This window comes from Dyella sp. (assembly GCF_035685805.1).
In the GTDB taxonomy this organism is placed as follows: domain Bacteria; phylum Pseudomonadota; class Gammaproteobacteria; order Xanthomonadales; family Rhodanobacteraceae; genus Dyella_A.
Map to the genome: position 1 here is coordinate 56,442 of NZ_DASSAB010000030.1, position 115,343 is coordinate 171,784.

General features: G+C 68.3%; 91 protein-coding genes (1 of these 91 only partly in view). 36 read left to right on the top strand and 55 right to left on the bottom strand.

The window, feature by feature from the left end:
- Positions 1-145 precede the first annotated feature (145 nt).
- Together VFG40_RS06580 and VFG40_RS06585 are read left to right on the top strand one after the other, a co-directional pair.
- Positions 146-1,753, top strand: a complete 1,608-nt coding sequence (locus tag VFG40_RS06580) for a tetratricopeptide repeat-containing sulfotransferase family protein (RefSeq protein ID WP_324896155.1) — start codon at positions 146-148, stop codon at positions 1,751-1,753.
- Entirely contained in the window at positions 1,746-3,293 is a 1,548-nt protein-coding gene (locus tag VFG40_RS06585; RefSeq protein WP_324896157.1) for a tetratricopeptide repeat-containing sulfotransferase family protein, read from the top strand. The genes VFG40_RS06580 and VFG40_RS06585 overlap by 8 nt, the downstream gene beginning before the upstream one ends.
- 3 nt (positions 3,294-3,296) lie before the next feature.
- Here VFG40_RS06585 and VFG40_RS06590 read toward each other — a convergent pair whose 3' ends face one another.
- The 3 genes from VFG40_RS06590 to VFG40_RS06600 all read right to left on the bottom strand — a co-directional run bounded on the left by VFG40_RS06590 (position 3,297) and on the right by VFG40_RS06600 (position 9,089).
- On the bottom strand, positions 3,297-5,126 hold the full coding sequence (locus tag VFG40_RS06590; RefSeq protein WP_324896159.1) for a sulfotransferase: 1,830 nt from the start codon (positions 5,124-5,126) through the stop codon (positions 3,297-3,299).
- 82 nt (positions 5,127-5,208) lie between these two features.
- Complete coding sequence (locus VFG40_RS06595) at positions 5,209-8,139, bottom strand: TonB-dependent receptor plug domain-containing protein (protein WP_324896161.1); 2,931 nt, start codon at positions 8,137-8,139, stop codon at positions 5,209-5,211.
- 164 nt (positions 8,140-8,303) lie between these two features.
- Complete coding sequence (locus VFG40_RS06600; RefSeq protein ID WP_324896164.1) at positions 8,304-9,089, bottom strand: AMP nucleosidase; 786 nt, start codon at positions 9,087-9,089, stop codon at positions 8,304-8,306.
- 327 nt (positions 9,090-9,416) lie between these two features.
- On the opposite strand from VFG40_RS06600, the gene VFG40_RS06605 reads away from it, so the two are divergent.
- Both VFG40_RS06605 and VFG40_RS06610 read left to right on the top strand, forming a co-directional pair.
- A complete protein-coding gene (locus tag VFG40_RS06605) occupies positions 9,417-10,361 on the top strand; it encodes a DegV family protein (RefSeq protein WP_324896166.1) in 945 nt (314 codons plus the stop codon).
- A 30-nt stretch (positions 10,362-10,391) separates the two neighbouring features.
- Entirely contained in the window at positions 10,392-11,054 is a 663-nt protein-coding gene (locus VFG40_RS06610; protein ID WP_324896168.1) for a DUF4124 domain-containing protein, read from the top strand.
- A gap of 207 nt (positions 11,055-11,261) precedes the next feature.
- Here the strand turns inward: VFG40_RS06610 and VFG40_RS06615 are convergent, their stop codons facing one another.
- Complete coding sequence (locus tag VFG40_RS06615) at positions 11,262-12,044, bottom strand: SDR family oxidoreductase (RefSeq protein WP_324896169.1); 783 nt, start codon at positions 12,042-12,044, stop codon at positions 11,262-11,264.
- Between the two features lie 96 nt (positions 12,045-12,140).
- Here VFG40_RS06615 and VFG40_RS06620 point away from each other — a divergent pair, with 96 nt between their 5' ends.
- Positions 12,141-12,365: a hypothetical protein gene (locus VFG40_RS06620; protein WP_324896171.1), complete on the top strand. Its 225-nt coding sequence runs from the start codon at positions 12,141-12,143 to the stop codon at positions 12,363-12,365.
- 39 nt (positions 12,366-12,404) lie between these two features.
- Here the strand turns inward: VFG40_RS06620 and sppA are convergent, their stop codons facing one another.
- Both sppA and VFG40_RS06630 read right to left on the bottom strand, forming a co-directional pair.
- Positions 12,405-14,273: a signal peptide peptidase SppA gene (gene sppA, locus VFG40_RS06625; protein WP_324896173.1), complete on the bottom strand. Its 1,869-nt coding sequence runs from the start codon at positions 14,271-14,273 to the stop codon at positions 12,405-12,407.
- A 25-nt stretch (positions 14,274-14,298) separates the two neighbouring features.
- On the bottom strand, positions 14,299-15,741 hold the full coding sequence (locus VFG40_RS06630) for an MATE family efflux transporter (protein WP_324896175.1): 1,443 nt from the start codon (positions 15,739-15,741) through the stop codon (positions 14,299-14,301).
- A 109-nt stretch (positions 15,742-15,850) separates the two neighbouring features.
- Between VFG40_RS06630 and VFG40_RS06635 the strand changes: the two genes are divergently transcribed.
- From VFG40_RS06635 to tal, 3 genes are all read left to right on the top strand, one after another.
- Positions 15,851-17,029: a DUF3667 domain-containing protein gene (locus tag VFG40_RS06635; RefSeq protein WP_324896177.1), complete on the top strand. Its 1,179-nt coding sequence runs from the start codon at positions 15,851-15,853 to the stop codon at positions 17,027-17,029.
- Positions 17,030-17,456: 427 nt separating this feature from the next.
- The gene (locus VFG40_RS06640) at positions 17,457-19,628 is read left to right on the top strand and encodes a primosomal protein N' (protein WP_324896179.1); all 2,172 of its coding nucleotides are present in this window, start codon (positions 17,457-17,459) and stop codon (positions 19,626-19,628) included.
- A gap of 80 nt (positions 19,629-19,708) precedes the next feature.
- A complete protein-coding gene (gene tal, locus VFG40_RS06645; protein ID WP_324896181.1) occupies positions 19,709-20,662 on the top strand; it encodes a transaldolase in 954 nt (317 codons plus the stop codon).
- A 94-nt stretch (positions 20,663-20,756) separates the two neighbouring features.
- Here tal and rpoH read toward each other — a convergent pair whose 3' ends face one another.
- The 6 genes from rpoH to VFG40_RS06675 all read right to left on the bottom strand — a co-directional run bounded on the left by rpoH (position 20,757) and on the right by VFG40_RS06675 (position 27,018).
- On the bottom strand, positions 20,757-21,617 hold the full coding sequence (rpoH, locus tag VFG40_RS06650) for an RNA polymerase sigma factor RpoH (RefSeq protein WP_324896183.1): 861 nt from the start codon (positions 21,615-21,617) through the stop codon (positions 20,757-20,759).
- A gap of 199 nt (positions 21,618-21,816) precedes the next feature.
- Complete coding sequence (gene ung / locus VFG40_RS06655) at positions 21,817-22,524, bottom strand: uracil-DNA glycosylase (protein WP_324896185.1); 708 nt, start codon at positions 22,522-22,524, stop codon at positions 21,817-21,819.
- Positions 22,521-23,363, bottom strand: coding sequence for a response regulator (locus tag VFG40_RS06660; RefSeq protein ID WP_324896187.1), 843 nt, complete (start codon positions 23,361-23,363; stop codon positions 22,521-22,523). The genes ung and VFG40_RS06660 overlap by 4 nt, the downstream gene beginning before the upstream one ends.
- Positions 23,364-23,501: 138 nt before the next feature.
- The gene (gene ftsX, locus VFG40_RS06665; RefSeq protein ID WP_324896189.1) at positions 23,502-24,476 is read right to left on the bottom strand and encodes a permease-like cell division protein FtsX; all 975 of its coding nucleotides are present in this window, start codon (positions 24,474-24,476) and stop codon (positions 23,502-23,504) included.
- Positions 24,473-25,150 carry a cell division ATP-binding protein FtsE gene (ftsE, locus tag VFG40_RS06670; RefSeq protein ID WP_324896191.1) on the bottom strand — a complete coding sequence of 226 codons (678 nt, stop codon included), beginning with the start codon at positions 25,148-25,150 and terminating at the stop codon, positions 24,473-24,475. The genes ftsX and ftsE overlap by 4 nt, the downstream gene beginning before the upstream one ends.
- A gap of 113 nt (positions 25,151-25,263) precedes the next feature.
- Positions 25,264-27,018 (bottom strand): ATP-dependent RNA helicase RhlB, encoded by a 1,755-nt coding sequence (locus tag VFG40_RS06675; RefSeq protein ID WP_324896193.1) that lies wholly within the window; start codon positions 27,016-27,018, stop codon positions 25,264-25,266.
- 441 nt (positions 27,019-27,459) lie between these two features.
- On the opposite strand from VFG40_RS06675, the gene trxA reads away from it, so the two are divergent.
- The 3 genes from trxA (at position 27,460) to VFG40_RS06690 (ending at position 31,379) form a co-directional block, all read left to right on the top strand.
- On the top strand, positions 27,460-27,786 hold the full coding sequence (trxA, locus tag VFG40_RS06680) for a thioredoxin TrxA (protein WP_324896195.1): 327 nt from the start codon (positions 27,460-27,462) through the stop codon (positions 27,784-27,786).
- Between the two features lie 151 nt (positions 27,787-27,937).
- Entirely contained in the window at positions 27,938-29,791 is a 1,854-nt protein-coding gene (gene rho, locus VFG40_RS06685) for a transcription termination factor Rho (RefSeq protein WP_324896197.1), read from the top strand.
- Positions 29,792-30,011: 220 nt separating this feature from the next.
- A complete protein-coding gene (locus VFG40_RS06690) occupies positions 30,012-31,379 on the top strand; it encodes a glutamate--cysteine ligase (protein WP_324896199.1) in 1,368 nt (455 codons plus the stop codon).
- An 85-nt stretch (positions 31,380-31,464) separates the two neighbouring features.
- On the opposite strand, the gene dcp is transcribed toward VFG40_RS06690, so the two are convergent.
- The 3 genes from dcp to bioD form a co-directional block, all read right to left on the bottom strand.
- A complete protein-coding gene (gene dcp / locus VFG40_RS06695) occupies positions 31,465-33,672 on the bottom strand; it encodes a peptidyl-dipeptidase Dcp (protein ID WP_324896202.1) in 2,208 nt (735 codons plus the stop codon).
- 105 nt (positions 33,673-33,777) lie between these two features.
- Positions 33,778-34,128, bottom strand: coding sequence for a hypothetical protein (locus tag VFG40_RS06700; RefSeq protein WP_324896204.1), 351 nt, complete (start codon positions 34,126-34,128; stop codon positions 33,778-33,780).
- A gap of 84 nt (positions 34,129-34,212) precedes the next feature.
- Positions 34,213-34,893, bottom strand: a complete 681-nt coding sequence (gene bioD / locus VFG40_RS06705; protein WP_324896206.1) for a dethiobiotin synthase — start codon at positions 34,891-34,893, stop codon at positions 34,213-34,215.
- A 95-nt stretch (positions 34,894-34,988) separates the two neighbouring features.
- Here bioD and msrC point away from each other — a divergent pair, with 95 nt between their 5' ends.
- On the top strand, positions 34,989-35,483 hold the full coding sequence (gene msrC / locus VFG40_RS06710; protein ID WP_324896208.1) for a free L-methionine (R)-S-oxide reductase MsrC: 495 nt from the start codon (positions 34,989-34,991) through the stop codon (positions 35,481-35,483).
- Between the two features lie 27 nt (positions 35,484-35,510).
- On the opposite strand, the gene yihA is transcribed toward msrC, so the two are convergent.
- The gene (gene yihA, locus VFG40_RS06715; RefSeq protein ID WP_324896210.1) at positions 35,511-36,152 is read right to left on the bottom strand and encodes a ribosome biogenesis GTP-binding protein YihA/YsxC; all 642 of its coding nucleotides are present in this window, start codon (positions 36,150-36,152) and stop codon (positions 35,511-35,513) included.
- Between the two features lie 113 nt (positions 36,153-36,265).
- Between yihA and VFG40_RS06720 the strand changes: the two genes are divergently transcribed.
- The 5 genes from VFG40_RS06720 (at position 36,266) to VFG40_RS06740 (ending at position 40,040) form a co-directional block, all read left to right on the top strand.
- The gene (locus VFG40_RS06720) at positions 36,266-37,042 is read left to right on the top strand and encodes a c-type cytochrome (RefSeq protein WP_324896212.1); all 777 of its coding nucleotides are present in this window, start codon (positions 36,266-36,268) and stop codon (positions 37,040-37,042) included.
- Positions 37,043-37,128: 86 nt separating this feature from the next.
- Complete coding sequence (locus tag VFG40_RS06725; protein ID WP_324896214.1) at positions 37,129-38,016, top strand: thiol:disulfide interchange protein DsbA/DsbL; 888 nt, start codon at positions 37,129-37,131, stop codon at positions 38,014-38,016.
- A gap of 68 nt (positions 38,017-38,084) precedes the next feature.
- Positions 38,085-38,741, top strand: coding sequence for a thiol:disulfide interchange protein DsbA/DsbL (locus tag VFG40_RS06730; RefSeq protein ID WP_324896216.1), 657 nt, complete (start codon positions 38,085-38,087; stop codon positions 38,739-38,741).
- Positions 38,742-38,832: 91 nt separating this feature from the next.
- Complete coding sequence (locus VFG40_RS06735) at positions 38,833-39,642, top strand: endonuclease/exonuclease/phosphatase family protein (RefSeq protein WP_324896218.1); 810 nt, start codon at positions 38,833-38,835, stop codon at positions 39,640-39,642.
- Positions 39,639-40,040 carry a hypothetical protein gene (locus tag VFG40_RS06740; protein WP_324896220.1) on the top strand — a complete coding sequence of 134 codons (402 nt, stop codon included), beginning with the start codon at positions 39,639-39,641 and terminating at the stop codon, positions 40,038-40,040. The genes VFG40_RS06735 and VFG40_RS06740 overlap by 4 nt, the downstream gene beginning before the upstream one ends.
- Here VFG40_RS06740 and VFG40_RS06745 read toward each other — a convergent pair.
- Entirely contained in the window at positions 39,960-41,540 is a 1,581-nt protein-coding gene (locus VFG40_RS06745; RefSeq protein WP_324896222.1) for a glycoside hydrolase family 17 protein, read from the bottom strand. The two genes, VFG40_RS06740 and VFG40_RS06745, sit on opposite strands and share 81 nt — an antisense overlap.
- Positions 41,541-41,697: 157 nt before the next feature.
- Between VFG40_RS06745 and VFG40_RS06750 the strand changes: the two genes are divergently transcribed.
- Both VFG40_RS06750 and VFG40_RS06755 read left to right on the top strand, forming a co-directional pair.
- Positions 41,698-43,755 (top strand): transglycosylase SLT domain-containing protein, encoded by a 2,058-nt coding sequence (locus VFG40_RS06750; RefSeq protein ID WP_324896224.1) that lies wholly within the window; start codon positions 41,698-41,700, stop codon positions 43,753-43,755.
- A gap of 21 nt (positions 43,756-43,776) precedes the next feature.
- Positions 43,777-44,715, top strand: a complete 939-nt coding sequence (locus VFG40_RS06755; RefSeq protein ID WP_324896226.1) for a complex I NDUFA9 subunit family protein — start codon at positions 43,777-43,779, stop codon at positions 44,713-44,715.
- A 67-nt stretch (positions 44,716-44,782) separates the two neighbouring features.
- Here VFG40_RS06755 and VFG40_RS06760 read toward each other — a convergent pair whose 3' ends face one another.
- A complete protein-coding gene (locus VFG40_RS06760; protein WP_324896228.1) occupies positions 44,783-46,468 on the bottom strand; it encodes a trehalase family glycosidase in 1,686 nt (561 codons plus the stop codon).
- Between the two features lie 102 nt (positions 46,469-46,570).
- On the opposite strand from VFG40_RS06760, the gene VFG40_RS06765 reads away from it, so the two are divergent.
- A complete protein-coding gene (locus VFG40_RS06765) occupies positions 46,571-47,803 on the top strand; it encodes a multifunctional CCA addition/repair protein (RefSeq protein WP_324896230.1) in 1,233 nt (410 codons plus the stop codon).
- Between the two features lie 52 nt (positions 47,804-47,855).
- Positions 47,856-50,054, top strand: coding sequence for an LTA synthase family protein (locus VFG40_RS06770; RefSeq protein ID WP_324896232.1), 2,199 nt, complete (start codon positions 47,856-47,858; stop codon positions 50,052-50,054).
- On the opposite strand, the gene VFG40_RS06775 is transcribed toward VFG40_RS06770, so the two are convergent.
- The 3 genes from VFG40_RS06775 to VFG40_RS06785 all read right to left on the bottom strand — a co-directional run bounded on the left by VFG40_RS06775 (position 50,031) and on the right by VFG40_RS06785 (position 53,945).
- Positions 50,031-50,438 (bottom strand): VanZ family protein, encoded by a 408-nt coding sequence (locus VFG40_RS06775; protein ID WP_414649260.1) that lies wholly within the window; start codon positions 50,436-50,438, stop codon positions 50,031-50,033. The two genes, VFG40_RS06770 and VFG40_RS06775, sit on opposite strands and share 24 nt — an antisense overlap.
- Positions 50,435-51,628: a class I SAM-dependent methyltransferase gene (locus tag VFG40_RS06780; RefSeq protein ID WP_324896234.1), complete on the bottom strand. Its 1,194-nt coding sequence runs from the start codon at positions 51,626-51,628 to the stop codon at positions 50,435-50,437. Before VFG40_RS06780 ends, VFG40_RS06775 begins: the two co-directional genes overlap by 4 nt.
- A gap of 172 nt (positions 51,629-51,800) precedes the next feature.
- The gene (locus VFG40_RS06785; RefSeq protein WP_324896236.1) at positions 51,801-53,945 is read right to left on the bottom strand and encodes a TonB-dependent receptor; all 2,145 of its coding nucleotides are present in this window, start codon (positions 53,943-53,945) and stop codon (positions 51,801-51,803) included.
- Between the two features lie 166 nt (positions 53,946-54,111).
- Here VFG40_RS06785 and VFG40_RS06790 point away from each other — a divergent pair, with 166 nt between their 5' ends.
- The 3 genes from VFG40_RS06790 (at position 54,112) to VFG40_RS06800 (ending at position 56,681) form a co-directional block, all read left to right on the top strand.
- The gene (locus tag VFG40_RS06790; RefSeq protein ID WP_324896238.1) at positions 54,112-54,834 is read left to right on the top strand and encodes a hypothetical protein; all 723 of its coding nucleotides are present in this window, start codon (positions 54,112-54,114) and stop codon (positions 54,832-54,834) included.
- A gap of 82 nt (positions 54,835-54,916) precedes the next feature.
- Positions 54,917-55,663 carry a pteridine reductase gene (locus tag VFG40_RS06795; RefSeq protein WP_324896240.1) on the top strand — a complete coding sequence of 249 codons (747 nt, stop codon included), beginning with the start codon at positions 54,917-54,919 and terminating at the stop codon, positions 55,661-55,663.
- Between the two features lie 142 nt (positions 55,664-55,805).
- Positions 55,806-56,681: a lysozyme inhibitor LprI family protein gene (locus VFG40_RS06800; protein ID WP_324896242.1), complete on the top strand. Its 876-nt coding sequence runs from the start codon at positions 55,806-55,808 to the stop codon at positions 56,679-56,681.
- Positions 56,682-56,794: 113 nt separating this feature from the next.
- On the opposite strand, the gene VFG40_RS06805 is transcribed toward VFG40_RS06800, so the two are convergent.
- The 5 genes from VFG40_RS06805 to tsaD form a co-directional block, all read right to left on the bottom strand.
- The gene (locus tag VFG40_RS06805; protein WP_324896245.1) at positions 56,795-57,652 is read right to left on the bottom strand and encodes a DUF6159 family protein; all 858 of its coding nucleotides are present in this window, start codon (positions 57,650-57,652) and stop codon (positions 56,795-56,797) included.
- A gap of 90 nt (positions 57,653-57,742) precedes the next feature.
- A complete protein-coding gene (gene folK, locus VFG40_RS06810) occupies positions 57,743-58,252 on the bottom strand; it encodes a 2-amino-4-hydroxy-6-hydroxymethyldihydropteridine diphosphokinase (protein WP_324896247.1) in 510 nt (169 codons plus the stop codon).
- 4 nt (positions 58,253-58,256) lie between these two features.
- Complete coding sequence (locus VFG40_RS06815; protein ID WP_324896249.1) at positions 58,257-59,534, bottom strand: mechanosensitive ion channel family protein; 1,278 nt, start codon at positions 59,532-59,534, stop codon at positions 58,257-58,259.
- Positions 59,535-59,654: 120 nt separating this feature from the next.
- Positions 59,655-60,014: a dihydroneopterin aldolase gene (folB, locus tag VFG40_RS06820; RefSeq protein ID WP_324896251.1), complete on the bottom strand. Its 360-nt coding sequence runs from the start codon at positions 60,012-60,014 to the stop codon at positions 59,655-59,657.
- A 134-nt stretch (positions 60,015-60,148) separates the two neighbouring features.
- Positions 60,149-61,186 (bottom strand): tRNA (adenosine(37)-N6)-threonylcarbamoyltransferase complex transferase subunit TsaD, encoded by a 1,038-nt coding sequence (tsaD, locus tag VFG40_RS06825; RefSeq protein WP_324896253.1) that lies wholly within the window; start codon positions 61,184-61,186, stop codon positions 60,149-60,151.
- Positions 61,187-61,282: 96 nt separating this feature from the next.
- Between tsaD and rpsU the strand changes: the two genes are divergently transcribed.
- From rpsU to VFG40_RS06840, 3 genes are all read left to right on the top strand, one after another.
- Complete coding sequence (gene rpsU / locus VFG40_RS06830) at positions 61,283-61,498, top strand: 30S ribosomal protein S21 (protein WP_017463750.1); 216 nt, start codon at positions 61,283-61,285, stop codon at positions 61,496-61,498.
- A 182-nt stretch (positions 61,499-61,680) separates the two neighbouring features.
- Positions 61,681-62,127, top strand: coding sequence for a GatB/YqeY domain-containing protein (locus VFG40_RS06835; RefSeq protein ID WP_324896256.1), 447 nt, complete (start codon positions 61,681-61,683; stop codon positions 62,125-62,127).
- Between the two features lie 112 nt (positions 62,128-62,239).
- On the top strand, positions 62,240-62,410 hold the full coding sequence (locus tag VFG40_RS06840) for a DUF1328 domain-containing protein (RefSeq protein ID WP_324896258.1): 171 nt from the start codon (positions 62,240-62,242) through the stop codon (positions 62,408-62,410).
- 70 nt (positions 62,411-62,480) lie between these two features.
- On the opposite strand, the gene VFG40_RS06845 is transcribed toward VFG40_RS06840, so the two are convergent.
- Positions 62,481-64,229 carry a S41 family peptidase gene (locus tag VFG40_RS06845; protein ID WP_324896259.1) on the bottom strand — a complete coding sequence of 583 codons (1,749 nt, stop codon included), beginning with the start codon at positions 64,227-64,229 and terminating at the stop codon, positions 62,481-62,483.
- A 61-nt stretch (positions 64,230-64,290) separates the two neighbouring features.
- On the opposite strand from VFG40_RS06845, the gene dnaG reads away from it, so the two are divergent.
- Both dnaG and VFG40_RS06855 read left to right on the top strand, forming a co-directional pair.
- Positions 64,291-66,024 (top strand): DNA primase, encoded by a 1,734-nt coding sequence (gene dnaG / locus VFG40_RS06850; protein WP_324896260.1) that lies wholly within the window; start codon positions 64,291-64,293, stop codon positions 66,022-66,024.
- Positions 66,025-66,114: 90 nt separating this feature from the next.
- The gene (locus VFG40_RS06855) at positions 66,115-66,741 is read left to right on the top strand and encodes a DedA family protein (RefSeq protein WP_324896262.1); all 627 of its coding nucleotides are present in this window, start codon (positions 66,115-66,117) and stop codon (positions 66,739-66,741) included.
- A gap of 41 nt (positions 66,742-66,782) precedes the next feature.
- Here VFG40_RS06855 and VFG40_RS06860 read toward each other — a convergent pair whose 3' ends face one another.
- Entirely contained in the window at positions 66,783-69,266 is a 2,484-nt protein-coding gene (locus VFG40_RS06860; RefSeq protein WP_324896264.1) for an Ig-like domain-containing protein, read from the bottom strand.
- A 184-nt stretch (positions 69,267-69,450) separates the two neighbouring features.
- Between VFG40_RS06860 and VFG40_RS06865 the strand changes: the two genes are divergently transcribed.
- Entirely contained in the window at positions 69,451-70,440 is a 990-nt protein-coding gene (locus VFG40_RS06865) for a bile acid:sodium symporter family protein (RefSeq protein ID WP_324896266.1), read from the top strand.
- 133 nt (positions 70,441-70,573) lie between these two features.
- On the opposite strand, the gene mgtA is transcribed toward VFG40_RS06865, so the two are convergent.
- The 14 genes from mgtA to VFG40_RS06935 form a co-directional block, all read right to left on the bottom strand.
- Positions 70,574-73,225 (bottom strand): magnesium-translocating P-type ATPase, encoded by a 2,652-nt coding sequence (gene mgtA, locus VFG40_RS06870; RefSeq protein ID WP_324896268.1) that lies wholly within the window; start codon positions 73,223-73,225, stop codon positions 70,574-70,576.
- Positions 73,226-74,431: 1,206 nt separating this feature from the next.
- The gene (locus VFG40_RS06875) at positions 74,432-75,097 is read right to left on the bottom strand and encodes an alpha/beta hydrolase (protein ID WP_324896271.1); all 666 of its coding nucleotides are present in this window, start codon (positions 75,095-75,097) and stop codon (positions 74,432-74,434) included.
- The gene (locus tag VFG40_RS06880; protein WP_324896273.1) at positions 75,094-76,215 is read right to left on the bottom strand and encodes an acyltransferase family protein; all 1,122 of its coding nucleotides are present in this window, start codon (positions 76,213-76,215) and stop codon (positions 75,094-75,096) included. The genes VFG40_RS06875 and VFG40_RS06880 overlap by 4 nt, the downstream gene beginning before the upstream one ends.
- On the bottom strand, positions 76,215-77,996 hold the full coding sequence (locus VFG40_RS06885; RefSeq protein WP_324896275.1) for a hypothetical protein: 1,782 nt from the start codon (positions 77,994-77,996) through the stop codon (positions 76,215-76,217). Before VFG40_RS06885 ends, VFG40_RS06880 begins: the two co-directional genes overlap by 1 nt.
- Positions 77,993-80,386, bottom strand: a complete 2,394-nt coding sequence (locus VFG40_RS06890; RefSeq protein ID WP_324896277.1) for a glycosyl hydrolase 2 galactose-binding domain-containing protein — start codon at positions 80,384-80,386, stop codon at positions 77,993-77,995. The genes VFG40_RS06885 and VFG40_RS06890 overlap by 4 nt, the downstream gene beginning before the upstream one ends.
- An 83-nt stretch (positions 80,387-80,469) precedes the next feature.
- The gene (locus tag VFG40_RS06895) at positions 80,470-80,721 is read right to left on the bottom strand and encodes an acyl carrier protein (protein ID WP_324896279.1); all 252 of its coding nucleotides are present in this window, start codon (positions 80,719-80,721) and stop codon (positions 80,470-80,472) included.
- Positions 80,718-81,101, bottom strand: coding sequence for a holo-ACP synthase (locus VFG40_RS06900; RefSeq protein WP_324896281.1), 384 nt, complete (start codon positions 81,099-81,101; stop codon positions 80,718-80,720). Before VFG40_RS06900 ends, VFG40_RS06895 begins: the two co-directional genes overlap by 4 nt.
- A 1-nt stretch (position 81,102) precedes the next feature.
- A complete protein-coding gene (locus VFG40_RS06905) occupies positions 81,103-82,092 on the bottom strand; it encodes a DUF1839 family protein (RefSeq protein WP_324896283.1) in 990 nt (329 codons plus the stop codon).
- Position 82,093: 1 nt separating this feature from the next.
- Positions 82,094-83,008, bottom strand: a complete 915-nt coding sequence (locus VFG40_RS06910) for an amino acid--[acyl-carrier-protein] ligase (protein ID WP_324896285.1) — start codon at positions 83,006-83,008, stop codon at positions 82,094-82,096.
- A gap of 1 nt (position 83,009) precedes the next feature.
- Positions 83,010-84,197, bottom strand: coding sequence for an acyl-CoA dehydrogenase family protein (locus VFG40_RS06915; RefSeq protein WP_324896287.1), 1,188 nt, complete (start codon positions 84,195-84,197; stop codon positions 83,010-83,012).
- Between the two features lie 310 nt (positions 84,198-84,507).
- Positions 84,508-85,419 (bottom strand): heme o synthase, encoded by a 912-nt coding sequence (locus VFG40_RS06920; protein WP_324896289.1) that lies wholly within the window; start codon positions 85,417-85,419, stop codon positions 84,508-84,510.
- Positions 85,416-86,582, bottom strand: coding sequence for a COX15/CtaA family protein (locus tag VFG40_RS06925; RefSeq protein ID WP_324896291.1), 1,167 nt, complete (start codon positions 86,580-86,582; stop codon positions 85,416-85,418). The genes VFG40_RS06920 and VFG40_RS06925 overlap by 4 nt, the downstream gene beginning before the upstream one ends.
- Complete coding sequence (locus VFG40_RS06930) at positions 86,582-87,178, bottom strand: hypothetical protein (RefSeq protein WP_324896293.1); 597 nt, start codon at positions 87,176-87,178, stop codon at positions 86,582-86,584. Before VFG40_RS06930 ends, VFG40_RS06925 begins: the two co-directional genes overlap by 1 nt.
- Positions 87,175-87,927, bottom strand: a complete 753-nt coding sequence (locus tag VFG40_RS06935) for an SURF1 family protein (RefSeq protein WP_324896295.1) — start codon at positions 87,925-87,927, stop codon at positions 87,175-87,177. The genes VFG40_RS06930 and VFG40_RS06935 overlap by 4 nt, the downstream gene beginning before the upstream one ends.
- A 59-nt stretch (positions 87,928-87,986) precedes the next feature.
- On the opposite strand from VFG40_RS06935, the gene VFG40_RS06940 reads away from it, so the two are divergent.
- A complete protein-coding gene (locus VFG40_RS06940; protein WP_324896297.1) occupies positions 87,987-88,202 on the top strand; it encodes a twin transmembrane helix small protein in 216 nt (71 codons plus the stop codon).
- A gap of 148 nt (positions 88,203-88,350) precedes the next feature.
- Here the strand turns inward: VFG40_RS06940 and VFG40_RS06945 are convergent, their stop codons facing one another.
- The 5 genes from VFG40_RS06945 to VFG40_RS06965 form a co-directional block, all read right to left on the bottom strand.
- On the bottom strand, positions 88,351-89,238 hold the full coding sequence (locus VFG40_RS06945; protein ID WP_324896299.1) for a cytochrome c oxidase subunit 3: 888 nt from the start codon (positions 89,236-89,238) through the stop codon (positions 88,351-88,353).
- Positions 89,239-89,329: 91 nt separating this feature from the next.
- The gene (locus VFG40_RS06950) at positions 89,330-89,455 is read right to left on the bottom strand and encodes a hypothetical protein (protein ID WP_324896301.1); all 126 of its coding nucleotides are present in this window, start codon (positions 89,453-89,455) and stop codon (positions 89,330-89,332) included.
- A 48-nt stretch (positions 89,456-89,503) separates the two neighbouring features.
- Positions 89,504-91,120, bottom strand: coding sequence for a cytochrome c oxidase subunit I (gene ctaD / locus VFG40_RS06955; RefSeq protein WP_414649262.1), 1,617 nt, complete (start codon positions 91,118-91,120; stop codon positions 89,504-89,506).
- 61 nt (positions 91,121-91,181) lie between these two features.
- Positions 91,182-92,144 carry a cytochrome c oxidase subunit II gene (coxB, locus tag VFG40_RS06960; RefSeq protein WP_324896302.1) on the bottom strand — a complete coding sequence of 321 codons (963 nt, stop codon included), beginning with the start codon at positions 92,142-92,144 and terminating at the stop codon, positions 91,182-91,184.
- Between the two features lie 20 nt (positions 92,145-92,164).
- Positions 92,165-92,605, bottom strand: a complete 441-nt coding sequence (locus VFG40_RS06965; RefSeq protein WP_324896399.1) for a DUF2244 domain-containing protein — start codon at positions 92,603-92,605, stop codon at positions 92,165-92,167.
- A 419-nt stretch (positions 92,606-93,024) separates the two neighbouring features.
- Here VFG40_RS06965 and putA point away from each other — a divergent pair, with 419 nt between their 5' ends.
- Both putA and VFG40_RS06975 read left to right on the top strand, forming a co-directional pair.
- Positions 93,025-96,180, top strand: a complete 3,156-nt coding sequence (putA, locus tag VFG40_RS06970) for a bifunctional proline dehydrogenase/L-glutamate gamma-semialdehyde dehydrogenase PutA (RefSeq protein ID WP_324896304.1) — start codon at positions 93,025-93,027, stop codon at positions 96,178-96,180.
- Between the two features lie 91 nt (positions 96,181-96,271).
- Positions 96,272-97,681: a coniferyl aldehyde dehydrogenase gene (locus tag VFG40_RS06975; RefSeq protein ID WP_324896306.1), complete on the top strand. Its 1,410-nt coding sequence runs from the start codon at positions 96,272-96,274 to the stop codon at positions 97,679-97,681.
- Between the two features lie 96 nt (positions 97,682-97,777).
- On the opposite strand, the gene VFG40_RS06980 is transcribed toward VFG40_RS06975, so the two are convergent.
- On the bottom strand, positions 97,778-99,274 hold the full coding sequence (locus tag VFG40_RS06980) for an OmpP1/FadL family transporter (RefSeq protein WP_324896308.1): 1,497 nt from the start codon (positions 99,272-99,274) through the stop codon (positions 97,778-97,780).
- Positions 99,275-99,544: 270 nt separating this feature from the next.
- On the opposite strand from VFG40_RS06980, the gene VFG40_RS06985 reads away from it, so the two are divergent.
- Both VFG40_RS06985 and VFG40_RS06990 read left to right on the top strand, forming a co-directional pair.
- Positions 99,545-99,838, top strand: a complete 294-nt coding sequence (locus VFG40_RS06985) for a YcgL domain-containing protein (protein WP_324896310.1) — start codon at positions 99,545-99,547, stop codon at positions 99,836-99,838.
- 75 nt (positions 99,839-99,913) lie between these two features.
- The gene (locus VFG40_RS06990) at positions 99,914-103,333 is read left to right on the top strand and encodes an ankyrin repeat domain-containing protein (RefSeq protein ID WP_324896312.1); all 3,420 of its coding nucleotides are present in this window, start codon (positions 99,914-99,916) and stop codon (positions 103,331-103,333) included.
- An 85-nt stretch (positions 103,334-103,418) separates the two neighbouring features.
- On the opposite strand, the gene VFG40_RS06995 is transcribed toward VFG40_RS06990, so the two are convergent.
- Positions 103,419-105,254, bottom strand: a complete 1,836-nt coding sequence (locus VFG40_RS06995) for a monovalent cation:proton antiporter-2 (CPA2) family protein (protein WP_324896315.1) — start codon at positions 105,252-105,254, stop codon at positions 103,419-103,421.
- Between the two features lie 104 nt (positions 105,255-105,358).
- Between VFG40_RS06995 and VFG40_RS07000 the strand changes: the two genes are divergently transcribed.
- Positions 105,359-106,144 carry a glutaminyl-peptide cyclotransferase gene (locus tag VFG40_RS07000; protein ID WP_324896317.1) on the top strand — a complete coding sequence of 262 codons (786 nt, stop codon included), beginning with the start codon at positions 105,359-105,361 and terminating at the stop codon, positions 106,142-106,144.
- An 87-nt stretch (positions 106,145-106,231) separates the two neighbouring features.
- Here the strand turns inward: VFG40_RS07000 and VFG40_RS07005 are convergent, their stop codons facing one another.
- The 6 genes from VFG40_RS07005 to hemB all read right to left on the bottom strand — a co-directional run.
- Positions 106,232-107,764, bottom strand: coding sequence for a tryptophan halogenase family protein (locus tag VFG40_RS07005; protein ID WP_324896319.1), 1,533 nt, complete (start codon positions 107,762-107,764; stop codon positions 106,232-106,234).
- Positions 107,765-107,791: 27 nt separating this feature from the next.
- On the bottom strand, positions 107,792-108,808 hold the full coding sequence (locus VFG40_RS07010; protein WP_324896321.1) for a cupin-like domain-containing protein: 1,017 nt from the start codon (positions 108,806-108,808) through the stop codon (positions 107,792-107,794).
- Positions 108,801-109,505, bottom strand: a complete 705-nt coding sequence (locus VFG40_RS07015) for a SapC family protein (RefSeq protein WP_324896323.1) — start codon at positions 109,503-109,505, stop codon at positions 108,801-108,803. The genes VFG40_RS07010 and VFG40_RS07015 overlap by 8 nt, the downstream gene beginning before the upstream one ends.
- Positions 109,506-109,514: 9 nt before the next feature.
- The gene (locus tag VFG40_RS07020; protein ID WP_324896325.1) at positions 109,515-111,062 is read right to left on the bottom strand and encodes a tryptophan halogenase family protein; all 1,548 of its coding nucleotides are present in this window, start codon (positions 111,060-111,062) and stop codon (positions 109,515-109,517) included.
- 115 nt (positions 111,063-111,177) lie between these two features.
- Positions 111,178-114,234: a TonB-dependent receptor gene (locus tag VFG40_RS07025; RefSeq protein WP_324896327.1), complete on the bottom strand. Its 3,057-nt coding sequence runs from the start codon at positions 114,232-114,234 to the stop codon at positions 111,178-111,180.
- A 156-nt stretch (positions 114,235-114,390) separates the two neighbouring features.
- Positions 114,391-115,343, bottom strand: the 3' portion of a protein-coding gene (gene hemB / locus VFG40_RS07030) for a porphobilinogen synthase (protein ID WP_324896329.1). It continues 46 nt past the right edge of the window; only the last 953 of its 999 coding nucleotides appear in the window; the start codon falls outside the window, past its right edge; the stop codon is at positions 114,391-114,393.

The following is a 115,343-nucleotide window of genomic DNA, read 5'->3' on the forward strand; positions in this document are numbered from 1 at the left end:
GGATCGCGGGAGAGAGAGGAATTCATCAAAGCTGCTCCGAGGGCCGTGCCATGGCCCGCGCGTGCGGCGCAGCGGATCATGGATGAGCGGGCATAATAGCCACCCCGCTGGAAATGCACCCTCGTCAACACGCCACGGAGCCCGGATGCCGGCACGATTGGACGGCCTCACCCCCGACCTCGTCAGCACCGCGTCTGCAGTGGGCTCGGCACTGGACGCCGGCCGGCTCGACGCAGCGCTCGCAGGCATTGCGACACTGCTTGAGCGATGCCCTGATCATCCGGAGGTGCAGCGCCTGCACGCCGGCATCCTTGGCATGCAGGGGCGCCACGCAGAGGCGGTTGCCGCCATGCGGCTCGCGCTTGCACAGCGCCCGCAGGATCCCGCCTACCTCAACACGCTGGCGACCCTGCTCGGCCAGGCCGGCGACTACGACGGCGCCATCGAGGCGCTGCAAACCGCGTGCAGCCTGCAGCCGGAGATGGCACTGGCCTGGTACAACCTCGGCGTCATGCTGACCCGTAGCGTGCGAAACGATGAAGCGGAAGCGGCACTTCGCAAGGCCGTGCAGCACGATCGGGACGCCAGCGACGCGCGAGCCCTGCTGGCCGACCTGCTGCGCATGCGCGGCGAGTCGGCGCAGGCCGCTGCCGAATATCGCCGCGTACTCGTCGACCGTCCGTGGAGCGGCATGGCCTGGTGGGGTTTGGCCGATCTCAAGACCACTCGCATGGCCGCATCCGACGTGGACGCGATGCAGACAGCACAGCGCGAACCGCGTGCCTCGGACGATGACCGCATCGCCATCGGCTTCGCACTGGCCCGCGCGCTGGACGACCTGGGCCGACCGGCCGAGTCGTTGCAGGCCCTCGCGACGGCCAACGCGATCGCCCGCCGCCGCCAGCCGTGGCATGGCGCGGCCTACTCCGCGGCAATCACCGCGCTTGCCGCCGCATTCGATCCGCCGCCGGCCGGCGCTGACGATCGCACTCTCGGGCAGGAGCTGATCTTCATCGTCGGCATGCCCCGCTCGGGCTCGACGCTGGTCGAGCAGATCCTGGCATCGCATCCACTGGTGGAAGGTACGGGCGAACTGCCCGACCTGCCGCAGGTGCTGGCCGAAGAGTCACGCCGGCGCGGACAACCATTCCCACGCTGGGTACCGCAGATGCAGCCGGCTGACTGGGCTCGACTGGGCCGGCGTTATCTCGAACGCACGGCCCGCTGGCGCCGGCACCGACCGCGCTCGACCGACAAGCTGCCGAGCAACTGGATCTACGCCGACGCGATCCGCGCGATGCTGCCGGGCGCGCACGTGGTCGGCTGCCGGCGGGATGCGCTGGAAACATGCTTCTCGTGCTACCGACAGCGACTGGACAACAACGAGTACACCCGCGACTTCGACGATCTTGCCCGGTTCTGGCACGACTGCGACCGCAGTCTTGAGCGGCTGGTGCAGCGCTACCCCCAGGCCGTGACCGTACACGAGTACGAGGCGCTGCTGGCGTCACCGCAGGCGCGCATCCGCGCCCTGCTGGCATTCTGCGACCTGCCCTTCGATGAGGCCTGCCTGCGCTTCCACGAGACCCGGCGTGCCGTGCGCTCGCCCAGCGCCGACCAGGTCCGCCAGCCGCTGCGCCAGGACACAGTCCACAGCCAGCGCTATGGCGCCTTGCTCGATCCCCTTCGCCGTGCGCTGGACCTGCCACCGTGGTCGGCATGCGGCGCGGCAGAGTGCACGAGGCATGACTGAACCCGGCGCGATCGCCGATGCACAGCGCGCCCTGCAGCGGGCGCAGACACAGCTGCTGCAGGGCAATCTGGCACATGCCGCGGCGACGCTGGACGACGCGATGGCGGCACATCCGCAGTCCGACGAACTTGCACTGGCGCGGGCCGGAGTCGCCGCCCGCCTCGGCGACAGCGCCGAGGCGGCGTTCCGGCTTCGGCGCGTGCTCGACCACAGCCCGGGCCACGTGCCGGCCGCACTGATGCTGGCGCGCAGCTTGCGCGAGGCCGGACAGATGCGGTCGGCTGGGGAGATCCTGCTCGGCGCCTGCCGTACTGGCCGCCCCACCATGGGACAGCGCATCGACGCGGTCGAGTTGCTCGACGACTGCGGCCGCCAGGCCGATGCACTGGAACTGTGCCTTGATGTCTTCGCCGCGGGCGGAGATGACCCCCGGCTGCGAGCGCATGCCGGTGCACTGGCTGCCCAACTCGGCCGGTTCGAGGAGGCCCGCCAGCATCAGCAGGCGGCGCTGGCCGGCACGTCGCTTGCGCTGGAGTGGCACGTGCCGCTGGGGCTGGCCGGCCTGCAGCGCTACTGCGACCCCGAGCACCCGGACATCGCACTGTTCGAGCGCCTGCTGACGCAGGGCGGGCTCAGCGCACATGCCCGCAGCGGGTTGCTGTTCGCACTGGGAAAGGCCCGAGACGACCTCGGAGAGCATGCGCGAGCGGCCGCCGCATGGGCCGACGCCAACCGCCTGGTGCACGAGCGCCATCCATGGAATCGCAAACAGTGGCGGCGCAGCGTGGAGATGCGCCTGACCCGGCCGGAGCCGCCGGCGCTGCACTCGGATCCCCGTCCATGGACACCGGTGTTCATTGTCGGCATGCCGCGCTCCGGCAGCACTCTGCTGGCCGAGCAACTGGCGCGGCATGCCCTGGTGCGGCACCGGGGCGAGTTGCCGTGGCTGCCGACCCTGGCTGCCCGGCTGGCAAGCGTGACGTCGGTACACGAGCGCTCAGCGCAGATGGAGGCGATCGCACGCTCCTATGAAGCGCAGCTGGTGCAGGACGACGCTGCGGCACGCTGGTATATCGACAAACAGCCGCACAACTACCTGCACGTGGACCTGATCCTCGCCCTGTTCCCGCAGGCGCGGATCATCCACTGCCGCCGCGACCCGCGCGATACCGCCCTCTCGCTGTGGATGCAGTCGTTCCACCCGGGGACACAGGACTTCGCCTTCGACTTCGCCGACATCGCCTGCGCCATCCAGGGCTCGCGCCGACTGATGGCGCACTGGCAACGGCGTTATCCGCTTGCGGTTCGCGAGGTGCGCTACGAGGAACTGGTGGACGATACCGCCGGCTGTATCGAGTCGATAGCCCAGTGGTTGCGACTGCCCACCGACGGCGCGGGCGGGGCCGTGGACGAGGCGCCGCGCGCCATCAGCACCGCGAGTCTCTGGCAGGTTCGTCAGCCGGTGCATCGACGTTCGGTTCAGCGCTGGCGCAACTACGCGCAGCTGGTACCCGAACTGGCGCGGCTGCCGACCGACTGAGGATCAGTCCGCGGCAGGATCGCCCGCTTCGCTCGCCGAGTAACCCCAGTGACGAAGCATCGGCTCCAGAACCGGCAGTGCCGGAGCCAGCAGGTCCCGGTAGCGCCTCCAGCGATCGAGCCCCCTGCGATTCACCGGCTGGGTCACCTGGGCGTAACTCGGCGTGGCAATGAAGCCCTTGTCGCGCGCGTGCCGGTCGAACTGCAACAGTGGCGCGGCGTCTTCCAGCCCGAGAAAGTCGGCGATGCGCCGTGTCTGCGTCGCCGGGTCCGCCACCAGGTCTTCATAGCGCGAGACGAACACGTTGGGCTGGAACAGCGCCACGTCGTGAAGCCAGCATTCCATCGCGGTGACGTAGGCGGTCGCCAGCTTCTCGGGCGAAGCGCACGCCACGGCCAGCACCGCGGCGCGGAAGTTCTGCATGTAGTTGCTGATCAACACGTCGCAAGGGTGCCGCAGCGCGAGGATGAACTTCGCTTCCGGGAACATCCGGTAAATCAACGGCAGCCACAGCATGTTGAGCGGATTCTTGTCCACCAGCTGCGCACTCCAGCGCCGCTGGATCTTCGAGCACACTAGGCTCACGTAGCCTTTGCGCAACTCGTCGCACGCGTGCTGGTCGAGCTTGTGCAGGTCTTGTGGAACGACGATGCCGTAGTCGGCCAGCTGATCGGAGAGGATCGTGAAGAACGGCCGCTCGTCCATCGATTGCAATGCCGGATGGGCGTCGAGCATCAGTTCGAGCAGGGTCGTGCCAGAGCGGGGAAAGCCGACGATGAAGACGGGAGAGTGCGCGCTGTCTGGCGACTGGAGCTTTGGCCAGCGTGCGAACGCCGCGGCATCGATCCGCTCCACTGCCGCTGGCAACACGGGTGCACCCGGATCGAACCGACGCGGCGCGTTGAGCTTCAGCTCGTCGATCTGGCGCGCGTGGGCTTCACGCAGCGCATCGATCGCACCAGCGTAGTCGCGCAGCTTGTCGCAGGCCTCGGCCAGCGTGAAGAAGTGCGCATAGTCATCGGGCGTGCGTGGACCGGCCTGCTGCAGAAGAGTACGCGCAAGATCGCTCTCTCCCCGCCGCAACGCCAGCTTGGCTCGCTGATGCGTGATCTCCAGCCGCGCCTCCGCATCAAGAGCGGCATGATCTCGCTCCACCTGGTCGAGCAGGCGCGCACTGCCGTCGAGATCGTTGACGCGCTCGTACACGGCCGCCAGCAACAGCCGGGCCGGCAGGTGCTCCGGCGATCGCACCAGCAATTCTTCCAGCAGCACGCGAGCGATGTTCGCTTCGCCCAGCACCAGCTGCAGGTCCGCCAGCTCCAGCTGCAGCGCATCGTCGAGGGTGGTCCACTCGCGCCATGGCCTCAGCAGCTCCTCGGCGCGCGAGTCGCGGCACGCCGAGCAGGCCCGGGCTGCATGGATGCGCATCGCCGGTGAGGCCGGATCGCGCACATGGGCCCGCAGGAAGGTGTCCCGCGCGGCCTGGAATTGCTTGCGCTCAAGCTGCAGGAGGCCGAGATTGGCCAGCTGCTCGATGTTGTCAGGCGCCAGTTCGATCGCACGCACGTAAGCGGCTTCCGCCGCCTGCGGCTGCCCGGCTTCACGCAGCGCCGTGGCGTAGTTGCCCCAGTGCAACGATTCCGAAGGGTGATCTGCAGCGAGCGCGGCATAAAGATCCAGCGCTTCTTCCGCGCGCCCCTGCCGTTGCACTGAAAGGGCAAGGAAGAGGCGCAGATCCGGGTGGCCGGGGCTCTCGGTCAAAGCCAGCCTGGCCAGTCGCTCTGCCTCGGCAGGATGACCCGCTTGCAGCGCGCTGAGAATATCGTTGATCACGTCGGATAAGGTCCAAAGAAAAGGCCGCGCGGGTTGCCCCGCGCGGCCGGTCAGCTTCAGCTACTCAGTGCAGCGCAGTCAATCAGAACGACACGGTCACGCGAGCCCAGTAGTAGCGGCCCTGCAGATCGAAGTCGCTCGGATCGGTGTTGGCATTGAGCGTGTTGTTGGCGTAGAGGAACGGCGGCTGCTTGTCGAACAGGTTGTTCACGCCCAGATCAACGCGGGTGTTGAGCGGCTCGTAGTTGTAGCCGACCGACACGTCGTTGTAGATCGTGGCGCCGTACTTGAACTGCACGCCCGGCAGACCCTGCACCGGATTCGTGTCCTGCGACGGGCTGAGCGAGCCGTTGCGGAACGCGCCGATGTAGCGCATGCGCCAGGAGGCACTCCAGTCGCCCATGTTCCAGTTCACGAAGCTGTTGCCGCGCCAGCGCGGGAACAGGCACACGCCGCCACCGCTGGGGCAAGTCGACGCCTGACTGGAACCGAACGGCTGGAAATGGCCGGCATCGTGGAACGTGGTGTTGGCATCGGTGCCGGGTGCCGTCTGCTGGTCGTAACGCGACAGGTAGGTGGCGTCCAGACCGACCACGAAGTTGCCGAAGGAGAACTCCGGCAGCTTGTAGCGGGCCGAGAAGTCCACGCCTGACACGTCGGTGCGGCCCAGGTTGCCGGTCGGCTCGACGATCTGCGCGATCTCGCCCGGGTTGGCGCTGCCGGTCGGGAAGCGACTGATCAGCGGGCAGTACTGGGTGGCGCCGTTGTAGCAGAGGTCCAGCACGGTCTGCGCACCGATAGCGGAGATCGTGTCATTCAGGTACAGGTGCCAGAAGTCGGCGCTGAGCGAGAGGCCCTGCACGTAGTTCGGCGAGTAGACGAAGCCCACGTCGAACGACTTGCCCTGCTCCGGCCCCAGCGGGAAGCCAGCGTACTGCGAACCGGACGTCACGCCCTTGATCTGCTGCCCCAGCGCAACGTTCTTGTCCTGGAAGCTGCCGTCGGTGGGTACGCCCACGCAGGCGGGATTACCGGCAGTGGTGATGCCATCGCACGGATCGCTGCTGAGCTTCGGCGCATCGCTGATCGGGGCGCCGTAGACGTCACCGATGGTCGGCGCGCGGAACACTTCGGACACCGTGCCGCGCAGCAGCAGGTCGGTGATCGGGCGATACTCCACCGCGAACTTGGTGTTGTTGGTGCTGCCGAAGGTGCTGTACTTCGAGTAGCGATCACCGATGGTGATGTTCAGCGCCTGGGCAAACGGCATGTCCGACAGCACCGGAACGAACACCTCGGCGTAGGCTTCCTTCACGTTGTAGCCGCCACGCAGCGGCGACGAGCACTGGCTGCCCAGGGTGCAGTTGCCCGTGGCCGGATCGATCAGCAGGAGCGGGTCGATTTCCGAGCGGGTGTACTCCTTGCGGTACGACAGGCCACCAGCGATCTGGACCGTGCCGGCCGGCAGATCGAACAAGCCGCCGTTGACGTCAGCGGAGTAGGTCCGCTCGATGTTGAACTGGTTGCTGATCGCAGGCACGGCCACCGCCTGCAGAGCGGCCACCGAGTTGGGATCGAACAAGTTGAACGGATTGAACGGCGTGCAACCGCTGATCACGTCGCCCGGGGTGCCGCACTTCACGGTGCCATCGGTATCGAGGAACGACGGCCCGAGCGCGGCGTTGATCTTGTCCTGGTTCGGCAGGCCGCGCGTGATCGTCTGCTGCGAGAAATGGCCATAACCCATGCCCACGTCCCAGTTCCAGTCGTGGTCGAGAAGGGTGAAATCACCCTTGAAGCCGGTGTGGATCTGGTCCGTCGTGGTGCCGAAGTTGGCTGCACGGTTGCCGGCCGACACGAGGCGTGCACGGTAGTCCAGTCCAGCCGAGGAATATTCCTCGCCGAACGGGTTGTAGTAGCTGTCCGCCGAGATCACCGCACCATACAGGCTGCCCAGCAGCGCCGGCGCAAGCTGGAAGCCCGAGCTGGTCTTATTGTGGTAGGCGTCCATGTAGGCCTGAACGTGCTCGCCCAGGTCATAGGTGCCCTTCAACCACAGGCTGGTTCGCTCCTGCGGGGTCTGGATCAGGTTGACCGTGGCGTAGTTGTACTTGTCGGCGTTGGTGAAGCAGTGGTAATCGGTGGCGATGTTCTGGCCGCTCGCGCCGGGGTTGAGCGCCACGTTGGTGCAGCCGTACTGCGCCTGGTACTGCGTCGGCAGCTGGATGTTGCCGTAGGCGGGGAAGCTGGAGCCGCCGATGTAGCTGTAGATCGGGGTCTGGCTGCTGCCGTAGATGGAGACCGAGTTCTTGGAGAAGTCGCGGTTCTTGGCGAGCACGGCCTCGGTCTTGTTGTAGTCGACGCCGCCCATGATGCTGCCCTTGTCGGACGTCTGGCCGAACGTGAAGGTGTAGCCCTTCGAGCGTCCGTCGGCGTGACTGGACTGGCCGTAGTTCACGGTGAACTGCGCGCCCTGGTAGTCCTTCTTAAGAATGAAGTTGACTACGCCACCAATTGCATCGGAGCCATACACCGAGGATGCGCCGTCGGTCAGCACTTCGATGCGCTCGATCATGTCGGCCGGAATCGAGTTCGGGTCGGTATTGATGATGCGCTTGCCGTCGATCAGGACCAGCGTGCGCTGGCTGCCCAGACCACGCAGGCCGATGCTGCTGCCACCGGTGCCGCCGGCGTTGTTGACCTGCGGGTTGACGTTGCCGCCAGTCACCGCAGGCAGTTGCTGAACGATGTCGCCCAGCGTCAGCTTGCCGGTCGCCTTGATCTGCGCGGCATCAATGGTCACGACCGGGTTGGAGGTCTCCAGGTCGACACGACGGATGTGCGAGCCCGTGACCGTGATGGTCTGCAGGGTGGTCGCATCTTTCTGGTCCGCCGACTGCGGCTGTGCCGCGTCCTGGGCGAAAGCCGGCATGGCAAAGCCGGCGGCGAGCACGGCGCCAACGGTCAGCGACGTCCGCACAGCGGCGGTCATCTTGTTGATAGGGGTATTCATTGGACCCTCCCGGGGAATCGAGAAAACAGCAGGTACTGTGGGGTGTTGCGTAAGAACGTATGTTTTTTGCTACCTGTTACCGCGGCTCTTTATCACGCTTTTCTTACATCCGGTCAATCGCGAGGGAACTTTTTCGGCGAGGAGGACTCGCCCCGGGACGATGGCTATTCGAGCTCCTCCTCGAAACGCAGGTGCTTCACACTGCGGCCGTGTCGACGGACCAGCTTGAGCGCCTCGATGCCGATGCGGATATGCCGCTCGACGAACTGGCCCGTGACCTGGCGGTCGCTGGCCTCGGTCTTCACGCCCTCGGGGATCATCGGCTGGTCCGATACCAGCAGCAGCGCGCCGCAGGGGATCTTGTTGGCGAAGCCGGCCGCGAAGATCGTCGCCGTCTCCATGTCCACCGCCATGCAGCGGGTCCGGCGCAGGTAATCCTTGAATGCTTCGTCGTGCTCCCACACGCGACGATTGGTGGTGTACACGGTGCCGGTCCAGTAGTCGTAGCCCAGATCGCGGATCATCGTCGACACGCTGCGCTGAAGCTGGAACGCCGGCAGCGCCGGCACCTCCGGCAGCAGGTAATCATTGGATGTGCCCTCGCCGCGAATCGCCGCGATCGGCAGCACCAGGTCACCGATCGCGTTCTTTTTCTTGAGGCCGCCACACTTGCCCAGGAACAGCGCCGCCTTCGGTCCGATCGCGCTGAGCAGGTCCATCACGGTGGCGGCGTTGGGGCTACCCATGCCGAAGTTGATCAGGGTGATGCCGTCGGCCGTGGCATTGGGCATGGGGCGATCACGGCCCCGCACGTCGACTCCGTGCCACTGCGCGAACAGCTCCACGTAGTGACCGAAGTTGGTCAGCAGGATGTGCTCGCCGAATTCCTCCAGCGGAGTGCCGGTATATCGCGGCAGCCAGTTGGAAACGATCTCTTGCTTGTCTTTCATGGGACCCCTTGAGGTCGGCGCAGCCGAGCGGCTGCGCGTTACCGACGACGCCACGTCGGCACGATGCCAGTTGAGTGAGCGCATTCTAGAAGCGGCCCGCGCGACGCCGCCAGCGACCCCACGGCCGTCACCCGCATCCGGCCCAGGCCCCGGATCGTAAGTGCAGGTGTGCGGCTATTCGGCGACCACTCGGCTGGCCCCGTAGCGACAACGGTTCAAGCCCGCCAGGGCGGATGCCGATAAGCCCTTGACGGCCCGGATTGCGGGCCACTTCACAGCACGAAGGCGCGTGGTATGTTTTGCGCGCCTTCCGGAGGGGTGACAGTTATGCGCATGGGCCTGGCCATCGATGCTTCCTGCGATCTTCCGCAGGCATTTCTCGAGGAACACGATATCGCGGTGATGCCGATCGCGGTTCGCATCGACAAGGACACATTCAAGGACAACCGCGACCCTGCCGAGATCAAGCGCTTCTTCGACCTCAAGATGGGTAGCCGCAGCCATTCCGCTTCCACCGAACCATGCTCGGTGGAGGACGTGCAGAAACTGTTCCTGGGCAAGCTGGTGCTGGAGAAGGATTGCGTCTTCTGTCTCACCATCACCGCCACGCGCAGCCCGATCAACGATCATGTGATCAAGGCCAGCTTCGCGGTGCTCAAGCACTACCGCGAGGTGCGCGACCAGACCACCATGCCCGGCCCCTTCCTGATGCGGGTGATCGATACCCGCACCTTGTTCGCCGGCGCCGCGCCAGCGATCATCGAGGCGACCCGGCTGTTCAAGAGTGGCGAGACGCCCGCCGCGATACGCGAGCGACTCACCTACATCGCCAACAATTCCTACGGCTACATGCTGCCGCGCGACCTGTTCTACCTGCGCGCGCGGGCCAAGACCAAGGGCGACCGCAGTGTCGGCCTGTTCAGCGCGGTGATGGGCTCGGCGCTGGACATCAAGCCCCTGCTGCGCGGTTACCGCGGCGAAACCAGCCCGGTGGGTAAGGTGCGCGGATTCGAGCACGGGGTCGAGATGCTGTTCGACTACGTGGTCAAGCGCGTCCATGCCGGGTTGCTGGTTCCGGCCGTCTGCCTGAGCTACGGCGGCGATCTGGACGATGTGCCCAAGCTGCCGGGCTACGAGACGCTGCGCGCCGCCTGCGAGGAGTGCAAGGTGGAGTTGATGGTGGCACCGATGAGCATTACGGGCATGGTCAATGTAGGCGAGGGCGCACTGGTGGTGGGCTTTGCCGCCGAAGAACACGTGGCGGAGTTCTGATCAGCCCCGAAAGGCCGTAGCATCAGTCGCATGCGCATCCGCCACGCCCCGGTCTTCGCCTGCCTGCTCGGCATCGGCATGCTCGTGCTGCTGCGGCCCGCCGTCGCCACCACGGTCTACAAGTGCACCGATACGGGCGGCGCCGTCACCTACCAGGATGCGCCGTGTCCGCGGCAGCAGAAGCAGCAGCCGATCCAGCTGCCGGACGAGCCGTTGACGGTCCCCGCTGCGGCGACCTCGATAGCGCCGCCGCCGCAGGAGGCCCCGCCACCCTCGCCGCCCGCCCCGCCAAGCGCGCCGCTGCCGGTGATGTTCGGCTGCCAGCGGGCAACGGACGGCAAGTCGTACCTGAGCGACAACGGCAACCCCGCTCCCTATCAGGCACCTTTCGGGATGCTCGGAGCCGTGCCGCAGCCGCTGGGGTCGGCCTACGGCACCGGAGGCACCGGAGGCGCCGGTGCCTCGGCCCCGGAGCTCAACCGTGGCAAGGTCACCAGCGGCCTGGTCGCGAACAACTATGTATGGGTGCAGGACCAGTGCCGCGAACTCAGTCCGGAGGAAACCTGCGCGGCATTGCAGGATGCCTACGACAAGAACGAGCAGCAGCTGCGCCAGGCCTTCAAGAGTGAGCGCGCGCCGTTCGAGAAGCGCGAGCAAACCCTGCAGGCGCAACTGGTCGGTTGCCCGGGCTGACCAGGACGGGACTCGACACATGCCCGGCGTCGCGACTGCCTACCCACAGGGTTGTCCACAGGGCGCGCCGTACGCTGCTCGCGAGTTTGCTTGTGCCTGCTGACATTCGCATCACACTGGTGAAAGACATTGCCCGGCAAGGGCTTGCGGCACCCTTCCACAGGGTTGTCCCCGCTCTGTCCACAGTCGCTGTGGACAACCGGCGCGTCAGAATCCGTAGCTGATGAAGCCGCCATCCACCGCCAGCACTTGCCCGGTGATGTAGCTGGCGGCGGGCAGACACAGGAACGCAATCGCCGCAGCGACCTCTTCCGGCTCGCCGATGCGTCGCAGCGGAGTGTGGTCGAGCACTTCGTCCAAGTAGTCCGGATCGGCCAGCGCACCATCGGTGCGCTGCGTGCGGATGTACCAGGGTGCCACTGCATTCACGCGGATGCCGTCGACTGCCCATTCGGCGGCCAGGTTGCGGGTGAGCTGGTGCAGCGCCGCCTTGCTCATGCCGTAAGGCGCACCGGTCCGCACGTGCGTGATGCCTGACACCGAGCCGACGTTGACGATCGCCGCATGCGCGTGTTGCACCAGTTGCGGATGCGCGAGCCGACACATCTCGAACGCCGAGAACAGGTTTTGCTCGAAGATCGCCCGATAGCTCTCCGCGCGGTAGTCCAGTGTGGCAAGCGACTGGTTGCCGCCGGCGTTGTTTACCAGCAGCGAGAGCGGTGCGCCCAGATCGGCGATCCAGTCGAAGACGGCCAGCCGCTCCTCCGGCTCGGCGAGGTCGGCGCCGAAGGCCAGCACCCGAATGCCGGGAAAATCATCTTCCAGCTCGGTGCGCACCTGCTCCAGATGATCCTCGTCGCGGGCTGCCAGCAGCAGGTCGGCACCCAGCCCGGCAAGTTCGCGCGCGGTGGCGTAACCGATGCCCTTGCTGGCGCCGGTGATCAGCGCGGTGTGGCCCTGCAGCTGCCATGCGTCGATGCGGGTATTCATGTCACGAGCTTAGAACGGCGCAGCAAGCCCGACCAGTCGCTTGCTGCGGGCGCGTGGCGGCGGGACACTGCGGCATCTTTCCCGGGGAATCCTTCCATGGCACTGCGCCGCTCGCTGCTCGCCTGGTCACTGCTTACGCTGTTGTGCGCCTGTTCCGGCAAGCCGCCCGCGCCGCAGGCACCAGAGACGGCGAAGCCGGCCCCGGTAGCGACACCCTGGGACGACATGAAGAAAACCGAGCAGCGCGCAGCAGACGTCCAGAAAGCCGTGGACCATCAGGCGGCGGAGCAGCGCGCCCAGCTGGAGCAGCAGGAACACTAGGCCGGCCGCTGGCGCCCGCTGTGCCGAGTGTGATTGGCCTCAGCGCGGGGCGCAGAAGCAGTAGGCGTAAACGTTCGGCCGGCCCGCCTGGGCCTGGCGCAGCAGCTTCAGCTCCGGCAAGGCCCGGGGCAGCGCCGCCATCCATGCCGGCAGGTGCAGGCCGTAGCTCTGCGCCAATTGCACCGCCGCGCCCTGGTTGAGTCCGACCATGAAGCGCTCGAACCCACCCAGCGGCTGCTCGACGTAGCGCACCGGCGGATGCTTGCCCAGGCCGGCCTTCTCGGCGGCGAAGGCCAGTGCGGCGTCCAGCCCGCCCAGCTGATCGACCAGCCCGCGATCCAGCGCCTGTGCGCCGGTCCATACCCGCCCCTGCGCGATCGCGTCGACGGCGTCGTAATCCTTGCCGCGGGCCTTCGCCACGCCACCGACGAAGTCGCGATAGCCTTTCTCGATGATCGCCTGGATCACCGCGCCGACCTTGGGATCGAGTGGACGGGTGATGTCGAACGCGCCGGCCATCGGACCGGTGCCTACGCCGTCGCTCTGCACGCCGATCTTGGCCAGCGTCTCGGGGATGGAGTAGTACATGCCGAAGATGCCGATCGAGCCGGTGATGGTGTTGGGTTCGGCAAAGATGCGGTCCGCATTCATCGAGATCCAGTAGCCGCCGCTGGCCGCCACGTCGCCCATCGAGACCACGACCGGGATGCCGGCCTTGCGGGTGAGCTCCACCTCACGGCGGATCTGCTCGGCGGCGTACACCTCGCCGCCGGGCGAGTTCACCCGCAGCACCAGTGCCTTGGTCTTCTTGTCCTCGCGTGCGGCGCGGATGAGTGCGGCGGTGGACTCGCCGCCGATCGACCCCTGCGGCTGCTTGCCGCCGCTGATCTCGCCTTCGGCGACCACCACCGCGATGCCCGGCTTGAACAGTGCATCGGTGTCGTCCGGCAGCTGAGCCACGTAGCGCGAGAAGCCGACCGAGCGGAAGCCGCGCCCCTGGCGGCCGGCCGGCACGCCTTCGCGCCGCATCATCGTCTCGACGTCGGCCTCGGTGGCGAGACCGTCAACCAGATGCTCCTGGCGCGAAAGCTCGGCCAGGTTGCCGTGGGTGGTGCCGATGTTCTCGGGCAGGTTGTCGATATCGCTGCGCAACGCGGCGGGCTCGATCTTGCGCAGCTGCGCCACGGTGTCGATGTAGCGGTCCCACAGCCCGCCCATCCAGAAGCGGTCGGCTTCCTTCGCCTCGGGCGAGGCATGATCGAGGATGTAAGGCTCGGCGGCGCTCTTGAACTGACCCACGCGGAACAGGTGCACCTGCACCCCTAGCTTGTCCAGCAGGTCCTTGTAGAACAGCCGGTAATTGGCCAGCCCGGTGATCATCACGCCGCCCTGCGGGTCGACCAGCAGGCGATCGGCATGCGCCGCCAGGTAGTACTGGCTCTGGTCGTAGTTGACGCCCCAGGCGACCACCGGCTTGCCTGCCGCACGGAAACGGTCCAGCGCCGCACCCACCTCCCGCAGCGCGGCAAAGCCGCCAGCCTGCAGCTGGTCGGGTAGCAGCAGAATGCGCGTGATGTGCTTGTCGGTGGCCGCGGCGTCGATCGCGCGCACCAGATCGCGCACCTGCACTTCCTTGGGCTCCTCGCCGGACAGGCCGGCCATCACCCGCTGCAGCGGCGCGATGCTGAACTGCTCCACCAGCCGGCCCTCAGGCTTGAGCACCAGCACCGAGTCCTGCTCCAGGCCAAGGCCGGCGCGACGCCCGGCGGTGACGCCAATCACCGCCAGCAACACGATCAGCAGCAGGCCGAAAAACACCACGTTGATGATCACCAGCCGCACCACGTTGATGCCGCGGCCGAAGACGCGGAGGAATGCCCAGAAGCCATTGGGGCGTGACGCGGTCATGCGGGCATCCTGTACGAAAGGGGGTTCACGGATCGATCGGCAGCGTACCGGCTTGCACCGGTGCGGTCATGTGTGGATGGTCAGGGCGGGCGTGGTCGAGCGCCGCACCGGTCGCCCAGCGCTGGCGCCACGCGCTGCGCCAGAAGCGCACGAACAACATCACCGCCGACACGCTCAAGCCGGCGATCAGCCCCATCCACATGCCGCGGGCGCCCAGCCCGCGATGAAACGCCAGCCACCAGCCCACCGGCATGCCCACGCCCCAGTAGGCGAACAGGGTGATCGCCATCGGTACGCGGGTGTCCTTAAGTCCCCGCAGGGCGCCATTCGAGGCTACCTGGATACCGTCGGAGAACTGGAACACGCCCGCCAGCAGCAGCAGCTGCGCCGCCAGATCCACCACGTTGGCCTGCTCCGTGTAGAGCGACGCGATCTGGTGCGGCAGTCCGAACATGACCACTGCGGAGAGCAACTGGGTGACAAGGCTCAGCCCGATGCCGCAGAAGCCGGCGTAGCGTACGCCGCGTGCGTCGCCACGACCCACCGCGTTGCCCACCCGCACCGTGATTGCCATCGCCAGGCCCAGCGGCACCATGAAGAACAGCGACGCGACGTTGATCGCCACCTGATGGCTGGCCACCACGTCGTCGCCGAGGCGGCTGATGCCCAGCGCCACGGCGACGAACAGCCCCGCCTCCGCCAGCAGGCTCACCGCCATCGGCACGCCCACGTGCAAGAGGTCGCCGATGCGCCGCCACGCCGGCCATTCGAACCGGTCCAGCAGGCCCAAACCGCGGTAGTTGCGGTGACGCAGCACATATGTGGCGAACGCTGCCAGTTCGAGCCACAGCACCAGTGCCGTGGCCAGGCCGCAGCCGCGCGCGCCCTGCGGCGGCAGGCCGAGCTTGCCGTACATGAACACATAGCCCAGCGGCACCAGCAGCATCAGGCCGCCGAGGCTGAAGAACATCGACGGGCGGGTCAGCGAGAGGCCTTCGGACAGGCCACGCAGGGCGAAGTAGCAGGTCAGCGCCGGCGCGCCCCAGCTGATCGCGTGCAGGAACGCGTCGACGTCCTGGCGCAGGTCCGGCGTCACTCCGATCCAGGCGAACAGCGGGCTGGCGTGGCGTGCCGCGAACCACAGCACGACGCCGGTGATCAGCGCCAGCCACAACGCCTGGCGGAACACCGCGCCGATCGCATGGCGTTGCCCCGCGCCGTCGAGCTGGGCCACCGACGGCGGCAGCGCCATCATCAGGCCGATGCCGGTAACGATCGCCAGCGACCACACATTGGTACCCACCGCCACCGCGCCCAGCACGTGCGTGCTGAAGTGCCCCGACAGGAGCGCATCGATGACGTTGGAGCCGATCGCGGCGAGCTGGGCAAGCACCAGCGGCAGGGCGAGCCGCACGGTGGCGGCCAGCTCGTGCGCCATCCGCGCGCGATCGGGACGGAATGCTTTCATGACATCAAAAACCGGCAGGGCCGCGCATTCTACCCGAGGCGCGCAGGCGGACTGATTCCCGCCCCCGGCTTGTGACACCATCTGACGCCTCAGGGGAAGGGATCGATCAATGAACGAGCTGGATCACCTCAGCCAGGTGAGCTGCGCCAACTGCGGCACCGCCATGCAGGGCGAGTTCTGCCATCACTGCGGCCAGTCGATCCACAGCGTGCTCAAGCCGGTGCACCACATGGTGGAGGACACCATGGACATGGTGCTGCACGTGGACGGGCGCATCGTGCACACGCTGCCGCCGCTGCTGGTAAAGCCGGGCTTTCTTACCCTGGAGTACTTCTCCGGCCGGCGCATGCGCTACATCGCGCCATTCCGGCTGATGTTCGTGCTGGCGCTGCTGGCGTTCTTCGTCTGCCACCTCGCGCTCGATGGCGATGACGTGCCCCGCGATGCGGTGGTGCTGTCCACCCCGTTCGACCAGGCCGGTTCGGCGCAGGAGGTGCAGCAGCTGCTCGACCGCCGGGTCGCGGCCATCGGCGCCCAGCGACAGAAGGCCGGCAGCAACGCCGTCGCGCTCGCCGCACTGGGCGCGCAGGAAGCGCGCGTCCGCACCGAGGCGGCCGACCGCCTGGCGGAACTGGCACATGAAGGCAAGCAGGCCACCGCATCGACAGGCACCACCCATTCACACGTGAATCTTGTCCGCGCCGACGGCGCAACGAGCTTCTTCAGCGGCGAATGGGACGCGAAGGCACATCCGGTCCAGATTGGCTGGTTGCCCGGCTTCGTGAACCGACGCCTGACGGCGGCGCTGGAGCACATGCACGCGAACGTGGCCGCGCTTGCCGACGACGGCGAGGCCTCCCTGGCCACCCGGGAACGGCTGGTCGGGCAGCTGTTCTCGTCATTGCCACAGGTCTTGTTCCTGATGCTGCCGCTGTTCGCGCTGCTGCTGAAGGTGCTGTATGTGTTCCGGCGCCGGCTCTACATGGAGCACCTGATCGTGGCGCTGCACAGTCACGCCTTCCTCTTCCTGGCGCTGCTGCTGGCCGTGCTGCTGGCGCTGCTCGAAGGCTGGCTGGCCACCATTGCGACCTGCGCTGCCGGGCCGGTGCACCTGCTGGAGTGGGCGCTCGCCATCTGGGTGCCGATCTATCTGCTGCTGATGCAGAAGCGCATCTATCGCCAGGGCTGGCCGATGACCATCGTGAAGTATCTGGTCGTCGGCTGGTGCTACCTGTGGCTGCTGACTTTCGCGCTGGTGCTGAGTGCGGCGCTGACGCTTTCCCACTGAGGCCTGCGTCACACTTTTGCCGGGCTTGACCGGCGTATCCACGGCGCTTGCCGGCGGTTTTGCACAGCGTCACGGGACTGTCAAGCCATCGCGGCTGAGGGTTTCAAGCATGTGAAGGCGCGCCGACCGGAATTTTCAAGTTATTGATAAGAAAGCTTTTTTCTTACTGGCTAAAACTTGTCCATGGCGTCGTGAAGGCCGCCGCCATGGGGGTTGAAGCCACCCCCTCCCCGCCACGTCCACAGAGTTATCCACAGCAACTGTGGATAAGCGAAAAAAGTGCCCGGGAGACGCGACTTACCCCTTCTTTCTCGATCCCGAGCAAGCAACACGGGGCAAGATCCGGTGCGGCAACGCCAGTGGTGACAACCCCGCCCGATTCGGTCGGGAGCAGCCGCCGGCTACACTGGTGCGCCACGAGGTTGCCATGCCCACCGTCGTTCGCGTCGCCCTCCCTGTTCCGTTGCCAACGCTATTCGACTACCTGCCGCCTGCGCACGGCGAGGCGTGTGCCGGCAGCCGCGTGCTGGTGCCGTTCGGGCGTGGCCGCAAGGTCGGGGTGGTGGTCGATCCCGCGATCGAGGCCGCAGTCGACCCGACCCGGCTGAAAGCGGTCGAACGGCTGCTCGATGATGCGCCGCTGCTCGATCGCGAGCTGATGCAGACACTGGCCTGGGCGGCGGATTACTGGCTCGGCGCCCCGGGCGAGGCTTACGCCAACGCGCTGCCGCTGGCCTTGCGCGAACCGCGCCCGTGGCCGGATACCCGCGAGGAGTACTGGCGATTGACGGTTGCGGGCGCGCAGGCCGGTGCCGCCGGCACGCGTCGCGGGGCAAGCCAGGCCCTGCTCGGCCTGCTGAATGGCGGGCCGCAACGCGCCGATACGCTTGCCGAGCGCATGCCGGGCTGGCGGGCGGCAGCGCGGCGGCTGGCCGGTGCCGGCCTGATCGAGCGGCACGATGCGCCCAGCCCCGAAGCCATCCCCGCCGATACGCCGCTGTCGCTCAGTCCCGAACAGGTGCAGGCCGTGGAGGCCGTGTCGGCGCAGCGAGACCGTTTCCAGCCGTTTCTTCTCGACGGGGTGACCGGCAGCGGCAAGACCGAGGTGTATCTGGCGCTGATCGAGCAGGCGCTTGCTGAAGGCCGGCAGAGCCTGCTGCTGGTGCCGGAGATCGGCCTCGCGCCACAGACCCTGCGGCGGTTGCGGGAGGGGCTGGGCGTTGCAGTGGAAGTGCTGCATTCGAACCTGTCCGAAGGCGATCGCGCGCGCGCCTGGCTGCGCGCGCGCAGCGGCGAGGCACGGGTGGTGCTGGGCACGCGGTCGGCAGTCTTCACCCCATTGCCCCAGGCGGGCCTGATCGTCGTGGACGAGGAGCACGACGCGGCCTACAAGCAGCAGGACGGGTTCCGCTACCACGCGCGCGACCTGGCGCTGGTCCGCGCGCGCGCGCTGGGTGTGCCGATCGTGCTGGGCAGCGCCACGCCGTCGCTGGAGTCGCTTGCCAACGTGGAGAGCGGACGCTACCTGCGGCTGAAGCTGCGCGCGCGACCGGCGGCGCTGCATCCGCCACAGGTACAGATCGTCGACGTCCGCTCGCAGCATCTGGACCACGGCCTGTCCCCGGCGCTGCAGGCCGCGGTGCGCGACACGGTGGCGCGCGGCGAGCAGGTCCTGGTGTTCCGCAACCGCCGCGGCTATGCGCCGGTGCTGCTGTGCCACGCCTGCGGATGGCATGCCGACTGCCCCCGCTGCGAGCGGCCGCTGACCCTGCACGCGGGCCAGCGCCAGCTTCGCTGCCATCACTGCGATCACCGCGCGCGGGTGCCAGCGGCCTGCCCCGCCTGCGGCGCGGGCGCGCTGTGGCCACAAGGCCACGGCACCGAGCGGCTGGAGGATGCGCTCACCGACCTGTTCCCGGACGTGCCGGTGTTGCGCATCGATCGGGAGACCACCCGGCGGCGCGATGCTTTCGAACAACTGCTCGAGGGCCTGCGGCATGACGCGCCGGCGATCCTGGTGGGCACGCAGATGCTGGCCAAGGGCCACGACCTTCCCAACCTCACGCTGGTGGCGATCGTGGGCGTGGACGAGGGCCTGCACAGCATCGACTTCCGCGCGGCGGAACGCCTGGCGCAGCTGGTGGTGCAGGTGGCCGGACGCGCCGGACGGGCAGCCAAACCGGGCCGCGTGCTGCTGCAGACCCACCACCCCGACAACCCCCTGCTGCGCGGCCTGCTGGCCCACGGCTATGGCGCCGCCGCCGCCACGTTGCTGGCCGAGCGCAAGCAGATCGGCCTGCCGCCGTACACGCACCAGATCCTGCTGCGCGCCGAAGCGCATGAACGCGTCGCTGTGGATACGTTCCTCGCGGCGGCCGCCGCCGCGCTGCCACTCGGGCATCCGCTGTCGCTGGCCGGCCCCATGCCCGCGCCGATGCCGCTGCGGGCTGGACGGCACCGTGGCCAGCTGCTGCTGGAGTCGCACACGCGCAGCGTGCTGCACGCACTGGCGCGACCATGGCACCGCGAGCTGGGTCGGCTGCCGGCGGCACGAAGGGTGAGGTGGTCGCTGGACGTCGACCCCATCGACCTGTACTGACTCGAGCTTCCGACGATTGCGCGCATCACGGGGCCGCCACCGGCACCGCCTATAATCGGGGACTGACGTCAGGAGGTCCCATGCCATCGCAGCTCGAACAACTCCGCCAGTACACCACCGTGGTCGCCGACACCGGCGACATCGAGGCGATTGCCCGCTACAAGCCGGTCGATGCCACCACCAATCCCTCGCTGCTGCTCAAGGCTGCCGGTATTTCCGCCTATGCGCCCCTGCTCGATGAGGCGGTGCACTGGGCCAAGGGCCGCGGCAACGATCGCGACCGGCAGATCACCGACGCCGGCGACCACCTGGCAGTGGCGGTGGGCCGCAAGATTCTCGAGCTGGTGCCGGGCCGCGTCTCGACCGAGGTGGACGCTCGCCTGTCCTTCGACACCGACGCCACCATCGCCAAGGCCGAGCGGCTGATCGGCTTGTACGAAGATGCGGGGGTGAAGCGCGAGCGGATCCTGATCAAGATCGCGTCCACCTGGGCCGGCATCCGCGCGGCCGAACAGCTGGAGAAGCGCGGCATCCAGTGCAACCTGACGCTGCTGTTCTCGTTCGAGCAGGCAGTCGCTTGCGCCGAGGCAGGGGTCTACCTCATCTCGCCGTTCGTGGGTCGCATCATGGACTGGTACGTGGCCAATACCGACGCCGAGTCGTTCGAGCCGGAGCAGGATCCGGGCGTGCAGTCGGTGCGCCGCATCTACGACTGGTACAAGCGCCACGGCTTCGAGACCGTGGTGATGGGGGCTAGTTTCCGCAACGCCGGTCAGATTCGCGCACTCGCCGGCTGCGACCGCCTCACCATCAGCCCCGACCTGCTCGAGAAGCTCGATGCCAGCCACGACCCGCTGCCGCGTGCGCTCGACGATCACGGCGAGCGGGCCCCGCGGCCCGGACCGATCAGCGAGCCGGCGTTCCGCTGGGGTCACAATGAAGATCCGATGGCCACCGACAAGCTGGCCGACGGCATCCGCAAGTTCGCTGCCGACCAGTTGAAACTGGAGAAGCTGCTGTCGGCGAAGCTGTAGCTTCAAGCAATGGGACGGCGTCGGTAGCCGCGCGCCGGCAAAAAAAACGGCCCCTGCAGGGGCCGTTTTTTAGTCCAGCAACAACGTCAGGCGATCAGGCCGCGGCGGCAAACAACCCGCGCATCTTCTTCATCGCATTGGCCTCGACCTGCCGGATGCGCTCGGCGGAAACGCCGTACTCGTCGGCGAGGTCCTGCAGCGTGGCCTTGTCGTCGTTGAGCCAGCGACGCTGGATGATGTCGCGCGAGCGGTCGTCCAGCTTCTCCAGCGCGGCCGAGAGGGTCTCCATCTGGTTGTCGGACTGATCGGCGTCGGACACGTTGTCGTACGGGTCGGCACCATCGTCCACCAGGAACGCCGCCGGCGCCGGCTTGGCATCCTCGTCGTCGTTCAGCGGCTCGAATCCGATATCGCGACCGGACAAACGCGACTCCATCTCGCGAACCGTCGCCTCGGGCACGCCCAGATCCTTCGCCACCGTGCGCACCTCTTCGGCGTTCATCCAGCCCAGGCGCTTCTTGCTCTTGCGCAGGTTGAAGAACAGCTTGCGCTGCGCCTTGGTGGTCGCAACCTTGACGATGCGCCAGTTCTTGAGGATGAACTCGTGCATCTCGGCGCGGATCCAGTGCACCGCAAAGCTGACCAGGCGCACACCCTGGTCCGGGTCGAAGCGCTTGACCGCCTTCATCAGGCCGATGTTGCCTTCCTGGATGAGGTCGGCGAGCTGCAGGCCGTAGCCGCTGTAGCCACGGGCCACGTGCACGACGAAGCGCAGGTGCGACATCACCAGCTTCTTGGCCGACGACAGATCGCTCTCTTCGAGATAGCTGCGCGAAAGTGCCTGCTCCTCATCCTGGCTCAGCACCGGAATGCGGTGCACGGCCGAAATGTAGGCATCGAGACTACCGACGACGCTGGGTACCGGAATGTTGGCGGTGACCAAGGCCTGTGACATGAGCGGAACCTCCTAGATGGGATGCAGCTTAGCACTCGGGTACTTTGAGTGCTAAGACCGGCACAAGTTCCGGCGCGGCATCAAGTTGCCGCGTCGACTTAATGAACCCTATGGTACAGAAATGGGCCGCGAAAGTCCAGATCCCGCGCCGCGAACGATCCATTTTCCGCGTCGCGCATTCAGCTCTCGTGAACGGTGCTCAAAGGGCCGGCAATGACGCGCGCGGCGGCAGCGACCAGTCGATTGGCGGCAGTCCCCGACCGACCAGCAAGTCGTTCGTCGCCGAGAAGTGACCGCAGCCGATGAAGCCGCGATGGGCAGACAGCGGCGAGGGATGCACTGCCGTGAGTACGTGGTGGCGGGAGCCATCGATCAGGCGCCCCTTGCGCTGCGCATAACTGCCCCAGAGCAGGAACACGATGCCCTCCTGCTCACGGTTGAGCGCCTCGATCGCAGCATCGGTAAAGCCTTCCCACCCTTTGCCTTGGTGGGACCCTGCCAGGCCCTGCTCCACCGTCAGCACGGCGTTGAGCAGCAGCACGCCACGGTCGGCCCACGGCGCAAGACAGCCATGGTCTGGCCGCGGAAGGCCCAGATCCCGGCTGATTTCCTTGAAGATGTTGTCCAGCGACGGCGGCACCCGCACGCCCGGCCGCACCGAAAAGCAGAGACCGTGGGCCTGGCCGGCGCCGTGATAGGGGTCTTGGCCCAGGACCACCACGCGCACAGCCTCGAAAGGTGTGCGGTTGAACGCGGTGAAGATCTCCGGCCCCGGCGGGAAGATCAGCTTGCCGCGCTGCTTCTCCTCACGCAGGAAACCGGCGAGAGCCTGCATCTCCGGCCGTTCCAGATAGCCGCCGATGCGCGCTTTCCAGCCAGGCTCCAGCCGAACGGGCCGCTCGCTCATGCCGACGCGTTGAGCGAGTGCAGGTGCTGGGACACACGCAGCTGGAACAGCAGCTTGGTGATCAGCAGGTTTTCCTCGACCGGCTTTTCCACCAAGTCGTTGGCACCCGCCTTGAGCAGCGCCGCCTGATTGGCCGGGTTCTCGTCGCCGGTCATCACCAGCACCGGCAGGCGACCCTTGCCGTAGCCGAACTCGGTGCGGATGCGTTCGAGCAGGTCACCGCCGGTGAGTTCACCTTTGAGGCTGACGTCGGTCAGCACCACGTCGGCGCCGATCCAGCCGAGGGCACGATCGGCCTCCAGCAAGGCCAGCGCATCCTCCACGCTCACCACGTGCCGCACGGTGAGCCCGATCTTCTCCATCATCCGCCGTGTGGCCAGCGCCACCACCCGGCTGTCTTCAACGTAAAGCACGGTGCCGGAGACCGAAGCCTGGGGACTCACGTAGCCGCGGATGAAGGCGCCGAGTGCGGAGAAACCCAGCGACTTGTCGAAGTAGTCGGTGACATGCTCGCCCAGCGCGCGGCGGTGCAGCCGGTCGTCGACATCGCCGGACACCACCACGATCGGCACATAGGCCTGCGGTGCCGACTCGCGCACGTAGCGCGCCAGTTCCAGCCCGTCCATGTCGGGCAGGCGCAGGGCGATGGTGATGAAGTCGAAGGCGCCCCCCTGCAGCTCCCGCTGTGCGTCCTCACCGGTTGCGCAGTCAACGATTTCCGCCGCCGGCAGCTCGCTCTTGAGCACGCGCGCGATCAGCTGACGCACCACCTTGGAGCCGTCGACCACCAGCACGCGCGGTGCATCGCCCACAGTGCGGCGGCTGATGTTGTCACTCATGGCCTGCCGTCCACGCGTTGGATAACCTTATTCGCACGTCGAACACTCCGCGCCTCCACGCCCGCAAGATTCCCGATCGTGCAATGCGACGGGGCCACCTGCCTGCGATCACCATCACTTTCCCGGCCATCGGGTTCATCATGCGGCCCGCCGCAGCTGCCAGGCGCTGACCAGCCGCGCCCCGAGCCAACCGAGCAGCGCCGCCGCCAGTGGCGTGGCGAGCAGCAGCCACAGCGGCAGCGCGCCGAGTTCCAGCTGCCCCGCATACGCCGCATTCAGTCGCTCCACCGGCGCCACCAGCGCCAGCTCGATGGCCACCGCCAGCAGCGATGCCAGCACCCCGCCAAAGAGTCCGTACCAGACGCCGGCGTAGAGGTACGGCCGGCGCACGAACGGCCGACTGGCGCCGATCAGTGTCAGCACGCCGATCTCCTCGATGCGGCTGGCGATATCCACCCGCACCGTGTTGCCTACCACCAGCAGCGCCGCCAGCGAAAGCAGGCCCGCCAGCACCAGCACGATCCGGTTGCCCAAGCCCAGCAACGCGTCCAGGCGCTGCCGCCAGCTGCCGCTGTCCTGCACCAGGTCCACGCCCTGCAGGTCGCGCAACTGGGTCACCAGGTCCTGGACCGCGGGCGCATCGAGCGCCTGCTTCGGCTGCACGTCGAGCACATAAGGCAACGGGTTGTCGTCCAGCGCATGGATGGCTCCGCTGAAACCCTGCATCCCGGCCAATTCGTCCAGGCCCTGCTGCGGTGTCTTCACGACGACCGCCGCGACGTCCTGGCGCTCGCGCACCTGGGTAGCGAGCAGCTGCGCCGCGGGGCCGCTCGTGCCCGGCGCCAGGAACACGCTGATCGCCTGGTGCTGCCCAAGCGTGTCGCCCATGGTCCGGATGTTTCCCAGCAACAGGTAGAACGCGAGCGGCAGCGCCAGCGCGACCCCGATGACCGCGACCGTGAGCAGGGTGCCGAAGGGCTTGCCGAGCAGGCGACCCAGGCTGGCGCCGGCGCTCCAGCGATGATGCTCGGCCCAGCCGGCGACACGCCGGGATTCGCTGCGGCCACTGCGCGCCGCGGTGGTTTCCGCCGAAGCCGTCGTGCGCGCGCTCACAGCACCTCCTGCGCACCGACGTCGGCGACCAGCCGGCCGTGATCGAGCACCACCACGCGCTTCTTCATCCGCTTGATAAGGGGCAGGTCGTGGCTGGCCACCAGCACGGTGGTGCCGACCTGCTGGAACTCCGCGAACAGCGCCATGATCTCCATCGCCAGCTGCGGATCGAGGTTGCCGGTTGGTTCGTCGGCAATCAGCAGGCTCGGCCGCGCCACGATCGCACGAGCGATGCCCACCCGCTGTTGTTCGCCCGTGGACAGCGTATCGGGCAGCTGGCGCTCATAGGCCAGCAGGCCAACTTTCTCCAGCGCTGCGCGCACGCGCTTGCCGCGCTCGGCCGGAGCCAGTCCGCCGATCACCAGCGGCAGCTCGACATTGGCGAACACCGAACGATCCATCAGCAGTCGATGATCCTGAAAAACCATGCCGATGCGCTGGCGCAACCGGGGTATGCCGCGCCGGCCGATTTTCGACAGGTTCTGGTGGTCGAGGTGGATCTGCCCGTGCGACGGCCGTTCGATCAGCGCCAGCAGCTTGAGCAGGGTGCTCTTGCCGGCACCGGAATGGCCGGTGACGAAAGCCATCTCGCCATCACCCACCTCGAAAGATAGCTGCGAGATGGCCTCGTGGCCCCCGTCATAGCGTTTGCTCACCTGATCAAAGCGGATCACCGCATGTCCCCGACGCTGCCGGTTTTAGCAGCGGCAAGGATACGGGATGCGCGCAATCAGGTGAGCCCCCGGCGGCGAGGCGATGCCTTGCCGCCGAAGGACCCACGGCACGCTCAGCGCCCAGTGAACAGACGCGTGAGGCGACGGAAGAAGCCGGGCTTCTTCGGCGCATGCGACTCGCCGTGCGGCGCGGACTGTGTCGCCACCTGGCGTGACGGTCGTGCGCCCTGCTGCTCGGCCGGGCGACGCTCGCGCGGCGGCCGTCGTTCGCCGCGAGGCGTCGCCGGCGTCTCGCCGACGTTCGCCGCCGAGCTGGCTGACGCATCGGCGGTGGCCGGCTCGCCTTCCCGACGGCGACCGCGGCCGCCACGGCGCCGGCGCCGCTTCGGCTCGCCGCCGGCAAGATCGGCCGGCGCGGCATCGGGCGTCACGGCCGCGGTCGGGGCGACCGCGGCGTCGGAAGAGCCCGCCGCCGGGGCATCCACGCGGTCGGCGCTCGGCTTGCGCGGCGGTCGCGCCTCACCCGGTCGCGATCCGCGCGATGGCCTGCCGTCACGCGTACCGTCGCGGCTGCCGCTGCCGCTGCGGCCGCGCGTGCCCTTGTCGCCATCGCGCGGTTCCACGCGATCGCCAAAGGCCGCGCTGTCGGCGGCCGCGTCGGCCACGAACTGCGCGTCGATCTCCTTCGGCTTGGGCATGATCAGGAGATCCGGCTCGACCGAGGCCACCGGGATCTTCTGCTCGATGTAGGCCTCGATATCCGGCAGACTCATCGCGTAGAGGTCGCAGGCGAAGCTGATCGCGTCACCCTCTGCACCCAGGCGGGCCGTGCGGCCGATGCGATGCACGTAGTCTTCGGCATCCTGCGGCAGGTCGTAATTGAAGACATGGCTGACCGCCGGGATGTGCAGGCCGCGCGCGGCGACGTCGGTGCACACCAGCATGTCGAGCTGGCCGTCCTGGAAGCGCTGCAGCAGCTTCTGCCGCTTCAGCTGCGGCACGTCGCCGGACAGCGCGCCTACCCGGTAGCCCTGGCGCTTCACCCGATCGGTCACCCGCTCGGCGGCCGCCTTGGTGTTGACGAAGATGATGCTGCGCTCGGCCTGGGTGCGCTCGAGCAGGTTCAGCAGCAGCGGCATCTTCTCTTCCTTGGCCGGGAAGTAGACGACCTGACGCACCTTGTCCGCGGTGATGTTGTCGGTCTCCACCACCAGCTTCTCGGCCTCGTGCATGTGCTCGTAGGCCAGTTCCAGCACGCGGTGGCTCAGTGTGGCCGAGAACAGCAGCACCTGACGCTGCTCGCGCGCCGGCAGGCGGCGGAAAATGAAGCGCACGTCCTTGATGAAGCCGAGGTCGAACATGCGGTCGGCCTCGTCGATCACCATCACCTCGACGCTGCTCAGGCCGAACACGTCCTGCTTGTAGTAGTCGAGCAGGCGGCCGGGCGTGGCGATGATGATGTCGCAGCCGTCCTTGAGCTGCTGGCGCTGCTTGTCGTAGTCGACGCCGCCGTAGATCAGCGCCGTGCGCAGGCCGGTGTGCTTGCCGATGGCCTGGGCGTCCTTGTCGATCTGGATCGCCAGCTCGCGGGTCGGCGCGATCACCAGCGCACGCGGGTCGGAGTCCTTGCGGTCGGCGGCGGCCGGCTGGGTCAGCAGGCGATTCATCATCGCCACCAGAAACGCGCAGGTCTTGCCGGTGCCGGTCTGTGCCTGGCCGGCCACGTCGCGGCCGGCCAGCGCGACCGGCAGGGTCAGCTCCTGGATCGGCGTGCAGCGCGTGAATCCGGCCTCGTCCAGGCCCTGCTTGAGCAACGGATGCAGGTCGAAGTTGGTGAAGAAGCTGTCGGTCAGTACGGTTTGGGACATGGGAGACCAGAGTCGGATGCAGGCGGCGCGATGGCGGCTCGCCCGGTCCCGTCGCCGCGGGGCGTTGGGACGGGTGGATGGATGCGGCGCGATCGAGGGCGGGCGGCACCGGGCAGGCAACGGGCCTGCGCGGCTGCCGGCACGGACGGTGACGGGCGCCGGAACGGAACGGCCGAACCGGCAGTTCCGCTGGCATAGGGAAAGTCGTCCCGGAGCGGTCCGCACCGCCAGCCGACCTTGCCTATGTCAACGAAACCGCCTGCCCGCCGGACCCTTGAATCGCTTGAATCGCGCCCCGAGTTAGGCTGCAATGCAGGCTTGCCGCAACGGCGATCCTGATTCCCCTATCGGAACGACCCGCGCTTCAATGGGCGCTGCGAAGTGTAGCCGAAGCCGGCTGCGCGGTCGCTCCCACCCCACCGCCAGCCACGGAGAACCCCGGTGAGCGACCTGATTACCCATGTAAGCGACGACGTCTTCGAGCAGGAAGTGCTGAAGTCCGACACTCCCGTACTGCTCGATTTCTGGGCCGAGTGGTGCGGCCCGTGCAAGGCCATCGCGCCGGTGCTCGACGAGCTGGCCAAGCAGTACGAAGGCAAGCTGCGCGTGGTCAAGATCAACATCGACCAGAACCAGCAGACGCCTCGCACCTATGGCGTGCGCGGGATTCCGACGCTGATGATGTTCAAGAACGGCAAGGTCGAGGCCACCCAGATCGGTGCCGTCGGCAAGGGCCAGCTGACCCAGATGATCGACAAGGCGCTCTGACGCGCCGCCCGCATCCGCCGCCGCGCTTTACGGCGCCGCGCGGCGGGTGCTAGATTCCTCGTCCTGTTCGGAACAGTCCTGTTCCGCTGCGCGTTCTGCGCGATGTTCACCCTCCCTTCCTGTACCAACGGCGCCCCCACGAGGTTTGCCCGTGTCCGATATCGAAAGCAAAGAACCGAACGACGCCAAGGGCGCCGATGCCAAGCCTGCGGGCGAACCGAAGCCGCGCGCTCCACGCAAGGCAGCGGCACCGAAGGCAGACAAGGCGCCCGCCCCCGGCCCGTCGTCCGAAGCGCCGCGCCCGGCTCCCGCTCCAGCTCCCGTGCAGGCCAGCTTGCCGGTGGATCGTGGCAACGAGCGCGGCGCCGCGGAGCGCCCGGCCAGCAGCGACGGCAACGCGCGGCCGGCCAGCGAGGCGCGCGACAGCGGCCAGGCTGGCGGGCAGAACGGTGGCAACGGCGGGAATGGCGGGAACGGTGGTGGCCAGAGTCAGCAGGGCGGCCAGAACCAGCAAGGCCAGAACAACCAGACTGGTGGTCAGGGCGGTCAGGGCGGCGGTGGTCAGGGGGGTGGTGGCCAGAACGGCGGCCGCAATGATCGCAACGACCGCAACGACCGCGGCCGCCGGCGGCGCCACGAGCGTGGCCAGCGGCCCCAGGGTGGTGGCGGTGGTGGTGGCTCGCGCAATCCCAACGGCCTGCCGGATGATGACGAGACCGGCGACGTCGGCAGCAATGATCGCCTGATCAACCTGACCGAACTCAAGCGCATGCGCGCACCGCAGTTGCTGGAGTTTGCCGAGTCGCTTGGCGTGCACGAAGGTGTCGCCCGTGCGCGCAAGCAGGACGTGATCTTCAACATCCTCAAGGCGCACGCCCGCTCCGGTGGCGGCATCTGGGCCGAGGGTGTGCTGGAGATCCTGCAGGACGGCTTCGGCTTCCTGCGCTCGGCCGACGAGAGCTACCTGGCCGGCCCCGACGACATCTACGTCTCGCCCAGCCAGATCCGTCGCTTCAACCTGCGCACCGGCGACTACATCACCGGGCGCGTGCGCCATCCGAAGGAAGGCGAGCGCTACTTCGCCATGCTTCGCGTCGACGACATCAACGGCGACCCGCCGGAAGCGTCGAAGAACAAGATGCTGTTCGAGAACCTCACGCCGCTGTTCCCGCGCAAGGCGTTCAAGCTCGAGCGCGGCAACGGGTCGAGCGAGGACATCACCGGCCGCATCCTCGATTTGATCGCGCCGATCGGCAAGGGCCAGCGCGGCCTGATCGTCTCCCAGCCGAAGTCGGGCAAGACGATGATGCTGCAGAACATCGCCCAGGCGATCCAGTACAACCACCCCGAATCGCACCTGATCATGCTGCTGATCGACGAGCGTCCGGAGGAGGTCACCGAGATCGCACGCACCGTGCGGGCCGAGGTCATCTCCTCGACCTTCGACGAGCCCGCCGTGCGCCACGTGCAGGTCGCCGAGATGGTGATCGAGCGGGCCAAGCGCCTGGTCGAGCACAAGAAGGACGTGATCATTCTGCTCGACTCGATCACCCGCCTGGCGCGCGCCTACAACACCGTGATCCCGAGCTCCGGCAAGGTGCTCACCGGTGGCGTGGACGCCAATGCCCTGCAGCGCCCCAAGCGTTTCTTCGGCGCGGCGCGCAACGTGGAGGAAGGCGGCAGCCTGACCATCATCGCCACCGCGCTGACCGAAACCGGCTCCAAGATGGACGAGGTGATCTACGAGGAGTTCAAGGGCACCGGCAACATGGAAGTGCACCTTAGCCGCCGTATCTCGGAGAAGCGCGTCTATCCGGCGATCGATATCAACCGCTCCGGCACCCGCCGCGAAGACCTGCTGATCGAGCCGGACCTGCTGGCCAAGATCTGGATCCTGCGCAAGCTCCTGCACCCGATGGACGAGCTGGCCGCGATGGAGTTCATGCTCGACAAGATGAAGAGCACCAAGTCCAACGACGAGTTCTTCAACTCGATGAAGCGCTGACGATCTTCGCGATCGATGGACACGAAAAAGCCGGCCCCTGGCCGGCTTTTTCGTGTCGCGCCCGGGCCGTGGGTACCGGCCGCGACAACCGGTGCCGGTAAACGCCGGATGCGTCCACGCCAGCCTCGTGAACTCTCACGTACAATTATTGGGCATGCGCCCGTTGAGGCGCGGCCTGCCGTCCCCATAACCGTCGCTCCCACCGAACAAGGCTCGCACCGTGTCCATCCCCAGTGCCGTCAAGAGCACCCCGATCACGGGTCGCCAGCAGCTCGTCGACTACCTCGCCGCGGGGGAGAAGCCGCCCGAGGCGTGGCGGATCGGCACCGAGCATGAGAAGTTCGGCTTTCGCACCGATGATCTGCGCCCGCCGACATTCGAGGGCGAGCGCGGCATCAAGCGGCTGCTGGAAACCCTGGCCACCCGCTACGGCTGGGAAGTGGCACGTGAGGGCGACAATCCGGTGGCACTGTCGCGCGGCAAGGGATCCATCACGCTGGAGCCGGCCGGCCAGCTGGAGCTGTCCGGCGCGCCGCTGGAAACCATTCACGAGACCTGTCGCGAGGTGAATGCCCACCTGGCCGACGTGCGGTCGGTGGCGGACGAGATGGGACTCGGCTTCCTCGGCATGGGATTCCAGCCGAAGTGGCGCCGCGACGAGATGCCGTGGATGCCCAAGGGCCGCTACAAGATCATGCGCGAGTACATGCCCAAGGTCGGCTCGCTGGGCCTGGACATGATGACCCGCACCTGCACCGTGCAGGTCAACCTGGATTTCTCCAGCGAGGCCGACATGGTGAAGAAGTTCCGCACCAGCCTCGCGCTGCAGCCCATTGCCACGGCGCTGTTTGCCGATTCGCCCTTCACCGAAGGGCAGCCCAACGGCTACCAGTCGTATCGCTCGCACATCTGGACCGACACCGACCCGCATCGCACCGGCATGCTGGATTTCGTGTTCGCCGACGGCTTCGGTTACGAGCGCTACGTCGACTACATTCTCGATGTGCCGATGTACTTCAGCCTGCAGGACGGGCGCTATCTCGACCTCGCCGGCCAGGATTTCAAGCGGTTCATCGCCGGCGAACTGGGCGCCCTGCCCGGCACCCGCGCCACCATGAAGGACTGGGCCGACCACCTCACCACGGCGTTCCCGGAGGTTCGCCTTAAGCAGTATCTGGAGATGCGCGGTGCCGACGGCGGCCCCTGGAACCGCCTGTGCGCGCTGCCGGCGCTGTGGGTCGGTCTGCTGTATGACCAGCAGGCTCTGGATGCGGCCTGGGACCTGGTCAAGGATTTCACCACGGTCGAGCGTCACGCCCTGCGCGACGGCGTGCCGCGGCACGCGCTGAAGCTGCCGTTCCGCAGCGGCACCGTGCGCGACCTGGCGCGCGAGACGCTGAAGATCGCCGTACACGGCCTGAAGCGCCGCGCCCGACTCAATGCCAGCGGCGCCGACGAGAGCGCGTTCCTGGACCCGCTGATCGATATCGTCGAGTCCAACCAGACCCCGGCCGATCGCAAGCTCGAGCTGTTCCACGGAGCGTGGGGTGGCAGCGTGGACCCGGTATTCCGCGAGTTCGCCTACTGACCGACGGCGACCCGGTCGTGGCGGGTCGCGACACACGCAAAAGGCCGGCTCGCGCCGGCCTTTTGCGTTGCGTCGCCCGAGGCGGTTACTTCGCCTTGGGCGCGTCCTTCAGGCCCCGATCGATCAGCATCGGCTCGATGCTGGGCGCCTTGCCGCGCCAGCTCTCGTAGAGCTTCTGCAGGTCGACGGTGTTGCCGCGCGAGAGGATCATGGCGCGGAAGCGGTCGCCGTTTTCGCGGGTCAGCCCGCCGTGCTCCTTGAACCACTCGAAGCCATCGTCCGCCAGCATCTCGGTCCACAGGTAGGCGTAGTAGCCCGCGGCGTAGCCGTTGCCCCAGATGTGCTGGAAGTAGCTGGAGCGATAGCGCGGCGGCACGTAGCTGAGGTCGATCTTGTCGTCCTTGAGCGTCCTGGCCTCGAACGCGTCGGCGTCCTGCTTGGGCGCATCCGCGCCTAGGGTGTGCCAGCCCATGTCCAGCAGGGCCGCGGCGACCAGCTCGGTCATGTCGTAGCCCTTGTTGAAGTTGCCGGCCTTCTTGATCTTGTCCACCAGCGCCTGCGGCATCGCTTCGCCGGTCTTGTAGTGCCTGGCGTAATGCGCGAACACCTTCGGATCGGTCGCCCAGTGCTCGTTGAACTGGGACGGGAACTCGACGAAGTCACGCGCGGTGCTGGTGCCCGACAGGGTCGGGTACTGCTCGTCGGCGAACAGGCCGTGCAGCGCGTGGCCGAACTCGTGGAACATGGTGATCACGTCGTCGAACGACAGCAGGGCGGGCTGTCCGTCGGCCGGCTTGGTGAAGTTGGCGACGTTGTAGATCACCGGCTTGGTGCCCATCAGCTTCGACTGCTCGACGAAGTTGCTCATCCAGGCGCCACCGCCCTTGTTGTCGCGCTTGAAGTAGTCGCAATAGAACAGCGCCATCGAGGTGCCGTCCTTGTCGAACACCTCGAACACGCGCACGTCCGGCTGGTACACCGGGAGATCCTTGCGCTCCTTGAAGGTGATGCCGTACAGCTGATTGGCGGCGTAGAACACGCCGTTCTGCAGCACGTTGTCCAGCTCGAAATACGGCTTGATCTGGTTCTCGTCCAGGTCGTACTTGGCCTTGCGCACCTGCTCGGCGTAGTGCTGCCAGTCCCACGCCTGCACCTTGAAGCCGCCCTTCTGCGCGTCGATCACGTCCTGGATGTCCTTCGCCTCGCGCTCGGCGCGGCCGGTCACCGCAGGCACCAGATCCTGCATGAACTTGATCGCCGTCTCCGGCGTCTTGGCCATCTGGTCTTCCAGCTTCCAGGCGGCGTAGTTCGGAAATCCCAGCAGCTTGGCCTGCTCGGCGCGGATCTGGGCGATGCGCTCGATGGTGGCGCGGGTGTCGTTCGCGCCGCCGTGCTCGGCACGGTCCCAGGACGCCTTGAACAGCGCCTCGCGGGTGGCACGATCCTCCAGCCCCTGCAGCGCGGGCTGCTGGGTGGTGTTCTGCAGGCTGATGACGTATTTGCCGTCGAGCTTGCGGTCCTTGGCGGCAGCTGCGGCAGCCGCGATGTCGCCATCGGAGAGGCCGGCCAGCCTGGCCTTGTCGTCCACCACCAGCGCGCCGTCCTTGGTGGCGGCGAGCAGGGTGTTGGTGAACTTGGTGCTGAGAGTGGACTCTTCCTTGTTGAGGTCCTTCAGCTTGGCCTTGTCGGCGTCGGAGAGGTTGGCGCCGGCGTGCACGAAGTCGCGGTAGACCACGTCGACCAGGCGCGCCGATTCGGGGTCGAGCTTGAGCGAGTCGAGCCGGTCGTGGATCGACTGCACACGCGCGAACAGCTTGCTGTTGAGGTAGATCGCGTCGCGATGCGCGGCCAGCTTGGGCGCCTCCTCTTCCTGCACCTTCTGCAACGTATCGTTGGTGTTGGCGCCGGTGACCGCGTCGAACACCGCCATCACCCGCCGCAGCATGGCGCCGGACTTTTCCATCGCCACGAACGTGTTCTCGAAGGTGGCCGGCTCGGGGTTGTCGGCAATCGCCTCGATCTCGGCCAGGTGCTGGCGCATGCCCTCCTCGATCGCCGGCTGGTAGTCGGCGTCGGTGATCTTGTCGAACGGCGGCGCCTGGTAGTCGAGCGCGCTGGCCTGGGCGAACGGGTTGGACGCACTGAACGGGGCACTGGCGATGCTGCCGGCGGCGGCTGGCGCAGCCGTGGTCGGCGTGGCGGGGGTAGCGGCCTTCTTGGCAGCATCATCGCCCTGGGAGCAGGCGGCAAGAGCGATCGAGGTGGCAATCACGAGGGTGCGGAGACGAAGCATGCTTGGATTCCCGGATGGCGCGCCCGGCTGACGGGCGCATGAGGTCGGTAATCCACGACTCTAACCATTCCAGGGGGGCGGTTCCAAGCGGCGCTGCGCAACCGCTCAGGCGGCGCGCATGTCGTGAAGTTTCCAGTGGTTGCCGATCAGCAGGTTCAGCCGGTGCCGCACGATGCTCATCGGCAGGCTGGTGATCAGGTCGACGTCGATGTGCAGGTCGCTGACCCGCGCACTGACCGCGGCCGTGGCGTCGGTGACGCCCATTGCCGGATCGACGCCGTCGGGATCTTCCTGCATCGCCTTCCAGCGATCGAACAGGATCGGGCTGCGCAGAGCCTCCTGCAGCGCCGCGGCGAAGTCGTTGGGACCGGCGCCGTCGTAGCTGAGGTCCGGCACCGGGCCACGCGCTGCGGCCAGGTCGTCGATGGTCAGGTAGTAATGATTGCGGCTGGGCATGCGGGCTCCTCGGTGTTCCATGAGCTTCCGCGCAATGGCGGGCGCGGCATCAAAGCATTGCCGGGGTGTACGTGAATGTGAAGATCAGCCCATCGCGCCCAGCGCCCCGGCCAGCTGTGCCGCCGCACGGTCGGGCGCCACGCCGTGCGCCAGCACGCCCAGGCACGGCGCCGGCAGCAGCGCGCGGAGCGTGGCCAGGTTGTCGTCCACGGCGTCCATTGCCGGGTCGATGCGGTTGCCGATCCAGCCCAGCAGCTCGCAGCCGTCGGCAAGAATGGCCCGCGCGCTCAGCAACGCGTGGTTGATGCAGCCCAGCCGCAGCCCCACCACCATGATCACCGGCAGACGCCACGCCTGCACCAGCTCCGAGGCCAGCAGCCCGGGCGCCAGCGGCACCATCCAGCCGCCCACGCCTTCCACCACCACCGTGGTATGCGCGGCGCCCAGCGCCTCGAACGCGCGGGTGAGCGGCGGCAGCGTGATCGTGACGCCATCACGCGCTGCCGCCAGGTGCGGCGACAGCGGCTCGCGCAGGCTGACCGGATTGATCGCCGCATAGGCGAGGCCCGCCGGCCCTGCCGCCTGCAACGCCAGCGCATCGTCGTTGCGCAGACCGTCCGGCGTTTCGATGCAGCCGCTGGCGACCGGTTTCATGCCGGCCGCGTCACGCCCGGCCTGCCGCAGCGCGTGCAGCAGCGCGCAGGCCGCGTGGGTCTTGCCGATGCCGGTGTCGGTGCCGGCGATGAACACCGCCGGGCGCGTCAAGACGCCCACCGGGTCGAGTCGATGGCCAAGTGCATGGGTGCCTCGCGAAAGGGGTCGCGGCGCATAATACGGACTTTGCCGACGGATCCCATCGCATGTTCGAACTCCGCACCAGCGCCGCCGCCAGCAAGCGCGAGCAGTACGAAGAGCTGGCCCAGCAGGCGCGCGGGCTGATGGACGGCGAGCGTGACCTGATCGCCAACGCAGCCAATTTCAGCGCCCTGCTGTTCCACAGCCTGGCCGACCTGAACTGGGCCGGCTTCTACCTCTACGACGGCACCGAGCTGGTGGTCGGCCCGTTCCAGGGCAAGCCAGCGTGCATCCGCATCGCGCTCGGGCGCGGCGTCTGCGGCACGGCGGCACAAAGCCGACAGACGCAGCTGGTGCACGACGTGCACGCGTTCGATGGGCACATTGCCTGCGATGCGGCATCGGCGTCGGAGATCGTGGTGCCGCTGGTGAAGGCCGACGGCTCGCTGCTGGGCGTGTGGGACGTGGACAGCCCGCGGGTGGCGCGCTTCGACGAAGACGATCGCGCCGGCATGGAAATGTTGTGCGCGGTGTTCATGCAGGCAGTCGCCGCCGCCTGAGCGGCGGCACGATGTCGCAGCGCGGGGTCAGCCTTCGCGGGGGCGGCGCAGCAGCTCGATCACCTTCGCGCGCGCCTCGTCCACGCCGGTCGGCGCGCTGGAGGAGAACACCTGCACCGTGGCCTGGCGCTCGGCGGCATCGAACTCGCGACGCATCGCCGCCATCGCCTGGATCGCCTGATTGCGCGAGAGCTTGTCGGCCTTGGTCAGCAGCAGGTGGCACGGCAGCGCGGTGGCGAAGCAGAAGTCCAGCATCATCCGGTCGAACTCTTTCAGCGGATGGCGGATGTCGGCGATCAGCACCACGCCGCGCAGACTGCGTCGCTGGTGCAGATAAGCGTCGATCTCCTTCTTCCAGTGTTCGCGCAGATCCACCGGCACCTTGGCGTAGCCGTAGCCGGGCAGGTCGATCAGCCGCACATCCAGCGGCGGCAGATCGTCGCCCTGCGCCAACGGGGGCAGCGAAAACGCGACCATCTGCTGGGTGCGTCCGGGCGTCTTGGAGGTGCGCGCCAGTCCGCGATGTCCGGTGAGCGCGTTGAGCGCGCTGGACTTGCCCGCGTTGGATCGACCGGCAAAAGCCACCTCGGCGCCCTGGTCGGCGGGAAGCTGGCTGATGCGGTGGGCGGCGAGCACGAACTGCGCGCCCTGAAGCGGATTGGACGACATGGGAATGGTTTGACCGGGTAGGGTGGCACGGCGATAATTCTGAGGTTTCTGCCCAACGCACGCCGCGTGGCCGGGTTGGCGGCAGTATCTGCAGTCTTTCAGGAGACAAGTGTATGAGTTTTCGGCCCGCCGATTTTCGGCACGCTGTGCTTGGGGCAGCGATCGCCCTCACCTTCGCGCTGTCCGCCAGCGCCGTGACGGCACAGGAAGCCAAGCCGGCTGCAGCGACCAGCGCGGCGCCCGCCGCCGCCGCGACCGCGGCAGCGGCACCGGTAGCGGCACCGATCGAGGGCGCCAGCATGGCGGTCAAGCCCGGCGACGCCAGCGTCGGCCAGGGCAAGGCAGCCGTATGCGGCGCCTGCCACGGCCTGGATGGCAACTCCAGCGACCCGCAGTATCCCAAGCTCGCCGGCCAGCACGAGTCGTACATCGCCCGCCAGCTGACCAACTTCAAGAGCGCCAAGCGCCAGAACGCGATCATGATGGGCATGGCCGCCCCGCTGTCCGAGCAGGACATGCACGACATCGGCGCGTACTTTTCCACCAAGGTGTCGCGTCCCGGCGTGGCGGACGAGGCGCTGGTCGAACTCGGCCAGCAGCTCTACCGCGAGGGTGACGCCGCGCGCGGCATTCCGGCGTGCATGGCCTGCCACCTCACCGACGGCCGCGGCAATCCCGGCGCGGTGTATCCGCAGCTTGCCGGGCAGCATGCCCAGTACGTGGAGGCGACGCTGAAGGCCTGGCACGACGGCACGGTGTGGGGCGACGACGCCCACGCGCAGATCATGCCGGCGATCGCCAAGAAGCTCGATACCAAGGACATCACCGCTCTGGCGAGCTACATCGAAGGCCTGCATTCGGCCGACAGCGGCGACACCGCCGCGCCCTGATCGACACGCACACGCCGACCGCAGGGTCGGCGTTGTCGTTGTGCGCCCCGTCGATCCTCCCCGCCCGTGATCTCGAGGAACTCCCCATGCTGAAGCGTCTGCCGATCCTGTGTTTCGCCGTGTTCGCCCTGGCCGCTTGCAGTCAGGGCCACGACAGCAGTGCGGCGCCCAGCGCGACGCCGGCGCCGGCCACCACGGCGACAACCACGCCGGCCCCGGCTCCGGCTGCGCCGACCACGGTGGCCGGCACCGCGGCAGCGGCTTCCGCCAGCACCACGGCCGCCGTGCCTGCGGCCACCGGCACGGACGCCGGCGCTGGGACCGGGTCGACCGATGCCGCGGCGTTCGTTGAGGATCCGAAGTGGGTGGAAGGCAAGAACTACTTCCGCATCGATCCGGCCCAGCCGAAGGTCACCAACACCGACAAGATCGAAGTGACCGAAGTGTTCTCCTACGCCTGCCCGTCGTGCAACAACTTCCATCCGCTGGTGAACAAGCTGGCCACGAGTCTGCCGTCGAACGCGGTGATGGCCTACCTGCCGGTATCGTTCATGCCGCAGGAGAACTTTCCGATGTTCCAGCGCGCCTATCTCACCGCGCAGGCCCTGGGCGTGGCCGAAAAGGCCAACGACGCCATCTATGACGCGGTCTGGAAGAGCCGCGAGCTGAGCTCGATGCGTGCCGACCAGCAGGGCCTGAAGCCGATGTCGGACCTGCCCACCATCGAGGACGCCGCCAAGGTCTACGCGAAGTTCGGCGTCGATCCGAAGGAGTTCGTGGCGGTGGCCAACTCCTTCAGCATCAACACCCAGGTCAAGCGCTCGAACGAACTGGTGAAGGCGTATGGCGTGGAAGGCACGCCGACCATCGTGATCGACGGCAAGTACCGCTTCGACGGCCCCAGCGCCGGCGGCTATGCGCAGATGGTCGAGCTGGCCCAGTATCTGGTCGCCAAGGAAGCCGCCGGCAAGTGAGCGGTTCCCGCGGCACCTTCCCCTCGCCGCGCGGTCTTTTCTTCCTGCATTTCCTGCGGAGTCGCCCCATGCTCAAGCATTTGTCCCGCCTGCGTCTGTTCGCCCTCGTCGGCGGTCTGATCCTCGCCAGCGCCTGTTCCGCCGGCGCCGGTGCCGACCCGTCGGCGCCGTACACCGAGGGCAGCGAGTACGTCACCCTGCCGGCGCCCGCGCAGCGCTACAGCGCCGCCGGAAAGGTGGAAGTGGTCGAGGTGTTCTCCTATGGCTGCGTGCACTGCGCCCACTTCGCGCCCACCGCGGAGAAGCTGCGGGCCGCGCTGCCCAAGGGCGTGGAATTCAAGCTGGTGCCTGCACCGTTCAGCGCCGAATGGTTGCCGTACGCGCGGGCGTTCTATGCCGCCAAGAAGCTCGGCGTGGTCGAGCGCACGCACCTGGAGCTGTTCCGCGAGAAGTTCGAGCAGAACTACCCGTTGAACACGCTCGACGAGCTGGCCGACTTCTACGCCCGTCAGGGCGTCAACCGCGACGAGTTCATGCGCATCGCCACCTCCGACGAGGTCACCGCGCAGATGAAGAGCGACCTGGCGCTGATCCAGAAGTGGGGCGTCACGGGCACCCCCACCATCGTGGTCAACGGCAAGTACCGCAGCGGCGAAGTGCACAACTTCGAGCAGCTCTCGGCGATGACCCAGTGGCTGGCCAAGCGCGAGCTCGGCGCCAAGTAAGCGCCCTGGCAGGCGGGGCGGGCGAAGCTGCAGCGATGTTCACACGATCGCGCGCATGCTCGGCGCCTCCGCCTCCGCGCATCGTCCTGACATGAGTTCCTCCAGCGCCGCCCCCGCCCCCGCCGCCGAACGCCGCCTGCGGCTGCTGAGTTGCAACATCCTCGCCGGCGGCAGCGTCCAGCGTTACCACGAGTACGTGACGCGCAGCCTGCACGGCGTGCTGCCCGGGCGCAGCAAGATGGACAACCTCGACCGCCTCGCCGAGCTGCTGCCGCAGTTCGACGTGGTGGGCCTGCAGGAGGCCGATGCGGGCAGCCTGCGCTCGGGCTTCCTCAACCAGACGCGCTACCTGGCCGAAACCTCGGGCATGCCGTTCTGGAGCCACCAGCCGAATCGTCCGATGGCCCGCCTGGCCCACTCGGCGAACGGGCTGATCAGCCGACTCGAGCCGCACAGCGTGTTCGACTATCCGCTGCCCAGCCGCATCCCCGGGCGCGGTGCGCTGCTGGCCCGGTTCGGCGAGGGCGAGGATGCACTGGCGGTGATGATCGCCCACCTCTCGCTCAGCGCGCCCGCACGCGCCAGGCAACTGGCCTTCATCGGCGAGCTGCTGTCGGATTATCCGCACGCGGTGCTGATGGGCGATCTCAACACCGAAGCGCACAGCGCGGAGATGGAGCACCTGTTCGCCAAGTGCCGGCTGCAGCCGCCGGAGCAGCCCACGCCGACCTTTCCCAGCTGGAAGCCCAAGCGCGCGCTGGACCACATCCTTACCTCGGCCGACATCCGGCTCGACCGCACTTGGACGTTGCCGCAGGCGTTTTCCGATCACCTGCCGCTGGCGGCGGAGATCCGCATGCCGGCGCATATCGCTCCCCGCCTGCACAAGGTGCGCCGGTGAGCGATCGGGGCCGCGGGTCGATGGCGCTGGCGTGGACGGGTGTGCTGCTGGCGGGCGCCGCAGCGGCGCTGGTGCGTTACCAGCTGGTCGAGCCGCCCGCGTTTGCTGATCGCTGCGCCATGGCGGTCACCGCTTCCGGCTGGTGCAGCGCGCGCACGCTGGTGGTGGCAGGGTTCCTGAGCAATGCCTTCGGCTACGCCGCGCTGGCCGCTACCGCGCTTGCACTGGCGCACCGCCGACGCTGGAGCGCCGCCCTTGCTGCGGCACTGGGTGCCGTGGCGCTGGAGCTCTACTGCTACCAGTCCGGCGCTCTCGCGCTACTGCTCGGCGCGGTGCTGCTGGTGGGCAGCCGGCCACAGCACAGCGAAACCCGCGAGCATGTTCAGGCCCAGCCATAGCCACGCCACCGGGCTGATCGCCAGCTCCTGTGCGAGCACGATGGCCGCAAGCAGCGGCACCACCACGGCGAGAAAGGTCTCCTCGCGGCGGCGTTCGCCGGGCCATGCCCGGCCGAGCATCGCGACCAGCGCATAGCCCACTGCCGGCAGCGCGAACAGGCCCAGCGGAAAGTCGCGGTAACGGCCATCGAACACCAGCAGCAGCCCCTCGTAGGCCAGCACCAGCAGCCAGCCGAAGCGGAGGCGACGCGATGGCGGAGCGACCGTCCGGCCCTGCAGCGCCGCAGCCAGCACGCGCGACAGCGACAAGGCAGTAAGCAGCGCGGCCAGGCAGGCGGCCCCGCTCAGCACCCACTCCCACCAGGGTCCGCAGGCGTACAGCATCTGCCGCACCTGCCAGGCCAGCGCGGTGCCGCTGGCGATGCCGGCCAGGCCCAGTGCCGCGCGCGCGCGACGCCCATGCACGCGTGCCGCCAGCACGAACACCAGCGCGCCCAGTGCCGCCGCCAGCCAGCCCAGCCACCAGCGCGGAATTTCCGTCACCGGGCCCTCCATCGGGAATTTCGGCTGCGCATCGGCGTCGAAGATGCCCCAGTAGCCACCTACCGTGCCCTCCTGCGCGCGCTTCCAGCCCTGGTCGAACGCCTCGATCACGTTGTACGGAATGCGCGCTGTAGCGGCGTAGCGCAGGAACTCGCGCAGGTAGCGGGCCTCGTTCACCAGACTCGCGGTGGCACCCTGGCGCGGCCGGCCGGCGCTGGGCCAGCCGGTCTCGCCGATCATCACCGGCTTGCCGGGAAACGCCGCGCGCACCCGCGCATAGACATCTGCCACGTGCTGCACGGCGCGCGCCGGCGGCACCGGATCGTCTTCCCAGTACGGCAGCACGTGCACGGTGATGTAGTCGACCGACCCAGCCAGCTCGGGATGGCGCAGCCAGAACTCCCACACGTCGGCGTAGGTGATCGGCACCGCCGGCGGCAGCGCCGCACGCGCCTGGCGCAGGTAGCCGGCCAGCGCCGCGGGCGACTGCTCACCGCGCAGCAATACCTCGTTGCCCACGATCACGCCGCGCAGCACCTGCGGATGCGCCCGTGCGGTGGCCGTGGCGAGGGCGATCTCGCGCGCGTTCGCGGCCGCGTCGCGGCCGATCCACACGCCCATCAACACTTTCATGCCGTAGCGCCCGGCGATCGCCGGCACGGCATCCAGACCCTGGCCCTGCGAATAGGTGCGCACGCAGTCGAAGCGGCGCGACAGCGCGCGCAGGTCGGCGTCGATCTGCCCGGGCGGTATGAAAGTGGCCGGATCGTAAGGCGTCTGGCCCGCGAGGCGGTACGGCGCATAGGACACGCAGGCGATGCGGCTCGAGGGCGCATCCGGCAGCGCCACCGGACGCCCCGCCAGCCACCACCACCCCAGCCCGCCGAAGGCGGCGAGGATCAACCCGAGCCAGATCGGCCAGTGCGGTCGCGAGGAAGGCAGGGCAGCAGGCGTCATGAGGATCCCGTGAGTGGCAGCGCGGCAGTTTATCAGCGGCCGGCGACGCGGCGACCGCGACGCCCCGGCCGCCGCTGCGTCGCGCTGCCGCCGGCTCTCGGCAGGGCGTGCACAGACCCTTCCGTTACACTGCGCGCTGGTCCACGCAGGAGGCACGATGCCCGCTTTTGCCCCACTCCCCCACCGCACCGACCGCTCGTTTCTGCGCCTTGCCTGCGCGTTTGCGCTGCTGCTGGTGGCGCCCGGAATAGTGCGCGCCGCGGCGGGCACCGAGGCGCAGCGCGCCGCCTTCACCACCGCCTACGCCAGCGCACAGCGGGGCGACGCCGCCTGGAAGGCGCAGGCGAAGGGGCTGGAATCGTACGTGCTCTATCCCTACCTGCCGGCGGCCGCGCTGGAGCACGACCTGGCCACACTCGACACCGCCGCGGTGAGCGACTATCTGGCGCGCTATCCCGGGCAGATTCCCGCCAACGACCTGCGCCGCGCGTTCCTCGGCGAGCTGGCCCGTCGGCAGGACTGGAACGATTTCCTCGCGCTCTACCAGGACGGACTCGGCGATGCGCTTGCCTGCGATGCACTGCAGGCGCGGATGGCACGGGGCGAGACGCTGGATTTCCAGCGCGACCTGGACGCGCTCTGGCACCGCCCGTCATTGCCCGGCGCGTGCGATCCGGTGCTGGCGCAGGCACGCGCTCAGGGACTGCTGACCACAGACCGGCTGTGGGCACGGATCGATCGCGCGCTCTATGCCGGGGCCGGCGGCACCGTGGCCGCACTGGCCGGCTGGCTGCCGGACGAACAGGCCGCGGCGGGCGCACGGCTGGCGCAGGCGCTGCGCGACCCGGCCGCCGCGGTGGCCGATGCCGACCACTGGCCGGACACGCCGCGGCATCGGCAGGCCGCTGCACTGGCCCTGCAACGACTGGCGCGGCGCCAGTCCGGCGCGGCGGACGCCGCGTGGCTGACGCTGCGCCACCGCTTCAGCTTCAGCGACGCGCAGCGCAACGACGTGCTCAACGCGCTGGCGCTGTTCCACGCCACCGACTTCGACGACAACGCACTGCAGCGGCTGAGCCAGCTGCCGCCGGATGCACAGAGCGACGCCACCCGCGAATGGCGCGTGCGCGTGGCACTGGCGGCGCAGAACTGGCCGGCGGTGCTGAAGGCGATCGACGCCCTGAGCCCGGCCCAGCAGGCGGATGGGGAGTGGCAGTATTTCCGTGCCCGCGCGCTGGCCGAGCTGGGCAAGCCAGCACAGGCCCAGCCCCTGTTCGCGGCGCTGGCGCAGCAGCCGACCTACTTCGGTTTTCTGGCTGCCGACCGCGCCGACGCTCCGTACACGCTGTGCCCGCTCAGCCTGGACGATGACGCGGCCCGCGCGCAGTCGCTGCTGGCCAACATCGGCCTGCAGCGCGCGTTCGAGCTGTACGCCGTGGGGATGCCGCGCGAGGCGAGGCGCGAATGGGCCCAGGCGCTGCGGGGCACCGATCCGGCGACCCAGCGCGAGGCGGCGCTGCTGGCCTACCAGCGCGGCTGGTACGACCGCGCCGTGTTCACTTTCTCCAGCGGAGACATGCTGCGCCTGTACGAACAGCGCTTTCCCCTGGCCAGCCAGGACGGCGTGGTACCGCAGGCCGAGCAGGCCGGCATCGATCCGGCCTGGGCGTATGCCATCGCCCGCGCCGAGAGCGCCTGGATGAGTGACGCCCACTCCGGCGCGGATGCGCGCGGGCTGATGCAGCTGCTGCCGGCCACTGCCGCCCAGGTGGCCAGGAGCTACCAGCTGCCGTGGAACGGCGGCGACTCGCTGTACGACCCGGCCGTGAACGTGGCGCTGGGCACGCGCTACCTGGCGCAGATGGCCGCGCGCTTCAATGGGGCACCGTGGCTGGCGAGTGCCGCGTACAACGCCGGGCCGATCAAGGTCGACCAGTGGCTGGCCGAACGCGGCACGCTGCCACCGGATGTCTTTACGGCCACCATTCCGTACAAGGAAACGCGCGAGTACGTGGCCCGTGTGATGGCCTTCAGCGTGATCTACGACTGGCGCATGTCCGGCCGCGCGGTGCCGCTGGACGCGCGCATGCCGCCGATCGGTGCGACGTATGCCCCACCGGCACCCGGCGCCGCGCGCAAGGCGATCAGCTGTCCTGCGACAGCAGCGGCATCGGCCGAGCGCGTACCGGCTTCCAGCGTCTCCACCTCCTCCTGACCGCGTGAGATCACTGCACCCATGAACGCTCTGCGTCTCGTCATCCTCGGTGGCACCGGCTTCGTCGGCGGCCACCTGCTCAGCCGGCTCGCGCGCGACGGCCACCAGCTCACCGTGCTCACCCGCAACTGCGAGAAGCACCGGCACATTGGCGTGATCCCCGGCGTGCGCCTGCGCAACTGCGATGTGCACGACTCGTCCCAGCTGCGCGAGGCGGTGGCCGGTGCGGATGCGGTGATCAACCTGATCGGCATACTCAATCCTTCCGGCCGCCAGACATTTCAGCGCGTGCATGTGGAGCTGACCCGGCAGCTGATCGCGGCGTGCCGCGATACCGGCGTCACCCGACTGCACCAGATGAGTTCGCTCAAGGCCGGCCAGGGCCTGAGCCAGTACCTGAAGACCCGCGGCGAAGCGGAGGAGCTGGTGCGCGGCTCGGGGCTGGGCTGGACGCTGTACCAGCCCAGCGTGATCTTCGGCGAAGGCGATGGCCTGGTGACGCGCTTCGTGCGGATTCTTCGGCTCACGCCGGTGTTGCCGCTGGCACGGGTGCCGTCGCGGCTGGCGCCGACCTTTGTCGGCGACGTGGCCGAGGCGATCGCTCGCTGCGTGGCGGATGATGCCCTGTCGCTCAACCGCAGCTTCGAGCTGTACGGCCCGCAGGTGCTGACGCTGGGCGAGATCGTCACCGCCATCCGCGATGCCGCCGGCCTGCGTACGCGGATCGTGCCGCTGCCGGACGGGCTGGGCCGGTTGCAGGCGCAGTTCGCGGAGCTGCTGCCCGGCAAGCCGTTTTCGCTCGACAATTTCCGCTCGCTGCGCACCGATTCGGTCGGCAAGGTCGACGGCTACGCGGCGCTGGGGATCGTGCCGCAGCCGTTCACGCCGTGGCTCGGTCGGCTGATCGACGGCCTGCCGCGCCAGCGCCGGCTCGATCGCGCGCGCACCCTGCGCCGCTGAGCGTTCGCCGCGGCGCCGACGCCCGCACTCGCGGCGGCGTCGGCAGCGCCGGTAGGCGCGCCGTGCCTCAGTGCGGCGCGGTCTCGGTGCGCCCACCGGCATCGGTCGCGGCGGGCGCCGGTGCCGACAGCAGTTCGCCGAGCTTGAGATAGACGCCGTTGGTCCAGCCGAAGCCGATCACGTTGTCGGTATAACCGGCGGTGATGGTGACGTCGGCATTGCCGCTGGCCATGTTGTACTTCTCGCGGATGGTGCCGTCGGCGGCAAGGCTGCGGTCGACGGTACCCCTGAACTTTGTCGCGAGCCGGCGCGCGTCCGCGTGGAAGCCGTAGTCGTCCAGCCCCTTCACCGCGAGCCAGTTGGTCGGTGCCCAGCCGAACGGCTCGTCCCACTGCGCGCCGCTGGCGTCGGTGCTCATCGCCAGCCCACCCTTGCGCTCGAACAACGCCAGATGGTCACGCACCGCCCGGGCCTGGTCGGGCGTGGCCAGGCCCGCCCACAGCGGATAGAACGTGGTGAGATAAGGATCGTCGGCGGGCGTGCCGGTGGTGGTGTCGTAGTCCATGAACAGGCCGCGGTCAGCACGCCACAGGTACTTGTTGATGGCGGCCTTGCGGGCGTCGGCCTGCTTTGCCCACTGCGCTGCCTCGTCCGGCTTGCCCAGCAGCAGCGCGAAGTCATGCAGATCGCGTTCGTAGCGGTACAGCAGGCTGTTCAGGCCGACCGCGGCGTAATGGTGGGTGGCGGCGCCGTAGGGGCCGAAGTGGAAGTTGGTGTCAAAGCCCGACTCGCGCATGGCGCGATCGCCGGCGTAGTAATCGGCGCTGAGCCGGTAGCCATCGGCCCAGGCGTCGGCGCACACGCGCGAGGCGGCGAGGTCGCAGCTGGAGATCTTGAGCCTTGCCGCCTCGGCGGCATCGGGATGCTCGCCGGCCTTCACCAGATAGCCGCGGTTCTTCGCCGGATGGTGCTCGAGATAGCGGATCACGCCCTTCAGGTAATCGGCGTTGCGATGCTCCAGCACCGGGCCGGTGCCCAGATCCATGTAGCGGGCCAGTCCGGTATCGCCGGCGCGATGGGCGGCGCTGGTCCAGATCGCGTGATCCTTCACCGCCAGCGGATAGGCCGCGCGCAGCCACCGCGCCGCGGCGTCGGCATCGGCGAAGCTGGCCGGATCGTCCAGCACCGCACGCATCATCGCCGTCAGGAACGGCGGCTGCGAGCGGCTGAAGTAATAGCTGCGGTTCGCGTTGAGCACGCCGCCGTAGTGGTCGATCTCGTAGAGAAAGTTTTCCACCATGCCGCGCGCGAGGTCTTCGCGATGGTCGGCGACCAGGCCCAGCACGATGAAGTAGCTGTCCCAGCCGTACATCTCGTTGAACATGCCGCCCGGCACCACGTAGGGATGCGGCAGATAGAGCAGGCCTTGCGCCGGCAGCGTGCGCGCATCGATCTGGCCCAGCGCGGTGACCACCGCCGGCAGGCGACGCACGTCGACCGCGCAGCGCTGCTGCGTGGCGGTGAGTGCGGCCGGCATCGGCACGTCTGCCGGCAGGTACAGCACCGGCGTGGTGGCAACCTTCGGATCGACCAGCGAGGCGCAGTCGTCGGTGGCGCGGGTGAGCGTGCTCCAGGCGTGGTCGATGTAGGCGCGCGTGCGCCCCGGATCGGCGGCGGTGGTGGTGGCGGCGGAGGCGGCGGCAGCGACACCGAAGAGCGTCGTGGCGAGCAGGGAACGGAGCGGGCGGATCATCGCGGGATACCCCTTGGTGGTGACCGACCCGTTCGAGCATAGCGCCGCACCGGAGCCCCTGCCGTGGCGGGGACGTGAAAGTGCACGTGGCAGAATGTACGCATGCACACCTCCTACCTCGTCGGCGGCGCCGTCCGCGATCACCTGCTCGGCCGCTCCGTGGTGGACCGCGACCACGTGGTGGTCGGCGCGCGTCCGGACGAGCTGCTGGCGCTGGGCTATCGCCCGGTGGGCAAGGATTTCCCGGTGTTCCTGCACCCGCAGACCGGCGAGGAGTACGCGCTGGCCCGCACCGAGCGCAAGACCGGGCGCGGCTACCACGGCTTCGCCTTCCACGCCGAACCGGAGGTGACGCTGGAAGAGGACCTCGCGCGGCGCGATCTCACCATCAACGCCATCGCGCAGGACGAAGCCGGCGCGCTGGTCGACCCCTACGGCGGCGTGCGCGATCTCGAAGCCCGCGTGCTGCGGCACGTGTCGCCGGCGTTCGTGGAGGATCCGGTGCGCCTGCTGCGCGTGGCGCGCTTCGCCGCGCGCTTCGCACCGCTGGGCTTCACCGTGGCGCCGGAGACGATGGCGCTGATGCGGCAGATGGTGGCCGACGGCGAGGTGGATCACCTGGTGCCCGAGCGCGTGTGGGCCGAGACGCGCAAGGCGTTGGCCGAGGCGCAGCCCTCGGCGTTCCTGCGCGTGCTGCGCGAGAGCGGCGCGCTGGCCGTGCTGTTTCCCGAGATCGACGCGCTGTACGGCGTGCCGCAGCGCGCCGAGTTCCATCCCGAGATCGACACCGGCACGCACATGGAGCTGGTGCTGGACGCCGCCGCGGCGATCGCGCCAGGCGACGACCTGGTGGGCTACTGCGCGCTGTGCCACGACCTCGGCAAGGCACTGACGCCGACCGACGCGCTGCCGCGCCACATCGGCCACGAGCATGCCGGCGTGCCGCGCGTGCGCGTGCTGTCGGCGCGGCTCAAGGTGCCCACCGAGCATGCGGCGCTGGCCGAGCTGGTGTGCCGCGAGCACCTCAACGCGCACCGCGCGCTGGAGCTCAAGCCGGCTACCGTGATGAAACTGCTGAGCGCGCTGGACGCGCTGCGCCGGCCGGCGCGGCTGGACACGTTCCTGGTTGCCTGCTGGGCCGACAAGCGCGGCCGGCTCGGCCACGCCGAAGACGACTATCCGCCCGCCGACTACCTGCGCCGCGCCTGCGCGGCAGCCGCGGCGGTGCAGGCGGCGCCGTTCATTGCCGACGGACTCACGGGTCCGGCGGTCGGCGCCGCGATGGAGGCGGCCCGCGTCCAAGCCATTGCTAACGTGAAACTCGCTAGCATCTAGCCCTTTCCCGCGGCGCCTTCGGCAGCCGCACCCTGATCTGCCGGAGTCGCCCGTGTCCCTGAGCTTCCGTTCGCCCTCGCCGCTGCGCCAGCGGCTGCGCCCCCTCGGCTGGCTGGCCGGCGCCTATCTGCTGATCGGCGTGGTCACACGCATCGCCCTGCTGGTGATGACCGGCAGCGGTGTGTCGCCGAACCCGCTCAATTACCTGTACGCCTTCGGCGTTGGTGCTGTCTCGGACCTGCTCACCTTCGTCTACGTGGCCTGGCCGCTGGTGCTGTTCCTGTGGATCGTGCCCACCGACCGGCCGCTGGTGCGCACGCCCGGCCGCTGGCTGGCATGGATCGGCGCGCTGCTGGCCGGCTTCGCGCTGTGCTGGGGCGTGCTGCACCTGATCTGGAAGGCCAGCCTGCACGAGGTGTGGCCGCTGGCGATCGTGGTGATCTACCTGCTGCCGCTGCCCGCGCTGGCGTACAACCGCCGCAGCGGCCGCGGCTACCTGTACGGGCTGTGCCTGGCGCTGCTGTTCGGCCTGCTGTTCGTGGCCGCCTCCGAGCTGGTGTTCTGGCAGGAGTTCGGCGTGCGCTTCAACTTCATCGCGGTGGACTACCTCGTCTACACCACCGAGGTGATCGGCAACATCCGCGAGTCGTATCCGATCGGTACCTGGCTGGCGCTGCTGGCGGGGGTATCGGTGCTGCTGGTGTGGCTCACCCGCCGGCGCCTGCGCAGCAACGACGGCGGCAGCGGGTTCGGCGCACGCAGCGTGCTCGCCGCCGTGTGGCTGGCGCTGAGCGTGCTGGTCACGGCACTCGTCACTGCCGACATGAAGGACCGCACCGACAACAACTACGTCAACGAGCTGGCCGGCAACGGCATCTTCCAGTTCTTCGCCGCATTCCGCTCCAGCCACCTCGACTACGCCAAGTTCTACCGCACCCTGCCGGAAACCGAGGCATACACCCGCGTGCGCGAGCTGTTGAAGACGCCCGAAGCGACCTACCTCACCGACAACCCGCACGACCTCACCCGCGCCATTCGCAACGTCGGCCCGGAGCAGCATCTCAACGTGGTGCTTATCAGCGTGGAAAGCCTCTCGGCCGACTACCTGAGCGTGTTCGGCAACAAGGAAGGCCTCACCCCGCAGCTGGATGCACTGTCCGAGAACAGCCTGTTCTTCGAGAACGCCTACGCCAACGGCACGCGCACCGTGCGCGGGCTCGAGGCGCTGTCGCTGTCGGTGCCGCCGACGCCGGGCGACTCGGTGATCAAGATGAAGAACAACGAAAACCTGTTCTCGCTGGCGGACATCTTCAACGATCGCGGCTACGTGTCGGAGTTCGTCTACGGTGGCTACGGCTACTTCGACAACATGAACTACTTCTTCAGCCACAACGGCTACCAGGCGGTCGACCGCAAGGATTTCCCCAAGGACGCCACCATCCACCACGAGAACGTGTGGGGCGTGTCCGACGAAGACCTGTTCACCATGGCGCTGGCGCAAATGGACCAGGCGCATGCACAGGGCAAGCCGTTCTTCCTGCACATCATGACCACCTCCAACCATCGCCCGTACACCTTCCCCGAAGGCCGGGTGAAGTTCCCGCAGGGCTCGCGCGCGGGCGCGGTGGCGTACACCGACTGGTCGATCGGCGACTTCCTGAAACGTGCGAAGAACAAGCCGTACTTCAACGACACCGTGTTCGTGATCACCGCCGACCACGACGCGGCCAGTGCGGGCAAGTCCAGCATCCCGATCAACCGCTACCACATCCCGCTGTGGATCTACGCGCCGGCGCACATCGCGCCACGCAAGGTCGAGCGCCTCACCGCGCAGATCGACATCCCGCCGACCCTGCTCGGCCTGCTGCACTTCAGCTACCGCAGCCGCTTCTTCGGCTACGACGTGTTCCAGCTCGAACCCGGCCGCGAGCGCGCGTTCCCGGCTACCTACGAGAAGCTCGGCTACCTGCGCCACAACGTGCTCACCGCGCTGGAGCCGGGCCGCAAGATGGAGCAGCTGATTCCCGACTTCGACACGGGCGACGCCAAGCCCGCCTCGCCGGTGAACGACGCGCTGGTGAACGATGCGATCGCCTACTACCAGGTGGCCGCGAACCTGTTCAAGCACGGCGAACTGGCGCGCCGGCCGGAGGACGCCACGCCGGTGAATCCTGCCGAGCCGGCGCCGGCAGCGGCCACCAGCAGCGCGGCGCCCGCGCCGGCCAGCTCAGCCGCCGCGCCGACGCCGTAACCACGCCTCGCCGCTCGCCAGCACCCGGGCAAGCGGCGTGCGCAGCAGCAACCCGGCCAGCGCGATGCCCGCCGCGTCGGCAAGCACGTCGAACGGATCGGCATCGCGCGGTGGATCGAGCCACTGCGCGAACTCGATGAACACGCCGAAGGCCAGGCAGACCAGCGCGGCGCCGACGCGGCGGCGGCGATCGGCGTAGACGTTGCCCCACCAGCCCATCAGGCAGGTGAAGGCGAACGCGTGCAGCAGCTTGTCGCCGTCCGGCACGGTGAGCGTGATGCCCGGGTCCGGGCGCAACGCCATCCACAGCGTCCACGCCATCACCAGCACGCCCAGCGCGACCCAGGTGCGGTGGAACTGCAGGCGATCGGTGGTAGCGATCACAGGCGTGCGGCGTAGTCGCCGTCGATGAGGTCGGCGGGAAGTGGCAGCGGATCGAGGCCGCGGGCGAACAGCATCGCCTGGAAGCGCTCGCCCATCTGCTCGGGCAGGGTGAGCCGCTTCACCTGCTGGGCGAGGCGGTAGCGCGCCGCTTCATCCAGTGCGTTCGCATAGGCCGCCTCGAACGCCTGCGGCAGGCCGGCGCCGATCAGGAACGCCGACTGCGGCAGGTAGCTGGCGAGCGCAAAGCCCGCGCGGACGCCGGCCTCGGCCAGCGCGCTGAAATCCACCGAGGCGGTGAGGTCGTTGAGGCCCGGCAGGTACAGCGGATCGGCGTGGCTGCGGTGGCGGTAGTGCGCCATCAGCGTGCCGTCGCGGCGCTCGGGCAGGTAGAACTCGCGGCGGGTGTAGCCGTAGTCGACGAACAGCATCAGCCCGGCTTCCAGCGCGCCGGCGATCGCCTGCAGCCAGGCGGCCAGCTGCGGCAGCAGCTCGGAGCGGTAACCGTCGTCGAACGGGGCTCCCAGTTCGCGTTCGAGCTGGCGCACGGCGTTGACCAAGGCGGCATCGGCCGGACGATCCTCGCGCACCAGGCGGCCATCGTCGCCCACGCCCACGCACTCTTCCCACACGGCACTGTCGCGGATTGCGAAGCGCGTGGCTGGCAGCGCATCGATCACTTCGTTGGCGAACAGCACGCCGCGCCACGGCTCGGTCGGCGGCCGGTCGAGCCAGTGCACGCGGGCAGCCACCTCGGGCGGTAGCGCGGCCTCGAGGCGGGCTCGCTGACGCTCGCGCAGGTCCGCGCTGGGTTCGAGGATGGCGTAGCGGCGCGGCAGCGCGCCGGCTTCGTGCATGGCGCGCAAGGCGGCTTCGGCGAAGGCGCCACTGCCGGCGCCGAGCTCGAGGAACTCGGCCGCGTCATCCAACTGCGCGAGGGTTCCCTGCACCGCCTGCACCACGCAGCGCGCGAACAGTTCGCCAAGTTCGGGCGCGGTGATGAAATCGCCGGCCGCGCCGAACTTGGTTGCGCCAGCGCTGTAGTACCCCAGCCCGGGCGCATACAGGCAGCGCTCCATGTACTGCGCGAACGGCATCGGCCCGTGCGCGGCGATCTGCTCGCGCAGCTGGGTGAGCAGGCGCTCGGAATGCGCGCGCTCGTCGGCGGACGGTTCGGGAAGTCGGTTGTGCATGCGCTCGTCGCTCGGGGGAGAACGCGCGCAAGGATAGCGGCTGGAGCGGGCGGTACCGTGCGCCGCAGCTGACTGATGTGTGGCGTGCACTGCGGCGAGCGCAGGTGCTTGCCCACGTCACGACGACGCATGCGGGAGAGAGCCCATCGTCGTGACGCGGCAAGCGGGGGGATCAGAAATCCTTCTGCACGGTGAGGTACACGCCGCGGCGCGGGCCGAACTGTGGCGCGCCCACGCCGATGCCGCTGCCGTCGCGGATCTCGTACGAACGGTCCAGCGCGTTGATCAGCGCCAGCTGCGTGTGCAGCGTGCCGGTGGTCTCGAACTCGAAGTCGTGCGACGCGCTCAGGTTGAGCTGGAAGTAGGCCGGCAGCGACGCGCCGTTCGGCACGCTGCCGTCCTTGCGCAGGCCGCTGCCGAACAGGTAGTCGGCGCCCACGCGGGTACCCTCGTCCAGCGCATAGCTGATGCCGCCGGAGGAGGAGTACGCCTGGTCGTGGTCGAGGAAGATCCAGTGGTTGGCCACGTAGGCCAGGTCGTCCGCGGCGAAGTTGTACTGGCTGGTGATCACGCGGTTGCCGATCGCGCGGCTGGCCGACAGGTTGAAATACGCGCTAAGCGGGCCGTTGGCGTAGTTGGCGGTGAACTCCACGCCCTTGATGCGGCCGCGGGCGTAGTTGAAGGTGGAGTACACCAGCGCGGCGCCGAACTGGCCCTCGTCCTGCAGGCGCTGCACGGTGCGGTAATAGGCGTCCACGCCCAGCGTGAGGTTCGGCCCCACGTTCTGCGAGACGCCGACGTCGAAGTAGTCGCTGCGCTCGGCCAGCGGCGTGTTGTTGCCGGTGTCCGGCAGCGCGTTGGTGGTGCCGTCGAACCTGGCGATGTTGGCCGTGGTGATCGCCTCGGTCGCCGGCGGCGTGAAGTAGCGCGAGTAGCCGGCATGCAGCACGGTGGAGTCGGTGGCCTGGTAGACCGCGCCCAGGCGCGGGCTGAGCTGGCTCTCGGTGCGGAACGCCTTGTACTCGTCGCCGCGCAGGCCGTAGTTCACCGTGAGCTTGTCGCCGATGCTCCACTCGTCCTGCACGTAGGCCGACCAGGTTTTCGCGGTGAGCCGGTTACCGTCGAGGATGTTGATCGGCGTGGTGCTGGCCTGGCTGCCGTCGGTATTGGCCGGGAACACGTAGGCACTGTTGCTGCTGGGCGCGCGCTCGAAGCTGCCGTACACGCCATAGCGCAGCGTGTGGCGATCACCCAGCGGCGTGGCGAAGTCGGCCTGCAGCGTGCTGGCGCGGTTGCTGCGATTGATGGTCGAGGCGACGCCGTTGAACATCAGGTCGCCGATCGGGTCCGGCAGGAAGTTCAGGCTGGAATAGCGCTGGCCCAGCGACACCTGGTAGTCGGTCGATCCCGCCTTGCCCTGCAGCGACAGCACGCCGAAGCGGGTGGTCTCGCGCTGGCGCTCGTCGAGCAGGGCCGAATTGAAGTCCACGGTGTCCAGATAGCCGAAGCTGGGCTGCTGGCCGGGATGGTTGGGGATCTGGAAGCGGCTGTTGGCCGCGCCGAACAGGAAGCTCAGCCGCGTGTCGTTGTTGATCAGGTAGGAGATGTCGCCGAACGCCTTGACCTGGTTGGTGTGGTCGTGGATCGGCTTGCGGCTGGCAGTGGGGTTCTCCACCCCGACATCGTTCTCCAGGGTGTTGGCGGTGAGGAACCAGCTCCAGCGATCGGTGCTGCCCCAGATCGAGGCATTCGGATTGAGCGTGCCGAACGAGCCGCCGGTGATGCCCACGCTGCCGCCGTTGCCGAGCTCGTGCCCACTGCGGGTAGTGATGTCCACCACGGCCGCGGTGCGCAGGCCGTACTGCGCCGGCAGCGCGCCGTCGAGCAGCTTGATGGTGTGGATGGTGCGCGTGTCCAGCGTCTGGCCGAAGCCGGAGATCGACTCGGGAATGATCACCCCGTTGATGCGGTACTGCAGGTTGGCGTGGTCGCCGCGCACGTGCAGGCCGCCGTAGGAATCCTGCACCACACCCGGCGCCTGCAGCAGCACCTGGTTCACCGGCGTGGCGTCGCCCAGCGGCAGCTGTGCGATCGCCTTCTGGTCGATCACGTACTGGCTCGAACCGGTGTCGGGAGAAAGCGCATTGCGCGACTGATCAAGTGCTGCGGAAACCGAGACGGCACCCAGCTCCTTCACCGGCCGTTCGTGCTGCGCGCCCACGGTATCCGCCGCCGGGGCCGCGTCGGTCGCGGCCGCCAGGGCGGGCACGGCAGCAAAGGCCAGAACGAGACTGAGGGCAAGCGGGGTTGGCTTCATGGGGGGTCCGTGCGGGGAGGGTGTTTTCAGATATGTTATAACATTACTTGCAGCACCGGCCCCCGCCGTGGGCCAGAAGTCATGCCTGCGCGCGGCTTCCGTTCTTGAGCCATCTTTCACGGCCGAGCCCTAGACTCGGACGCTCCCCTCACCCAGGTATGCGTCCATGGCTTTCTCGCAGAAAACGTCTCCGACGGTGCCCGGCAGCACGCAGGTGCCGGCCGTGATCGCTCCGGTGGACCATGGCCGGGTGACTCAGGCGATCCTCGACTTCGTCAGCCAGATCCCCTCCAGCGCCGTCGCCAGCAGCGCCGATCCCCACGCCGAAGCCCGCCGGATCGGTCAGCGCGCGTCCAAGCGGGCCGCGTTGACGGCCGGTTCGCTGGCGCTGCCGCCCGGGCCGCTGGGCTGGCTCACCGTGCTGCCGGAGCTGATCGCGATCTGGCGCATCCAGGCGCAGATGGTCAGCGATATCGCCGCCGCCTACGGGCAGCAGGCCAGCCTGGGCCGTGAGCAGATGCTGTGGTGCCTGTTCCGCCATACCGCCGCGCAGGCGTTCCGGGACCTGGTGGTGCGCATGGGCGACCGCATGCTGTTCCGGCGGGTGTCCTACGCCGTGGTGGAACGCGTCGCCAAACAGGTGGGCCTGAAGATCGGCCAGCGCGCCGCCGGCAAGGGCCTGGCGCGGTGGCTGCCGGTCGTCGGTGCGCTGGGCGTGGGCGCGTATGCCTACTACGACACCGGACAGGTCGCGGCGACCACGATCGAGCTGTTCAGCCGCGAAGTGGTGCACGAAGCCGATTCCCCGGTGGTCGCGGCCGACCGGCCTCCGGCACAGGCTGCGCTCGGGGCGGCCGACGCGGCCACGGCGCCGCCATCGGCGGACTGAGCGCGCCCACGCTGCCGCACCCCGATGACCTGTCATTGATGTTGCGGCAAGCTGCGACGTTGTCCCCTCGCTGGAACCGCCCATGAGCCCGTCGCATCCACGCCCCGTCGCCCTGATCACCGGAGCCGGCCGGCGCGTGGGCGCGGTGATCGCCCGCACCCTGCACGGCGCCGGCTACGACCTGGCGCTTCACTACCGGCATTCGGCCGACGCTGCGCAGAGCCTGGCGGGCGAGCTCGAACAGCAGCGCGCGGACTCCACGACCCTGGTGCATGGCGAGCTGGCCGAACTCGACGCGTTGCCGGGGCTGGTGGGCAACGTGCTGACCCGGTTCGGCCGGCTCGACGCGCTCATAAACAACGCCTCCGCCTTCTATCCGACCCCCGTCGGCAGCGCCACGCCGGCGCAGTGGGACGAGCTGTTCGCCTCCAACGCGCAGGCGCCGTTCTTCCTCGCCCAGGCAGCGACACCGGCGCTGCGACGCGCCGGCGGCGCGATCGTCAATCTGGTGGACATCTACGCCGAGCGACCGCTGGCCGATCACCCGGTGTACTGCATGGCCAAGGCCGCGCTGATGGCGATGACCCGCTCGCTGGCGCTGGACCTGGGCCCGCAGGTGCGGGTCAACGCGGTGGCACCCGGTGCGGTGATGTGGCCGAGCGAAGGCAAGGCCTATGACGACAAGCAGGCGATGCTCGAGCGCACCCCGCTCAAGCGCGCAGGCGCCCCGGAGGACGTCGCCAGCGCCGTGCTGTGGCTGCTGCGCGACGCCCCATTCGTCACCGGCCAGGTGATCCGGGTGGACGGCGGCCGCACGCTGTCGGTGTAGTGCATGGGCGGGAGTAGGACGAGTCCGCGCGGCTGGCGCGCGCCCATCACCACGGATGCCGCGCTCGCCTCCTGCTGCCCGAGCGGATAGGTTTGCTGTCCCCGCACGGCTGACGTGCCGGGACAACCCAAGGAGCAACACCATGAAGGAACGCGTTTCGACGGCGATCTTTTGCCTGTGGATGACCGCCACACCCGCCGCGGCCATGCAATGTGCCGGGGCCAGCACCCCGCTCGAAAAGACGCTCTGCAGCGACGGACAGCTCGCCGCCGCCGACCGTGCCATGGCAAAGGCCTACTTCACGCTGCTGCACACGATCGACGATCCGTCCATCCGCACCAGCCTGATCGCCAGCCAACGGCGCTGGCTGGCGGCACGCGAGAGCGATCTGGGGGAGCTGGACCGGGCCGACGGCATGGACAAGCGGACCCAGCGGAGCATCCTGCTCGCGGTGACGCGCCAGCGCACCCGCGATCTGCAGGCGCGTACCGAAGGTCAACCGCAGTTTGTGGCCACCACACTGCGTCAGCGCGCGCTGACGAGCGCCTACTCCGGCGGCCCGTTTGCCGGATACCGGGTGGAGTGCAGTTTCATCCCCGACCAGCGCGATGATCACAAGATGTACTACAGCTGCTTCGGCGGCCACGCCTACCAGCAAGGCGACCGGGTCTGCTCGCAGAGCGAGGATTTCGCCAGCTATACCGTCGTGACAACGCGTGCCGTAGGCCGCGTGGAGAACGGCCATCTCGAACCGGTGGCCACCTGTGATTTCGGTGGCAGCGACAAGAGCTGCCCCGACGACGATGCCGATCGGCTCGAGGCCTGGAACACCCGCCCGACGACCGAGCAGTTCCAGACCGGCGACGGCGTCGGACCGCGACTGGAGGTGGATCCGGATCTCGGGACCGGCGATGAGGATCCGGACTGGCTCGCGCGCTGCCTCGGCGCGCCCGCCTACCCGCCTTCAGCCACCGACGCCCGGGCACCGGCGCAAGGCGTTCAGCCGCTCCACCAATGAGTGATGGCCGCGGCGGTAGGCACCCGTGGCCCGGGTGCGCTCCCCGCCCTGCCGGCGCACCTTACCGGACGCTCGCGCGCCCGCCAGATAGCGGCACGCTGTCGGTGTGACGCTCAGCCCTTGCTGCGGAACGCCTGCTCCAGCAGGGCCGGCGGGAAGCCCGCACCGGCCTCGCCTTCCTCGGCGTAGCGGTACAGCGCCGCGGCATAGATGCCCTGCAGCGAGGACTGCACCAGCGCCAGCGTGACGAAGCCCAGCACCACGACGCCGATCGCCGTCACCACGGCCGCGATGGAGTGCGTGGAGAACGCCCCGCCCACCAGCACGACCGACACCAGCACGAAAACGAAGCCGATCACGCCGAAAACCACGCTCAGCCCGGCGTTGCCGATCAGGTTCTCGCCCCAGGTGCGGCGCAGCAGTTCGACCGAGCGCTGCACCGCGTCCACCGGGCCCACGCCCTCGCTGGCCAGTACCGGCACCACCAGGAAGGTGGCCACGGTCCAAGCCAACCCGATCAGGCCCACCACGAACCGGCCGATCAGCCCCAGCCGCTCCTGCACCATGCGCAGCAGCAGGCCGACGGTGGCGGCGATCAGCGCGTACCCGAGGATCGCGCCGAAGCGCGAACGAGCCAGCGCGAGGCCGTCGCTCACACCGGCCTGCTCGCCGCGCAGGCGCTTGAGCGCCACACCGGCCAGCGCAGTGTTGAAGAAGAAGATCACGGCGTACTGCACGAGGTAGAAGAAGAACAGCAGCGTCCACGACGCCGTCGACAGCCCGTGCTGGTAATGCACGCCCAGCCGCTCGCCCTCGAGCGTCATCGCCGCCACCGGAATCAGGAAGCTGGCCATCACCACCAGACTGCATACGCCCGACAGCAGCGGAAACACCAGCAGCGACTTGTCCGAGCGCAACACCTCGGCGCTCGCCTTCATCAACGCCCAGCTGCGCGAAAACTTTCCTGCCATGCCACGTCCTCCCCTGTTGAGGCGCTCGTTTTAGCACTCGCCGGCGTGTCGGCGCATGGGCCGGGCGGGACGTGGCGATGCGCGACGCCGTCAGGCGTAGGCGGGTGAGCGCGGGTCCAGCCACGGCTCCACCGTCATCGGCTCGCGTTGTGCGGGAAACGCCGCCCACAGGGCGGCCATGCTGTGGCCCGACACTGGGTGGGTGAAGCCTGGAGCAATGTCGGCAATGGGCCTGAGCACGAACGCATGCATCAACTCGTCGCGCGGAATCTGCAGGTGCCCGGGGCCCTCGGTCACGAGGTCGTCGTAGAACACGATGTCGATATCCAGCGTGCGATCCGAATAGCGCGGCACGTCGCGGCGGCGACCCTGGCGATCTTCCAGCGCATGCAGCCAGTCGTTGAGTTCGTGCGGGGTCAGCTCGGTCTGCAGGCCGACGGCGAGATTGACGAAATCGGCGCCGTCGAAACCCACCGCCACGGTGCGGTAGGCCGGCGATACCTGCAACGGGCCGAAGCGGGCGCGCAACGCGTCCAGCGCGGCCAGAAGATGCTGCTGTGGCTCCACGTTGGAGCCGAGGCTCAGATAGACCCGTGCCATGCGGTTATTCACCCTTGCGCGCTGGCGCGGCGTCATCGCCAGCCGGTGCGACGGCCCGCTCCAGCCCGGCGAGCCCCGCGCGCACGTCGCGACCGGACGGCTGCTGGAACAGCGCCAGCCCGAACTCCGGCAGCAGCGCGATCAGGTGATCGAAGATGTCGCTCTGGATGGTTTCGTATTCGGCCCACACAGTGGTCGCCGTGAAGCAGTAGAGCTCCAGCGGGATGCCCTGCGCATCGCTGGGCAACTGCCGCACCATGCAGGTCATTTCGCGGTGGATGCGCGGATGCTCGTGCAGGTAGGCGCTGACATATGCGCGGAATGTGCCGAGGTTGGTCAGCCGCCGGCGATTGACCATCTGCTCGCCCGCCTCGCCCAGGCTGCGGTTCCAGTCCAGCAACTCGGTGTGCTTGGTGCCCAGGTACTCCCGGAGCAATCGGAACCGGCCCAGCCGTTCGATTTCATCGGCATCGAGGAAGTGCGCGGTGGAGGCGTCCAGCAGCAGCGCCCGCTTGATCCGGCGCCCACCGGATTCGGACATGCCGCGCCAGTTCTGGTAGCTCTCGGAGATCAGCTTCCAGGTGGGAATGGTGACGATGGTGCGATCGAAGTTGCGCACTTTCACCGTGTACAGCGTGATGTCGATGACGTCGCCGTCGGCGCCCGCCCCGGGCATGGTGATCCAGTCGCCCACCCGCAGCATGTCGTTGGAGGAGAGCTGGATGCCGGCGACGAAGCCCAGGATGGTGTCCTTGAACACCAGGATAAGCACCGCCGACATCGCGCCCAGGCCGGACAGCAGCAGGCCGATGCGCTTGTCGGTCACGGCGCCGATGATCACCAGCGCAGCCACGATGAACAGCACCAGCTTGACCAGCTGCATCAGGCCCTTGATCGGGCGCTGCGCGCCGGTGGGCGTGGCGCGGTACATCGCTTCCATCGCCGAGAGCGCCGCGCTGATCGCCATCACCAGGAAGAACACCATCAGCCCGAGCGCGATATTGCTGACCAGCTGCCGCGTGAGATCCGGCAGCCCGGGCACCAGCGCCACGCCGAACTGCACCACCACCGTCGGCACGATGCGCGCCAGCCAGCGGAACACGCCGAAGCGGAACAGCTCGTCGTCCCAGCGCCAGGTGGTGCGGCGGACCATGCCGCGTACCACCCGGAACACCACGAAGTGAGTGACCACGCCGGCCAGCCACGCCACCAGCAGCAACAGCAAGGTGCCGATCAGGGTGTGCATCCACGGCTCGTGCAACAGTTGCGGTAGCGAATCCATGATGCGGTGACATCCTCCATCGGCCGGCCGGGCGATGGCCGGTCGGCAGTTCGGTAGAAGCACGGGCGCGCGGTATGGCGGTGCGCCGCGATGATGACCGCTGATGGTAACGCGGCTGCGCTAGTCCGGCCGAACGCCGCGTTCGATCCGCACGCCGACCGACTTGGCCCCGCGCACCGCCCCGGGCTTGGAGAGCTTGAGCCGCACCCAGCTCACCGCGAACTCCTCGCGGATGATCGCGGCGCAGCGTTCGGCCAGCGTCTCCACCAGCCCGAAGCTGGACTCGCCGACGTAGGCCATCAGCCGCTTGGAGACATCCTTGTAGTTCAGCGTGTCGGCGATGTCGTCGCTGGCGGCTGGCCGCGTATTGTCGAAGGCCATCTCGATGTCGAACGACAGCGTCTGGCGCACGCGGCGCTCCCAGTCGTAGATGCCGATGACGGTGTCGATGCGCAGATCTTCGATAAAGACGATATCCATCGCGCAAGGGTCAGGCACTGTGCGCGGCGACGCAAGCGCCGAGCTGTCGCAGCGCAGGTGCCCGCTCGCGGACGATGCATTTGGCTTTGGCGTCTGTCGGATCAGAGCGAAGAGCATCGCCCGCAAGCGTGCTCCTACGATGCCGGCGGCAGGCTTTCCAGGTCCCAGCGCGGAAACACCTGCACGGTGGCGTCCTGATGCTGCCCATGGGCCAGCCGGATCGCCCCGGCCAGCGCGATCATCGCGCCGTTGTCGGTGCAGAAATCCAGCCGCGGGAAATAGGTGCGAAAGCCGTCCTGCTTGCCCGCGTCCGCCAGCCGGGCGCGCAGATGCCGGTTGGCGCCGACGCCGCCGGCAATCACCAGCCGGCTGGCGCCGCTGGCCTCCAGCGCGCGACGGCACTTGATTACCAGGGTGTCGACGATGGCCTCCTGGAATGCCCGGGCGATGTCGGCACGGGTCGTGTCGCTCTGGTCGCTGCCCTGCCAGGCCAGCAGCACCTGGGTCTTCAGGCCGGAAAAGCTGAAATCGAGGCCGGGACGGTCGGTCATCGGGCGGGAAAAACGGAACGCGCCGGGTGTCCCTGACTCGGCCAGCGCCGCCAGCGCCGGACCGCCGGGATACGGCAGCCCCATCAGCTTGGCGGTCTTGTCGAACGCTTCGCCGGCGGCGTCGTCCAGCGTGTCACCCAGGATCCGGTAGTCGCCAATCGCCGCGACCTCCACCAGCATCGAATGCCCGCCGGAGACCAGCAGCGCCACGAACGGCGGCTCGGGCGGGTCCGCCTCCAGCAGCGGCGCCAGCAGGTGACCTTCCATGTGGTGCACGCCGATCGCCGGCGCGCCCAGCGCCCACGCCATCGCGCGGGCGGCCGAGGCGCCGACCAGCAGGGCGCCGGCAAGGCCCGGACCGGCGGTATAAGCCACTCCGCCCAGTTCCCCGGGGGTCAGCCCGGCCTTGGCCAGCGTCTCGCGCACCAGCGGCAGCAGCTTGCGCACATGGTCGCGACTGGCCAGCTCCGGCACCACCCCGCCGTACTCCGCGTGCAGCGCGATCTGGCTGTACAGCGTGTGTGCCAGCAGGCCCTCGCCGGGTGCGCGCGGATCCCAGCGCAGCACCGCCACGCCGGTTTCGTCGCAGGAGGTCTCGATGCCGAGGACCGGCCCGGTCACGGCGGGCACCCGCGGGGCCTTTGAAAATTCTGTATTACCCACGTTATACTTCGCGGCTCGCCCGATTCGACGGGCAGATTACCACCCGGAGATTCCATGCCCAACGTAAAAGTTCGCGAGAACGAGCCGTTCGAGCTTGCTCTGCGCCGTTTCAAGCGTACCTGCGAGAAGGCCGGTGTGCTTGCCGAAACCCGCAAGCGCGAGTTCTATGAAAAGCCCACCCAGGAGCGCAAGCGCAAGCGCGCTGCCGCCGTGAAGCGTCACCTGCGTCGTCTGTCGCGCGACACCACGCGCCGCACCCGCCTGTACTGAGTCCGAGCATCCGCCTCGCGCGGATGCCCGGATCCCGACGCCACGGCGTCGGACTGGCCGCTGGCGCGTTCAACCGCCGCCACAGCCACGCGCCTCAAGCACTGGCCGACGCTGCCTCGCGCAGCGGCGGCCTTTGTGCTTTCTGCCTTTGGCAACCCCTTCCCGCCACGGAGTCATGAGCCATGTCCACCAAGCAGCAGCTGACCGACGACATGAAGGCCGCCATGCGCGCCGGCGACAAGCACCGGCTGGGCGTGATCCGGCTGATGCTGGCCGCGGTCAAGCAGCGCGAGGTGGACGAACGCATCGAGCTGGACGAAGCCCAGGTGCTGACGGCACTGGAAAAGATGCTCAAGCAGCGCAAGGACTCCATCAGCCAGTACGTGGCAGCCGGTCGCGAGGACCTGGCCGACGTCGAGCGCGCCGAGATGGTGGTGATCGAGGCCTACCTGCCAGCGAAGCTGGACGAGGCCGAGCTGGACGCGCTGATCGATGCCGCGATCGCCGAGACCGGCGCCAGCTCCGCCCGTGACATGGGCAAGGTGGTGGCCGCGGTGAAGGCCGCCGCCGCGGGCCGCGCCGACATGGGCGTGGCATCGGCCCGCATCAAGAGCCGCCTCAACGGCTGAGCCCGCGTGCTGCAACCGTGCTCATGCACGGTTTTCACACGCCACTGCGTAGGCTATTGCGGCTAGATTCCGCGTCGCCTGACAGGGCGGCGACCAACGCAGGGAGTGTCACATGCTCAAGTGGGCCATCATCTTCGCCATCATTTCGCTGGTCACCGGCCTGCTCGGTTTCCGCGGCGTGTCCGGTGCTGCAGCCACCATCGCCAAGGTGCTGTTCGCAATCTTCGTGATCCTGTTCCTGATCGCCGTGCTTGCGGTGGTTGGCGTGTTCCACCTGTTCTGACGACCGGCCCCGGCCTCGACAAAGAACAAGGCGCCTTCGGGCGCCTTTTCTTTTGCTTCTGGCGCTGCGTTCATCGCCCGACATGGGCCCGTAGGACTGCAGCGGCGCGCTCGACCACCGGATCACGGCCCGCACGAATATCACCAATGGTGGGCGCCACCCGCAGGTTTGGCACGATCCCCTGCCCGACGAACTCGGTCCCGTCGGGCCAAGTGTCGCGCTTTGCGCAGATCCGCGCGTGCCCGCCCCCCGGCAGCTCGAACTGAAGCGGCTGGCCGGTGCTGCCACCGGTGGTCTCGCCGATCAACAGACCGCGCTTCATCAGCTTGAACGAAACCACGAAGTCCTCGCCGGCGGAGAACGTTCGCGGCCCGGCCAGCACGGCCACCGGGCCCCGGAAATGGGCCTCATGCGGCTTCTCGAACGGCCTCGACGCCAGGGTCCGCCAGGCGACATAGGAGCCGTTCCAGGCGCGGAATACGGGGACGTACTCGAGCGAACGGCGCGCCTCCTCCTGGATTGGCTGGTCGGAGAGGTAGGAGAGAATATCCAGGCCGTAGGAGGCAGAGCCTCCGCCGTTGTGCCTTACATCAAGGATCAGGCCCTTCGAGGCGAGAATCCGAGGCAGGTGCTCGGCGAATGCCCGTGGCCCGGCGTCGTCTTCGAACTCGTTGACGGCAAGGTATGCGATGCCGCCGGGCAGCATGCGCCATTCCACCTTCGGCCGGATGCGGACAGCGGCGTCTGGCTCACGCGAGAGATCCACCGCATAGGTCGTTCCATCGCCGTGCCGCATCTCCAGCCGGACGGGCTCACGGTGGTCACCGTCGAGCAACTGGTAGTCGTACATCCGCACGTGGCGGTCCTGCGAAGTGGAGCTGCTGACGTAGGGCGCGACGTGTTGGCGGGCATACTGCCGCACCGGCTGGCCGTCCACTTCGAGCAGCTCGTCACCCACCCGGATGCCCTTGGCTTCCATCGCTGGACTGCCCACCCAGGTCACGGCTACCTGCCCACCATCGAGCAGGGTCGTGCGTATCGGCGGCTGGGCTAAGAACTCGTCGGCGATTGCGTCCGGCGGATCGATGTCGGTGTGGCCATCGTGCAGCAGCGGAGCAAAGCGCATCATCACGTCGTAATAGTCGTGCAGCGTCCTGGCAGCGATCACCCGGGGCAGGAAATCCAGATAAGCCTGGCTCCAATCCAGCTCCGGGACCTGGTCGAAATAGACGAAGTTGTAGCGAGCCTCCGACCAGAACAGCGACAGCCCGGCCACGCGCTGGGCCTCGGTCAGGCCGGAGGCGGGCAGCGGCATCAGCGCAGCAGCCTTCCAGCGTCGGTCGATCCGGCGCAGGTCAGCGATCAGCGTCTGGAAGCGCCGCTCGCCCTGTAGCAGCTTCAGGGCAGGGTCCTTGAGCAGGAAATCAGCGTAGTCCGCATACAAGCGCCGCCCGCGCAGTCGCTCCAGAGCATCCAGTGCTGCAGCATGGTCACCCAACAGAACCTCGGCGGCCGCCTGGCGACGCACCGCGTCGAAACGACGCTCCTCCGCACGATCGAGCAGCTCCGCGTCGTCCTGCAGACCAGCCTCCAGCGCGTCCAGCGCATCTTGCGACTGCAAGACCAACCGGAGCGCCTTGCGCGCATCGTCGCTGGACGGCGCGCGTTCCTGCTGCGGATGGAGAAGCCGGTAGGCCCCGTTGTTCAGATCCTGCACGTGTGCGTAGCGTTGGGCGGGTGTCTCGGCGGCTTCCTGTGCCCGCACGCCCCCGACCAACCCCATCAGCATGAATCCACCGATCAGCCAGCGTCCCTGCATCACTATCCCCTCGCTCCCTCCGGCGGCCATCCGCCCTTCCAGCGGCTAGACTAGCAAGCCCATGCGCGGCCGTATCCCCGACAGCTTCATCGATGAACTGCTCGCCCGCGTCGACATCGTCGACGTGATCGAGCGGCGCGTGCCGTTGAAAAAGGCCGGGCGCGAGTGGACCGCCTGCTGCCCGTTCCACGACGAGCGCTCGCCCTCGTTCTACGTCAGCCCGGCCAAGCAGTTCTATCACTGCTTCGGCTGCGGCGTGCACGGCAGCGCGGTGAAGTTCCTGATGGAATACGAGCGGCTGGAGTTTCCCGATGCGGTGGAGGAGCTGGCGCAGTCGGTCGGGCTCACCGTGCCGCGCGAAGGCGGCCGCGACGAGCGCCCGCGCGAGGACAAGACCGATCTCTACGCCCTGCTCGACGCCTCCGCCAGCTGGTACCAGCAGCAGCTGCCGAAGAGCCCCGACGCCCAGGCCTACTGCAAGAAGCGCGGGCTCGACGCCGAGACCATCGCGCGCTTCCGCCTGGGCTGGGCGCCGGCCGGTTTCGATGGCGTGATCAAGGCGCTGGGCACCAGCGACAAGCGCCTGCAGCTGCTCAACGAAGCGGGCATGGTCGCCAGCAACGAGCGCGGCAACAAGTACGACCGCTTCCGCGAGCGGCTGATGTTCCCGATCCTCGACCGCCGCGGCCGGGTGATCGCCTTCGGCGGCCGCGTGCTGCAGTCCGAGCAGGGCCCCAAATACCTCAACTCGCCCGAGACGCCGCTGTTCCACAAGGGCCGCGAGCTGTTCGCGCTGTGGCAGGTGAAGCAGGCCAACGCCAAGCTCGAGCGCATCGTGGTGGTCGAGGGCTACATGGACGTGATCGCGTTGCACCAGGCCGGCCTGCCGATCGCGGTGGCCACGCTGGGCACGGCGACCACGCCGGAGCACACCGAGGTGCTGTTCCGCGCCGCGCCGGACGTGGTGTTCTGCTTTGACGGCGACCGCGCCGGCCGCGCCGCCGCGTGGAAGGCGCTGGAGTCGGCGCTGCCGCGGCTGCGCGACGGCCGCCAGGCGTACTTCCTGTTCCTGCCCGACGGCGAGGATCCCGATTCGCTGGTGCGCAAGGAAGGCCGGGACGGCTTCGACAAGCGCATCAGGGACGCGATGCCGCTGTCGGACTATTTCTTCAACGAGCTCTCGCACGACGTCAACATGTCCAGCCTCGACGGGCGCGCGCGGCTGGCCGAGCGCGCCCGTCCGCTGATCGCGAAACTGCCCGATGGTGCCTTCCGCGACCTGATGGCGCAGGAGCTGGAGAAGCGCAGCGGCGCGCGCGCCACGTTCGAGCAGCCGCAGTCGCAGCGTGCGATGCAGCGGCCGGTGGCCGTGCAGCGTTCGCTGGTACGCAGCGCGATTGCACTGCTGCTGGCGCAGCCCGCGCTCGCCGAGGAGGTGGCGCGTCCGTACGGTTTCCTGCGGCTGGACAAGCCGGGCGTCGAGCTGCTCGCCGAACTCATCGACATGGCGCGGTCCCGGCCGGGCATCAATCCCGCCTCGCTGGTGGAGCACTATGCGGAGCGGCCCGAATACCCGGCGCTGCAGAAGCTGATGGCCGCCGCCGCGGTGGGTGAGCCGGAGGCGCAGCGGACCGAGTTCTTCGACGCGCTGGCGCGGATGGAACAACAGGCGATCAGCCAGCGTCGGGATGCGCTGGTAGCGAAGAGCCGCGAGGGCGCGCTCGACAACGCCGAGAAATCCGAGCTGCGCGAACTGCTCGCCGCCAAGCGCCAGCCCGCGGCGGCACCGGAATGAGCGCAGTGCTTGCTGGCGGCAGGTGCGCCTCGCGGCGTGCTTTCCTTCCCGGCCGCCACCCCGCGGCCGTGCCCCCTGGACGAGGCAACGATGCACCTGCTTGAGCAGCTGATCGACATCTTCGCCCGCCACGGCTACGCCTCGGTGTTCATCGCCCTGCTGTTGTGCGGCGCCGGCGTGCCGCTGCCGGAAGACATCACGCTGGTGGCCGGTGGCGTGATCGCCGGGCTCGGCTACGCCAACGTGCACGTGATGGTGGGCGTGACGATGGTCGGGGTGTTGCTGGGCGACGCCTCGATGTTCCTGCTCGGACACCACTTCGGCGCACGCATCCTGCGCCTGCGCTTCTTCGCCTGGCTGTTGCCGCCGGCGCGCTACGCCAGGGTGCAGCAGAAGTTCGAGCGCTACGGCAACCGCATGATGTTCGTCGCGAGGTTCCTGCCGGGCATGCGCACGGCGGTATTCATCACCGCAGGCGCGACCCATCGGGTGTCGTTCTGGCGCTTTCTGCTGCTGGACGGGCTGGCCGCCCTGATCAGTGTGCCGCTGTGGGTGTACCTGGGTTACCTCGGTGCGGACAACCGTGCCTGGCTGGCGACATGGATCCATCGCGGTCAGGGCAGCCTGTGGATCATCGCCGGTGCGTTGGTGCTGCTGGTGCCGCTGTTGTGGTGGCGCCATCGCCGCCGCGAGCGCTGCAACGACGAAGGCGACTGAGATCGCGACAGGAGGTTGCCTGCCTCCCGCCGCGGCGCGGCTTACCGGGTCTGAACGCTGACGTCGTCGACCACGAACGAGGTCTGCAAGGTGCCGTCTTCCACACCGTAGAAGTTCAGCTGCACCGTCTGCCCCTTGTACGCGCCGAGGTCGAGCGTGCGCTGCACGTAGCCGTTCGACGCATTGGCATTGGAGTAGGTAGCCAGGGTGATGTACTTGCCGGTGGATGTGATCACCTGCACCTTCAGCGTGTCGTACGCCGTGCTGCCGGACTCGGCCGTATCGACGTGCAGGTAGAAGCTCAGCGTGGCCGAGGCGACGCCGGAGGGAATCGTCACGCTCTGGCGCACGTAGTCGGTATGGCTGCTGCCGTAGCCGTCGAGCCACGCCTTCCAGCTGCCGGCGTGCGCCGCTTCGCTGGTGTCGCTGGTGATCACGCCGCTGGTCTGGGTCCAGGAGGCGGTGCCGCTCTCGAAGCCGCCATTCTGGATCAGCTCCGCGGCTCCACCACCGCCACTGCCGTTGGACACGTTGAAGGCCACCGCGCTGCTGGTGCCCAGGTTCCCCGCCGCGTCATAGGCCTTGGCCACCAGGCTGTGCGAACTGTTCGCCAGCGTGGTCGAGTCGAGCGTGGCGCTGTAGGGGGCACTGCTGTCGCTAGCCTCGAGCACGCCATCGACGTAGAACTCGACCCGGCTCACGCCGACGTTGTCGCTGGCGTTGGCGAACAACGAGATCGTGCCACTGGTACCGGACTCGGATGCGCTCACCGTGGGCGCCGTGGTGTCGCCACCGCCACCGCCCCCGGAACCCTGCGTCACCCACACCGGCGCGGACCACAGGCGCAGGCCGTCGTCCTGGGTGATCTTGGCGTAATAGAAGTGGTCACCCGTGCTCGGCGTGGTGGTGGTGGTGCTGGTTTCGGACAGGCTGGCTACCGTGCCGTTGCTGCCTGGCACGCCCTCGAACACCTGCACGCGCTGCGCATTGTGGCCGGAGGTGCTGGCGTAGTTCACGGTGAGCGTCAGCGGACCGGAGTTGCCGAAGCGCTCGCCCATCACGTGGCCGTTGGCGGTGAGCACGATCTGCGCGGTCTTGTCCTCGGTGGCGAACACGCGGCGCGCGCGCAGCGCGTCGAGGAACGGGGTCAGTCCGAGCGACGTGCCGCTGGGCAGCAGCACGCCGGTGCGATTGGTGAAGCTGGCGCCCCAGTTGGCGCAATGGTTGTCCTGGTCCGAACTCGGCGCCACGTGGAAGCCACGCTCGAGGATCGTGTTGAACGCCGCCTCGTAGGTGCTGCGACTGCCTTCGGTCTCGGTGGTGTTGTGCGAGAACGCCGAACTGTTGAGCACCTCGGCAAGCACCATGACCTGGTCGCCATCGGCGGTGTAGCCGAAGTTGGTGCCGTTGACGGTGAACTGGCCGCTGGTGGAGGGATGGTTGAACTGGCCGATCCAGCCCTTGGTGCGCATCAGCGTGTACAGCGCGCCGTAATCGCCCTTGGCGATCTCGTAATCGCCGATCAGCTGGCCGGCGCTGTTCTTCTCCCACTCGATCAGGCCGTCGGCATTGAAGATGTTCATGTGTCCGCCGTTGCTGATCACTCCCCACTCCTGCCCGTAGAGCGCGAGGAAGCCGGTGTGCGCACCGCGGAAGCTCGCAGCCGCCTGCAAGCCGGAGGCGAACAGGTTGTGCGCGGTGGTCGGGCTGGCCGAGGTGTTGGTGCCGGTGGAGCCGTCGAACATGTGGTTGTGTTCGGAGGTCATCAGGAAATCGAGGCCGCGGTTGAGCGCGTACTGGTAGGCATCCGCCGGACCATAGGCTGCGCTCTGCGGGGCCTGCTCGCTGACGCAGGTGCTGAGGCTGCCGCCGCCGTCGCTGTGGTTGGTCTGGCTGTGCAGGTTGCCGTAGTAGATGGTGTACGGCAGGCTGCCGGCGCCAGTCAGCTGCGCCGTCGCCATCGCCTGTCCGGCACCGCTAGCGGCAACCGTGTCGTGGCGCGGCAACGCCCGGAAGCTGGGCAAGGCGGGCTTCGCTACGCTGCCCACGAGGACGTCATAGCGCTGCTCCGCGATCAGCTCCGGTGCGCGCGCCTGCGCCTGCGCCAGCGCCTGGCCCACCAGCCCGGTGCCGATGCGTGCGACGTTGGCATCGTCCAGGGCAATGGCGTGCAGGCGCACCGTGTAATAGCCCGGTGCCAGCGCCGAATGCTGCGGTCCGCGGCCGTCCCAGTGAATGCGGACCTGCGCACTGCGCGCCTGCAGCGTGGTGCCGCCGTTCCATCGCCGCAGCTCGTGGCCGTCCGCGCCGAGCAGTTCCACCTGCCATGCCACCGGCGTACCGGCAGCAGCGCCGGGGTAGTCGAAGTGCAGCACGATCGGACGCGCGCCCGCCGCCGTGAAAGGCACCTCCAGTGCCGCGTCGAACTCCTGGTGATCCGGCAGCACCGCCGCCCCCACAGCCGTGCTGAGCACGGCGCCGGCGAGCATCATGCCGCCGAGCACCGTCGATTTTTTCCAAGCCATTTTCGTATTACCCCTACGCCACAGTGAGAATTCCCCCGCGGGGTTATATGGCAGCCGCGGCTTACGCCGGTATGACCAAAGTTCCTAGCGGTGTCGCAAGGAATCACGATCGTTGACCCACGATCGCCGCGACGGGATATGTCCAGCAGCTAGACTTGGCGCCCCTTCCTGCGCGCTCCGGGCCATGCGCCGAATTGCCGTCGACCCGTTCACGCTGGCGCTGATCGTCACGCTGTTGCTGGCGTCTCTGGCGCCTTGCCGCGGCGGCATCGCCGCCGGCTTCGACCACCTCACCGACGTAGCGATCGCGCTGTTGTTTTTCCTGCACGGCGCCAGGCTGTCGCGTGCGGCGGTAATGCAGGGCGCCACCCACTGGCGCCTGCATGCCACCGTCCTGGCCGCCACCTTCGTGCTGTTTCCCCTGCTCGGCTGGCTGCTCCGGCCCTTGATGGGTGCGGTACTGACGACGCCGCTGATGCTTGGCGTGCTGTACGTCTGCACGCTGCCGTCCACCGTGCAGTCCTCGATTGCATTCACCTCGATGGCCGGCGGCAACGTGCCGGCCGCGGTGGTGAGCGCGTCGATGTCGAGCCTGCTCGGCACCGTGCTCACGCCGCTGCTGGTGGGCCTCACGCTGGCCGTACGCGGCGGCGACCACGGGTTTGCGTGGGGCGCAGTGGTGGATATCGTGCGCCTGCTGCTGGTGCCGTTCGCACTCGGGCACGCGCTGCGGCCGGTGATCGGTGGCTGGGCGGATCGCCACCGCGCGCTGCTGCGCTTCAGTGACCAGGGCACGATCCTGCTGGTGGTCTACACCGCGTTCAGCGCGGCCGTGGTGCAGGGCCTGTGGCGAAACACGCCGCCGCTGGCGCTGGCGGCGACGCTGGGCGTGGACGGCTTGCTGCTGACGCTGGCCATGCTGGCCACCTGGATGGGCGCGGGCGCGCTGGGTTTTGCGCGCGCCGATCGCATCACCATCTTCTTCTGCGGCTCCAAGAAAAGCCTGGCTACCGGCGTGCCGATGGCGAAGATCCTGTTCGCAACCCTGCCGGGCGGCCTGGGCGGCATCGTGCTGCCGCTGATGATCTTCCACCAGCTGCAGCTGATGGTGTGCGCGGTGATCGCGCGGCGCCTTACGCGGCGAGCTCCCATGGCCGATGCCGACAAGCATTGAGCGAGCGGGGCGCGCACTGTTGCCCGCTCGCCGACAACCTTGAGAACGTCATTCCCGCACAAGCGGGAATGACGTCCGGAAAGGGCCGAACACCCTCAGCGAAAGTACCGTTATCCGAACGCACGACCGTGCGCTACAGCCAGCGCCCGTAGCGGCGGATGTACAGGTGCTTCACCAGCTGGGTCAGCACGCAGTAGCTCGCCAGCGTGAGTGCCAGCCAGGCGAAATACAGCGGCGGCAGCGGCACCATGCCGATTTTCGCGCCCAGCGCGGTGAACGGCACCAGCAGGCCGAGCGCGATGATCGCCACGCTCAGCGCCAGCACCGGAGCGGTCGCGATGCTCTGCACGAACGGGATCCGCCGCGTGCGGATCATGTGCACCACCAGCGTCTGCGACAGCAGCCCCTCAATGAACCAGCCGCTGTGGAACAGCGACTGCTTCGCCACGCTGCTGGCGCCGAACACATGCCACAGCAGCCAGAACGTGGCGAGGTCGAAGATCGAGCTGACCGGGCCGATCCACACCATGAAGCGGCCGATGTCGCTGGCGTCCCACTGGCGCGGCTTGCGCAGGTATTCCTCGTCCATGCGGTCAAACGGGATCGCCAGCTGCGACACGTCGTACAGCAGGTTCTGCACCAGGATCTGCAGCGGCAGCAGCGGCAGGAACGGCAGGAACGCGCTGGCAATGAGCACGCTGAACACGTTGCCGAAGTTCGAGCTGGCGGTCATCTTGATGTACTTCATGATGTTGCCGAAGGTGATCCGTCCCTCGATCACGCCCTCCTCCAGCACCATCAGGTTCTTCTCCAGGAGGATGATGTCGGCCGACTCCTTGGCGATGTCGGTGGCGGTATCCACCGAGATGCCCACGTCGGCCTCGCGCAGCGCCGGCGCATCGTTGATGCCGTCGCCGAGGAAGCCCACGGTGTGACCCTGGCGCTGCAGCGAGATCACCACGCGCGCCTTCTGCAGCGGCGACATCTTGGCGAACACGGTGGTACGCGCCACCAGGGCATCGAGCGCGGCATCGTCGAGGGTTTCGATGTCGCGCCCCTGCGCCGAGTACGCCACGTCCAGCCCCACCTCGCGGCAGATCTTGCGCGTCACCGCTTCGTTGTCGCCGGTAATCACCTTCACCGCCACGCCGTGCTGGGCGAGCGCGCGGATCGCGGTGGCGGCCGAGTCCTTCGGCGGATCGAGGAAGGCCAGGCAGCCGACCGCGGTGAGCCCGGACTCGTCGGCCACGCCGTAGGCGCGAGCGCTGGCCGGCTGGGTGCGGATCGCCACCACCAGCACGCGCAGGCCGTCCTCGTTGAGATCATGGGTGATCGCCTTGATCGCGCGACGGCGCTCGTCGGTCATCGGCACAGTGGCTCCACCGACGCGCGCGTGCGCGCAGATCGCCAGCATCTCCTCCACCGCGCCCTTGCACACCAGCAGGTGCTCACCGCCGGCATCGCCCAGCACCACCGACATGCGCCGACGCTGGAAGTCGAACGGGATCTCGTCGACCAGCCGGTACAGCGCTGCGGCGGGCTCGAGGTCGCGATGGCCCAGCACCGCCTTGTCCAGCAGGTTCTTCAGCCCGGTCTGGAAGCGGCTGTTGAGGTAGCCGTATTCGAGCGCCTCGTCGGACTCCTCGCCATCGAGATCCAGATGCCGCTCCAGCACGATCTTGTCCAGCGTCAGCGTGCCGGTCTTGTCCGTGCACAGCACGTCCATTGCGCCGAAGTTCTGGATCGCGTTGAGCCGCTTCACCACCACCTTGCGCCGGGACATCGCCATGGCGCCCTTGCCGAGGTTGGCGGTGACGATCAGCGGCAGCATCTCCGGGGTCAGCCCGACCGCGACCGACAGCGCGAACAGGAACGCCTGCAGCCAGTCGTGCTTGTCGAACCCGTTGATCAGGAAAACGATCGGCACCATCACCGCCATGAAGCGGATCAGCAGCCAGCTGACCGAGTTCACGCCGCGATCGAAGCTGGTGGGCACGCGCTGGCCGGACAGGCTGCGCGCCAGCGAGCCGAGGTAGCTGCGGCTGCCGCTGGCCACCACCACGGCAGTGGCGGTGCCGCTGACCACGTTGGTGCCCATGTAGGCAATCGAACCCAGCTCCAGCGGGTTGGGCAGCTCGCCCCGCGGCAGATCGGCCGCGCTGGGCGTCGCCTTCTCCACCGGCAGCGATTCGCCGGTGAGGATCGCCTGGCTGATGAACAGATCCTTGGCGCTGAGCAGGCGCAGGTCCGCCGGCACCATGTCACCGGCACCCAGGTGCACGATATCGCCCACCACCAGCTCGCCCACCGGCACTTCGATGCGCTCGCTGTGGCCGTCCGAGGCGCGCCGCGTGACCGTGGCGGTATTGCGCACCATCGCCTTGAGCTTTTCCGCCGCCCGGGTGGAGCGGAATTCCTGGGTGAAGCTCAGCAGCACGCTGATCCCCACCATGGTGCCGACGATGATCGGCCCGGTCAGATCGCCGGCGTCGGTGAACAGCTGCACCCCGGCCAGCAGCACCAGCACCACGATGAACGGGTTCTTGAACGCGTGCAGCAGCTGTCGCGACCAGTGCGGCGGCTTCTCGTAGGACACTTCGTTGAAGCCGTCGCGTGCCAACCGCTGCTCGATCTGGCCCTGGTCCAGTCCGTCCGGGCTGCTGAGCACTGCCGCGAACAGTTCCTCGGGCGACTGCCAGGCGTGCGCCGTGGCCGCCGACGCGGCGCGCGGGGAGGCCTTGGCTGCTGCCCGGGCGGTGGCGTGCTGGAGAGCCTTGTTGATCATGATCCGCTTCCATCGACGATGACCGACCCGGGGCGACCGCGACGACGCAATCGCCCGTCCGGGCGGGGGGTTATTCCGGCTCTCTTGAAGATCGCGTTGGGCGCCGACGCGGCTGGAGACAGCGTGCGCCTGAACCCAGCGGGGCGCTTAACGACGGGCCGGCACGGCCGTGCGATCGGCCATGGCGATGTCAGCGGCGGCGATACCCTGCGTGACGTGCGGATCGGACTGGCGCGGCAGTGGCGCTGGCACCGTAGCGGTGTAGCGCGCGCACGCGGGCGCTTTGCGTCGCGCGCGGGTCGCGCGCAGGGCGTGCTGCCAGAGGGAAACGTGAAGGAGCTTCATGGGCCCATCTCCTCGATGCGGTGCCGTGGCACCGTCGGGAGTGGGCCGGGCTTTCCCTAGCGGAAAGCGCCGGCCGACCGCTGGCGGTCGCCGCAGGCGTTCGGTTTTTGATGCGTCGTCGGCACCCGATGCTGGCGGGTGTCGACGTTGCGACTAGGGTAGACGTCCATATGCCTTGGGTCGGTTCGGACAGAAGCCACCGCGGGCGCTCGGGCGCCGCAGGGCGCGCGCATTGTTCTGCCGTGCCGTGGGGTTGTCAATCGCATATGCGGGCTTCGCCGCGCGAAAGTTATTGCGCGAGCGGCGCGAGCACCATCACCGGCTGACTGCGCATCGGCGGGACCCGCCAAGGGTCCGCCAGCAGGAACGCGAAGGACCATCAGGTAGACGATGGAGTGCTTGAACACGCGCATGGGGAAGCAGTCGTCCGGCAGACAGGGCGGGCGCATGGCCTCATGTAAAAGCGCCGCGCCCGGCACCGGAAGCACCGTGCAGAACATCACCTGCCAGCGGGTGCTGGCCATGCCGCGCCTCGTCGGCAGCACCTGCGCACGCGAGAGTCGTGGCGACCGAAGATCATCCGTGTCTAGACGCGCGGCCGGGGTCCCGACGAAGACCATCTGCCCGCTGCAAGGCCAACGCCTGCGGCTCCCCGATGAAGGCGTTCCAGCCGGGCAGCGGCCGAATCGCTCCGGCGACGCCAGTGATGACGATGTTCCGGGCGTGGCACGCTCACCGAGGGGACGGATTGAGCAGCAGCGCCTGCGCCAGCACCGGGGCCGTGTCCGACAGCACCGCCACCATCACCTGCAGTGGGCGCCGGCCTGCCGGACCGAGCGCTGCAGCGCCCGCGTACTGCGGTCAGATCAGGCGGCGAAGGAATTGCCGCAAGCCACGCCAGACCACCAGCGGAATCTCGTGGCCGCCCTCGAACGGCAGCCACTGGACCTGGGCGCCACCCTCCAGCGCTGCATCGCGCAGGCCCTCGCCGGCGGTGAAGGCAAGTTCGGCATCGGCGTGTCCGTGGGCGATCAGCATGGGCAGCCCGGCCAGGCGAACCAACCGCGGCTGCCAGTCGGCAAAGGCGATGCGGGTGGAGGAAAGCAGCACCAGCGCGTCGGCGCGACCGCCATGCAGCACGTGGTCCATCGCCAGCATGCCGCCCTGCGAAAAACCCACCAGCACGCAGCGGCGCTCGGCGAACGGCGCGAGCAACCCGGCGAGCTGGCCGCGTGCATCGGCGCGGCCGGCCGGATCCATCGCGGATAGATCCATCGGGCCGTCGCTGATGCGCCGCATGCGCGCCTCTGCGTCCACCGGCCACCAGCTGCGGCCACGCGCGGTGGCAAGCGGTGCGTCGGGAAAGATGAAATACGCGGGCACGCCGAGCGAATGCGCAAAGGGCGCCAGATCCGCGCCGGACATGTCCCGTCCATGCAGCACCACCACCACGGTGGATGCGTCGGGATCACCGATCGCAGCGGCATGCAGTTCGCCCAGCGTGAGTGGGCGCTCGCGCATTGTCATGGCACGGGCATCGGCGCAAACAGTGACTTCATGGCCAGGAAGTGGCGCTCGTAGCCATGCCAGGAAAGCGCGCCCAGGCAGAAGGTCGCGGCGGTCGCCGCCACGGAATACAGCACCGCGGCGCCCAGCGTCGACGGCCCACCCAGCGCCGCCAGCAGCGGCAGTCCGACGAAGGCGTGCAGCGGCGCATAGAACACGTACATGCCGTAGCTGTAGCGGCCGCAGCGCCGCAGCGGCGCCCAGGCCAGCCATCTGGCCGGCCAGTGCCCATGGCGCAGCGCGCCGATCAGCAGCAGCGCGAAACCCAGGGCGATCACCGTATAGCCGATACCTTGCATCGTCGCGCCGGCACGATGCGTGTGGCCCGCGAGCAGGCCAACCAGCAACAGCGCCACGCCGGCTCCGGTCACGGCGGAGGCGCGCTGGCGCGCGATCCATGCGGCGGAGCGATCGCCACGCACGAACGCGGCGACCACCGCGCCGATGGCCAGTGCGTCCATCCGGCATGGCGTGAACATGTAGGCCGCCTCGTGGCCGATCGGCTCGCCCAGCCAATGACGCACGTAAAGACGGCTGCCAATCGCGATGCACACCAGCAGGCCGCTCCACGCGATCACGCCGCGGCGTCCCGCACGCTGCACCACGACCGGCCACAGCAGGTAGAACTGCTCCTCGACGCAGAGCGACCAGAAATGAGGAAAAGCCGGTTCGCCGTAACCGAACGGAGCTGCGAAGTTGGCCAGGTATGTCCATAGCCAGACCTGGTGCCCGCCCCCTATCGACCACCCCAGCCAGGGCAACACGACGAACGCCAGCAACAGGACGCCGTAATAGAGCGGAAAGATCCGCAATACGCGCCGCACGAAGAAGCTGCGGTAGTAGTGCGGCGCGTGCCGCGTGTCCAGCAGAACGCCGGTGATCAGGAATCCGGACAGCACAAAGAACAGTTGCACTCCGATCCAGCCGAGATCGAGCCCCACGTCGAGTGCGCGACTCAGCATGCCCACCGGCTGGATCACATCGAACCCGTGCAGCAGCACCAGCAGGATGGCCACTCCGCGCAGGCCGTCCAGTGCAGGCAGATGGCCGGGCGATTGCGTGGTGCCGCCAGCGCGCATTAGTGCTCGATGGCCTCGGTAATGGCGTCGAGCAGGATCGGATGGGTCCAGCGTGCCGTGAAGGTGTGGTCCGCGCCGTCGATGACGCGCGTGCGCAGGTGTCCGCTGGCAGCCAGCCGGCGGACCACGGCACCGCCCTCGTCCAGCAGCAGCTGCTGTCCCGGGTCGTCCGCGGCAAAAATGAAGCGCAGCGCGACACCGCGCTGCGCCAGGCCGGCCAGCTCGGTGCCCAGATCGTCGCGCAGCGGCCAATGTAGCCGGCGCGCCAGGTCGCGCAGCGGACGCGCTGCTGCGTGGCGCGCGCGGTGCAACACGATCTTCGCCACGCGAACGAGGTCAACGTCGCCTCGCAGCACCTTGCGCCAGGACGCGCCGCTGACCATGGACTTCTGGTAACGCTTTGCCTCGATGGCAACGCGGAAGCCGGCAAAATCCAGCGGCATGCCCGGCGTGTAGTGGAAGGTCAGCGGATTGATCGCAAGCACCGTCTCGACCGCGTGCCCGGCGATCGCGACCCGCAGTGCATGGTAGGCCCCCGCGCACAGCCCGGCGACGGCCACGCGCCCTGTCACGATGCGACGCACCCACGCCAGCGCAAGGCCGATGTCGTCCAGCGCGTGCGTGGAATAGACGACGTTCTCCTCCGCCCCCGGGCGCGCCGGGCTGTCGCCGATGCCGGAAATATCAAGCCGCATCACCAGGTAGCCTGCGGCGGCCAGGCGCCGTGCCAGCACCACGTGCAAGCGGTTGGGCCCAACCTGGCCAATCGCGCCGGCGTTCAACAGGATCACGGCCGAGCGCGGCGCCGCCACGGGCCGCGTCACCAGCGCCAGCAGACACTCATCGAGGCGAACTACCTCTTCACTGAGCGCCGCGCCTTCGCCCTGCCATGCGATCCGGCGTTGCAGCGACAACACGGGGCCGCGGTCACGGGGGACATTGGCCAGCGCTGGCCGCGCGGCGGCGAACCCCACCGCGGCGTCGACGATCGCCTGCGGCACGACGATGCGGTGCGGATCGAGCATCATCTCGACATACCCCGGCAGTCGCTGCTGACTGACCTCGCAGCCAAGGGCGGCGAGGTGGGTGGCCCAGGTATCGTTGCCCGGGAGGTCGTCGCGGTCGAGCAGCAAGACGGCGGGCGCGGGCGCCCGATCGAGCGCAAGCAGGTCGATCGCGGCGATGGCCTCGCGTGTCTGGGCGGTCAGCGCGAAGCCGGCCAGCTCCTGCGCATCGTCCGTCGCGTCAGCGGCGGCCGGTGCCGGCGTCAGCTGCATCGCCATCTGCAGCACGCGGCCCTCGCGCAGCCATGCTTTGCCGCGGGGCACGGCAGCGATCGCCACCAGCCCCGCGACGTCGTCGCGACGACGTGCCGCCAGCGTCGCCAACGAGACACCAAGACGTACGCCCACCAGCACCAGCCGCTCCGCTCCGGCGCCGCGTGCCAGCGCACACGCATCGTCGATGCTGGCCAGCCACGCATCGAGGCGGTCTGCATCGAGGTCATCGCCCATGCTGTTGCCGGTGCCGTCCAGGTCCACCCGCACGGCGACCAGCCCGGCGCACGCAGCTTGCACGGCAAGCACGCGCAGGCTGCGCTGGGCACAGATAGCCTCGTAACCGAACGGCGGCACGACTACCAGGCCGACGCCGTTCATCGGCGCGGCAGGTCGATGCAGCCAACCGAAGCGGGGTCGGTCCGGATCGGTACCGAAGAATCCCGGCTCGGCCAGAGCTGGCGGCTCCCGCGATTCGGCCCCGCCGTTGCTTACGCCGCTCATGGGATGCCGAAGCGAACTACCGCGTCCGCGTTGAGGGCGCTGACGCTGGCGCGGGCGGCAGATCGCGACGGCGATACCGCATGCAACCGCACGCTGCGGCTCTGGCCGGGCGCGAGGTGAAAGCCGTCGTCCTCGGCGCAGAAGCCGGGTACGTCGACCGTCACGGCCTGGGCGAACCGGCGCGTGCTGATCTCGAGCCGGCGTTCGTGCACGCTGTCGCCCGGCAATACGCTCGCGGCGAGGCCGACATCCGCCTCGCGGGTCGCGGGCAGACCGACGGGGAACCAGAACGCTTCGGCAACCTCGGCGGCACCCGTGCTGAGTACGGCATGCACGAGATCCGTCGCCGGCGGGCCGAAGCGATAGGCGAAGGAGAGATCCGTGAAGCCGTCGAACCAGTTCGCGGCGGCCAGCTCCCGGCTGCCGTGCGCCGGGACCTGCACCTCGACACTGGCACTGCCGACGGCAATCTCGCCCCCGCGGTAGAGGCTCAACCGGACGTGTGCGGCAAGCTCCGCGGGGCCGTCGTTGAACACGTGTACGGCCAATCCATTGACGCCTTCGTCGCTGAGCGCGATGGCCGTTGGCGCCAGCACGCGGCGCAGTGCATGGAAGCAAAGCTTGGGTGCGCCGTTCGCGTCGATCACGCCCCAGCCCGCGCCGGGCCAGAGATCGCGCAGGAACCAGATCAGTGCGCCACGGGTCGGGGAGCGTCCGCGGCGCCATTCGACCATGGCCTGTGCCATCACCTCGGCGGTGGCAGCGCGGCCCAATGCCAGATAGCGCTCGTGATCGAACACGCGCAAGGCCGCCGGATCGATCCCGAACAACGTGGCGACGTAGTGGTCGCGGACGTCGTCGAAGTCCCAACCGGCGCCCAGGTCACGTGGCGAACGCGCCTTCCACTCCGGATGGTGCACACGCAGCGACGGACCGCCCGGCAAGCCGCTCTCGTCGGGAATATTCGCGAACGCCAGGCATTCGGAGGCGAATACCAGCGCGCTGCGACGGGCATCGTCCAGCGGACGCAGGTACGCACCGACACCGTAGTAGGACGACGTGCCCGCATTGGCCGCATGGGGGAACGCACCACCGTGCGCGCTCGACGAAACGTAAGCCACGCCGGCGGCCTCGACGCGCGCGGCGATGATCTGGTGGAACAAGCGCGGCGACCACAGCTCGCGTGGAGCGGCACCCATCGCCGCCTGCTGCTCGCCCTCGCTGTTGCCGCAGACCAGCGCAAGGCAGGGCCGGCCCTGCAGCCGTGCCAGCTGTTGATCGACCTCTACCTGCACGCCGGCAACGAATGCTTCGTCTTCGGGGTAATCCATGTTGGCGAACATCAGGTCCTGCCACAGCAGCACGCCTTGCTCGTCGAGGGCGTCATGGAAAGCAGCCTCCTCGTAGACCATGGTGCCTCCGACGCGCAGCATGTTCATGCCAGCGCTGCAGGCCTGGGCAACCGCCTCGCACAGCGCCTGCGGCGTGGCCGCCAGCGTGACCACGTCCAGCGGGGTCCAGCAGGCGCCGCGGCAGAACACGTCGACGCCGTTGACGCGGATCGCAAAGTCGCCGTCGGTGCGGTCGATGTCGATCGTGCGAAAACCGGTGTGTCCCAGATCGATGCTCACCGTGCCGGCGGCGTCGCGGGCCTCGACCGTCACCTGATAGCGCACCGGATCGCCGTGCGTGTGGGGCCACCACAGGCGGACGTCATCCAGCACCGCCTCGCCGGTCCAGCGGCCTTCGTGCAGGCACAGCTCGGCGCTCGCTCGCTGGCCTTCGCCAGCGACGAGCAGGCGGGCAGCGATGACGCCGGCGTCGAGTTCGAGCGTCGCATGCACCACACCGCGGCTGCCTTCCACGCGACTGCGCACGTCCGCCTGCACCACTTCCAGCCGGCGCTGCTCGACCCATACCGGGCGCCACGGCCCCACGGCCGGGCACGGTGGCGACCAGCCCGGCGTGCGTCCCAGCAGGCTGGTGCGGAACCAGCGCAGCTGTGCGTGCGTCAGCATCGGCACTCGCCAGCGCGGGCGCGGGCGCTTCTTCGCCAGCTCCGGCGCCAGCGCGGCGCAGCGGATCAGCAGCTCGTGCGGACCATCATCGAGTTCCAGCGGCAGCTCGTGTGCCAGGAACATGCTTTCGCCATGCAGCACATGCGTGCCGTCGAGCCAGACGTCGGCCAGCGTGGCAAGGCCATCGAAGCCGAGCACGACGCGTCCGCTCGGCACACTTCCGGCGGGCATCCGCAGTCGCCACCACCAGTCGAGTGCATCGAAATCGATCCGGCTGTCCCATTGCCACGCCTGCAGATCGCGCAACGCGCCGGCAGCCGTATTGGGCGCAGTGGCAGGTTTCCACGCAAGCCCGGCGATCTGCCCGGGCATGGAGTCCGCAGGGGCCGACGCAAACTCCCAGCCTGCGTCGAGCCGAACGCGCCGGGTCCCTTCGACGCTGCGGACGCGGCTCATCAGCGCCCCTTGGTCAACTCGCTGATGGCGTGCTCGATCGCGGCGACGCTCTCGAACACGCTGCGCTTGAGCATCTGGTCGGGAAACTCGACGTCGAACTCCCCTTCCAGGGCCAGCATGACGTTGACGCTGGCGTGCGAGGTCATCCCAGCTTGGTAGAGATCGCTGTCGTCATCGAGCGTCTCCGCGTCGCGATTGAGGCGCGCGTGCTGCTTGAGCACGGCCCGGATCCTTGCTGCATTTTCGCTCATCGATGATCCCTTTCTGCAATGACTACGGCGGTGGCGTGGTCGCCTTCGTGGCTCATGGACAGCGCCAGGAAGTGCGCGCCACCGATGGCGCGTGCGGCACCATGCAACTGGATGTCGCAGGCCCCGTCGGCATGGCGCACCACCTCGATGTCGCGCCAGCCCACGCCATCCAGACGCAATGCCTTGCGCGTCGCCTCCTTCGCCGCGAAACGCGCCGCCAGCCTGGCGGTGGAGGACGGCGGCGCGCTCATCGCATAAGCCACCTCGTCCTGCGTGAACACGCGCGCCAGGAAACGGTCGCCGAACTGCTGCAGCGACTCGGCAATGGCGCTGATCCGGACGAGGTCGATACCAACGCGCGTGCGCGGCGATGGGCGCATGTTATGCGTTCTCTTCCAGCGTGCTCATCGCCCGCTGCCACGCGCTCGCCCACTGCTCGAAGATCGGCATGGATTCCAGCGGCCGCCCGGTATTGACCGCCCGTGCGGCTTTCAAGATGAAGGATTTGGCGCCTGCGGAGATCGTCTCGAACGCCTCCACCGCCGGCGCCAGTGCACCGGCGTCGTCAGCCAGACCGGCTCCGTGCGCCGCCTGCCAGCGCAGGTGCAGCGCCAGCAATTCGCACGCCGAACCCAGCTGGCGAAGGGTGGCGAATGCCCACATGTGGTAGTGCTCCAGTCCCCGCGCCTGCAGCGCAGGCAGGTCGGCCTGGAAACGTGCCGCGAAGCGCTCGATCGGATTGTCCCGCGGGCGGCGTGACAGATGGCGCTGCAGCAGGCCGCGCGCGATCGCCGCCAGCTCCTGCGGCGGGCGCCGCACCACGCGGTCGACGCGCACCAGTTCGGCAAAGAACGGCAGGAAATCCGGGGCGACGCCGGCGAGCTGGAAGGTGCGGTCGAAGTCCTCGCCCTCAAGCTCGTAGTACGACGCATTGTGGAAATAGCCCAGCCGGCGCGCCGGGGCATCGACATCGACCAGCACGATGGTGGACTTGACGTGGTTCTGCCGGTAATCGGTTCCGGCCACGTCGGGAAGCCACCAGGCGTCGGCCTCCACCGCGATCATCTTGCCGGCACCCAGGTGCTCCTGTGCATGCTCGAGCATCGGTCGCCACGCCGTCATCTCGTTGACTTCGATGCCATAGAGCTCGCGCAGCTCGTTCAGCGGCGGCTTGTAGAAGGTCCACTGGTCGCCCTCGAAGTCGAGCGCGGCAACCACCGGAATGATCGCGTACGGATCGCAGCCCAGCGCATGGATCAGCTCGATCCAGACGTCGAAGTAGCAGTTCTTCTCCACCCACACGCGGTCCTCGGCATGCAGCGCATGCCGTTGGTAGTTCAACGGATCGAGGTGAAGTGCCCGGACGCGCATGTCACGGCCACAACCGCTGGCGGACCGGCGCCGGCCAGGTTGCCGGATCGAAGCCATGGGTCTGGAACAACGCCATCGTTACGCGCTCCAGCCCAAAGCCGAGGCAGGCGGTGTGGGCGGTCTGCCCATCCGGCGTCTTGATGTCGAACGCCTCGCCGAACTTTTCCTGGTGATAGTTGAACGAACAGGTTGCGGTGGGGTTCTGCTCGGAGATCACCGGCACCAGCACTTCGAATTTCAGCGCCTGCTCGAGCTGGCTGGTGGCCAGCATTTTTCCGCCCTTGCCGAAGAAGGGATCGGCGGCGACGTCCGAATGTGCCGGCAGCCCGAGCGACTGCAGCACCTCCACGCCACGCTGCAGCCACATGTTGCGCCACGCCACCACCTGGTCGGGGGTGCCGCAACGCACGTACTCACGGACGCGGAACGCCTGCATCCGGGTCGGCTCGAGCGAGGGCTCGTGCCGGAACACCCAGGCAAACAGCGTTACCAGCCGTCCCTGGTCGGGAACGGTGCCGGCAAACGTCGGGTACACCGGATAGCAGGCCGCCGGGTTGAGGCAGACGTGGGTCATCGCCAGCTGCTCGCCCCAGGCCTCTCCGGCATGGATCTGCTCGCTGAGCTGGCGCGCCGCGAGTTCCTTGCCGAAGAAGCTGTAGACCGCCCCCACCAGGTGCGGAAAGCTGTCCATGTAGTGGGTCTTCTCGATGATCGACCGGTCGATCGTCGGAGGGAACAGCATCACCTGGGCGCCGTCTTCTTCGGCGATGCGAAGAATCAGCTTGTCGAAGCGGTCCAGCACGTCCTCGAACACCGGCCCGCGTCCGAAGATGCCGTCCACGCCTGCCGGGACGATCAGCCCATGCCGGACCAGTCCGTCATGGAATGCCACGGGATCGTAAGCGGTAGCGGTCATGTCATTCGTCCTTGAACACCAGCAGCATCGAGGCGTTCTTGGCCGCAATGCGCCCGTTCGACACCATCAGCGCGGCCGACAGGACGTCGCGGTAATGCCGGCCGACGCTGAAGGGCGAATCATTCTTGTAGCCCATGATGCCGATGATCTGCAGCGCCTCGTGGCAAAGCTTGGGCGCCATCTCGGAGCAGGCGATCTTGAGCTGGTTCAGGCGCAGCGCCCAGCCCATGGTGTTGAGGGCTTCGCGCGCGGCGGCGTCGTTCTCCGCCGTCATCTCGTCGAACTCGATCGCGCAGGATTCCCAGTTGTGCCGCATGGCCTGCAGTTCCACCTGGGCGCGCGCCAGCTGCACGGCATTGGGCGGCACGCTGCCGGGGTTCTTGCGTGCGCCGGCGCGCACGAAGGCGGCCGCCCGCCCCAGCGCGTCCGCTGCAATGCCCGACCACAGCGCCGCCCACAGGATGTGCGAGTACGGCACCATCGTCTGCGCCGACGCGTCGGCATACGATCCGGGGATGATCTGCTCGATCGAGCCGTGGCCGGAGAACTTCGCCCCCGGGCTGCAGGTGCCGCGCATGCCCAGCGTGTCCCACTCGCCGGACTGCGCCAGCGTGTAACTGTCCCGGTCGAACAGCACCAGCAGCTGGTCGCTGGCTGCAGCATCCGCCGTGCGGCGACAGGTCACCAGCTGCGCGTCGGCGTGCTGGCCGTAGGAAACGGTGGTGGCGTCCTTCTCCAGCGACATGCGATCGCCGTCGATCTGCACCGCGCAGATGCTCGAACGCGTATCGCCGAAGGTGCCGTTTTCCGAGGTGATGGAAGCCACCAGCGCCTGGCGCTCCACCAGGCTTTCGCGCATGTAGCGCTCGAAGAACGGTGAGCCCTGCGCGTGGCGGGCCATGCAGGCGACCTGGATATGGTGCATCGCCAGCACCATGCCCGACGAGCTGCAGCCTTGGGCCAGCGCCGCGCATTGCGCACCCAGCTCCAGCATGCCTGCCCCGGCGCCGCCGTACGCTTCCGGCACCGCCGCGGACAGCAGCCCGGCCTGGCGCAGTGCGTCGATGGTTTCGTGCGGGAAACGGCTGCGCTTGTCCACGTCGCCGGCGTGGACCGCCGCGACCTCGCTTGCGATGGCCGCCGTCCGGGACAGCAACGCACTTTTCTTGATGGCAGAACGAGTGGTCATGGCTGCGTGTCTCGCAAAGACAACGGCGACGTTTCGAGCGCGGTGGCGGCTTTCCCCTGTGCCCGCGGCAGGACGCCGGGACAGCTCCAGAAGCTTGTTGGATTTCAGCCGGCAATGCAATCGGCGGACGCCGCGACCGCGTCCCGGCCGCGACCGAACCACTGGCTCCCCTGGCCCGGAGGCCCGGAGGCCCGGATCTACAGCCGGCACGGCTGGCCTTGAGCGGGCCGGAAAGCTCTCGGCACCGAGGAGCGCCCACTTTGCCGGGCCCACTCAGTGCGGTCACCGACCGGAGCGGGCGCAGCCGCGCCTAGGACGCCATGCGCTGGAGCATCAGGCCAGCGTTCGCGCCAATCGGCGAGACCAGCCAGTGGTCCGCCAGCAGGAACGCGAACAGGGCCATCAGGTAGACGATGGAGTACTTGAACACGCGCATGGGGAAGTAGTCGTCCGGCGGATTGAGCAGGCGGATGGCGTAATACAGAAACGCCACGCCCAGCACGACGGCGCCGCCCAGGTAGACCAGGCCGCTGTAGCCGGTAATCGTCGGCAACAGCGTGACCAGCACCAGCAGCACCGTGTAGAACAGCACCTGCCAGCGGGTGTACACCACGCCGTGCGTCACCGGCAGCATCGGCACCTGCGCGCGCGCGTAGTCATCACGGCGGAAGATCGCCAGCGCCCAGAAATGCGGCGGCGTCCAGACGAAGATGATCAGGCACAGCTGCAGCGCGAACGCGTGCAGCTCCCCGGTGACAGCGGTCCAGCCGAGCACCGGCGGTATTGCGCCGGCGAGGCCGCCGATGACGATGTTCTGCGGCGTGGCGCGCTTGAGGTAGGCGGTGTAGACGAGCGCGTAACCGATCAGCCCACCGAGCGTGAGCACCGCCGTGAGCAGGTTGACCAGCAGCACCAGCACCAGCATCGAGGCGATGCCCAGCAGCACGGCGAATACCAGTACCTGCCGCGGGCGAAGCGAGCCGGTCGCCAGCGGACGGCGGGCCGTGCGCGCCATCAGCTTGTCGATGCGCTCGTCGATCAGGTGGTTGAACGCGGCCGCCGAGCCGGACGCCATCCAGATGCCCAGCGTACCGAACACCAGCGCACGCCACGGCGGGATGCCCGGCACGGCCAGGAACATGCCGATCACGGCACAGAACACCAGCAGGGCGACGACGCGGGGTTTGGTCAGCTGCAGGTATTCGCGGACGTGGGCATTCATCCGGCCGATTCTACCAGCGGCAGGCCGTCCGCCCGACGCCGCTGGGTGCGCGCCAGCGTCGCCAGCAGGGTGAACAAGAGCACCGCCGCGACCCCGTTGTGGGCGGTGGCCACCCACAGCGGCAGGCCGAAGTGCACGTTGCTGATGCCCAGCAGCACCTGCACCACCAGCGCCACGCCGATTGCGATGCCCAACCCACGCAGCCCGGCGCGCGCCGTCTTGTGCGAAAGCCAGCCGAGGTAGCAGAACACCACCAGCGCGCCGATGCGGTGGACGATCTGGATCGCGCTGCGCGCGGCCATGTCGAGCACGCCGCCCTCGTAGTTGACACCGATGCCGCGCCAGAGCACGAAGCCTTCCTTGAAATCGGTGGCAGGCATCCACTGGCCCAGGCATTTGGGGAAATCGGTGCCGCAGGCCAGCGCGGCATAGTTCGACGAGGTCCAGCCGCCCAGCGCGATCTGGCACGCCAGCAGCACGATGCCCGCGATCACCGCCTTGCGCAGCGCCCGATGGCGGTCATCGTCGGCGCCGACCCCGGCGTAGCGCAGCGCCGACCAGGCCAGCAGCGAGAACGTGGTGAGGCCGCCAAGCAGGTGACCCATCACCACGATCGGCTTCAGCAGCAAGGTCACCGTCCACATGCCGAGCATCGCCTGGAAGATGATCACCGCCAGCGCCAGCACGCTGGCGCGCCAGGCGCCCGGGCGTCGCAATGTCAGTGCCGCCGCCAGCGGCAGGCCGATGGCCAGCGCCGAGATCACCGAGGAGACGACGTAGGCCCCGCGCATGTACAGCGCCACGCCGACCGCTGCGAGCACAGCGCCGACCAGCACGGCCAGCGCATTCCAGCGCTGCCGCCAGGCCGCGATCAGCGCCATCGCGAACACCGCGAAGCCCAGGGTGCCGGCAAGGATGCGGTGCACCTGTTCGCGCCAGGCCTTGGCGTCCTCAAACGGACGCTCCGGATAGGCCGCGTCGGCCTTCGCCACTTCGTGCACGGCGGTGGGCCAGGTGGCCTTGCCGTAGCAGGTGGGCCAGTCCGGGCAGGACAGGCCGGCGTTGGACAGGCGCACGAAGGCGCCGAACATCACCAGGCCGAAGGCGAACACGGCGGCGAGCAGGGCCAGCCGGCGAAGCAACACGGTAGAGCGCGGCGTCATCAGCGGATCACCTTCTGCAGATCCTTGCGCAGGCCGGTGGTATCGAATCCGGCCGGGTACAGCGACAACGCGGTGCCGTTGGACTCCACCAGCAGCGCACTCACGGTATCCGGCGTCGAGGGCGCATAGGCGGCGAGCTTGCCGGAGGCGTCACGTCCGAGCAGGAACGACGCGTCGGGGTTGGCGCCGAGCGATACGCGGCCATCGGTCACCGGCTCTCCGGCCGGCGTCGCGCCGACCATCAGCAGTCGAAGCCGGTGCGCGTTGCGCGCCAGCGTCACGCGGGCCGCCGCCATCTTGGTCAGCGTGTCCACGCATTGGCTGGCGCACTGTGGGCCCACCAGCGCGACCAGGGTCATGCGCGGCTGGGTGTCGCGCCACGCGTAGGAGCTGCCGTCGAGCAGCGTGACAGTGACGGGTTCGGAGGCGAAATTGCGCTGCGGCAGGATCGGCTGGCCATTGCCCTTGCCCTGTGGCTGCCATCCGCTCACGGTCAGGATGCCCGCGGCGATGATCGGCGCGGCGAACACGGCGGCGATCAGCAGGAGCTTGAGGCGGCTGTTGCGCCGGGCCTTGTCGGCGGCAGATGGCGTCATGGCGTGTCACTCGTCTTGGGGCGCGCGCGCTGGCGGCGCTTGCGATGGAGAACCAGAAAGATCACCACTGCCGCGACGGCGAAGGTGAACCACTGGAAGGCATAGGCGCGGTGCCGCGACGGCGGCATGGCGGAGAAATCCAGCGTACGCTTGCGCACGAAGATCGCCGCCGGATCGGGATCGAGGGCCAGCACGCGCGGGTACAGCATGCGACCGAGGTCGGCGGCGACCTGCTCGGGGTCGAGGTAGATGGTCTTTTTCGGCCACGTCTGCTGTCGCGCCAACGCATCGCCGCCCATTTCCAGCGCCACGCCGGGCGGCGGCACGTACAGCCCCTGCAAGGTCACCGCGCCCGTCGGCAGCGCCGGCACCTGCGGGGCCGCAGCGGTGCCGTTGCCCGGAAGGAATCCCAGGTCCACGAGCAGCAGGCGGTCGCCTTCGGCCACGTGGAACGGCGCGTAGACTTCCACGCCTCCGAGCGCATCGTGGCGTGGGTTGTCCAGCAGGTACACCCGATTGGCCAGGTAACGACCCTGGATCTGCACATGCGGATAGGAGGTTTCCGGCGGCATCGCGGCGATTTCTGCGAAGTCCCGCAGCGGCGCGCTGACCGATGTGGCATAGCGACGCAGAAGTGCGTCCTTCTCGTCTGCGCGGTGCAGCTGCCACAGCCCCAAACGCACGAACAGCAAGGCACCGACCACCGTCAGCAGCACCGACCACCACGCCGGGCGACGCAGCGCGATCATCGGGCCGCCCCGCATGGGACGGCTATACTCGCCATGTCATCGTCGTTCGAGTCAATCACGTGGAAACCGTCTACAAATATGCGCTGGTGGTCATGCTGTTCGTGGTGTTGTTCAACCTCGGCCAGGCGCTGTACTTCATGATGACCGACAAGCAGGACAGCAAGCGCACCGTCTGGGCGCTGACCCGGCGCATCGGCTTGTCGGTGCTGCTCATCCTGATGGTGATGTTCGGGATCTGGATGGGCTGGCTGCATCCGCACGGCGTCACCGGCTGAGCTGGCCGTCCATTCTATCCGGGGCTCCGCCGGGCCATGGTCTCTGCGTCATTGCGCCCGTGGCTGACACCCCTTTCGATCACCGCGTGAGAGTCGCAAAAAAAGCCCGCCGAATGGCGGGCTTTTTTGCATCCTCCGGTCGCGCTGGTCAGAGGATGTAGACGAACATGAACAGCCCCAGCCAGACCACGTCGACGAAGTGCCAGTACCAGGCGACCGCCTCGAAGCCGAAGTGGTGGTCCTTGTTGAAATGGCCCTTGGCCACGCGGAACCAGATCACCGCCAGCATGATCGTGCCGAGGGTCACATGCATGCCGTGGAAGCCGGTGAGCATGAAGAAGGTCGATCCGTACACGCCCGAGTGCAGCGTCAGGTTGAGCTCCTTGTAAGCCTCCATGTACTCGTGCGCCTGGCAGTACAGGAACACCGCGCCGAGCAGCACCGTGAGGCCGAGGAACACCAGCACCTTGCCGCGATGGGCGGACTTCAGTGCGTGATGGGCGATCGTCACGGTCACGCTGGAGGTCAGCAGGATCAGCGTGTTCAGCAGCGGCAGGCCCCAGGCCGCCACCGTCTGGAAGTGACCGCCGATCGCCTGCGGGCCGTTGCCGCCGGCCGCGCCCCAGCCACCGGTGTAGGCCGGGTACAGGAACTGGTTGGTCAGCACGCCGTGCCCCTCGCCCGCCAGCCACGGCACCGCGAACATGCGGGCGTAGAACAGGGCGCCGAAGAAGGCGGCGAAGAACATCACCTCGGAGAAGATGAACCACAGCATGCCCATGCGGAACGAGCGGTCCACCTGGCTGTTGTAGCTGCCGGCAAGCGACTCGCGGATCACCGAGCGGAACCAGCCGAAGAACATGCCGAGCACGCCGACGATGCCGACCGTCAGCACCACCTTGCCGAAACCGGTGGCGTCGGGCTGGGCACTGAGCCAGTGGCTGGCGCCGAACACGGTGACGAACATCACCACGGCGGCGACGATCGGCCACGAGCTCTTGGTTGGTACGAAATAAGCGCCTTGCTGCTGACCCATCGTGACGATTCCCGTGGATATCTTTTTCTGACGTCGACCCCCGCCTTGGCGCACGGGGAACTGCTCTGTTGCGTGCCGGAGCCCGCCGGCGCTATCGCACCATCTGGTAAAGCGACAGGGCGAACACCACCAGCGCCACGCCGCCCATGATCAGCGCGGTGCGCCGGGCCGCGCGACGACGCGTTTCCATCATGGCCTGTGGCGATTGCTGCTGCATGTCCTGAACCCCGTCACGCCACCGCCTGCGCGGTGGCGTGCAACTCTATCAGTGGTCGGTATGGCCGTGGGCCAGTTCGTCGTCGTGGATGACCGGCGGCACTTCGAAGGTGTGGAACGGCGCCGGCGACGGCACGGTCCACTCCAGACCCTTGGCGCCTTCCCACACGCGATCGGTGGCCTTCTTCTTCGAGCCCCACACCGCGTGGATCAGCACGCCCACGAAGATCAGCTGCGAGGCACCGAACAGGAAGCCGCCGATCGAGCTGATCATGTTGAAGTTGGCGAACGCGACGTTGTAGTCGGGGATGCGGCGCGGCATGCCCGCCAGGCCCAGGAAGTGCTGCGGGAAGAACAGCACGTTGACCCAGATCACCGAGTTCCAGAAGTGCATCTTGCCCCAGAACTCCGAGTACATCCGGCCGGTCCACTTCGGCAGCCAGTAGTAGGTGGCGGCGATGATCGAGAACACCGCGCCGGTCACCAGCACGTAGTGGAAGTGCGCCACCACGAAGTAGGTGTCGTGGTACTGGAAGTCCGCCGGGGCCAGCGCCAGCATCAGGCCGGAGAAGCCGCCGATGGTGAACAGGATCACGAACGCGACGGCGAACAGCATCGGCGTCTCGAAGGTCATCGAGCCGCCCCACATGGTGGACACCCAGTTGAACACCTTCACGCCGGTAGGCACCGCGATCAGCATGGTGGCGTACATGAAGAAGATCTCGGCACCCAGCGGCAGGCCCACCGAGAACATGTGGTGCGCCCACACGATGAACGACAGGAAGGCGATCGAGGCAATCGCGAACACCATGGCGCGGTAGCCGAAGATCGGCTTGCGGGCGAAGGTCGGGATGATCTCCGAGATCACGCCGAACGCCGGCAGGATCATGATGTAGACCTCGGGGTGCCCGAAGAACCAGAAGATGTGCTGGAACAGCACCGGGTCACCGCCGCCGGCGGCGTTGAAGAAGCTGGTGCCGAAATACTTGTCGGTCAGCAGCATGGTCACCGCACCGGCCAGCACTGGCATGACGGCGATCAGCAGGAACGCGGTGATCAGCCAGCTCCACACGAACACCGGCATCTTCAGCAGGTCCATGCCCGGCGCGCGCATGTTGAGAATGGTGGCGATGATGTTGATCGAGCCCATGATCGAGCTGATGCCCATCAGATGCACCGCGAACACCATCGAGGCGACCGAGCCGCCCTGCAGTGCGAGCGGCGGGTACATCGTCCAGCCGCCGGCCGGGGCACCGCCCGCCGTGAACAGCGTGGAGAGCAGCAGCACGAAGGCAAACGGCATGATCCAGAACGACAGGTTGTTCATGCGCGGCAGCGCCATGTCGGGCGCGCCGATCATCAGCGGGATCATCCAGTTGCCGAGGCCGACGAATGCCGGCATCACCGCACCGAAGATCATCACCAGCGCATGCATGGTGGTCATCTGGTTGAAGAAGTACGGCTGCACCAGCTGCAGGCCCGGCTTGAACAGCTCGGCGCGGATCACCATCGCGAAGCTGCCGCCGATGAAGAACATCACCAGCGCGAACACCAGATACAGCGTGCCGATGTCCTTGTGGTTGGTGGACATGAACCAGCGCGTGAAGAAATTGCTGGGCGCGCCGTGGTGGTCGTCGTGATGGTCGTGGGTGGCTGCGTGGGCCATGGCCTTGCACCTCTGCCTAATGCGGAATTACGTGGGGCTGCGCGAGCAGCCCGCCGAGAAATCAGCCCTGGTTGCCCGGGGTGGGAGACGCGATCTGAGCGGTTGCCGGCGTGGCCGTCGCGGGGGCAGCGGCCGGTGCGGCCGGTGCCGCGGGCTTCGGTGCGCTGGCGGCCTGCTGCTGGGCAAGCCACTGCTCGAACTCGGCCTTGGGCAGTGCCTTGACCACGATCGGCATGAAGCCGTGATCCTGGCCGCACAGCTCCGCGCACTGGCCGCGATACACACCAGGCTCCTTGATGTTGGTCCAGGCGGCGTTGACGATGCCGGGGATGGCATCCATCTTCCAGCCCAGCGCCGGCACCCACCAGGAGTGGATCACGTCGCCGGCGGTGATCACGAAGCGGATCTTGGTGCCGACCGGCACCACCAGCGGCTTGTCCACGTCCAGCAGATAGGTGTTCTCGCCGTTGACCTGCACTGCCTTCGGATCCATGCCGGAATCGAGCTGGCGGGTCTCGTTGCTGGCGTCGTCCAGCTTGGACATGAAGCCGACCTTGTCGATCGCCTTGCCCTTGTAGTCGACGTAGTCATAGCGCCACTTCCACTGGTAGCCGGTGACCTTGACGGTCATCTGCGAGCCGGTGGTGTTGGCAAACGAGGTCAGGCCGCCAGTGGCGAGGTAGGCCAGCACGACCAGGATAATCACCGGGATCGTGGTCCAGACCACTTCGAGCATCGTGTTGTGCGACCACTTCTCGGCCACCGCGCCGCGCGATTTGCGGAAGCGGAACATGGCGATGAACATCGCGCCGAAGACCAGGATGCCGATAGCCACGCACACGCCGAGCGACACGTTGTTGAGGAAGTACGGCGTCGACGACCATTCGCTGGCGCCGCGCGTCATGTTGAGCTGCCATTCCTTCGGGTTGGCCATCGCTGCGCCACCGAACAGGGCGAGCGCGCCAGCCAGGCCAGCGATTGCCGTGCGCTTGAAACCGTGAGGCCTGATGCCGCCAGATGTCATGTCTTGCACCTTTGTTGAACCTACTTGCGCCACTGCCCGTCGAATTCGGCCAGCAGCACCATGAGTTTCCGTGACAACTCGGTGCGCTCCTCGTCGGCGAGAAACGCTCCGATCTCCAGCTCGCGACCATGCGAACTCAGCACCAGCCGATGCCGCCCCCGACCCGGCTTGAGCCGCACGCGCACCCAGTGCGACTGGAAGTGCATGCGCCGCTGCCCCGGCAGGGACCGCACCTCCAGCGACGTTTCGTCGAGGGTGATGCGTTCGCCGCGGTCGCCCGATCGCCACGCCACGCTCAGCGCGCAAGCCATCGCGACGGATTCGACCAAGGCGAACAACGGGGCGAAAACATTCCCCTGCCAGGCGCCCAGTGCGGCGGTCGTCAGCACCAGCGCCGCCAGCACCATGATCAATCGACGCAACCCGGTGCGGCTCAACGCGCGATTGGGACGGATCCACATCGCGCACGGCGCACCCTCAGCGGCTGGTCGAAGCACGATCACGGTGATCCTGCGTGCCTGGAACAGCGGAATGATAGGCCGCGCCAGCGCAACGGGCAACAATGACGCGGGTACATGACGCAGATCAGGCCGAAGGCGCGAGCTCGCCGCAGGCGCCTGCCGCATCCCGCCCGGCCGGTCGTTCGCGCGCTCGGGCCGACGCGTCGGCAAGCGAGGGCGAGCACGGCGATGCGACACTATGTCTCGCGCTGGCGCGCGCCCGCGCAGGCCGCGCGAAGCCGCACCGGGCAACAGCCGCGGCCCTTTCGCGAGCGTGCGCGGTGATGCGGTTGGGTGCGCCCCGGCCCACGCGTACAATGCGCCGCTTGCGCTGCCCTCCCTCCCCCCACGTTTCGCCACCCGACGGACCCGCCTGCCCCGTGACCGACGCCATCCTCAGTCCCGAACTGCCCCCGAACGTCGCGCCGGCCCGCGCACGCATCACTGCCGCCTGGCTGCGCGATGAAACCGAAGCGGTGCTCGACCTGCTCGACCAGGCCGGCCTGCCGCCGGAGGAACGCGAGCAGGTGATCGACCGTGCCGCGGCGCTGGTCACCCGCGTGCGGGCGCGTGCGAAGGACCAGAGCGTGGTTGAGTCCTTCATGCGCCAGTACGACTTGTCCAGCGAGGAAGGCGTGTTGTTGATGTGCGTGGCCGAGGCGCTGCTGCGCATCCCCGATACACGCACCGCCGACAAGCTGATCCGCGACAAGCTCGGCGACGCCAACTGGCGCAAGCACCTGGGTCGCAGCGAATCGCTGCTGGTCAATGCCTCCACCTGGGGACTGCTGCTGACCGGCCAGCTGGTCAACCTGGCCGACAGCACCCGCAATGATTTCACCGGTGCCCTGCGCCGGCTGGTGTCGCGCATCGGCGAGCCGACCATTCGCGTGGCGGTGCGCCAGGCGATGCGCATCATGGGCCACCAGTTCGTGATGGGTCAGAACATCGACGAAGCGCTCGACCGCTGCATGAAGAAGGAAAACGCTGCGTATCGCTACTCGTTCGACATGCTCGGCGAGTCGGCACTGACGGCCGCCGATGCGGAGCGCTACCAGCAGGCCTATCGCGACGCGATCGCCGCGCTGGGCAAGCGCGGTCCGTTCGCCAGCCATACCGAGGCGCCGTCGATCTCGGTGAAACTCTCGGCGCTGTTTCCGCGCTACGAGGTGGCACAGCGGGCGCGCGCGCGCGCAGCGCTGACCGACAAGCTGCTGGAGCTGGCGCAGCTGTCGATGAAGGCCGGCATCGCGCTGTCGGTGGACGCCGAGGAGGCCGATCGCCTCGAGCTGTCGCTGGACATCCTCGGCGACGTGTTCGCCCATCCGTCGCTGGAAGGCTGGAACGGGCTGGGCATCGTGGTGCAGGCGTACGCCAAGCGCACCCCGTTCGTGATCGACTGGGTGGTGGAGACGGCGCTGCATTCGGGCCGCCGCTGGTACGTGCGACTGGTCAAGGGCGCCTACTGGGACGCAGAGGTGAAGAAGGCGCAGGAGCAGGGGCTGTCCGGCTATCCGGTATACACGCGCAAGCCGAACACCGACGTCTCCTACCTGGCCTGCGCGCGGCGCCTGTTCGCGGCAGGCAGCCACCTGGTCTACCCGCAGTTCGCCACCCACAACGCACACACCATCGCCGCCGTGCATCACCTGGCGCAGGGGCGTCCGTTCGAGTTCCAGCGCCTGCATGGCATGGGTGCGGATCTGTACGCCGAGGTGATCGGCTCTAAGAGCTTCGGCGTGCCCTGCCGCGTCTACGCGCCGGTCGGCACCCACGAAGACCTGCTGCCCTACCTGGTGCGACGGCTGCTGGAGAACGGCGCCAACACCAGCTTCGTCAATCGCGTGGTGGACGACACCGTCCCGGCCCGCGACCTCGTGGCCGATCCGTGCGAGACGGTGCGGGCGTTCGACTCGATCCCGCATCCGCGCATCCCGCTGCCGGCCAATCTCTACGGTGAACTTCGGAAGAATTCCATGGGCGTCAACTTTGCCAACGACAACGAACTGACCGCGCTGGCCGAGGCGGTCAACGCACAAACCGGCCCGTGGACCGCCGGCCCGCTGGTGCCCGGCGCAGCCAGCAAGGGCGCGCTGGTGGAAGTGACCGATCCGAGCGATCGCCGGCGCCAGATCGGCACCTACCTCACCGCCGACGACGATACCGTCGCGCGCGCGCTGGCCAACGCGCATGCCGCGCAGGATCGCTGGAACAACATGCCGGTAGCCAACCGCGCGGCGATGCTGGAGTACGCCGCCGAGCAGCTGGAGGCGCGCCGCGCCGAGTTCATCGCGCTGTGCGTGCGCGAAGCCGGCAAGAGCCTCCCCGATGCGATCGCCGAGATCCGCGAGGCCGCGGACTTCCTGCGCTACTACGCCACCATGGCGCGCCGCCTGTTCGCAGAACCGGAGCAACTGCCCGGCCCCACCGGCGAGAGCAACCGGCTGTACCTGGAAGGCCGCGGCGTGTTCGTGGGCATCAGCCCGTGGAACTTCCCGCTGGCGATCTTCGTCGGTCAGGTGGCCGCGGCACTGGCCGCCGGCAATCCGGTGATCGCCAAGCCGGCCGAGCAGACCAGCCTGATCGGCTACCTCGCCACCCGCCTGCTGCACGAGGCGGGCGTGCCGGAAGACGTGCTGCAGTTCGTTCCCGGCGACGGTGCCACGGTGGGCGCCGCACTGACCCGCGACCCGCGCGTGGCCGGCGTGGTGTTCACCGGCTCCACCGACACCGCCTGGGCGATCAACCGGGCACTGGCTGCACGCAATGCGCAGATCGCCGTACTGATTGCCGAGACCGGCGGCCAGAACGCGATGATCGCCGACTCCTCGGCGTTGCCCGAGCAGATCGTCAAGGACGTGATCGCCTCGGCGTTCCAGTCCGCCGGCCAGCGCTGCTCGGCCGCGCGGGTGCTGTACGTGCAGGACGACATCGCCGACAAGGTGATCACCATGCTCGCCGGCGCCATGAATGAGCTGAAGGTGGGCGATCCCGGCCTGCTTTCCACCGACGTGGGCCCGGTGATCGACGAGGACGCCAAGGCGATCCTGGTCGAGCACGCCGCGCGCATGGACAAGGAGGCCAGGAAGATCGGCGAAGTGCCGATGGACCCCGCGCTCACCGGCCACGGCACGTTCTTCGCGCCGCGCGCCTACGAGATCCCCGGTCTCGCCACGCTGACCCGGGAGATCTTCGGTCCGGTGCTGCACGTGATCCGCTGGAAGGCGAGCGAGCTGGACAAGGTGATCGAGGCGATCAACGGTACCGGCTACGGCCTCACGCTGGGCATCCACAGCCGCATCGATGCCACCGTCGACTACATCAGCCGGCATGCGCGCGTGGGCAACTGCTACGTCAACCGCAACCAGATCGGCGCCGTGGTCGGCGTGCAGCCGTTCGGCGGCGAGGGCCTCTCCGGCACCGGCCCGAAGGCCGGTGGCCCGCACTACCTGCTGCGCTTCGCCGGCGAACGGACGCTTACCATCAACACCACCGCCGCCGGCGGCAACGCCTCGCTGCTGACCATCGGCGACTGAGCACGGCACGCGGGCGGCGCCACCGCCGCCCGCGTGCGCTTGTGCCACCATCGGCGTCCGCGCGTGCCCGCGCCCTGCCGACGGAGTGCCCATGGACCCCACCCGTGATCTCGCCGACCTGCTCGCCGGCCAGCGTGAGGCGCATGCGCGCGACCCGCTGCCCGCCTGGCACGTCCGCAGCGCCCGATTGCGCGCGCTGGAGTCGCTGATCCGCCAGCACCGCGGCGATATCGCTGAGGCGATCCACGCCGACTTCGGCTGCCGGCCGCAGCAGGAAACCGACCTGCTCGAAGTGTTTCCCAGCCTGTCGGCGATCCGCCACGCGCTGGCGCACGGACGAGCCTGGATGAAGCCGCGCCGGCGCATGGCCGATCTGATGTTCCTGCCGGCGCGCACCGAGCTGCGGCCGCAGCCGCTGGGCGTGGTCGGCATCATCGTGCCGTGGAACTACCCGCTGTTCCTGGCCGTGGGCCCGCTGGTGGATGCGCTGGCCGGCGGCAACCGCGCCATGGTCAAGATGAGCGAATACACGCCGGCGTTTTCGGCCCTGTTCGCGCGGCTGGTGGGGCAGTACTTTCCGCGCGAGGAGGTATCGGTGGTGACCGGCGACGCGGAGGTGGCCCAGGCGTTCTCGGCACTGCCGTTCGACCACCTGCTGTTCACCGGCTCCACCGCGGTCGGGCGCCACGTGATGCGCGCGGCGTCGGCCAACCTGACACCGGTGACGCTGGAGCTGGGCGGAAAGTCGCCCGCCATCATCGGCCCCGGCGCGAACTTCGCCCGCGCCGTCGAGCGCATCGTCTACGGCAAGCTGGTCAACGCGGGGCAGACCTGCATCGCCCCCGACTACGTGCTGCTGCCACGCAACCGCATGGGCGACTTCACCACCGCCGCCCGGGCCGCAGTGGCGCGCTTCTACCCCGACATCGCACGCAACAGCCAGTACGCGAGCATCGTCTCCGACCGCCAGTTCAAGCGCCTGACCGAGCTGCGCGACGAGGCGATCGCCGCCGGCGCACGGGCCGAAGCGCTGGGCAGCGGCAGCGATCCGGCGCAACCGCGGCGGCTGCTGCCGACCCTGCTCACCGGGGTCACCGACGCCATGGCGGTCATGCAGGAGGAAATCTTCGGGCCGCTGCTGCCGGTGGTCACCTACGACACCCTGGACGATGCCATCGCCTATGTCGCGGCGCGCCCGCATCCGCTGGCGCTGTATCTGTTCGAGCAGGAAGCCGGCGCGGTCGACAAGGTGCTCTCGCGCACCCGTGCCGGCGGAGTGACGATCAACGACACCCTGTACCACATCGCCCAGCATCACCTGCCTTTCGGTGGCGTCGGACCGTCGGGCAGCGGCGGTTATCACGGTGAAGCGGGATTCCGCACGTTCTCGCACATCAAGCCGGTGTTCCGTCAGGCCCGACTCAACGGGGCCGCGCTGCTCAACCCGCCTTACGGCACGCGCTTCGCCCGCATGATGGCGCTGCTGCTGCGTCGCGGCTGACGAGCGCCGCGCGCGGCACAAAAAAGCCTCCCCGCACAGGGCGGGGAGGCTTTCGACACATCGTCGCGGCGCATCCGCGCCGCGGCAGTCAGGGCGTCAGAACTTGTACACCGCCGACAGGCTGAGCAGGTTGCCGTAATCCTCGAAGTTGCCTTCGATCACGTCACCGGTGGAACTGGTCGCGTTGATATGCGCCTGGTTGACGAAGATGTGCGCATACGAGGCGTTGATCTCGAAGTGCTCGCTCGCCTTGTAGCCGACGCCCACGGTGGCCAGCTTGCGGGTGGAGTCCGGCACGCGGACGTCGCGCACGGCGTTGTAGCTCGGCGTGGTGTCCACGGCGATACCGGCGCGCAGGGTGACCCGATCATTGAGGTAGTAGTCACCGCCGATCGAGGCATAGACCGTGTTGCGCCAGTTGAATGCTTCGACGCTGTCCGGCTGCGTGTTGCCGTACTTCACGCGCAGCTCCTTGAACACGTCCCACTTGGTGTAGGCAAAGTCGATGCCCAGCCCGAACTTCTCCGCCTGGTGCCAGTAGCTGGCGCTGATCACGGCCGGCGTGGTGAAGTCGGCGGTGCCGGTGGTGTCGGAGAACGGCGGCAGGCTCCCGGCCAGCTGCGGATTACTCAGCAGCAGGTCGTAGCCCGGCGTGGTGGTGAACTTGCCGGTGCCTTCGAGGCGGTGGCTGATCTTGGAGCGGTAGTTCAGCGCGAACTTGTCGTTCGGAGTGAGCTTCCAGAAGCCGCCCACCTGGTAGCCGTAGCCCCAGTCGTCGCCCTTGATGCGGGCAAAGCCGTCCACGCCCTGCGGGGTCAACGCAGCCACGCCGGCGGCGGCCGCCTGGCCCTGCTGCACGGCTGCCTGGATCATCGCCGCGCCCTGCGCCGGCGGGATCTGCCCGGCGGCGATGGCAGCCTGGATCTGCGCCACGCCGGCCGCGACCTGCTGCTGGATGCCCTGCTGCACCTGCAGGCCCACCGCGTTGAAGTTGACCGCGCTGGTCAACTCCGCCGAGGTGCGCTGCGCGATCGCGCTGACGCCCAGGGCGAAGGTGTCGGTCACGTCATAGGACGCCGACAGTGTGGCGTCGAGCGACTGGAACTTCGACTTGACGCCGTGATAGCGGCCCACCCAGTCGCGGTCGTATTCGGTCTGGAAGCCGAACGGCACCGAGAAGCCGGCACCGATGTGCAGCTTGTCCGACACCTTGGTGGCAAAGAACAGCGCCGGTACCGGCAGCGTGGTGCCGCCGTCGCCGCCGTTGCCGCCGCTGATCGGGCGACCCAGCACGTCGTGAGCGCTGCCGCTGAACTTGGCGCTGAAATTGATGGCGGTGACGTCGGCCTGGAAGTAGGTGCCGTCGAGCTCGCTCATCGCGGCGGGGTTGTTCGCCACCACCGAGACGTCGCCACCGGCCGTAGCCGAACCGGCATAGGCGCGGCCGAGGCCCTTGGCGCTGTTTTCCTTGAGCTGGAACGCGCTCGCGTGGGCGGCGTTCGGCGCCACCAGGGCGCCGGCTATGGCCAGGCTCAGCGCGGCGAACGCGAGCGGCCGGGCGGCTGCCTTGAAGGGACGGATAGACATCTGCATCGGTGGCTCCTGCTGGTCGTGGGTGCGGCTCGGGACGAGTGGCGGGAACAACGCCGCGCTCTTATTTCATACGCGCGTTTGATGCCCCCGTGCGGCACTGTGCCGATTGCGCCCGGAGCATTGCAAGTGCGATTGCAGCAAAAACTTAACCATTCACCCCGACCGCTGCCGGGCGCAGGCACAGCAAGGGATGGCCGCGGCCGGACACGCTGATAAGCTCTGCCGGGTCGCCCCGCGCGGCATCCCCTTTTTTGCACGACGGTTGCCGCCATGCACTGCTACGTCTACGCCAGCCTGCGCAAGGCCGACAGCTACCTGTGGCTGGCCGAACGCGACGCCTTCGACCGCCTGCCGGCCGAGCTCACCGAGCTGCTCGGCACGCTGCGTTTCGCCCTCGAGCTGGACCTGGACCCCTCGCGCCACCTGCCGCACGAGGACGCCGCCCAGGTGCTGGCGCATCTGCGCAGCCAGGGATGGCACCTGCAGTTGCCGCCGCCAGAGCGACTCGCCGCCGCCAACCACCTCGACTACGGACGCGCACCCGAGGACGGGCAGTCGCGCTGAACCCCGCGTGCTGCGCCGTGACCGGTTAACACACGATTACCGTCTGCCTCATTGCCGATTTCTATACTGCCGCCCATGACCCCTCCCAAGCCGCGTCGCCGCCCTCCTCCTCTCCTGCAAGCGCTGGCCTGGTTCGTTCCCGGATGGGTGGCAGTGGCGATCGCGGCAGCCAGCACCCACCCGCTGGTGCTGATTCCCCTGCTGGCGGCCAATGCGTTGACGATGGCGGCGGTGTGCCACGCGATCGGCTTCGATCCCGAGCCGCGTTTCGGTCGCACCGTGCTGCGCAGGGGTGCGGCCCATCTGGTGATGTTCAGCACCTACGTGGCGGTGGTGTTCGTGCTGATCGCCTGGCCGATGCTGCGCCTGAGCCAGGCACCGAGCCTGAGCGCGGCATTGCTGCTGGCCGCGGCGCTGGTAATCGCGCTGAGCCTGCTGTGGCGGCTGTGGCCGGCGTTCGGGCTGGTGTTCGTGTGGGACGACGCGTATCCGACGCAGAGTGACGGCTCGTGGATCTTCACCGCCACCGCGCGGAGCATTGCCTTCGGCCGCCACCTGTCACGCGAGGAGCGCTTTTTCAGTCATTTCCTTCCGGCGGCGCTGGCGCTGCTGGTGCTGGCGTTTCTCGCGCTCGCGCTGACCGGACTCTATGGCGTGCTGCCGTCGGAAATGCGCACCGCCGCCCTGCTCGTCTACGGCGTGCTGCTGTTGCCACTGGGCTGCCTGGTGATTGCCAACCGCACCCTGCGTGCACTGCTGTGCGAACGCCACCGGCCGCGCATGGGCAACCCGGCGGAGCCGGCCATCACGCGTACGCCGCCGCCCCTGACCGAAGCCGAACGCACCGCCGGCACGCCGGAGCAGGCCGCTGCTCTGCTGGCGGCGATCCGCGAGGCGGACGTGGAGCGGGCGCTGGCGCTGGTGGAGGCTGGCGCCGATCCGAACACCGCGCCGCCGGGCGACGATCGCGACCAGCGCCCGGCCCTGCTGCTGGCCGCGCTGTTGCCGGACACCCGCCTGCTGCGCGCGCTGATCGCCCGCGGCGCCGACGTCAACCGCGCCAGCGGCGGCCTCACCGCGTTGCTCGCCGCCACCCGCGACAGCCTTTCGGGGCGCGCCGAGGCGGTGATGACGTTGATCTCCAACGGCGCCAACCCGCTGGTTGCCGATGCCGAGGGCAATACCCCGCTGCACGGCGCGGTGCTCAGCGAAGAGCCGATCGTGGCGGCCATGCTGCTGGATGCCGGCGCGCCGCTGAACGCGCTCAACCACGCCGGCCTGACCCCGCTGGCGGTGGCGTGCCGGGCGGCCAACTGGCCGCTGGCGAAGTTCCTGCTCGAACGTGGCGCGAAGACCCAGCTGGCCGACGCCGAGCCGGCGCTGGTCGCGGCGGCGAGCCTGGCCGACGACGACCCGCAAGGCATTCGCCTGCTGCTCAAGCACCGCGCCGCCATCAACGCACTGGACAAGCGCGGCCGCAGCGCGCTGATGACCGCCGCCGCCGAAGGCCACGAGGAAATCGCCCGCGCACTGCGTTCCGCCGGCGCCGACGTCAACCTGGCCGACCGCAACGGCAGCACCGCGCTGATGGAAGCGGCCCGCGCCGGCGCGGTGGAGATCGTGCAACTGCTCGCCCAGGCCGAACCCGATCCGCACGCGCGCGACCAGCACGGGCGCGACGCCCTGACCCTCGCCTGCCAGTCGCCGCACGCGCACGCGGACACGGTGCGGGCCTTGCTCGGCCTCGGCGCTGATCCGGCAGCCCCTGGCGGAGACGGCCGCAACGCGCTCGATCACGCGGCCGCGGCCGGACGCTGGGACCTGGTCGCCCTGCTTGATCCGGACACGCCGCTGCCAGCCAACCTGAGCATGGAGACGCTGGCCGAGGGCGAGGACACGCCCGGCCACCTGCTTGACGCATTGCGCTTTGGCCACTGGGCCGTGGTGTCTACCTTTGTCCAGCGCGTGCGCGAGTGGCCGCAGGCCGACCTGGCGCGGCTGTACATCGAACTGTCTGCGCCCGGGCTGGGTGCAGCACGGCGCTGGGTGCTCGAGCACGGGCTGCCGGTGGAAGCACGACTTGCGCCGGCAGACGAGGACCAGACGCAAGGGCCACGCCTGTTCGACGCGCTGCTGGAGCGCCTGCCCGACGCCACCGAAGCGCTCGAGGACCTGATGCAGGCTGGCGCCTCGCCGGCCGGTGCGGGGCTGCTGGCCAAGGCACTGCTGCATCTGGACGACCAGGTGCAGAGCGCCGCACTGCCGCTCGCCCTGCTCGAGCGCGGCGCCGATCCGTTCGGCACCGATGCGCGGCAGCGCACGCCGCTGCACCTGGCCGCCGCGCAGGGACGCATTGCCCTGCTGCAGGCGCTGTTGCAACGCGGCTGCAATCCGAACGTGCGCGACGGTGCCGGCCGCACGCCGCTGTTCGCGGCACTGGAAAGTGGCCCCGGGGCGCTTGATGCGGTACGCGCACTGGTCGCGCACGGCGCCGATCCCGAGGCAAGCGATGCCCACGGCGAGACGCCGCTGGGCCTGGCGATGGAACACCCGGAACTGAAGCACTGGCTGGACTGGGGCCACTGGCCGCGGGCCGGTCGGGCGCTGCGCGGCGAAGACCTGCCCGCCGCGGCCGCCGCCGGCGCCACGCTCGCGGTACAGCGCCTGCTCGAACTGGGATTCGCGGTGGACACGCGCGACGGCCAGGGCGCCAGCGCACTGCTGCACGCCTGCGGCGCCGGCCACCGCGAGGTGGCGCGGCATCTGCTGGACGCCGGGGCGGACGTGACGCTGACCGCGCAGAGCGGCATGACCGCCCTGGCCGCCGCGGTCGCGGCACGGCGCGAGGCGCTGGTGGCTCTGCTGATCGAGCGCGGTGCCGAGATCGACCAGCGGCTGCCGGGTGAGACCACCGCGCTGATGGTGGCCGCCGCGATGGGCTTCCCGGACATCGTCGAGCAGTTGCTGGCCGCCGGCGCCGACGTGAACACCACCGACGCCCGCGGCCGCAGCGCGCTGCACGCGGCCGCCCAGTTCGGTTTCGAGAGCAACGACAGCCTGCGCGCGCGGCGGCTGTTCGACGCCCTGCTCAAGCGCCAGGCGGTGATCAACCACGCCGACCGCGAAGGCAAGACTCCGCTGCTGCTGCTGCTCGGTGCGCAGTTGCGCCCGGGCAGCCAGTGCGATGCCACCCACATCGGCGCGCTGGTACCGGTGCTGCTGGATGCCGGTGCCCGGCTTGAACATGCCGACCAGCGTGGCGTGACCGCGCTGCATGCGTGTGCCATGCATGCGCTGCTGCCGCCGGCCCGGGTGCTGCTGGCGCGCGGGGCCGACCGCAATGCGGTCGACGGCTTCGGACGCACAGCCGCCGACGTGGCACGGCATCTGGGCTATGTCGACATCGCGCACGAGCTGGCCGCCCGCGGCGGCGCCGGCGGCAACATCCCGAGCGTGCGCCAGACCCTGCGCCAGCCGTCCCAACCGGCCGAGTAAACGGCGCGGCCGCGGGCACGGCCGCGTCGATCGGAGCACAGGATCGAGCCGCGCGGGCGCCGGCGGACCGGCCTGCCGCGTCCGCTCAGTCGGGGTCGGGCACGCTCACGGGAGCGGCGGTCAGACGTTCGCGTTCGGCTTCCGGCTGCATGTCGGCATCGAGCAGTTTCTGCAGGTCGCTCAGGGCCTCGATCGAGGTCTGCACCAGCCGTGTCTCGTCGTCGTACACCAGGTACTGGGTGCGCAGCAGTTTCTCGTCGTGGCGGCGGAAACGCTCCACCCGGTCCACCGCCTGCTCGTGCGCCATGCCCAGCGCCTCGAGTGTCTTGCGCGTCATCTTCAGGCTGGAGTGAAAGGTCTCGCGTACCGGCTCGTCCACGCCCAGGTCCATCAGCCGGAACGCGTGCTGACGGTTGCGCGCCCGGGCCACCAGCTTGAGGTGCGGAAACTGCCGCCGCACCAGCCGCGCGATGCGCAGGTTGGCCTGCGGGTCGTCGGTGGCCAGCACGAACACCTCGGCCTTGTCCGCCTGCGCCGCGCGCAGCAGGTCCGGGCGCGCCGGATCGCCGAAGAACAGCGACGTATTGGAGAAGCGGCGCAGCGTGTCCATCTGCTCCACCGACGACTCCAGCGCAACGAACGGGATGTTCTGCGCGCGCAGCATGCGGCCCACGATCTGCCCGACCCGGCCGAAGCCGGCGATGATCACGCGCGGCGGCGCGTCCGGGGTGATGGTGTCGTACTCCCGCTCGGGGCTCTTCGCCTGCACGTCGAGCAGCTTCGCCGCCAGCACCACCAGCACGGGCGTAAGCGCCATCGACAAGGTGATCGCCAGCACCAGCACGCCGTGCACGGTGGCGTTCACCAACTGCTGCTCGCCGGCCTGTTTCAGCACCACGAACGCAAATTCGCCGCCGCACGCCAGCAGCACCGCCAGGCGCAGCGCATCGTTGCCGTCGAGCCCGCCGAGCGTGCGCCCCAGCGGCCACAGCAGCGCGCCCTTCAGCAGCAGCAGGCCGAGCACCAGGCCGAGCACCAGCCACGGCTGGTGCAGCAGCAGGGTCAGGTCCATCGACATGCCCACGCTGATGAAGAACAGCCCGAGCAACAGTCCCTTGAACGGTTCCAGATGCGATTCCAGCTCGTGCCGGTATTCCGAGTCGGCCAGCAGCACGCCGGCCAGGAACGCGCCGAGCGTGGAGGACACGCCGACCCGCTCCATCAGCCAGGCGGTACCCATCACCACCAGCAACGCGGTAGCGGTGGAGACCTCCACTGCATTGGCCTTGGCGACGAAGCGGAACACCGGCCGCAGCAGGTAGCGTCCGCCCACCATCACCACCACGATCGCCCCGACCGTGCGCGCGATCCCCATCAGGTCCACGCCGTGGCGGCTGGAGGAAGTGGCAAGCAGCGGCACCATCGCGATCAGCGGAATCGCCGCCAGATCCTGGAACAGCAGGATCGAGAACGCCTGACGGCCATACGCCGTGCCGGCCTCCTTGCGCTCGGCCAGGATCTGCAGGCCGAAGGCGGTCGAGGAAAGCGCCAGGCTGCCGCCGACGATGGTGGCGGCCTTGCCGGTGAGACCGAACAGCACGTAGGCCACGCCGCCGATCGCCAGCGCGCTGGTCAGCACCTGCAGTGCACCGGTACCAAACACCGAGCGGCGCATCACCCACAAACGCTGCGGCGACAGCTCCAGCCCGATCACAAACAGCATCAGCACCACGCCGAACTCGGAGATCGCAGCGACACCCACCGTGTCGCTCACCAGCCCCAGCAGCTGCGGGCCGATCACCACGCCGGCGCCCAGGTAGCCCAGCACCGAGCCCAGCCGGAAGCGCTTGGTCAACGGCACGGCGATCACCGTCGCCAGCAGGAACACCAGCGCGGTCTGCAGGAAATGGTGGCTGTCCACGCGCGGCGCTCTCTGGATGATCGGCGCGATTATGTCACGCAGACCCGGCGCCGCCGTGACCGTGTCCGGTGCCGCGGCGCGGGCAACTGTGGAATCATCGCCGGATGAAACCAGCCAGCCTGCCCGTTCCGTTTGCCGCCCTTACGCTGACCCTGCTGCTGCCCGCATGCGCCTCGCGTGCGGCGGTGCCGGTATACGGCTACCGCGTGGTGCACAGCTATCCGCACGACACGGCCGCCTATACCGAGGGCCTGTTCTATCGCGACGGCTACCTGTACGAGAGCACCGGCAACGTGGGCGAGTCCTCGATCCGCAAGGTCGAGCTCGCCACCGGCCGGGTCCTGCAGCAGCACGACCTGCCGCCGCCGGACTACGGCGAGGGCATCGTGGCGTGGCGCAACACGCTGATCGAGCTGACCTGGCAGTCGCACAAGGGCTACACCTACGACCTGGACAGCTTCCGTCGCACCGGCAGCTTCAGCTATCCGGGCGAGGGCTGGGCGCTGACCGCGAACGATCGCCACCTGCTGATGAGCGACGGCACTCCGATCATTCGTGTGCTCGATCCGCAGACCCTGAGCCAGGTTTCCACCCTTCTGGTGACCGCCGAGGGCAGCCCGGTGAAGAACCTCAACGAGCTCGAATGGGTCAACGGCGAGCTGTATGCCAACGTCTGGCTGACCCAGCGCATTGCGCGGATCGATCCGGCCAGCGGCGACGTGGTCGGCTGGATCGATCTCGCCGGCCTCGGTCCCGCATCCGGCGAAACCGCCGACCCCACCAACGACGTGCTCAACGGCATCGCGTGGGATGGCGAAGGCAAGCGCCTGTTCGTCACCGGCAAGCGCTGGCCGAAGATCTACGAGATCGAGCTCGTTCCACCGAAGTGATCGCGCCCGCTCGCAGGCCGGGCGCCTGCCGGTGGCTCGAAACAGCCCGGGGCATCCGGCCCGGCATGCGCTGCGTCTAGGGGCAGGTCAGACGGCGGCCGCGGCCGCCGCGTCTTTCATCGGGCAGTAGCTGCGGATGTAGTCCATGTGCGTGGGCAGCCGCGACACCGTGCTTTCCACGTGCCGGCGGATGCCTTCGAGGAAGTGGTTCAACTCGTCGTCGCCCATCAGGTCCGGCGCCGGGTGGCGCTGGCGCGGCGTAAGCCCCTGGCCCAGCATCACCTGCACCCAGGAGTTCTCGGCGAACAGCTCGTTGGGGATGCGGAACACGCGGCCGGTTTCGGCAAACAGATCGATGCGATGGCGCAGCGACGGCGGCAGTTCCATCGCGGCGCAGTCGCGCCAGTACGGCGTGTCGCGGCGGTTGCTGACCGCGTAATGCAGGATCACGAAATCGCGGATGTGCACGATCTCGCTCTGCACCTGCGCGTTGTATTCGTCGATGTCGACCTGGTTGATCACGTGCGGGAACGACTGCAGCAGTCGTGTGATGCCGCGCTGGATCAAGTGGATGCTGGTGGACTCCAGCGGCTCCAGGAAACCGCTGGCCAGCCCCAGCGACACGCAGTTGCGCTCCCACGCCTTCACCCGCTGGCCGGGGCGGAAACGGATCACCCGCGGCTCGGTGCGCTGCGCGCCCTCGATGCTGCCGAGCAGGGTCGCCCGCGCGCTGGCCTCATCGGTGTGCCGGCTGGAGAACACGATGCCGTTGCCCACCCGATGCTGCAGCGGAATGCGCCACTGCCAGCCGGCGTCGCGCGCACTGCAGCGCACGTAGGGCACCGCCGGGCGCAACGACTCGGTCTGCACCGCGATGGCGGTGTCGTTGAACAGCCACTGCGACCAGTCCTCGAAGCCCACGCCAAGCGTCTGGCCGATCAGCAGCGCGCGGAAGCCGGTGCAGTCGATGAACAGGTCGCCCTCGATGCGGCTGCCGTCGGCCATCACCACCGCGGCGATATCGCCGTTGGCGGCCAGCGCCACCTCGCCGATGCGTCCTTCCACCCGGCGTACGCCATAGCCCTCGCTGAAGCGGCGCAGGAAGCGCGCGTACAGCCCCGAGTCGAGGTGGAAGGCGTAGTTGATGCCGCCGTTGGGCAGGTGCGCAAAGCGGTTCTCCTGCGCCGCGCGCAGTTCCAGGCAGTACTCGCCGTAGTCGCGCGCCAGGCCGCGCTCGCGACCCTTCAGCCAGAAATGCTGGAAGCCAGCGGTCCAGTGATCCTTGCCGGTGGTGCCGAAGGAATGGATGTAGTCCTCGCCCACGTCGCGCCAGCCGTCGAAGGCGATCCCGAGCTTCATGGTAGCGTTGGTGGCCGCCATCACTTCCTGTTCGTTGATGTCGAGCAGGCGATGGAAGGTCACCAGGGTGGGAATGGTCGCCTCGCCCACGCCGACCGTGCCGATCTCCTCCGACTCGATCAGCGTGATGTCCAGCACCTTGCCCAGCGTGCGCGAGAGCGCGGCGGCGGCCATCCAGCCGGCGGTGCCGCCGCCGGCGATCACCACGCGGCGGACCGGCGGGCGTTCGGTGGCGGAGGCGGCTTCGGAAGCGTGATTCATGGGCGGCTCGTCGATCAGCAGTTCGGGTCAGCGGTTGAGGCGTTGCAGCAGTCGCGCGCGCAGGTCGCGGGCGCGGTTTTCATCGATCGGTCCAAGCACGCGCCGCGCCGCTTCGGGGATGTGGCCCACGGTCGCCTCGCCCGGCTCGAATACGTAGTGGCGAAAGATTTCCTGCCAGGTGCGGCGCTGCTCCGGCGGCAGCTCGCGGATGCTCATCAATGCCAGCATCAGCGCGTTCATCGGCGTGTCCATGTAGGCGGGCACGTCGCGCCACCAGTAGTTCACCAGCACGTTGAACGCCTCCAGCGCCTCGATGTGGTGCCACCACATGCTGGGGATGAACAGCGCATCGCCCGGCGCCAGCTCGGCCACCTGTGCATGCCCCATCGCCTCGGCGAAGCGCGGGAAGCGCGCCAGGTCCGGCTGGTGGAAATCGACCAGGCTGATCGCCTGCCCGGCCGGGGTGAAATCCAGCGGGCCGATGTAGAGGTTGGCCAGCTGCCCGGGCGGGAACAGCGTGAAACGCCGGCGCCCGGCAACCACGCAGGCGAGGTTGTCCGGCAGATCCTGGTGGGCGGCCACGCGGGTGCGGTTACCGATCCAGATGCTGGCCAGCACCTGCTGGCGGTCGTCCAGGTTCAGCGGGTTTTCCTGGCGGAAGCCCGGCAGGTAGGTGTCCAGCGTAGTCGAGCCGACATAGATCGCCGGTGCGTCGGCGTCGTCGGCGCGCTTGCCGAGCGTGTCCAGCACCGCCGCCAGCGGCACCCGCTGCGGGGCGAAGTTGAAGCCGGTGAGATCTTCGTTGTAGAAGAACCGGCCGCCCATCTCCGGCGGCGCCACCTGCGCCACCACCGGCGCCTGGCGCGGGTCGAAGCGACGCAGGTAATCGATGCTCTCGGCGGCCGAGCGGCGGCTCGCCTGCACCATCGGCCAATCGGCGACCAGATCGCGCAGCAACAGCGGCCGAGTCGAGCGCAGTACCGCCTCCGGCAGCGCCTGCGGATCGAGTCCGCGCAGCTCCTCGACCGGCGCTGCCTCAAGCATGTCGCGGTGCGCGCAGTGCGCGCTCGATGAGGTCGCGGAAGCACGAGAGCGAGGCGATGATCATGTAGATCGGCTCCAGCTGCCCCGCCGCGGCGAGCGCGCCGAGCGCCTCGCCGTCCAGCGCGCGCAGGCGCTCTTCGTTGAGGGTGTAGTAGCCGGCCAGCCTGCTCTGGCTGCCGTCGGCCAACTGCACGTCGAGCACGAACGATTCGAGCAGGTCGCGCGCCAGCAGTGCCTGGACGAAGGCCGGCGTGGCCTGCAGTCCCTCGTGCAGCGCCAGCAGCACCGAATTGACCTGCTCGAGGTAGTCGGTGGTGCCACCGTGCTCGCGGAACACGCTCTGGCCGGTACCGGCGCGCACGCGGGGATGGTCGAGGTCGACGTGGATCACCGGCTCGCCGTCGGCCATGCCGATCAGGAACGGCTGGCGCTGCACTGCCAGCGGCACGTAGTGCGCGTCCCAGCGGTCGCCGTCGAGGAACAGGTTCTGCTCCGGGGCGAGACCGAACAGCGCCACTGGCTGGAAGCCGCCGTGCGCATCCTTCTGGAACACGATCGGGTAGTGCGCCTGCACCTGGCGGAACTCCGCCGGAAAGGTCAGCGCGGCCATCATCGCGTCGCCGAACGCCGCGCCGTGCGTGGTTTCCACGCGCAGGTCGCGGTGGTCGATGTTGTTGAGCAGCACGGGTCGGGTCATGGAGAAAACCTAGATGCGGGGCAGGCCGCGCGTGGTGACATGGTCGATCAGCGCGCGATGGGTCGGTAGCGCCCGCATCATCCGCCGGGTCAGCTCGGCAGCCTCGCGGAAATGATTTTCGGCGCCACGCCGTACCGCATCGGTGTCGCGCCCCGGACGCAGCTGCGGACGGAAACCCATGCCGTAGAGGATGTAATGGTAGCTGGCCGAGGGGAACACCTCGTCCACCCGCACCAGGTCGTAGCGCGACGGCGGCTGGTGGCGCCACAGCTGCAACAGCTCGCGCAGCGACTCCGGGGTCGACGCCGCGGCGCGATGGTCGCGCCAGTAGTCGTCGTTGCGTTGCGAAAGCACGTAGTGCAGCTTGAGGAAATCGATCACCCGCGCCCAGCGGTAGGCAAAGGCATCGTTGTAGCGACGGGCGACCAGATCCATGTCGGTGCGGGTGACCGGCAGCTGGTCGGCCAGCGCCGCCGCGCCCAGTTCCACCAGCGCCAGCGACGAGGCCTCCAGCGGCTCGACGAAGCCCACCGACAGTCCAATCGCCACGCAGTTGCGGTGCCACGACTGGCATCGGTAGCCGGGCTCGAAGGCGATCCGGTGCGGCGCGCCCAAAGCGTCGCGCCCGGGTCCGCCGGTAGCACGTATGTACCCGAACAGCGCCTCTTCGGCCTGCTCGTCGCTGGCGTGCGCGCTGGAATACACGTGGCCCACGCCGCGCCGGGCCCACAGGCCGATGTCCCACACCCAGCCGTGCGGCAGCGCGGTGGAGACGGTCTGGCTGGCGATCGGCGTATCCGGTGCTGGATATGGCACCTGCACCGCGACGGCGCGGTCGTTGAAAAGCACCCCGCGCACGTCGACGCGCTCGATGCCGAAGTGCTGGCCCAAGAGCAGCGAGCGCGCACCGGTGCAATCGACGAACAGATCGCCGGCAAGCTCGCCGTGTTCGCGCGTGAGCAGCGCGGCAATGTCGCCGTTCTCCTGCGCGCGCACGCCGAGCATGTGATCGGAAAGATGCCGAACCCCCAGACGCTCCACGCAGTGACGGCGCAGGAACGCGCCGAACTTGCCGGCGTCCAGGTGATAGGCGTAATTGGCCACGGCCGCGTATTCGGGCGTGGCGAACTGCTTGGGGCCGAGCCCGGCCGCGCACAGATGCGGCTGGAAACTGGTCAGCTCGGCATACGGCACCTGTGCCGAGTGCAGCCAGCCGGCCACCAGGTCCGCATCCAGAAAACCCTGCGGCAGCACGAACGGATGGGTGTAGGCGTCGCCGTCGCTGCCATCCACCCAGCCGACAAAGCGCGAGCCCTGCTTGAAAGTGGCATCGCATTCGCGCACGAAGTCCGATTCGCTCACGCCGATGCGCCGCAACGTGTCGCGCATGGTCGGCCAGGTGCCCTCGCCCACGCCCACGGTGGGCACGTCGGGCGACTCCAGCACGGTGACCGTCACGCCGCTTGCCGGGCCATGGGTGGCGGCCAGCACGCCCGCGGCCAGCCAGCCGGCCGAGCCGCCGCCGACAATCACGATCCGCTTGACCGCCTCATCCACTGCAAGAATTTCCTCGTGCTGCCCTGCCCTACAACGCAGCGGGCCGCCAAGCATCGGCGGCCCGCCTCGTGCGAACCCGTGCAGCGGCTGGCGCCGCCGCACGGTCGAGGTGACATCAGAACTTGTAACGCACGCCGAACATGTAGCGCGCGCCGGTCTGCGTGGCAAATTCCAGCTGGCGCTCGTTGCGGCCGTACAACCGCTGCGTCTGGTTGGTGAGGTTGATGCCTTCCAGCGCGAACGACAGGTGGTCGTCCCAGGCGTAGCTGATGTTCATGTCCAGCTGCCCGTACGGTGCGGTGTACACCGGGTTGGGGCCGGCACCGTCGAAGCGACCGGTCAGGAACTTGCCGCGCCAGTTGTATGCCGCCCGCACCTGCCACGGCCCCTTGTCGTAGAACGCCACCACGTTGGCCGAATCGCTCAGGCCTTCCAGCGCGAACTGCTGGCCGATCACGGTGTTGTCGTAGGTCAGGCCCGAGTTGACCAGCGTGTAGTTGGCCGACACGCCGAAACCGCTCTGCCCCAGCAGGTGCTGGATGTTGAACTCCCAGCCATCCAGCGAAGCCGACTGCTGGTTCGCCGGCGTGGTGATGCGGAAGTTCGCCACCGGATCGCCGGGCTGGCCCACGATCGTGCCGGTGGCATTGCCGGTGTTGTCCGTACCGGTCTGGGTCACGCCCGGCTGGCCGTTGTAGTTGGCGAAGATGTAGTTGCGGATGCACACCACGTCCGACTGCAGACAGCCATTGGCCAGCGCTGCGTTCCAGTAGGCGCCGCCGACCGGCGTGTGCAGGCCGAACGGCTGCTCGACCACCTGCGTGGTGCCCACGTAGTTGTCGATGTTCTTGCGGAAATAGCCCACCGACGCGTAGCTGCCCTCGGCGTAGTACCACTCGAACGACACGTCGAAATTGTGCGAGAGCAGCGGCTTCAGCGCCGGGTTGCCCTGTCCGCCGGTGCCGCCGTCCACGCGCACCAGGTCGTCCAGGGTCTGTCCGCCCTGGATGTCGCCCCAGCCCGGCCGGCCGATGGTCTCGCCGTAGCTGCCGCGCAGCTTCATCTGGTCGGTGAGGTCCAGGCTCAGGTCCAGGCTCGGCAGCACGTACTTGTACGAGCCGGTGAGGTGGGTGAAGCCCGAGCCACTCTTCAGAAGGGTGAACTCGTTCGCCGAACCCCAGGAAATGCCGGTGGCCGTCGGCACCAGCGCGCTGGAGCTGACGTCGGTCTTCTCGTAGCGCACGCCCGCGGCGATGTTCAGCGGGATGCCGATGTCGTAGGTCTGGCTCCACTGCAGGTAGGCGCTCTTGGACTTTTCCTTGACCCGGCGATCGGTGGTGAACACCGGCGAGGCGTAGTAGTCCGAGGCGCTGTGGCCCGCCGCCACCCACGCGTTTTCCGCCAGCTGGCGCACCTGGTCAAAGTCCCAGGTGAAGAACGAGTCGGTGAAGTTCGGATCGTCGTGACCGCTGAACTGGTCGAAATACTGGCCCATGTGATCGAGGTGCCATACCGAGTCGGGGTAGTCGGCCGGACTGGTGGCGCCGCCCCAGGTGTCGAGCTGCACGTTGGAGTAGGCCGAGCGGTTCTTCACGTTGGTCTCGCCCACGCCGAAGTCCAGGCGCGAGTAGTCCTCGAAAGTGAAGTCGCCGGTGAGCTGCAGCTGGTCCACGGTGGACTTCATGTAGCTGTTGCGGAACGACGAACCGGTAACCAGCATCTGCGACGGATCGATCGCCGTCTGGCCCGCCGGCAACTGCACGTTGAGCACCGGGAAATCGCGGCTGAAATCCACCGTGGTGGTGCCGCGGAAGAAACCCGCGGTGCCCAGCACGCTGTTGGAACCGAACGGGCTGTCCGCACCGGACTCGGCGGTGGAGTGGTGCACGTCCAGGCCCAGGTTCAGCGAATCGGTGACGCGCCAGGCGGTGTTGAAGCCCAGCGAGTTGTTCTTGTTCTTGGTGGCGCTCTTGCCGCCGCCCATGGCCAGGTCGCTGTTGGCCGGGTTGATGATTTCCGAGTACACCAGCGGCGCAGCCACCGGGCCGTCGGTCCAGGAGCTGGCGGACGGGCCGAAGTTGAACCACACCGACATCTCGTTGCGCTGCACCTGCACCTTGTTCTCGGAGTAGGTGTAGTCGAGCGTGGTGGTGATGTCGTCGGTCGGCTTGTACTGCAGCACCAGCTGGCCGTTGGTGCGCTGGCGCTTCACGCCGTTGACGTTGTAGTTGAGGTTCTGCGGCACCGAGTAGATGTCGTTCGGGCCGGGGCGGTTGGTGATGTTCTCCGAACCCGCCGCGCCCGCCTGGGGGATCGTGCCCCAGTTGTTCTCGTCGCCGTGGAAGGTGCGCCAGCCGTTGCCCACGCCGACCTGGCTGAAGCCGTACTCGCGCTCCTGGTAGCTGGCGCTGATACCCACACCGAACTTGCCGTCGGCGCTGGTGGTGCTGAAGATGCCTGACACCTCCGGCGTCACCTTGCTGCCGCGCAAGGAATCGGGAACGTTCTGGTTGGAGGAGTCGTACACGCCCTTGGCGCCGAAGCTGGCGTGCGTGCCGGGGTTATCCAGCGGGCGGGCGGTCTTGATGTTGATGGTCGCGCCGATCCCGCCGGCGGGCGTGCTGGCGCGGCTGGTCTTGTAGACGTCGATTTCGGAGATCGCCTCGGAGGCGAGGTTGGCGAAATCGAATGCCCGCGAGTTCGACGCGCCGGTATCCAGGATGCTCGAGGTAGGCATCTGGCGGCCGTTGAGCAGCACCAGGTTGAAGTCGGGGCCGACGCCGCGCACGGTCACGCGCGAGCCTTCGCCGTTGACACGGTCGATCGACACGCCGGAGATGCGCTGCAGCGACTCGGCCAGGTTGGTGTCCGGGAACTTGCCGATGTCCTCGGCCACGATGCCGTCGACCACGCCCTGCGCGTCGCGCTTGAGGTTGGCCGACGATTCGAGCGAGCTGCGGATGCCCGTGACCACCACGGTCTGCAGCTCGGTGGTGTCCTTGCTGGTGGCATTGGCGTTGCCGGGGACGATCTGCGCCGCCGGCTTGTTCTGCCGGTTGTTCGACGCGTCCTGTGCCGGATCGGATGACTGCGCTGTCACTGCACCAGACAGTGCCATCAGCACCGCGGAAACGACCAGGCGCTTCCGCGGCATGCGTACGTTCTGCTTCATTGAATGAACCTCCCCGTGAATCCCCAGAATCTTCTTGTACCGCGCAGCGCGCAGCCGACGGTGACCGTCTGGGCGACCTTATTGCAGGGATTGACAGCGCTGTCATCCTGCGCCGCAGCAATTTTCTGCGTCGCACGGCGGCCGAACCGGCCGGAGTCAGGTTGTCTTGTCGTCGCGCAGCCAGCGCGCCGCGTCGAGTGCGAAGTAGCTGAGGATGGCGTCGGCACCGGCACGCTTGAACGCGGTGAGCGTCTCCAGCACCACGGCCTTCTCGTCCAGCCAGCCGTTCTGGCACGCCGCCTTGAGCATCGCGTACTCGCCCGACACTTGGTACACGAAGGTCGGCATGCCGAAGGCGTCCTTCACCCGGCGCAGCACGTCCAGGTACGGCAGGCCCGGCTTGACCATCACGGCATCGGCGCCCTCGTGGATGTCCAGCTCCACCTCGCGCAGGGCTTCGTCGGCGTTGCCCACGTCCATCTGGTAGGTGTGCTTGTTGCCCTTGCCGAGATTGGCCGACGAACCGACCGCATCGCGGAACGGGCCGTAAAAACTCGAGGCGTACTTGGCCGAGTAGGCGAGGATGCGCGTGTGGATGTAACCGGCCTCTTCCAGCGCCTCGCGGATCGCGCCGACGCGCCCGTCCATCATGTCCGACGGCGCCACGAAATCCATGCCGGCGGCGGCCTGCGCCAGCGACATCTTCACCAGCGCCTCGATGGTGGGCTCGTTCATCACGTAGCCGTGCTCATCGATCAGGCCGTCCTGGCCATGGCTGGTGTACGGGTCCAGCGCCACGTCGCCGATCAGGCCGAGCTCGGGGTACTTCGCCTTCAGCGCGCGCGCCGCGCGCTGCATCAGGCCGTCCGGGTTCCACGCCTCGGCGGCGTCCTCGGTCTTGGGCGCATCGGTGATCGGGAACAGCGCCAGCGCGGGAACGCCCAGCGCCACGCACTCACCGGCCAGTTCCAGCAGCAGGTCGATCGACAGCCGCTGCACGCCCGGCATCGAGGGCACGTCCACTCGCCGGTTCTCGCCCTCGATCACGAACGCCACCATGATCAGGTCGCTCGCCAGCAAGGTGTTTTCACGCATCAGCGCGCGGGAGA

Coding starts and splice junctions, on each gene's coding strand:
- VFG40_RS06880 (WP_324896273.1), bottom strand. CDS start 76,215: ATGCGCGCTGGCGGCACCACGCAATCGCCCGGCCATCTGCCTGCACTG.
- VFG40_RS06755 (WP_324896226.1), top strand. CDS start 43,777: ATGAACGCTCTGCGTCTCGTCATCCTCGGTGGCACCGGCTTCGTCGGC.
- rpoH (WP_324896183.1), bottom strand. CDS start 21,617: ATGTCACAGGCCTTGGTCACCGCCAACATTCCGGTACCCAGCGTCGTC.
- VFG40_RS06635 (WP_324896177.1), top strand. CDS start 15,851: ATGAACGAGCTGGATCACCTCAGCCAGGTGAGCTGCGCCAACTGCGGC.
- VFG40_RS06920 (WP_324896289.1), bottom strand. CDS start 85,419: ATGAATGCCCACGTCCGCGAATACCTGCAGCTGACCAAACCCCGCGTC.
- VFG40_RS06585 (WP_324896157.1), top strand. CDS start 1,746: ATGACTGAACCCGGCGCGATCGCCGATGCACAGCGCGCCCTGCAGCGG.
- VFG40_RS06975 (WP_324896306.1), top strand. CDS start 96,272: ATGGACCCCACCCGTGATCTCGCCGACCTGCTCGCCGGCCAGCGTGAG.
- VFG40_RS06735 (WP_324896218.1), top strand. CDS start 38,833: ATGAGTTCCTCCAGCGCCGCCCCCGCCCCCGCCGCCGAACGCCGCCTG.
- VFG40_RS06885 (WP_324896275.1), bottom strand. CDS start 77,996: ATGAGCGGCGTAAGCAACGGCGGGGCCGAATCGCGGGAGCCGCCAGCT.
- VFG40_RS06980 (WP_324896308.1), bottom strand. CDS start 99,274: ATGCAGATGTCTATCCGTCCCTTCAAGGCAGCCGCCCGGCCGCTCGCG.
- VFG40_RS06860 (WP_324896264.1), bottom strand. CDS start 69,266: ATGGCTTGGAAAAAATCGACGGTGCTCGGCGGCATGATGCTCGCCGGC.
- VFG40_RS06950 (WP_324896301.1), bottom strand. CDS start 89,455: ATGCAGCAGCAATCGCCACAGGCCATGATGGAAACGCGTCGTCGCGCG.
- VFG40_RS06615 (WP_324896169.1), bottom strand. CDS start 12,044: ATGAATACCCGCATCGACGCATGGCAGCTGCAGGGCCACACCGCGCTG.
- VFG40_RS06780 (WP_324896234.1), bottom strand. CDS start 51,628: ATGCACAACCGACTTCCCGAACCGTCCGCCGACGAGCGCGCGCATTCC.
- VFG40_RS06595 (WP_324896161.1), bottom strand. CDS start 8,139: ATGAATACCCCTATCAACAAGATGACCGCCGCTGTGCGGACGTCGCTG.
- VFG40_RS06675 (WP_324896193.1), bottom strand. CDS start 27,018: ATGTCCCAAACCGTACTGACCGACAGCTTCTTCACCAACTTCGACCTG.
- VFG40_RS06925 (WP_324896291.1), bottom strand. CDS start 86,582: ATGACGCCGCGCTCTACCGTGTTGCTTCGCCGGCTGGCCCTGCTCGCC.
- VFG40_RS06760 (WP_324896228.1), bottom strand. CDS start 46,468: ATGATCCGCCCGCTCCGTTCCCTGCTCGCCACGACGCTCTTCGGTGTC.
- VFG40_RS06800 (WP_324896242.1), top strand. CDS start 55,806: ATGAAGGAACGCGTTTCGACGGCGATCTTTTGCCTGTGGATGACCGCC.
- mgtA (WP_324896268.1), bottom strand. CDS start 73,225: ATGATCAACAAGGCTCTCCAGCACGCCACCGCCCGGGCAGCAGCCAAG.
- VFG40_RS06580 (WP_324896155.1), top strand. CDS start 146: ATGCCGGCACGATTGGACGGCCTCACCCCCGACCTCGTCAGCACCGCG.
- VFG40_RS06935 (WP_324896295.1), bottom strand. CDS start 87,927: ATGATCGCGCTGCGTCGCCCGGCGTGGTGGTCGGTGCTGCTGACGGTG.
- VFG40_RS06630 (WP_324896175.1), bottom strand. CDS start 15,741: ATGAAAGCATTCCGTCCCGATCGCGCGCGGATGGCGCACGAGCTGGCC.
- VFG40_RS06865 (WP_324896266.1), top strand. CDS start 69,451: ATGCGCCGAATTGCCGTCGACCCGTTCACGCTGGCGCTGATCGTCACG.
- VFG40_RS06890 (WP_324896277.1), bottom strand. CDS start 80,386: ATGCCCGGGCAGATCGCCGGGCTTGCGTGGAAACCTGCCACTGCGCCC.
- VFG40_RS06985 (WP_324896310.1), top strand. CDS start 99,545: ATGCACTGCTACGTCTACGCCAGCCTGCGCAAGGCCGACAGCTACCTG.
- VFG40_RS06785 (WP_324896236.1), bottom strand. CDS start 53,945: ATGAAGCCAACCCCGCTTGCCCTCAGTCTCGTTCTGGCCTTTGCTGCC.
- VFG40_RS07015 (WP_324896323.1), bottom strand. CDS start 109,505: ATGACCCGACCCGTGCTGCTCAACAACATCGACCACCGCGACCTGCGC.
- VFG40_RS07000 (WP_324896317.1), top strand. CDS start 105,359: ATGAAACCAGCCAGCCTGCCCGTTCCGTTTGCCGCCCTTACGCTGACC.
- VFG40_RS06790 (WP_324896238.1), top strand. CDS start 54,112: ATGGCTTTCTCGCAGAAAACGTCTCCGACGGTGCCCGGCAGCACGCAG.
- VFG40_RS06765 (WP_324896230.1), top strand. CDS start 46,571: ATGCACACCTCCTACCTCGTCGGCGGCGCCGTCCGCGATCACCTGCTC.
- tal (WP_324896181.1), top strand. CDS start 19,709: ATGCCATCGCAGCTCGAACAACTCCGCCAGTACACCACCGTGGTCGCC.
- VFG40_RS06750 (WP_324896224.1), top strand. CDS start 41,698: ATGCCCGCTTTTGCCCCACTCCCCCACCGCACCGACCGCTCGTTTCTG.
- VFG40_RS06840 (WP_324896258.1), top strand. CDS start 62,240: ATGCTCAAGTGGGCCATCATCTTCGCCATCATTTCGCTGGTCACCGGC.
- VFG40_RS07010 (WP_324896321.1), bottom strand. CDS start 108,808: ATGCTTGAGGCAGCGCCGGTCGAGGAGCTGCGCGGACTCGATCCGCAG.
- VFG40_RS06845 (WP_324896259.1), bottom strand. CDS start 64,229: ATGCAGGGACGCTGGCTGATCGGTGGATTCATGCTGATGGGGTTGGTC.
- VFG40_RS06805 (WP_324896245.1), bottom strand. CDS start 57,652: ATGGCAGGAAAGTTTTCGCGCAGCTGGGCGTTGATGAAGGCGAGCGCC.
- VFG40_RS06815 (WP_324896249.1), bottom strand. CDS start 59,534: ATGGATTCGCTACCGCAACTGTTGCACGAGCCGTGGATGCACACCCTG.
- VFG40_RS06610 (WP_324896168.1), top strand. CDS start 10,392: ATGCGCATCCGCCACGCCCCGGTCTTCGCCTGCCTGCTCGGCATCGGC.
- VFG40_RS06660 (WP_324896187.1), bottom strand. CDS start 23,363: ATGAGTGACAACATCAGCCGCCGCACTGTGGGCGATGCACCGCGCGTG.
- VFG40_RS06910 (WP_324896285.1), bottom strand. CDS start 83,008: ATGACCGCTACCGCTTACGATCCCGTGGCATTCCATGACGGACTGGTC.
- dnaG (WP_324896260.1), top strand. CDS start 64,291: ATGCGCGGCCGTATCCCCGACAGCTTCATCGATGAACTGCTCGCCCGC.
- VFG40_RS06915 (WP_324896287.1), bottom strand. CDS start 84,197: ATGACCACTCGTTCTGCCATCAAGAAAAGTGCGTTGCTGTCCCGGACG.
- VFG40_RS06700 (WP_324896204.1), bottom strand. CDS start 34,128: ATGCCCAGCCGCAATCATTACTACCTGACCATCGACGACCTGGCCGCA.
- VFG40_RS06835 (WP_324896256.1), top strand. CDS start 61,681: ATGTCCACCAAGCAGCAGCTGACCGACGACATGAAGGCCGCCATGCGC.
- sppA (WP_324896173.1), bottom strand. CDS start 14,273: ATGACCGCGTCACGCCCCAATGGCTTCTGGGCATTCCTCCGCGTCTTC.
- dcp (WP_324896202.1), bottom strand. CDS start 33,672: ATGCTTCGTCTCCGCACCCTCGTGATTGCCACCTCGATCGCTCTTGCC.
- VFG40_RS06945 (WP_324896299.1), bottom strand. CDS start 89,238: ATGGGTCAGCAGCAAGGCGCTTATTTCGTACCAACCAAGAGCTCGTGG.
- ung (WP_324896185.1), bottom strand. CDS start 22,524: ATGAGCGAGCGGCCCGTTCGGCTGGAGCCTGGCTGGAAAGCGCGCATC.
- ctaD (WP_414649262.1), bottom strand. CDS start 91,120: ATGGCCCACGCAGCCACCCACGACCATCACGACGACCACCACGGCGCG.
- VFG40_RS06895 (WP_324896279.1), bottom strand. CDS start 80,721: ATGAGCGAAAATGCAGCAAGGATCCGGGCCGTGCTCAAGCAGCACGCG.
- VFG40_RS06855 (WP_324896262.1), top strand. CDS start 66,115: ATGCACCTGCTTGAGCAGCTGATCGACATCTTCGCCCGCCACGGCTAC.
- VFG40_RS06605 (WP_324896166.1), top strand. CDS start 9,417: ATGCGCATGGGCCTGGCCATCGATGCTTCCTGCGATCTTCCGCAGGCA.
- VFG40_RS07025 (WP_324896327.1), bottom strand. CDS start 114,234: ATGAAGCAGAACGTACGCATGCCGCGGAAGCGCCTGGTCGTTTCCGCG.
- VFG40_RS06745 (WP_324896222.1), bottom strand. CDS start 41,540: ATGACGCCTGCTGCCCTGCCTTCCTCGCGACCGCACTGGCCGATCTGG.
- folB (WP_324896251.1), bottom strand. CDS start 60,014: ATGGATATCGTCTTTATCGAAGATCTGCGCATCGACACCGTCATCGGC.
- yihA (WP_324896210.1), bottom strand. CDS start 36,152: ATGTCGTCCAATCCGCTTCAGGGCGCGCAGTTCGTGCTCGCCGCCCAC.
- VFG40_RS06725 (WP_324896214.1), top strand. CDS start 37,129: ATGCTGAAGCGTCTGCCGATCCTGTGTTTCGCCGTGTTCGCCCTGGCC.
- VFG40_RS06720 (WP_324896212.1), top strand. CDS start 36,266: ATGAGTTTTCGGCCCGCCGATTTTCGGCACGCTGTGCTTGGGGCAGCG.
- VFG40_RS07005 (WP_324896319.1), bottom strand. CDS start 107,764: ATGAATCACGCTTCCGAAGCCGCCTCCGCCACCGAACGCCCGCCGGTC.
- VFG40_RS06640 (WP_324896179.1), top strand. CDS start 17,457: ATGCCCACCGTCGTTCGCGTCGCCCTCCCTGTTCCGTTGCCAACGCTA.
- folK (WP_324896247.1), bottom strand. CDS start 58,252: ATGGCACGGGTCTATCTGAGCCTCGGCTCCAACGTGGAGCCACAGCAG.
- VFG40_RS06795 (WP_324896240.1), top strand. CDS start 54,917: ATGAGCCCGTCGCATCCACGCCCCGTCGCCCTGATCACCGGAGCCGGC.
- VFG40_RS06730 (WP_324896216.1), top strand. CDS start 38,085: ATGCTCAAGCATTTGTCCCGCCTGCGTCTGTTCGCCCTCGTCGGCGGT.
- VFG40_RS06930 (WP_324896293.1), bottom strand. CDS start 87,178: ATGACGCCATCTGCCGCCGACAAGGCCCGGCGCAACAGCCGCCTCAAG.
- VFG40_RS06905 (WP_324896283.1), bottom strand. CDS start 82,092: ATGCGCGTCCGGGCACTTCACCTCGATCCGTTGAACTACCAACGGCAT.
- VFG40_RS06965 (WP_324896399.1), bottom strand. CDS start 92,605: ATGTGGATCCGTCCCAATCGCGCGTTGAGCCGCACCGGGTTGCGTCGA.
- msrC (WP_324896208.1), top strand. CDS start 34,989: ATGTTCGAACTCCGCACCAGCGCCGCCGCCAGCAAGCGCGAGCAGTAC.
- VFG40_RS06875 (WP_324896271.1), bottom strand. CDS start 75,097: ATGACAATGCGCGAGCGCCCACTCACGCTGGGCGAACTGCATGCCGCT.
- rpsU (WP_017463750.1), top strand. CDS start 61,283: ATGCCCAACGTAAAAGTTCGCGAGAACGAGCCGTTCGAGCTTGCTCTG.
- VFG40_RS06990 (WP_324896312.1), top strand. CDS start 99,914: ATGACCCCTCCCAAGCCGCGTCGCCGCCCTCCTCCTCTCCTGCAAGCG.
- VFG40_RS06900 (WP_324896281.1), bottom strand. CDS start 81,101: ATGCGCCCATCGCCGCGCACGCGCGTTGGTATCGACCTCGTCCGGATC.
- VFG40_RS06600 (WP_324896164.1), bottom strand. CDS start 9,089: ATGAAAGACAAGCAAGAGATCGTTTCCAACTGGCTGCCGCGATATACC.
- VFG40_RS06620 (WP_324896171.1), top strand. CDS start 12,141: ATGGCACTGCGCCGCTCGCTGCTCGCCTGGTCACTGCTTACGCTGTTG.
- coxB (WP_324896302.1), bottom strand. CDS start 92,144: ATGACATCTGGCGGCATCAGGCCTCACGGTTTCAAGCGCACGGCAATC.